The sequence below is a fragment of the Lysobacter korlensis genome (assembly GCF_042434515.1).
Map to the genome: position 1 here is coordinate 17,945 of NZ_JBHLTG010000011.1, position 111,390 is coordinate 129,334.

The 111,390-nt window shown below is 69.4% G+C and carries 111 protein-coding genes and 3 rRNA genes (1 of these 114 running past the window's edge); 31 read left to right on the forward strand and 83 right to left on the reverse strand.

Annotated features, from left to right (window positions below):
* Nucleotides 1–584: 584 nt before the first annotated feature.
* The 4 genes from rrf to tyrS all read right to left on the reverse strand — a co-directional run bounded on the left by rrf (nucleotide 585) and on the right by tyrS (nucleotide 7,970).
* Nucleotides 585–701: ribosomal RNA gene (rrf, locus tag ACFFGH_RS30000) — 5S ribosomal RNA — on the reverse strand.
* A 144-nt stretch (nucleotides 702–845) separates the two neighbouring features.
* Nucleotides 846–3,964, reverse strand: a 23S ribosomal RNA gene (locus tag ACFFGH_RS30005).
* Between the two features lie 503 nt (nucleotides 3,965–4,467).
* Nucleotides 4,468–5,988: ribosomal RNA gene (locus tag ACFFGH_RS30010) — 16S ribosomal RNA — on the reverse strand.
* The 16S, 23S and 5S rRNA genes sit together here, the layout of an rRNA operon.
* A 686-nt stretch (nucleotides 5,989–6,674) precedes the next feature.
* Nucleotides 6,675–7,970, reverse strand: coding sequence for a tyrosine--tRNA ligase (gene tyrS, locus ACFFGH_RS30015; protein ID WP_386675780.1), 1,296 nt, complete (start codon nucleotides 7,968–7,970; stop codon nucleotides 6,675–6,677).
* A 126-nt stretch (nucleotides 7,971–8,096) separates the two neighbouring features.
* Between tyrS and ACFFGH_RS30020 the strand changes: the two genes are divergently transcribed.
* The 3 genes from ACFFGH_RS30020 (at nucleotide 8,097) to ACFFGH_RS30030 (ending at nucleotide 10,962) form a co-directional block, all read left to right on the forward strand.
* Nucleotides 8,097–8,729, forward strand: a complete 633-nt coding sequence (locus ACFFGH_RS30020; protein WP_386675782.1) for a hypothetical protein — start codon at nucleotides 8,097–8,099, stop codon at nucleotides 8,727–8,729.
* On the forward strand, nucleotides 8,726–9,304 hold the full coding sequence (locus ACFFGH_RS30025) for a hypothetical protein (protein ID WP_386675784.1): 579 nt from the start codon (nucleotides 8,726–8,728) through the stop codon (nucleotides 9,302–9,304). Before ACFFGH_RS30020 ends, ACFFGH_RS30025 begins: the two co-directional genes overlap by 4 nt.
* Nucleotides 9,305–9,387: 83 nt before the next feature.
* Nucleotides 9,388–10,962, forward strand: a complete 1,575-nt coding sequence (locus tag ACFFGH_RS30030; protein WP_386675786.1) for an ATP-dependent DNA ligase — start codon at nucleotides 9,388–9,390, stop codon at nucleotides 10,960–10,962.
* A 25-nt stretch (nucleotides 10,963–10,987) separates the two neighbouring features.
* On the opposite strand, the gene ACFFGH_RS30035 is transcribed toward ACFFGH_RS30030, so the two are convergent.
* The 8 genes from ACFFGH_RS30035 to argC all read right to left on the reverse strand — a co-directional run bounded on the left by ACFFGH_RS30035 (nucleotide 10,988) and on the right by argC (nucleotide 18,711).
* Nucleotides 10,988–11,338 (reverse strand): VOC family protein, encoded by a 351-nt coding sequence (locus tag ACFFGH_RS30035; RefSeq protein WP_386675788.1) that lies wholly within the window; start codon nucleotides 11,336–11,338, stop codon nucleotides 10,988–10,990.
* A gap of 31 nt (nucleotides 11,339–11,369) precedes the next feature.
* Nucleotides 11,370–11,990 carry a DNA-3-methyladenine glycosylase gene (locus tag ACFFGH_RS30040; protein WP_386675790.1) on the reverse strand — a complete coding sequence of 207 codons (621 nt, stop codon included), beginning with the start codon at nucleotides 11,988–11,990 and terminating at the stop codon, nucleotides 11,370–11,372.
* A gap of 2 nt (nucleotides 11,991–11,992) precedes the next feature.
* Nucleotides 11,993–13,411 (reverse strand): argininosuccinate lyase, encoded by a 1,419-nt coding sequence (argH, locus tag ACFFGH_RS30045; protein ID WP_386675792.1) that lies wholly within the window; start codon nucleotides 13,409–13,411, stop codon nucleotides 11,993–11,995.
* A gap of 93 nt (nucleotides 13,412–13,504) precedes the next feature.
* Nucleotides 13,505–14,449, reverse strand: a complete 945-nt coding sequence (gene argF, locus ACFFGH_RS30050) for an ornithine carbamoyltransferase (protein ID WP_386675794.1) — start codon at nucleotides 14,447–14,449, stop codon at nucleotides 13,505–13,507.
* The gene (locus ACFFGH_RS30055; RefSeq protein ID WP_386675796.1) at nucleotides 14,446–15,624 is read right to left on the reverse strand and encodes an acetylornithine transaminase; all 1,179 of its coding nucleotides are present in this window, start codon (nucleotides 15,622–15,624) and stop codon (nucleotides 14,446–14,448) included. Before ACFFGH_RS30055 ends, argF begins: the two co-directional genes overlap by 4 nt.
* Nucleotides 15,621–16,520 (reverse strand): acetylglutamate kinase, encoded by a 900-nt coding sequence (argB, locus tag ACFFGH_RS30060; protein WP_386675798.1) that lies wholly within the window; start codon nucleotides 16,518–16,520, stop codon nucleotides 15,621–15,623. Before argB ends, ACFFGH_RS30055 begins: the two co-directional genes overlap by 4 nt.
* Nucleotides 16,517–17,668: a bifunctional glutamate N-acetyltransferase/amino-acid acetyltransferase ArgJ gene (gene argJ, locus ACFFGH_RS30065; protein WP_386675800.1), complete on the reverse strand. Its 1,152-nt coding sequence runs from the start codon at nucleotides 17,666–17,668 to the stop codon at nucleotides 16,517–16,519. Before argJ ends, argB begins: the two co-directional genes overlap by 4 nt.
* Complete coding sequence (gene argC / locus ACFFGH_RS30070; RefSeq protein WP_386675802.1) at nucleotides 17,665–18,711, reverse strand: N-acetyl-gamma-glutamyl-phosphate reductase; 1,047 nt, start codon at nucleotides 18,709–18,711, stop codon at nucleotides 17,665–17,667. The genes argJ and argC overlap by 4 nt, the downstream gene beginning before the upstream one ends.
* A 228-nt stretch (nucleotides 18,712–18,939) precedes the next feature.
* On the opposite strand from argC, the gene ACFFGH_RS30075 reads away from it, so the two are divergent.
* Entirely contained in the window at nucleotides 18,940–19,467 is a 528-nt protein-coding gene (locus ACFFGH_RS30075) for a DUF937 domain-containing protein (RefSeq protein WP_386675804.1), read from the forward strand.
* A 52-nt stretch (nucleotides 19,468–19,519) separates the two neighbouring features.
* Here the strand turns inward: ACFFGH_RS30075 and pheT are convergent, their stop codons facing one another.
* The 10 genes from pheT to infC form a co-directional block, all read right to left on the reverse strand.
* On the reverse strand, nucleotides 19,520–22,078 hold the full coding sequence (gene pheT, locus ACFFGH_RS30080; RefSeq protein WP_386675806.1) for a phenylalanine--tRNA ligase subunit beta: 2,559 nt from the start codon (nucleotides 22,076–22,078) through the stop codon (nucleotides 19,520–19,522).
* Nucleotide 22,079: 1 nt separating this feature from the next.
* Nucleotides 22,080–23,120, reverse strand: a complete 1,041-nt coding sequence (gene pheS, locus ACFFGH_RS30085) for a phenylalanine--tRNA ligase subunit alpha (protein WP_386675807.1) — start codon at nucleotides 23,118–23,120, stop codon at nucleotides 22,080–22,082.
* 23 nt (nucleotides 23,121–23,143) lie between these two features.
* The gene (locus ACFFGH_RS30090; protein ID WP_386675809.1) at nucleotides 23,144–24,055 is read right to left on the reverse strand and encodes an amino acid ABC transporter permease; all 912 of its coding nucleotides are present in this window, start codon (nucleotides 24,053–24,055) and stop codon (nucleotides 23,144–23,146) included.
* Nucleotides 24,052–24,699, reverse strand: coding sequence for an amino acid ABC transporter permease (locus tag ACFFGH_RS30095; RefSeq protein ID WP_386675811.1), 648 nt, complete (start codon nucleotides 24,697–24,699; stop codon nucleotides 24,052–24,054). The genes ACFFGH_RS30090 and ACFFGH_RS30095 overlap by 4 nt, the downstream gene beginning before the upstream one ends.
* Nucleotides 24,700–24,771: 72 nt before the next feature.
* A complete protein-coding gene (locus ACFFGH_RS30100) occupies nucleotides 24,772–25,650 on the reverse strand; it encodes a glutamate ABC transporter substrate-binding protein (protein WP_386675813.1) in 879 nt (292 codons plus the stop codon).
* Between the two features lie 74 nt (nucleotides 25,651–25,724).
* The gene (locus ACFFGH_RS30105) at nucleotides 25,725–26,462 is read right to left on the reverse strand and encodes an amino acid ABC transporter ATP-binding protein (RefSeq protein ID WP_386675815.1); all 738 of its coding nucleotides are present in this window, start codon (nucleotides 26,460–26,462) and stop codon (nucleotides 25,725–25,727) included.
* Nucleotides 26,463–26,556: 94 nt separating this feature from the next.
* Nucleotides 26,557–27,330: a TrmH family RNA methyltransferase gene (locus tag ACFFGH_RS30110; RefSeq protein WP_386676045.1), complete on the reverse strand. Its 774-nt coding sequence runs from the start codon at nucleotides 27,328–27,330 to the stop codon at nucleotides 26,557–26,559.
* Between the two features lie 28 nt (nucleotides 27,331–27,358).
* Nucleotides 27,359–27,748, reverse strand: a complete 390-nt coding sequence (gene rplT, locus ACFFGH_RS30115; RefSeq protein WP_386675817.1) for a 50S ribosomal protein L20 — start codon at nucleotides 27,746–27,748, stop codon at nucleotides 27,359–27,361.
* Nucleotides 27,749–27,776: 28 nt separating this feature from the next.
* Nucleotides 27,777–27,971 (reverse strand): 50S ribosomal protein L35, encoded by a 195-nt coding sequence (rpmI, locus tag ACFFGH_RS30120; protein WP_386675819.1) that lies wholly within the window; start codon nucleotides 27,969–27,971, stop codon nucleotides 27,777–27,779.
* The gene (infC, locus tag ACFFGH_RS30125; protein WP_386675821.1) at nucleotides 27,971–28,636 is read right to left on the reverse strand and encodes a translation initiation factor IF-3; all 666 of its coding nucleotides are present in this window, start codon (nucleotides 28,634–28,636) and stop codon (nucleotides 27,971–27,973) included. The genes rpmI and infC overlap by 1 nt, the downstream gene beginning before the upstream one ends.
* A 192-nt stretch (nucleotides 28,637–28,828) precedes the next feature.
* On the opposite strand from infC, the gene ACFFGH_RS30130 reads away from it, so the two are divergent.
* The gene (locus ACFFGH_RS30130) at nucleotides 28,829–29,179 is read left to right on the forward strand and encodes a DUF1844 domain-containing protein (RefSeq protein ID WP_386675823.1); all 351 of its coding nucleotides are present in this window, start codon (nucleotides 28,829–28,831) and stop codon (nucleotides 29,177–29,179) included.
* A gap of 4 nt (nucleotides 29,180–29,183) precedes the next feature.
* Here ACFFGH_RS30130 and ACFFGH_RS30135 read toward each other — a convergent pair whose 3' ends face one another.
* Nucleotides 29,184–30,914, reverse strand: a complete 1,731-nt coding sequence (locus tag ACFFGH_RS30135) for an L-aspartate oxidase (protein WP_386675825.1) — start codon at nucleotides 30,912–30,914, stop codon at nucleotides 29,184–29,186.
* Nucleotides 30,915–31,069: 155 nt separating this feature from the next.
* Between ACFFGH_RS30135 and ACFFGH_RS30140 the strand changes: the two genes are divergently transcribed.
* Both ACFFGH_RS30140 and ACFFGH_RS30145 read left to right on the forward strand, forming a co-directional pair.
* On the forward strand, nucleotides 31,070–31,990 hold the full coding sequence (locus tag ACFFGH_RS30140; RefSeq protein WP_386675827.1) for an NAD-dependent epimerase/dehydratase family protein: 921 nt from the start codon (nucleotides 31,070–31,072) through the stop codon (nucleotides 31,988–31,990).
* Entirely contained in the window at nucleotides 31,987–32,919 is a 933-nt protein-coding gene (locus ACFFGH_RS30145; protein WP_386675829.1) for an RNA polymerase sigma-70 factor, read from the forward strand. Before ACFFGH_RS30140 ends, ACFFGH_RS30145 begins: the two co-directional genes overlap by 4 nt.
* Before the next feature lie 11 nt (nucleotides 32,920–32,930).
* Here ACFFGH_RS30145 and ACFFGH_RS30150 read toward each other — a convergent pair whose 3' ends face one another.
* From ACFFGH_RS30150 to ACFFGH_RS30180, 7 genes are all read right to left on the reverse strand, one after another.
* Nucleotides 32,931–33,851 (reverse strand): CE1 family esterase, encoded by a 921-nt coding sequence (locus ACFFGH_RS30150; RefSeq protein WP_386675831.1) that lies wholly within the window; start codon nucleotides 33,849–33,851, stop codon nucleotides 32,931–32,933.
* The gene (locus ACFFGH_RS30155; protein WP_386675833.1) at nucleotides 33,851–34,582 is read right to left on the reverse strand and encodes an SseB family protein; all 732 of its coding nucleotides are present in this window, start codon (nucleotides 34,580–34,582) and stop codon (nucleotides 33,851–33,853) included. Before ACFFGH_RS30155 ends, ACFFGH_RS30150 begins: the two co-directional genes overlap by 1 nt.
* A gap of 20 nt (nucleotides 34,583–34,602) precedes the next feature.
* The gene (gene priA / locus ACFFGH_RS30160) at nucleotides 34,603–35,349 is read right to left on the reverse strand and encodes a bifunctional 1-(5-phosphoribosyl)-5-((5-phosphoribosylamino)methylideneamino)imidazole-4-carboxamide isomerase/phosphoribosylanthranilate isomerase PriA (protein ID WP_386675835.1); all 747 of its coding nucleotides are present in this window, start codon (nucleotides 35,347–35,349) and stop codon (nucleotides 34,603–34,605) included.
* 84 nt (nucleotides 35,350–35,433) lie between these two features.
* Nucleotides 35,434–36,066 carry an imidazole glycerol phosphate synthase subunit HisH gene (hisH, locus tag ACFFGH_RS30165; protein WP_386675837.1) on the reverse strand — a complete coding sequence of 211 codons (633 nt, stop codon included), beginning with the start codon at nucleotides 36,064–36,066 and terminating at the stop codon, nucleotides 35,434–35,436.
* Nucleotides 36,066–36,671 (reverse strand): imidazoleglycerol-phosphate dehydratase HisB, encoded by a 606-nt coding sequence (hisB, locus tag ACFFGH_RS30170; RefSeq protein ID WP_386675839.1) that lies wholly within the window; start codon nucleotides 36,669–36,671, stop codon nucleotides 36,066–36,068. The genes hisH and hisB overlap by 1 nt, the downstream gene beginning before the upstream one ends.
* Nucleotides 36,668–37,744: a histidinol-phosphate transaminase gene (locus ACFFGH_RS30175; RefSeq protein WP_386675841.1), complete on the reverse strand. Its 1,077-nt coding sequence runs from the start codon at nucleotides 37,742–37,744 to the stop codon at nucleotides 36,668–36,670. The genes hisB and ACFFGH_RS30175 overlap by 4 nt, the downstream gene beginning before the upstream one ends.
* A gap of 78 nt (nucleotides 37,745–37,822) precedes the next feature.
* Nucleotides 37,823–38,239 (reverse strand): hypothetical protein, encoded by a 417-nt coding sequence (locus ACFFGH_RS30180; RefSeq protein WP_386675842.1) that lies wholly within the window; start codon nucleotides 38,237–38,239, stop codon nucleotides 37,823–37,825.
* Between the two features lie 226 nt (nucleotides 38,240–38,465).
* Between ACFFGH_RS30180 and lexA the strand changes: the two genes are divergently transcribed.
* The 3 genes from lexA (at nucleotide 38,466) to ACFFGH_RS30195 (ending at nucleotide 41,126) form a co-directional block, all read left to right on the forward strand.
* Complete coding sequence (lexA, locus tag ACFFGH_RS30185) at nucleotides 38,466–39,185, forward strand: transcriptional repressor LexA (protein ID WP_386675844.1); 720 nt, start codon at nucleotides 38,466–38,468, stop codon at nucleotides 39,183–39,185.
* A 154-nt stretch (nucleotides 39,186–39,339) separates the two neighbouring features.
* Complete coding sequence (locus tag ACFFGH_RS30190) at nucleotides 39,340–40,272, forward strand: ABC transporter ATP-binding protein (protein ID WP_386675846.1); 933 nt, start codon at nucleotides 39,340–39,342, stop codon at nucleotides 40,270–40,272.
* Nucleotides 40,269–41,126, forward strand: coding sequence for an ABC transporter permease subunit (locus ACFFGH_RS30195; protein ID WP_386675848.1), 858 nt, complete (start codon nucleotides 40,269–40,271; stop codon nucleotides 41,124–41,126). Before ACFFGH_RS30190 ends, ACFFGH_RS30195 begins: the two co-directional genes overlap by 4 nt.
* Nucleotides 41,127–41,150: 24 nt before the next feature.
* On the opposite strand, the gene hflX is transcribed toward ACFFGH_RS30195, so the two are convergent.
* On the reverse strand, nucleotides 41,151–42,692 hold the full coding sequence (gene hflX, locus ACFFGH_RS30200; protein ID WP_386675850.1) for a GTPase HflX: 1,542 nt from the start codon (nucleotides 42,690–42,692) through the stop codon (nucleotides 41,151–41,153).
* Between the two features lie 100 nt (nucleotides 42,693–42,792).
* On the opposite strand from hflX, the gene ACFFGH_RS30205 reads away from it, so the two are divergent.
* Nucleotides 42,793–43,407: a class I SAM-dependent methyltransferase gene (locus ACFFGH_RS30205; protein WP_386675851.1), complete on the forward strand. Its 615-nt coding sequence runs from the start codon at nucleotides 42,793–42,795 to the stop codon at nucleotides 43,405–43,407.
* A gap of 15 nt (nucleotides 43,408–43,422) precedes the next feature.
* Here the strand turns inward: ACFFGH_RS30205 and dapF are convergent, their stop codons facing one another.
* From dapF to recA, 5 genes are all read right to left on the reverse strand, one after another.
* Nucleotides 43,423–44,298, reverse strand: coding sequence for a diaminopimelate epimerase (gene dapF / locus ACFFGH_RS30210; RefSeq protein WP_386675853.1), 876 nt, complete (start codon nucleotides 44,296–44,298; stop codon nucleotides 43,423–43,425).
* Entirely contained in the window at nucleotides 44,295–45,248 is a 954-nt protein-coding gene (gene miaA, locus ACFFGH_RS30215) for a tRNA (adenosine(37)-N6)-dimethylallyltransferase MiaA (protein ID WP_386675855.1), read from the reverse strand. The genes dapF and miaA overlap by 4 nt, the downstream gene beginning before the upstream one ends.
* A 5-nt stretch (nucleotides 45,249–45,253) precedes the next feature.
* The gene (miaB, locus tag ACFFGH_RS30220; RefSeq protein WP_386675857.1) at nucleotides 45,254–46,816 is read right to left on the reverse strand and encodes a tRNA (N6-isopentenyl adenosine(37)-C2)-methylthiotransferase MiaB; all 1,563 of its coding nucleotides are present in this window, start codon (nucleotides 46,814–46,816) and stop codon (nucleotides 45,254–45,256) included.
* A gap of 86 nt (nucleotides 46,817–46,902) precedes the next feature.
* On the reverse strand, nucleotides 46,903–47,586 hold the full coding sequence (locus ACFFGH_RS30225) for a regulatory protein RecX (protein ID WP_386675859.1): 684 nt from the start codon (nucleotides 47,584–47,586) through the stop codon (nucleotides 46,903–46,905).
* A gap of 2 nt (nucleotides 47,587–47,588) precedes the next feature.
* Entirely contained in the window at nucleotides 47,589–48,680 is a 1,092-nt protein-coding gene (gene recA, locus ACFFGH_RS30230; protein ID WP_386675860.1) for a recombinase RecA, read from the reverse strand.
* 275 nt (nucleotides 48,681–48,955) lie between these two features.
* Here recA and ACFFGH_RS30235 point away from each other — a divergent pair, with 275 nt between their 5' ends.
* Entirely contained in the window at nucleotides 48,956–49,561 is a 606-nt protein-coding gene (locus ACFFGH_RS30235) for an LURP-one-related family protein (RefSeq protein WP_386675862.1), read from the forward strand.
* Nucleotides 49,562–49,576: 15 nt separating this feature from the next.
* Here ACFFGH_RS30235 and ACFFGH_RS30240 read toward each other — a convergent pair whose 3' ends face one another.
* The 10 genes from ACFFGH_RS30240 to dapA all read right to left on the reverse strand — a co-directional run bounded on the left by ACFFGH_RS30240 (nucleotide 49,577) and on the right by dapA (nucleotide 59,561).
* Entirely contained in the window at nucleotides 49,577–50,785 is a 1,209-nt protein-coding gene (locus tag ACFFGH_RS30240; RefSeq protein ID WP_386675864.1) for an RNA polymerase sigma factor, read from the reverse strand.
* The gene (locus ACFFGH_RS30245; RefSeq protein WP_386675866.1) at nucleotides 50,782–51,141 is read right to left on the reverse strand and encodes a YciI family protein; all 360 of its coding nucleotides are present in this window, start codon (nucleotides 51,139–51,141) and stop codon (nucleotides 50,782–50,784) included. The genes ACFFGH_RS30240 and ACFFGH_RS30245 overlap by 4 nt, the downstream gene beginning before the upstream one ends.
* Before the next feature lie 100 nt (nucleotides 51,142–51,241).
* Nucleotides 51,242–51,466 carry a DUF3046 domain-containing protein gene (locus ACFFGH_RS30250; protein ID WP_386675867.1) on the reverse strand — a complete coding sequence of 75 codons (225 nt, stop codon included), beginning with the start codon at nucleotides 51,464–51,466 and terminating at the stop codon, nucleotides 51,242–51,244.
* 95 nt (nucleotides 51,467–51,561) lie between these two features.
* Entirely contained in the window at nucleotides 51,562–51,873 is a 312-nt protein-coding gene (locus ACFFGH_RS30255; protein WP_386675869.1) for a helix-turn-helix domain-containing protein, read from the reverse strand.
* 145 nt (nucleotides 51,874–52,018) lie between these two features.
* Nucleotides 52,019–52,579 carry a CinA family protein gene (locus ACFFGH_RS30260; RefSeq protein ID WP_386675871.1) on the reverse strand — a complete coding sequence of 187 codons (561 nt, stop codon included), beginning with the start codon at nucleotides 52,577–52,579 and terminating at the stop codon, nucleotides 52,019–52,021.
* The gene (gene pgsA, locus ACFFGH_RS30265) at nucleotides 52,576–53,196 is read right to left on the reverse strand and encodes a CDP-diacylglycerol--glycerol-3-phosphate 3-phosphatidyltransferase (RefSeq protein WP_386675873.1); all 621 of its coding nucleotides are present in this window, start codon (nucleotides 53,194–53,196) and stop codon (nucleotides 52,576–52,578) included. Before pgsA ends, ACFFGH_RS30260 begins: the two co-directional genes overlap by 4 nt.
* Before the next feature lie 5 nt (nucleotides 53,197–53,201).
* Nucleotides 53,202–55,916 carry an FtsK/SpoIIIE family DNA translocase gene (locus ACFFGH_RS30270; protein ID WP_386675875.1) on the reverse strand — a complete coding sequence of 905 codons (2,715 nt, stop codon included), beginning with the start codon at nucleotides 55,914–55,916 and terminating at the stop codon, nucleotides 53,202–53,204.
* 70 nt (nucleotides 55,917–55,986) lie between these two features.
* On the reverse strand, nucleotides 55,987–56,709 hold the full coding sequence (locus ACFFGH_RS30275) for an LptM family lipoprotein (protein ID WP_386675877.1): 723 nt from the start codon (nucleotides 56,707–56,709) through the stop codon (nucleotides 55,987–55,989).
* Between the two features lie 150 nt (nucleotides 56,710–56,859).
* Entirely contained in the window at nucleotides 56,860–58,536 is a 1,677-nt protein-coding gene (locus ACFFGH_RS30280; RefSeq protein ID WP_386675879.1) for a ribonuclease J, read from the reverse strand.
* A 47-nt stretch (nucleotides 58,537–58,583) separates the two neighbouring features.
* Nucleotides 58,584–59,561: a 4-hydroxy-tetrahydrodipicolinate synthase gene (dapA, locus tag ACFFGH_RS30285; RefSeq protein ID WP_386675881.1), complete on the reverse strand. Its 978-nt coding sequence runs from the start codon at nucleotides 59,559–59,561 to the stop codon at nucleotides 58,584–58,586.
* Between the two features lie 189 nt (nucleotides 59,562–59,750).
* Here dapA and ACFFGH_RS30290 point away from each other — a divergent pair, with 189 nt between their 5' ends.
* Nucleotides 59,751–61,115: a sensor histidine kinase gene (locus ACFFGH_RS30290; protein WP_386675883.1), complete on the forward strand. Its 1,365-nt coding sequence runs from the start codon at nucleotides 59,751–59,753 to the stop codon at nucleotides 61,113–61,115.
* A gap of 21 nt (nucleotides 61,116–61,136) precedes the next feature.
* Nucleotides 61,137–61,790: a response regulator transcription factor gene (locus ACFFGH_RS30295; RefSeq protein WP_386675884.1), complete on the forward strand. Its 654-nt coding sequence runs from the start codon at nucleotides 61,137–61,139 to the stop codon at nucleotides 61,788–61,790.
* A 102-nt stretch (nucleotides 61,791–61,892) separates the two neighbouring features.
* On the opposite strand, the gene ACFFGH_RS30300 is transcribed toward ACFFGH_RS30295, so the two are convergent.
* Together ACFFGH_RS30300 and thyX are read right to left on the reverse strand one after the other, a co-directional pair.
* Nucleotides 61,893–62,783 carry a DUF559 domain-containing protein gene (locus ACFFGH_RS30300; RefSeq protein ID WP_386675886.1) on the reverse strand — a complete coding sequence of 297 codons (891 nt, stop codon included), beginning with the start codon at nucleotides 62,781–62,783 and terminating at the stop codon, nucleotides 61,893–61,895.
* Between the two features lie 218 nt (nucleotides 62,784–63,001).
* Nucleotides 63,002–63,736, reverse strand: a complete 735-nt coding sequence (gene thyX / locus ACFFGH_RS30305) for an FAD-dependent thymidylate synthase (protein WP_386675887.1) — start codon at nucleotides 63,734–63,736, stop codon at nucleotides 63,002–63,004.
* 152 nt (nucleotides 63,737–63,888) lie between these two features.
* Here thyX and ACFFGH_RS30310 point away from each other — a divergent pair, with 152 nt between their 5' ends.
* Both ACFFGH_RS30310 and ACFFGH_RS30315 read left to right on the forward strand, forming a co-directional pair.
* Entirely contained in the window at nucleotides 63,889–64,314 is a 426-nt protein-coding gene (locus ACFFGH_RS30310) for an OsmC family protein (RefSeq protein ID WP_386675888.1), read from the forward strand.
* Entirely contained in the window at nucleotides 64,314–65,273 is a 960-nt protein-coding gene (locus tag ACFFGH_RS30315) for a TIGR01777 family oxidoreductase (protein ID WP_386675890.1), read from the forward strand. The genes ACFFGH_RS30310 and ACFFGH_RS30315 overlap by 1 nt, the downstream gene beginning before the upstream one ends.
* Nucleotide 65,274: 1 nt before the next feature.
* Here the strand turns inward: ACFFGH_RS30315 and ACFFGH_RS30320 are convergent, their stop codons facing one another.
* Both ACFFGH_RS30320 and dapB read right to left on the reverse strand, forming a co-directional pair.
* The gene (locus ACFFGH_RS30320) at nucleotides 65,275–65,703 is read right to left on the reverse strand and encodes a hypothetical protein (RefSeq protein ID WP_386675891.1); all 429 of its coding nucleotides are present in this window, start codon (nucleotides 65,701–65,703) and stop codon (nucleotides 65,275–65,277) included.
* Between the two features lie 8 nt (nucleotides 65,704–65,711).
* Nucleotides 65,712–66,455 (reverse strand): 4-hydroxy-tetrahydrodipicolinate reductase, encoded by a 744-nt coding sequence (dapB, locus tag ACFFGH_RS30325; RefSeq protein WP_386675893.1) that lies wholly within the window; start codon nucleotides 66,453–66,455, stop codon nucleotides 65,712–65,714.
* A gap of 86 nt (nucleotides 66,456–66,541) precedes the next feature.
* On the opposite strand from dapB, the gene ACFFGH_RS30330 reads away from it, so the two are divergent.
* Nucleotides 66,542–67,027 carry a GNAT family N-acetyltransferase gene (locus tag ACFFGH_RS30330; RefSeq protein ID WP_386675895.1) on the forward strand — a complete coding sequence of 162 codons (486 nt, stop codon included), beginning with the start codon at nucleotides 66,542–66,544 and terminating at the stop codon, nucleotides 67,025–67,027.
* A 69-nt stretch (nucleotides 67,028–67,096) separates the two neighbouring features.
* Here the strand turns inward: ACFFGH_RS30330 and ACFFGH_RS30335 are convergent, their stop codons facing one another.
* Nucleotides 67,097–67,699, reverse strand: coding sequence for a histidine phosphatase family protein (locus tag ACFFGH_RS30335; RefSeq protein WP_386675897.1), 603 nt, complete (start codon nucleotides 67,697–67,699; stop codon nucleotides 67,097–67,099).
* 13 nt (nucleotides 67,700–67,712) lie between these two features.
* Nucleotides 67,713–69,068: a M16 family metallopeptidase gene (locus ACFFGH_RS30340; RefSeq protein WP_386675899.1), complete on the reverse strand. Its 1,356-nt coding sequence runs from the start codon at nucleotides 69,066–69,068 to the stop codon at nucleotides 67,713–67,715.
* Nucleotides 69,069–69,405: 337 nt separating this feature from the next.
* Here ACFFGH_RS30340 and ACFFGH_RS30345 point away from each other — a divergent pair, with 337 nt between their 5' ends.
* Complete coding sequence (locus ACFFGH_RS30345) at nucleotides 69,406–69,729, forward strand: hypothetical protein (protein WP_386675901.1); 324 nt, start codon at nucleotides 69,406–69,408, stop codon at nucleotides 69,727–69,729.
* Between the two features lie 9 nt (nucleotides 69,730–69,738).
* Here ACFFGH_RS30345 and ACFFGH_RS30350 read toward each other — a convergent pair whose 3' ends face one another.
* The 3 genes from ACFFGH_RS30350 to ACFFGH_RS30360 all read right to left on the reverse strand — a co-directional run bounded on the left by ACFFGH_RS30350 (nucleotide 69,739) and on the right by ACFFGH_RS30360 (nucleotide 74,057).
* Nucleotides 69,739–70,707, reverse strand: coding sequence for an aldo/keto reductase (locus ACFFGH_RS30350; protein ID WP_386675903.1), 969 nt, complete (start codon nucleotides 70,705–70,707; stop codon nucleotides 69,739–69,741).
* A 75-nt stretch (nucleotides 70,708–70,782) separates the two neighbouring features.
* Entirely contained in the window at nucleotides 70,783–71,688 is a 906-nt protein-coding gene (locus ACFFGH_RS30355) for an SMP-30/gluconolactonase/LRE family protein (protein WP_386675905.1), read from the reverse strand.
* A 104-nt stretch (nucleotides 71,689–71,792) separates the two neighbouring features.
* Entirely contained in the window at nucleotides 71,793–74,057 is a 2,265-nt protein-coding gene (locus tag ACFFGH_RS30360) for a polyribonucleotide nucleotidyltransferase (protein ID WP_386675906.1), read from the reverse strand.
* A 410-nt stretch (nucleotides 74,058–74,467) separates the two neighbouring features.
* On the opposite strand from ACFFGH_RS30360, the gene ACFFGH_RS30365 reads away from it, so the two are divergent.
* On the forward strand, nucleotides 74,468–74,671 hold the full coding sequence (locus ACFFGH_RS30365) for a dodecin family protein (protein ID WP_386675908.1): 204 nt from the start codon (nucleotides 74,468–74,470) through the stop codon (nucleotides 74,669–74,671).
* 7 nt (nucleotides 74,672–74,678) lie between these two features.
* Here ACFFGH_RS30365 and ACFFGH_RS30370 read toward each other — a convergent pair whose 3' ends face one another.
* From ACFFGH_RS30370 to ACFFGH_RS30435, 14 genes are all read right to left on the reverse strand, one after another.
* Nucleotides 74,679–75,317, reverse strand: a complete 639-nt coding sequence (locus ACFFGH_RS30370) for a hypothetical protein (protein ID WP_386675910.1) — start codon at nucleotides 75,315–75,317, stop codon at nucleotides 74,679–74,681.
* A 99-nt stretch (nucleotides 75,318–75,416) separates the two neighbouring features.
* Entirely contained in the window at nucleotides 75,417–76,055 is a 639-nt protein-coding gene (locus ACFFGH_RS30375) for a hypothetical protein (protein WP_386675912.1), read from the reverse strand.
* Nucleotides 76,056–76,126: 71 nt separating this feature from the next.
* Nucleotides 76,127–76,333, reverse strand: coding sequence for a hypothetical protein (locus ACFFGH_RS30380; RefSeq protein ID WP_386675914.1), 207 nt, complete (start codon nucleotides 76,331–76,333; stop codon nucleotides 76,127–76,129).
* Nucleotides 76,334–76,410: 77 nt separating this feature from the next.
* Nucleotides 76,411–77,187 (reverse strand): tyrosine-protein phosphatase, encoded by a 777-nt coding sequence (locus ACFFGH_RS30385; RefSeq protein WP_386675916.1) that lies wholly within the window; start codon nucleotides 77,185–77,187, stop codon nucleotides 76,411–76,413.
* Between the two features lie 49 nt (nucleotides 77,188–77,236).
* Nucleotides 77,237–77,866 (reverse strand): FMN reductase, encoded by a 630-nt coding sequence (locus tag ACFFGH_RS30390; RefSeq protein ID WP_386675918.1) that lies wholly within the window; start codon nucleotides 77,864–77,866, stop codon nucleotides 77,237–77,239.
* A 16-nt stretch (nucleotides 77,867–77,882) separates the two neighbouring features.
* A complete protein-coding gene (locus ACFFGH_RS30395; RefSeq protein ID WP_386675920.1) occupies nucleotides 77,883–79,079 on the reverse strand; it encodes an LLM class flavin-dependent oxidoreductase in 1,197 nt (398 codons plus the stop codon).
* Between the two features lie 144 nt (nucleotides 79,080–79,223).
* Nucleotides 79,224–80,684 carry a SulP family inorganic anion transporter gene (locus tag ACFFGH_RS30400; RefSeq protein ID WP_386676047.1) on the reverse strand — a complete coding sequence of 487 codons (1,461 nt, stop codon included), beginning with the start codon at nucleotides 80,682–80,684 and terminating at the stop codon, nucleotides 79,224–79,226.
* Between the two features lie 235 nt (nucleotides 80,685–80,919).
* The gene (locus ACFFGH_RS30405; protein ID WP_386675922.1) at nucleotides 80,920–81,549 is read right to left on the reverse strand and encodes a Pr6Pr family membrane protein; all 630 of its coding nucleotides are present in this window, start codon (nucleotides 81,547–81,549) and stop codon (nucleotides 80,920–80,922) included.
* The gene (locus ACFFGH_RS30410) at nucleotides 81,546–82,316 is read right to left on the reverse strand and encodes a fructosamine kinase family protein (protein WP_386675924.1); all 771 of its coding nucleotides are present in this window, start codon (nucleotides 82,314–82,316) and stop codon (nucleotides 81,546–81,548) included. Before ACFFGH_RS30410 ends, ACFFGH_RS30405 begins: the two co-directional genes overlap by 4 nt.
* Nucleotides 82,317–83,105 carry an anti-sigma factor gene (locus ACFFGH_RS30415; RefSeq protein ID WP_386675926.1) on the reverse strand — a complete coding sequence of 263 codons (789 nt, stop codon included), beginning with the start codon at nucleotides 83,103–83,105 and terminating at the stop codon, nucleotides 82,317–82,319.
* Nucleotides 83,092–83,649, reverse strand: a complete 558-nt coding sequence (locus ACFFGH_RS30420) for an RNA polymerase sigma factor (RefSeq protein ID WP_386675928.1) — start codon at nucleotides 83,647–83,649, stop codon at nucleotides 83,092–83,094. The genes ACFFGH_RS30415 and ACFFGH_RS30420 overlap by 14 nt, the downstream gene beginning before the upstream one ends.
* Before the next feature lie 111 nt (nucleotides 83,650–83,760).
* Nucleotides 83,761–84,351, reverse strand: a complete 591-nt coding sequence (locus ACFFGH_RS30425) for a class F sortase (protein WP_386675930.1) — start codon at nucleotides 84,349–84,351, stop codon at nucleotides 83,761–83,763.
* Between the two features lie 86 nt (nucleotides 84,352–84,437).
* Complete coding sequence (locus ACFFGH_RS30430) at nucleotides 84,438–85,280, reverse strand: DUF4397 domain-containing protein (protein WP_386675932.1); 843 nt, start codon at nucleotides 85,278–85,280, stop codon at nucleotides 84,438–84,440.
* Between the two features lie 149 nt (nucleotides 85,281–85,429).
* Nucleotides 85,430–86,191, reverse strand: coding sequence for a hypothetical protein (locus tag ACFFGH_RS30435; RefSeq protein ID WP_386675934.1), 762 nt, complete (start codon nucleotides 86,189–86,191; stop codon nucleotides 85,430–85,432).
* A 195-nt stretch (nucleotides 86,192–86,386) separates the two neighbouring features.
* On the opposite strand from ACFFGH_RS30435, the gene ACFFGH_RS30440 reads away from it, so the two are divergent.
* The 4 genes from ACFFGH_RS30440 to ACFFGH_RS30455 are packed head-to-tail and all read left to right on the forward strand — an operon-like array spanning nucleotide 86,387 to nucleotide 91,355.
* Nucleotides 86,387–87,301, forward strand: a complete 915-nt coding sequence (locus tag ACFFGH_RS30440) for an ABC transporter ATP-binding protein (RefSeq protein WP_386675936.1) — start codon at nucleotides 86,387–86,389, stop codon at nucleotides 87,299–87,301.
* 5 nt (nucleotides 87,302–87,306) lie between these two features.
* The gene (locus ACFFGH_RS30445; protein ID WP_386675938.1) at nucleotides 87,307–88,914 is read left to right on the forward strand and encodes an ABC transporter permease; all 1,608 of its coding nucleotides are present in this window, start codon (nucleotides 87,307–87,309) and stop codon (nucleotides 88,912–88,914) included.
* Between the two features lie 55 nt (nucleotides 88,915–88,969).
* Nucleotides 88,970–90,229 (forward strand): low temperature requirement protein A, encoded by a 1,260-nt coding sequence (locus ACFFGH_RS30450; protein WP_386675940.1) that lies wholly within the window; start codon nucleotides 88,970–88,972, stop codon nucleotides 90,227–90,229.
* A 55-nt stretch (nucleotides 90,230–90,284) separates the two neighbouring features.
* A complete protein-coding gene (locus ACFFGH_RS30455) occupies nucleotides 90,285–91,355 on the forward strand; it encodes an LLM class flavin-dependent oxidoreductase (protein ID WP_386675942.1) in 1,071 nt (356 codons plus the stop codon).
* 17 nt (nucleotides 91,356–91,372) lie between these two features.
* On the opposite strand, the gene ACFFGH_RS30460 is transcribed toward ACFFGH_RS30455, so the two are convergent.
* Nucleotides 91,373–92,278: an NADP-dependent oxidoreductase gene (locus tag ACFFGH_RS30460; protein WP_386675944.1), complete on the reverse strand. Its 906-nt coding sequence runs from the start codon at nucleotides 92,276–92,278 to the stop codon at nucleotides 91,373–91,375.
* Between the two features lie 133 nt (nucleotides 92,279–92,411).
* Nucleotides 92,412–92,681, reverse strand: a complete 270-nt coding sequence (gene rpsO / locus ACFFGH_RS30465) for a 30S ribosomal protein S15 (protein WP_386675946.1) — start codon at nucleotides 92,679–92,681, stop codon at nucleotides 92,412–92,414.
* Between the two features lie 287 nt (nucleotides 92,682–92,968).
* Between rpsO and ACFFGH_RS30470 the strand changes: the two genes are divergently transcribed.
* From ACFFGH_RS30470 to ACFFGH_RS30495, 6 genes are all read left to right on the forward strand, one after another.
* A complete protein-coding gene (locus tag ACFFGH_RS30470; protein ID WP_386675948.1) occupies nucleotides 92,969–93,598 on the forward strand; it encodes a lysophospholipid acyltransferase family protein in 630 nt (209 codons plus the stop codon).
* Nucleotides 93,599–93,806: 208 nt separating this feature from the next.
* Entirely contained in the window at nucleotides 93,807–94,895 is a 1,089-nt protein-coding gene (locus ACFFGH_RS30475) for a fatty acid desaturase family protein (RefSeq protein WP_386675951.1), read from the forward strand.
* Nucleotides 94,896–94,942: 47 nt separating this feature from the next.
* On the forward strand, nucleotides 94,943–95,722 hold the full coding sequence (locus tag ACFFGH_RS30480) for a lysophospholipid acyltransferase family protein (RefSeq protein ID WP_386675953.1): 780 nt from the start codon (nucleotides 94,943–94,945) through the stop codon (nucleotides 95,720–95,722).
* A 72-nt stretch (nucleotides 95,723–95,794) separates the two neighbouring features.
* The gene (locus ACFFGH_RS30485) at nucleotides 95,795–96,427 is read left to right on the forward strand and encodes a MerR family transcriptional regulator (protein WP_386675955.1); all 633 of its coding nucleotides are present in this window, start codon (nucleotides 95,795–95,797) and stop codon (nucleotides 96,425–96,427) included.
* Nucleotides 96,428–96,445: 18 nt separating this feature from the next.
* Nucleotides 96,446–97,456, forward strand: coding sequence for a hypothetical protein (locus tag ACFFGH_RS30490; RefSeq protein ID WP_386675957.1), 1,011 nt, complete (start codon nucleotides 96,446–96,448; stop codon nucleotides 97,454–97,456).
* 41 nt (nucleotides 97,457–97,497) lie between these two features.
* Complete coding sequence (locus ACFFGH_RS30495) at nucleotides 97,498–98,412, forward strand: NAD-dependent epimerase/dehydratase family protein (protein WP_386675959.1); 915 nt, start codon at nucleotides 97,498–97,500, stop codon at nucleotides 98,410–98,412.
* A gap of 40 nt (nucleotides 98,413–98,452) precedes the next feature.
* On the opposite strand, the gene ACFFGH_RS30500 is transcribed toward ACFFGH_RS30495, so the two are convergent.
* Together ACFFGH_RS30500 and ACFFGH_RS30505 are read right to left on the reverse strand one after the other, a co-directional pair.
* Entirely contained in the window at nucleotides 98,453–98,824 is a 372-nt protein-coding gene (locus tag ACFFGH_RS30500; protein WP_386675961.1) for a nuclear transport factor 2 family protein, read from the reverse strand.
* Nucleotides 98,825–98,990: 166 nt separating this feature from the next.
* Nucleotides 98,991–100,436 carry a choice-of-anchor Q domain-containing protein gene (locus tag ACFFGH_RS30505; RefSeq protein WP_386675963.1) on the reverse strand — a complete coding sequence of 482 codons (1,446 nt, stop codon included), beginning with the start codon at nucleotides 100,434–100,436 and terminating at the stop codon, nucleotides 98,991–98,993.
* On the opposite strand from ACFFGH_RS30505, the gene ACFFGH_RS30510 reads away from it, so the two are divergent.
* The gene (locus ACFFGH_RS30510; RefSeq protein ID WP_386675965.1) at nucleotides 100,435–100,680 is read left to right on the forward strand and encodes a hypothetical protein; all 246 of its coding nucleotides are present in this window, start codon (nucleotides 100,435–100,437) and stop codon (nucleotides 100,678–100,680) included. The genes ACFFGH_RS30505 and ACFFGH_RS30510 overlap by 2 nt on opposite strands.
* A gap of 233 nt (nucleotides 100,681–100,913) precedes the next feature.
* Here ACFFGH_RS30510 and ACFFGH_RS30515 read toward each other — a convergent pair whose 3' ends face one another.
* The 8 genes from ACFFGH_RS30515 to ACFFGH_RS30550 form a co-directional block, all read right to left on the reverse strand.
* Nucleotides 100,914–101,771 carry a ribokinase gene (locus ACFFGH_RS30515; RefSeq protein WP_386675967.1) on the reverse strand — a complete coding sequence of 286 codons (858 nt, stop codon included), beginning with the start codon at nucleotides 101,769–101,771 and terminating at the stop codon, nucleotides 100,914–100,916.
* Nucleotides 101,772–101,776: 5 nt separating this feature from the next.
* On the reverse strand, nucleotides 101,777–102,622 hold the full coding sequence (locus ACFFGH_RS30520) for a carbohydrate ABC transporter permease (RefSeq protein ID WP_386675969.1): 846 nt from the start codon (nucleotides 102,620–102,622) through the stop codon (nucleotides 101,777–101,779).
* Nucleotides 102,619–103,626: a carbohydrate ABC transporter permease gene (locus tag ACFFGH_RS30525; RefSeq protein WP_386675971.1), complete on the reverse strand. Its 1,008-nt coding sequence runs from the start codon at nucleotides 103,624–103,626 to the stop codon at nucleotides 102,619–102,621. Before ACFFGH_RS30525 ends, ACFFGH_RS30520 begins: the two co-directional genes overlap by 4 nt.
* Nucleotides 103,608–104,945 (reverse strand): ABC transporter substrate-binding protein, encoded by a 1,338-nt coding sequence (locus ACFFGH_RS30530; RefSeq protein ID WP_386675974.1) that lies wholly within the window; start codon nucleotides 104,943–104,945, stop codon nucleotides 103,608–103,610. Before ACFFGH_RS30530 ends, ACFFGH_RS30525 begins: the two co-directional genes overlap by 19 nt.
* A gap of 4 nt (nucleotides 104,946–104,949) precedes the next feature.
* Nucleotides 104,950–105,966, reverse strand: a complete 1,017-nt coding sequence (locus ACFFGH_RS30535; RefSeq protein WP_386675976.1) for a nucleoside hydrolase — start codon at nucleotides 105,964–105,966, stop codon at nucleotides 104,950–104,952.
* Complete coding sequence (locus ACFFGH_RS30540) at nucleotides 105,963–107,261, reverse strand: ADP-ribosylglycohydrolase family protein (protein ID WP_386675978.1); 1,299 nt, start codon at nucleotides 107,259–107,261, stop codon at nucleotides 105,963–105,965. The genes ACFFGH_RS30535 and ACFFGH_RS30540 overlap by 4 nt, the downstream gene beginning before the upstream one ends.
* 11 nt (nucleotides 107,262–107,272) lie before the next feature.
* On the reverse strand, nucleotides 107,273–108,316 hold the full coding sequence (locus ACFFGH_RS30545; RefSeq protein WP_386675980.1) for a LacI family DNA-binding transcriptional regulator: 1,044 nt from the start codon (nucleotides 108,314–108,316) through the stop codon (nucleotides 107,273–107,275).
* A gap of 135 nt (nucleotides 108,317–108,451) precedes the next feature.
* Complete coding sequence (locus ACFFGH_RS30550; RefSeq protein ID WP_386675982.1) at nucleotides 108,452–109,363, reverse strand: nuclease-related domain-containing protein; 912 nt, start codon at nucleotides 109,361–109,363, stop codon at nucleotides 108,452–108,454.
* 175 nt (nucleotides 109,364–109,538) lie between these two features.
* Here ACFFGH_RS30550 and ACFFGH_RS30555 point away from each other — a divergent pair, with 175 nt between their 5' ends.
* Nucleotides 109,539–110,723: a MarP family serine protease gene (locus ACFFGH_RS30555; protein ID WP_386675984.1), complete on the forward strand. Its 1,185-nt coding sequence runs from the start codon at nucleotides 109,539–109,541 to the stop codon at nucleotides 110,721–110,723.
* Nucleotides 110,724–110,729: 6 nt separating this feature from the next.
* Here the strand turns inward: ACFFGH_RS30555 and ACFFGH_RS30560 are convergent, their stop codons facing one another.
* Both ACFFGH_RS30560 and ACFFGH_RS30565 read right to left on the reverse strand, forming a co-directional pair.
* A complete protein-coding gene (locus ACFFGH_RS30560) occupies nucleotides 110,730–111,245 on the reverse strand; it encodes a VanZ family protein (protein ID WP_386675986.1) in 516 nt (171 codons plus the stop codon).
* 70 nt (nucleotides 111,246–111,315) lie between these two features.
* Nucleotides 111,316–111,390, reverse strand: partial view of an aldo/keto reductase gene (locus tag ACFFGH_RS30565; RefSeq protein WP_386675988.1) — the end only. It continues 756 nt past the right edge of the window; the window shows 75 of its 831 coding nt (coding positions 757–831); its start codon lies beyond the right edge, outside the window; it ends in the stop codon at nucleotides 111,316–111,318.

Consider the following 111,390-nt stretch of genomic DNA (forward strand, 5'->3'; position numbering starts at 1 on the left):
CACCGTCCGCACGAGGAGGCCGGCGGTCACCGTCCGCACGAGGAGGCCGGCGGTCACCGTCCGCACGAGGAGGCCGGCGGTCACCGTCCGCACGAGGAGGCCGGCGGTCACCGTCCGCACGAGGCGGACGCCGGTCGCCGTCGTCGCGCTTCTGCCAGGGCCGCGCCGGCTGTCCGTGCTCCCGCGCACCCCCGTCGCTCTTCTTGCGCCATGGCCGGTCATCCGCGCCGTCCTCCGGCTTCTTGCGCCATGGCCGGTCTGCGCCGGGCTGCGCCTTGCCGGAGCGCGCGTCGCCGCCGCGGAACGGCGGCTTCCCACCCGTCGGCGGCTTGCCCTTCGCTGGTCCCGCGCTCGAGGAGTCCCGCGACTGGGGCTTGCGCCCGCCGGGCGTGCGACCGGGACGAGCTCCCGGCTCTGGGTTGTCGGCCAATGCGACTCCTTGGGCTCTCTGTTGTCTCGATGCTTCGATACGCGCTCCGCGCCACTCGGCACAAGTACGCGCTTCGCGCTCCCCGACCAGCGTCGTGGAAAGACGGTTAAATGCGAAAAGGCCACCCAACAATGGGTGGCCAATTCACAAAGAAGTCCGGCGGTGTCCTACTCTCCCACGAGGTCCCCCTCGCAGTACCATCGGCGCAGAAGGTCTTAGCTTCCGGGTTCGGAATGTGACCGGGCGTTTCCCCTTCGCTATGGCCGCCGAAACACTATTGATTTATCAATCGTCTGCGGTCAAGGTTCGGACCCTTCGACAAGCTCAGGGATCGAACGATGAGACGCGGTTCCCGACCGTAGATCAAGAACCACAAAGTGGACGCGAGCAACTGCAGCAATTCAAACGAATGTGTGTTGTCAAGTTATCGGCTTATTAGTACCGGTCAGCTCCATGGGTCTTTAGTCCCCACTTCCACATCCGGCCTATCAACGCAGTCGTCTGGCTGCGAGCCTCTCCCCCGAAGGGATGGAAATCTCATCTTGAAGCCGGCTTCCCGCTTAGATGCTTTCAGCGGTTATCCGTTCCGAACGTAGCTAATCAGCGGTGCTCCTGGCGGAACAACTGACACACCAGAGGTTCGTCCATCCCGGTCCTCTCGTACTAGGGATAGATCTTCTCAAATTTCCTACGCGCGCAGCGGATAGGGACCGAACTGTCTCACGACGTTCTAAACCCAGCTCGCGTACCGCTTTAATGGGCGAACAGCCCAACCCTTGGGACCTACTCCAGCCCCAGGATGCGACGAGCCGACATCGAGGTGCCAAACCATGCCGTCGATATGGACTCTTGGGCAAGATCAGCCTGTTATCCCCGAGGTACCTTTTATCCGTTGAGCGACAGCGCTTCCACAAGCCACTGCCGGATCACTAGTCCCGACTTTCGTCCCTGCTCGACTTGTCAGTCTCACAGTCAAGCTCCCTTGTGCACTTACACTCGACACCTGATTGCCAACCAGGTTGAGGGAACCTTTGGGCGCCTCCGTTACTTTTTGGGAGGCAACCGCCCCAGTTAAACTACCCACCAGGCACTGTCCCTGAACCGGATTACGGTTCGAAGTTAGATATCCAGAGTGACCAGAGTGGTATTTCAACAATGACTCCACCGACACTGGCGTGCCGGCTTCACAGTCTCCCACCTATCCTACACAAGCCACACCGAACACCAATACCAAGCTGTAGTAAAGGTCACGGGGTCTTTCCGTCCTGCTGCGCGTAACGAGCATCTTTACTCGTAGTGCAATTTCGCCGAGTTCGCGGTTGAGACAGCTGGGAAGTCGTTACGCCATTCGTGCAGGTCGGAACTTACCCGACAAGGAATTTCGCTACCTTAGGATGGTTATAGTTACCACCGCCGTTTACTGGGGCTTAAATTCTGAGCTTCGCCGTGAGGCTAACCCTTCCTCTTAACCTTCCAGCACCGGGCAGGCGTCAGTCCGTATACATCGTCTTGCGACTTGGCACGGACCTGTGTTTTTAGTAAACAGTCGCTTCCCACTGGTCTCTGCGGCCGTACAGCGCTTCCGGAGCAAGTCCGTTCACGCCTCAGGCCCCCCTTCTCCCGAAGTTACGGGGGCATTTTGCCGAGTTCCTTAACCACGATTCTCTCGATCTCCTTGGTATTCTCTACCTGACCACCTGAGTCGGTTTGGGGTACGGGCAGCTAGAACCTCGCGTCGATGCTTTTCTCGGCAGCATAGGATCACTGATTTCCCCCGTGAGGGGTACGCATCGGATCTCAGGCTATGTGAGAGACGGATTTGCCTATCTCTCGCCCTACGTCCTTACACCGGGACAACCATCGCCCGGCTCAGCTACCTTCCTGCGTCACACCTGTTAATACGCTAGCCGCACCAAATTGGGTCGAACGCTACGCCGGCACCCCGCACCCCGAAGGGATTGGTAGCGCCGGTTTCAGATTCTTAGCATTACTGGATTGGCTTGGGCGGTTCTTCGCCGGTACGGGAATATCAACCCGTTGTCCATCGACTACGCCTGTCGGCCTCGCCTTAGGTCCCGACTTACCCAGGGCGGATTAGCCTGGCCCTGGAACCCTTGGTCTTTCGGAGGACGGGTTTCTCACCCGTCTTTCGCTACTCATGCCTGCATTCTCACTCGTGTGGCGTCCACGGCTGGATCACTCCGCCGCTTCACTCGCCACACGACGCTCTCCTACCACTCCATGTGCCTGGACACCAAAGGTGCCGAGCTAATACATGAAATCTACGACTTCGGCGGTGTGCTTGAGCCCCGCTACATTGTCGGCGCGGAATCACTTGACCAGTGAGCTATTACGCACTCTTTCAAGGGTGGCTGCTTCTAAGCCAACCTCCTGGTTGTCTGTGCAACTCCACATCCTTTCCCACTTAGCACACGCTTAGGGGCCTTAGTCGGTAGTCTGGGTTGTTTCCCTCTCGACGATGAAGCTTATCCCCCACCGTCTCACTGCTGCGCTCTCACTTACCGGCATTCGGAGTTTGGCTGACGTCAGTAACCTTTTGGGGCCCATCGGCCATCCAGTAGCTCTACCTCCGGCAAGAAACACGCAACGCTGCACCTAAATGCATTTCGGAGAGAACCAGCTATCACGAAGTTTGATTGGCCTTTCACCCCTATCCACAGCTCATCCCCTCGGTTTTCAACCCAAGTGGGTTCGGCCCTCCACGACGTCTTACCGTCGCTTCAGCCTGGCCATGGATAGATCACTTCGCTTCGGGTCTAGGACATGCGACTGAATCGCCCTATTCAGACTCGCTTTCGCTACGGCTACCCCTCTCGGGTTAACCTCGCCACATATCGCTAACTCGCAGGCTCATTCTTCAAAAGGCACGCTGTCACCCCTACTAAGGAGGCTCCAACGGTTTGTAAGCAGACGGTTTCAGGTACTATTTCACTCCCCTCCCGGGGTACTTTTCACCTTTCCCTCACGGTACTTGTCCGCTATCGGTCATCTGGGAGTATTTAGGCTTACCAGGTGGTCCTGGCGGATTCACACGGGATTTCTCGGGCCCCGTGCTACTTGGGATCCTCTTCGCCGCTGCGCGACATTTCGACTACGGGATTGGCACCCTCTGTGATTGGCCTTTCAATGCCATTCGTCTATATCGCGCATGTCAACGTGTACTTCGGCAGAAGTACGTAAGAGTCCCACAACCCCGTCCATGCAACGCCTGCCGGCTATCACACATGAACGGTTTGGCCTGTTCCGGTTTCGCTCGCCACTACTAACGGAATCGCGGTTGCTTTCTCTTCCTGTGGGTACTGAGATGTTTCACTTCCCCACGTTCCCTCTACCCGCCCTATATATTCAGGCGGGAGTCACTGGGTCGCACGAAGCGCCCAGCGGGGTTTCCCCATTCGGAAATCCTCGGATCAAAGCTCGTTTATCAGCTCCCCGAGGCTTATCGCAGATTACTACGTCCTTCTTCGGCTCCAGATGCCAAGGCATCCACCGTCTGCTCTTAGAAACTTGACTACATGAGTTTGAATCGATCGCTAGACCGGGTCCGAGCGCTGCCGAAGCAGCTCCCATGACGCCGGCCAGAAATTGACCAATGATCTATGCACCTCCGAAGAGGTGCTGTAAATCTTGTAAATCATCGATGCCGTCACCCCGAGGGGTTCTTGCATCTCAGATCTAAGATGCTCGCGTCCACTGTGTAGTTCTCAAAATACGGGCGGTACCCCGACAGCTGACACTGAGGTCAACTGAACGAGGTCCAGAGGATCCGTTCGGCTCGGCAGCGTTTCCGCTCACCGTCGCCGGCCCGGTCCCTCAGGACCCAACAGCGTGCATGTCTCGAGCTCGTCGACCGGATCCGTTCCAGCTCCCGCGAGGAGAGCGTACTGAGACCCGAGCGCTTCGCTCGAGACCAATGTCAATGTTCCACCCATGAGCGCCACCAAGAACGTTCGTCCTTGTAGTGGCTGGCAGCTTGATCGCCCTGTATACAGAGGCGAGCTGCGCGTGCTCCTTAGAAAGGAGGTGATCCAGCCGCACCTTCCGGTACGGCTACCTTGTTACGACTTAGTCCTAATCACCGATCCCACCTTCGACGGCTCCCTCCAAAAGGTTGGGCCACCGGCTTCGGGTGTTACCGACTTTCATGACTTGACGGGCGGTGTGTACAAGGCCCGGGAACGTATTCACCGCAGCGTTGCTGATCTGCGATTACTAGCGACTCCGACTTCATGAGGTCGAGTTGCAGACCTCAATCCGAACTGAGACCGGCTTTTTGGGATTCGCTCCACCTTGCGGTATTGCAGCCCTTTGTACCGGCCATTGTAGCATGCGTGAAGCCCAAGACATAAGGGGCATGATGATTTGACGTCATCCCCACCTTCCTCCGAGTTGACCCCGGCAGTCTCCTATGAGTTCCCACCATTACGTGCTGGCAACATAGAACGAGGGTTGCGCTCGTTGCGGGACTTAACCCAACATCTCACGACACGAGCTGACGACAACCATGCACCACCTGTATACCGACCTTGCGGGGCGACTGTTTCCAGCCGTTTCCGGTATATGTCAAGCCTTGGTAAGGTTCTTCGCGTTGCATCGAATTAATCCGCATGCTCCGCCGCTTGTGCGGGCCCCCGTCAATTCCTTTGAGTTTTAGCCTTGCGGCCGTACTCCCCAGGCGGGGAACTTAATGCGTTAGCTGCGACACGGAGACCGTGGAATGGTCCCCACATCTAGTTCCCAACGTTTACGGCGTGGACTACCAGGGTATCTAATCCTGTTCGCTCCCCACGCTTTCGCTCCTCAGCGTCAGTTACGGCCCAGAGATCTGCCTTCGCCATCGGTGTTCCTCCTGATATCTGCGCATTCCACCGCTACACCAGGAATTCCAATCTCCCCTACCGCACTCTAGTTTGCCCGTACCCACTGCAGGCGCGAGGTTGAGCCTCGCGTTTTCACAGCAGACGCGACAAACCGCCTACGAGCTCTTTACGCCCAATAATTCCGGACAACGCTTGCACCCTACGTATTACCGCGGCTGCTGGCACGTAGTTAGCCGGTGCTTTTTCTGCAGGTACCGTCACTTTCGCTTCTTCCCTGCTAAAAGAGGTTTACAACCCGAAGGCCGTCATCCCTCACGCGGCGTTGCTGCATCAGGCTTGCGCCCATTGTGCAATATTCCCCACTGCTGCCTCCCGTAGGAGTCTGGGCCGTGTCTCAGTCCCAGTGTGGCCGGTCACCCTCTCAGGCCGGCTACCCGTCGTCGTCTTGGTGAGCCGTTACCTCACCAACTAACTGATAGGCCGCGAGCTCATCCCTGACCGAAATTCTTTCCAAGCGCTGAAGATGCCTTCGCGCTTCGTATCCGGTATTAGCTTCGGTTTCCCGAGGTTATCCCAGAGTCAGGGGCAGATTGCTCACGTGTTACTCACCCGTTCGCCACTGATCCGGAGGAGCAAGCTCCTCCTTCACCGTTCGACTTGCATGTGTTAAGCACGCCGCCAGCGTTCGTCCTGAGCCAGGATCAAACTCTCCGTAAATGTTTGATTGCACGGTGACCCGAGGGCCGCCGGCACATCTAGTTGCAGCGACTGGACCGAGGTCTGGGCCGCTGCGAGTTTGTCTGACTAAAGGATCGTCTTACTGACAATCCGTCTAATCCAAAGGAATCTCAATGACTGACCGAGGTCAGCCAACGAGGTTTTTGGCATTTGACATTGTGCACGCTGTTGAGTTCTCAAGGATCGGGCGCGCCTGTAGCTTTTCCATTTCTGGGGGGCTTCAGGGCAACTGTCCTAACCTACCATCTTCAGGGCCGATGTTCAAACCGGTTCCGACCGCCTGAGCGAGGCTCAGAGGCGTTCGGAGATCCCTGGATGGGGTCTCCATCCTAAGCTTGGGGCACGCCATCTACAAGAGATTTTGTTCCGCTTGGCTTGGAAGGATTTGGTCCCGCTTGAGGCCGGGAAGCTCTTCCGCTTTCCCGCACCTTTGGGGTGACAAGTAAGTAATTTACGTGGCTCCCGGCACTCCCGCAAATCTCGCCCGCAACCCGGGCGTGTCGCCCGGATTTCCGCGGTTCGCGCGTCCGCCGTCGGCGGCGGAGCACGCCGCGAAGCCGTGCTGCGGGATGATCGCGCTTCTGTCGGATGAGCGGAATAGCGCGCGATCATTCGAACGAACACGATCATCGGACGTGCCCGCGGGCGAGGGTCGGCGTGCAGGGTTAGCCGGCGACGCGGACGGCGGCGAGCGTGCGCTTGCCGCGGCGCAGCACCGCGTGCCTGCCGTGCAGCAGCTGCTCGAGCACGGCGGCGTCGGTGTCGACCTTCGCGTTGTTCACGTACACACCGCCCTGCGCGATGGCACGGCGCGACTCGCTCAGGCTCGAGGTGAGCCCTGTGTCGACGAGGAGCTGCACGATCGGGGCGCCGGCGGATGCGGTGGCCGAGGGCAGCTCGGACAGCGCCGCGGCGAGGGTCGCCTCGTCGAGTGCCGACAGGTCGCCCTGACCGAAGAGCGCGACGGATGCCGACTCCACGGCCCGCGCCGCCTCCGGTCCGTGGACGAGCGAGGTGACCTCGTCGGCCAGCCGCCGCTGCGCCCGCCGCTTGAACGGCTCCGTGCGCACCGACTCCGCGAGTTCCTCGATCTCGGCGCGACTGAGGAATGTGAAGACCTTGAGCCGCTCCACGACGTCCGCATCCGCCGTGTTCAGCCAGAACTGGTAGAAGGCGTAGGGCGTTGTCATCGCAGGATCGAGCCACACCGCGTTGCCCTCGCTCTTCCCGAACTTCGTCCCGTCGGAGTTGGTGATGAGCGGAGTGCCGACCGCATGAACAGTGGCGCCCTCAACACGGTGAATCAGGTCGATGCCGCTCGTGAGATTGCCCCACTGGTCGCTCCCGCCGGTTTGAAGCAGGCAGTCGTAGTTGCGGTAGAGCTCAAGGAAGTCCATGCCCTGCAGGAGCTGGTAGCTGAACTCCGTGTAGCTGATTCCGGCATCAGAGTTGAGCCGCGCGCTTACCGCGTCCTTCTTCAGCATCGTGCCGACCCGGTAGTGCTTGCCGATGTCGCGGAGGAAGTCGATCGCGCTGAGCGGTGCCGTCCAGTCCAGATTGTTCACCATGCGGAGGCCGTTGATCCCGTCCGCAGAGAGGTACCGGGATACCTGCTCGCGGAGTCGGCCCACCCATTCGGCGACGACCTCTTTGGTGTGCAGAGCGCGCTCGCTGGTCGGCCGTGGGTCACCGATCAATCCCGTGGATCCGCCAACGAGCCCGAGCGGTCGATGTCCGGCGAGCTGGAGTCGCCGCATGAGCAGCAACTGCACCAAGTGCCCCAGGTGCAGGCTCGGAGCGGTGGGGTCGAAGCCGCAGTAGTAGGTGACCGGCTCCCCCGCCAGCAGCCGCTTCAGCTCGTCCGTGTCGGTTGAGACATGAACGAGTCCGCGCCACACGATCTCGTCCCAGACGGACTCGAAGGTGTCGTCGTTGCGTTGGGAGGCGAGGACGGTCGTCACGCAACTACGGTAGCAGTGCGGCACCCGTGGCCTGGGCTCTCGTCCTCCCCTCAGGGTTGATCTTCACCACATCAGCCCTGTAGGGTTTATCACCGGAGAGTCAACTTCCGAGGCTAGCGAGGCGACGTGATCGTAGTGACGGCGGACCAGGTCGGCAGCCGGGACAACGCCGACCTCGTCGGCGCCATGGTGCAGCGACTCAACAACGACCTGGCCGACTTCCTCGTCCTTCCCGCCGACCGAACGGCGGGCGACGAGCTGCAGCTGCTGGTGTCATCCGGCACGGGGGCGCTGACCGCCGTGCTGCTCATGAGCCGTGAGGGTGTGTGGAGCATCGGCTGCGGCATCGGGCGGGCGAAGCAGCCGCTCGGCGCGAGCATTCGCGAATCGTCGGGCGACGCCTTCGTCGCCGCCCGGACCGCGGTGGACCGCGCGAAGAAGCGGCCGACCAGATTCGCGCTCGAGACCGAGCCGGCCTCCGAGCCGGCGCGCGACGCGGAGGCGCTGGTCGATCTGCTCCTGGTGCTGCGTGGCCGGCGCAGCACCGAGGGCTGGGAGCTGCACGACCTCCTGGCGACCGGTGCCACACAGGCGCAGGCCGCAGCGGAACTCGGCATCACTCCACAGGCGGCGAGCAAGCGGGCGCGGGCCGCTGAGCTCCGCGCGGAGCAGGCGGCGACGGGGGCGCTTGGTAGGCTTCTCGACACGCTGGACTCCCAGCACCATCTGGGCACCGAGCGGCAAGAGGGGACGCCGTGAACGTCGATGCACTTCTGGAATACGCGATCTGGAGCTTCGCGGTGCTCGCCATCGGCGGCGGCGCCGCGGCGGCCGTCGCATCGACGTGGCCCCGCAGGCAGTGGCTCATCGTGCCCGCCGCCGGGGTGGTCGCGCTCGTCCTTCTCCTCGGTCTGTTCGGGCTGGTGCCCGAGCCGCCCTTCCACGCGCTCGGGGTTCTCGCGGGTCTCGGCCTCGGCGTGATCGGCGTGGCCGGCGGCAGCCCGGTCGTGATCCTGATCCTGCGGGCCGCCAGCGCCAACGCGGTCCCGGGCACCCACGGCGGGATCCTGGTCGACGGGAAGGGAGACACTCCCCCACCCCGTCGGGAGATCCTGCGCGGCGGCGCGACGATCGGCTACCTCGAGCGGGCGGCGGTGATCGGGTGCATCCTGGCCGGACAGCCCGGCGGCGTGGCGGTGCTGGTGGCCATCAAGGGTCTCGGCCGCTTCTCCGAGTTGGAGAATGCGCTCGCCCGCGAGCGGTTCCTGATCGGCTCACTCGCCAGCCTGCTCTGGGCCGGCGCCTGCGTCGCGGCCGTCATGATCTGGTGGTGACCGGCTCGGACGGCTGAGCCGCGGCGCTGGGCGGTCCACCGGCGGAGCGTGCGCCATCGGGCGCCGACCAGCAGAATTGCAGTGTGCTGCTCGCCGACGTCGCCGCCACCTCGATGGCGGTCGCCGCCACACGCTCCCGCCTCGCGAAGCGCTCGCTCCTCGTCGACCTCCTCCGGCGGACGGGTCCGGACGAGATTCCGGTGGTTGCCCGGTACCTCGGCGGCGAGCTCCGCCAGCGTCGGACCGGCCTCGGCTGGCGCTCCCTGAGCTCGCTGCCCGGTCCTGCGGCCGAGCCGTCACTGGAGGTTCTTGCCGTCGACGCCGCCTTCGAGCGGATGGCGAGCCTCGCAGGCTCCGGTTCGAGCACTGCCCGATCAGCGCTCGCTCGTGACCTGTTCGCGGCAGCGACCGCGGACGAGCAACGCCTGCTGCGCGGCCTCGTGACCGGGGACCTTCGACAGGGCGCCCTCGACGCCCTGCTCCTCGAGGCGGTGGCCGAGGCGGCGGGCGTGCCGGCGGATGCGGTCCGGCGAGCGGCGATGCTCGCCGGCGGAACGGAGCCGGTCGCCGAGACCGCACTCCTCGCCGGTTCGCCTGAGGCGGCGCTCGAGGCGCTCGCGAGCATCGGCCTCACGGTCGGGCGGCCCGTGCGGCCGATGCTCGCGTCGTCCGCTCCGGACGTCGCGGCGGCGTTCAGCGGGATCGGCGGCAGGGAGGTGGTCGTCGACGCGAAGCTCGACGGCATCCGCGTCCAGGTGCACCGCGATGGCGAGGACGTGCGCGTCTACACCCGCAGCCTCGACGACATCACCGATCGTGTTCCCGAGCTCGTCGCCGTGGTGCGGGGTCTCCCGGTCGACGTCGTGGTGCTCGACGGCGAGGCCGTAGCCCTGGATCCGGATGGGCGGCCCCGCCTCTTTCAGGAGACCGCGGCGCGCAGTGCGACGAGTGACGCGGAACTGGCAGCGGCGACGGCGCTGACCCCGTTCTTCTTCGACGTGCTCCATGTCGACGGCCGTGACCTCTTCTCCGTCCCCCTCATCGAGCGCCTCGCGGTGCTGGATCGGGTCGCTTCGGGGCACGTGGTGGAACGGGTGGTCACTGCGGACGCCGCGGCGGCCGAGAAGGCATTCGCGGCGTGGGTCGCCGCCGGCCAGGAGGGGGTGATCGTCAAGGACACCGCGTCGGCCTATGACGCGGGACGCCGTGGATCGGCGTGGGTGAAGGTGAAGCCGCGGCATACGCTCGACCTGGTCGTCCTCGCCGTCGAGCGAGGCTCCGGCCGTCGCACCGGCCTACTGTCGAACATCCACCTCGGCGCACGCGATCCGGCCGGCGGCTTCGTGATGCTCGGCAAGACCTTCAAGGGAATGACCGACGAGATGCTGGCGTGGCAGACCGCGCGCTTCACCGAGCTCGCGCTGGAGGACGACGGGTGGACGGTGCGGGTGCGCCCGGAGCAGGTCGTCGAGATCGCGTTCGACGGGCTGCAGCGCTCGACCCGGTACCCTGGCGGCCTCGCGCTGCGGTTCGCCCGGGTGCTCCGCTACCGGTCCGACAAGAGCGCCGCGGAAGCCGACACGATTGACACGGTGCGGGCTCTCGCGGCGTCCGGAAGCGACGGAACTGCGCGCACCGATTCGAGCAGCGACACCTGACCCACCGGCCCGGACGCGGCCTGACTCAGCCGGCGGGCTGCTCGTCGTAGATGCCGATCAGATTGCCCTCGCTGTCGCGGATGTACGCCCACCGGGCGTTCTCGCCCATCGGCTCGATGGAGCCGATCAGCTCGCCGCCGCGCGCCCGGGCCGCCTCGATGGTGTCCTCCAGCCGGTCGACCGTGAACACGACCGTCGGATGCGGGGTGGCCCCGCGCTGGTGCAGGTCGCCGTTGATCCCCGCACCGCCGGGTGCCCGCAGCATCCCCATCTCCTCGGTCCACGGCTCGTAGGTGAAGCCGAGCACCTCCGAATAGAACGCCTGAGCGCGTGCGATGTCGTCTGCGGGGATCTCGAAGTGCTCTACCTTGGCCATGGTTCGAGCATTCCGGGAGCGGCTTCCGGGGTCAAGCGCCCGGAGTTGCGGCCACGGCCGATACCCGGCGTTTCGGCGTGTGGGCCTTGTAGGGCGACACCGTCGGGTCGCCGGGGATCCAGTACCGCCACGGGTACTCGGAACCGCCGCCAGGCCCCGCGACGCCGGTGCGCGGCCCCGTCTCGAACACGGACGGCGTGTCGGCGAGTTCCAGCCGCACCGGCCCGGCCGCGAGATCCGAGCCGCCGTGCTCGAGTGTGATGCCAAGCGCCACCGCCAGCCGGGCAGGACCCTGCGCCAGGTCGGTGTCCTTGCGGCTGGTGGTGCGCCGCAGCCTCGCCAGCTCGACGCCCTCGACCACCTCGCCGGCGCGCAGCAGCACCGCCGTCGCCGTCCCCACCTGACCGCAGACGATGTTGGCGCAGACATGCATGCCATAGGTGAAGTAGGTGTAGAGGTGCCCGGCGCGGCCGAACATCACCGCGTTCCGAGGCGTCTGCCCACGGAACGCGTGCGACCCGGGATCGAGATGCCCGAGGTACGCCTCCAACTCGGTGAGTCGCACCGCGACCTCACCGTGACGGACCACCGAGCCGAGCAGCCGCGGTGCGACCTCGGTGGCGGACTGCTCCAGCAGCGAGCGGTCGAACACGCTCAGCGGGGGCTCTGCAGGTGCCGCACCCGCTCCGTGAGCTGGGCGAGCTGCTCGCGCACCCGCTCCGGCGCGGTTCCGCCGACGCCCGATCGGCTCGCGATCGAGCCCTCGACGGTCAGGACCGAACGGACGTGCCCGGTCAGGTGCGGGGAGATGGCGGCGTACTGCTCGTCGGTCGGCTCGTGGAGCTCCAGCCCGTGCTCCTCGCAGAACCGGACCAGCGCGCCGCTGATCTCGTGCGCCTCGCGGAACGGCACCCGCTGCCGCACCAGCCAGTCGGCGACGTCGGTGGCGAGGGAGAAGCCCTGCGGGGCCAGCTCCGCCATCCGCTCCGTGTCGAACGTGAGGGTGGCGACCATGCCGGTGAAGGCGGGCAGCAGCACCTCCAGGGTGGTGATGGAGTCGAAGACCGGCTCCTTGTCCTCCTGCAGGTCCCGGTTGTAGGCGAGCGGCAGGCCCTTCAGAGTCGCGAGCAGCCCGGTGACGTTGCCGATCAACCGCCCCGCCTTGCCGCGGGCGAGCTCCGCGATGTCGGGGTTCTTCTTCTGCGGCATGATCGACGAGCCGGTGGAGTATCCGTCGTGCAGCCGCACGAATCCGAACTCCCGGGTCGCCCAGAGGATGATGTCCTCCGCGAACCGCGACAGATCCACGCCGATCTGCGCGGCGATGTAGGCGAACTCGGCGACGACGTCGCGGCTGGCAGTGGCGTCGATCGAATTCTCCGTCGGCGCCCCGAGACCGAGCTCGCGGGCGACCAGCTCTGGGTCCAGTCCGAGTGTCCCGCCGGCGAGTGCGCCCGCTCCATACGGCGAGGCCGAAGCGCGGCGGCGCCAGTCGTGCAGCCGTTCGAGGTCGCGCACCAGCGGCCACGCGTGCGCGAGCAGGTGATGCCCGAGCAGCACCGGCTGGGCGTGCTGCAGGTGCGTCCGTCCCGGCATCGCCGCGGTGCCGTGCGCGTCGACCTGCGAGGCGATCGCGTCGAGCAGCTGCACCACGTGGTGCTCTATCGCGGCGGCCCGGTCGAGGAGGTAGAGCCGGATGAGCGTGGCGATCTGGTCGTTCCGGCTGCGGCCGGCGCGCAGACGTCCGCCGAGCTCGGGACCGACGACCGCGATCAGCTCCCGCTCGAGTGCGAAGTGCACGTCCTCGTCGCTCTCCAGCGGCCGGATGGTGCCCGCCTCCACGCCGTCGAGCAGCACGTCGAGGCCGGCCAGCATCCGTTCCAGCTCATCGCCGGAGAGGTACCCGGCCGCGGCGAGCGCCTTGGCGTGCGCCTTCGAGCCGGCGATGTCGTATGGCGCGAGCGCCCAGTCGAAGTGGGTCGACCGGCTGAGCGCCGCGAGCTCCGGCGATGGGCCGTCGGTGAACCGGCCGCCCCAGAGCGCGCCCGACGATCCGGTTCCGGGATCTGCCATCTGCTTGGGTCTCCTTGTGATGTTCCTGCGGTGATTGTTCCCGTTTCGGCTCGATGGTGGCGCCGCGGCGGGCACATCGAGCCGGAACGGGAACTATTGCGGAGGGGTGGGGGTGCCGGCTCGCTCCAGGAGCCAGACCAGCAGCGCCTTCTGCGCGTGCAGACGGTTCTCCGCCTCGTCCCAGATCACGCTCTGCGGGCCGTCGATGACCGCGGCGTCGACCTCGTAGCCGCGGTCGGCGGGGAGGCAGTGCAGGAACACGGCGTCCGCCGCGGCGGCCGCCATGGTGTCGGCCGTCACCCGGTAATCCCCGAAGACGGCGACGCGGGTCGCCTTCTCCTCCTCCTTGCCCATCGACACCCAGGTGTCGGTGACCACGACATCAGCGCCCGCGACGGCAGCGGACGGCTCGCGGAACACCGCGACGGAGCCGCCGGTCCGGGCGGCGATCGCCTCGGCGTCGCCGATCACGGCCGGTGCCGGCGCGAAGTCCTCCGGGCTGCCGACGCGCACGTTCATCCCCGCGGTCGCACCGGCAAGCAGGTAGGACTGCGCCATGTTGCTCGCCCCGTCGCCGAGGAACGCGACGGTGAGCCCGGCGAGGGCGCCCTTGTGCTCCCGGATGGTGAGCAGGTCGGCGAGCAGCTGACAGGGGTGGAAGTCGTCGCTCAGCGCGTTCACCACCGGCACCGTGGTGCCGGCCGCCATCTCCTCCAGTCCCGCCTGGCCGTAGGTCCGCCAGACGATGGCGGACACCATGCGCTCCAGCACGCGGGCGGTGTCTGATGGGGTCTCCTTGCCGCCGAGCTGGCTGTTGGCGGTGGAGATGATCAGCGGGTTGCCTCCGAGGTCCGCGATGCCGACGGCGAAGCTGACTCGGGTGCGGGTCGAGGACTTGTCGAAGATCACCGCGACCGTCTGCGGCCCGGCCAGCGGTTTGCGGGAGAACCGGTCGGCCTTCAGTTCCTCGGCGAGGTCGAGGATCTCGCGCTGCTCGTCGGGGCTGAGGTCGTCATCGCGCAGGAAGTGTCGGGTCATGCGGCTGCCTCCAGCGCTCGGGGGAAGAGATCCAGGAACAGTGCGACCTCGGCGTCGCCGATGATGAGCGGCGGCGCGAGACGGATGGTGCTGTCGTTCGCGGCGTTCACGATCAGCCCGAGCTCGAGCGCTGCAGCGGACACCTTCGCGGCGACCGGCTCGGTCAGCGCCACGCCGAGCAGCAGCCCTCGGCCGCGGACGGCGCCGATGAGTGGCGAGCCGAGGCCCAGGATGCCGTCGCGCAGCTGCTCCCCCCTGGCCTTGGCGTTCTGCACCAGCCCGGCGCGCTCGATCTCGGCGAGCACCGCGTCGACCGCCGCGGTGGCGAGCGGGTTGCCGCCGAAGGTGCTGCCGTGCTGGCCCGGCCCGAGCAGGTCGCTCGTGGCGCCGAAGGTGACCAGCGCTCCGACCGGCACGCCCGCACCGATGCCCTTCGCCAGCGTCACCGCGTCCGGGACGATGCCCTCATGCTGATACGCGAACCAGTCGCCCGTGCGGCCTGCGCCGGTCTGGATCTCGTCGAGCACCAGCAGCGCCCCGTGCTGGTGGGTCAGCTCCCGCGCCCGGCGGAGATAGCCGTCCGGGAGCTCGACGACGCCCGCCTCGCCCTTGATCGGCTCCAGCAGCAGCGCCGCGACATCCGGTCCCATCGCCGCCTCGAGGGCGGCGATCGAGGAGTCGATGTGCTCCACCCCGGGGATGAGCGGCTCGAACGCCTCCCGAAGCGCGGGCTTGCCGGTCAGCGAGAGGGAGCCCATCGTGCGGCCGTGGAAGCTGGACTGCAGGGTGAGCACGCGCTTGCGTCCGGTGAGCCGAGTCAGCTTGAACGCCGCCTCGATCGCCTCAGCGCCGGAGTTGCAGAAGAACACCCGGCCGTCCTCACCGGCGCCGGTGAGTCGGAGCAGGCGTTCGGCAGCGCCGATCTGCGCGCGGCTGGCGAAGTAGTTCGAGATATGCACCACCTGCGCCGCCTGCGTGGCGAGGGTCTCGACCACCACCGGATGTGCGTGGCCGAGCGAGTTCACCGCGATGCCGGCGAGGAAGTCGAGGTACCGCTTGCCCTCCGCGTCCCATACCGAGGCGCCCTCGCCGCGGTCGAGGATCGCGAGAGGGGTGGGGACGGAGCGCATCAGGGCGGCGGAGTGCCGCTGGACCAGGTCGTCGGTGTCGGTCACGGTGTCGTCACCTCCGTGCCGATACCGCTCTGCGTGAAGATCTCGAGCAGGATCGAGTGCGGCTCCCGGCCGTCGATGATCGCGGCCTTCGGCACGCCGCCCTCCACCGCCTCCAGGCACGCAGACATCTTCGGGATCATGCCGGACTCGAGCGACGGCAGCAGTTCCCGCAGCTCATCGGTGTCGATCGCCGAGACCAGGGAATCGCGGTCAGGCCAGTTCCGGTAGAGGCCGGCCACGTCGGTGAGGATGACGAGCTTCGCGGCGCCCAGCGCGACGGCGAGCGCCGCCGCCGCAGAATCGGCGTTGACGTTGAGGGACTGCCCGGGTTCGTCGAGGTCCGGAGCGATCGAGGAGACGACCGGGATGCGCCCCGCGTCGACGAGCGCGAGCACCGCCGCGGGGTCGACATCGACGACGTCGCCGACCTGTCCGATGTCGATCGTCTCCCCATCCACCATGGCGCCGCGGCGCCGGCCGCGGAACAGCCCGGCGTCCTCTCCCGAGACTGCGGAGGCGAGCGGACCGTGCTCGTTGATCAGGCTGACCAGCTCCCTGCTCACCTGCCCGGTGAGCACCATGCGCACGACGTCCATCGCCTCCGGGGTCGTGACGCGGTAGCCGCCGACGAAGCGGCTCGGGATGCCGAGCCGCTCGAGCATCGCGGAGATCTGCGGACCTCCCCCGTGCACCACGACCGGCCGGATGCCCGCATACCGCAGATAGACCATGTCCTCGGCGAACGCGCGCTTCAGCCCGTCATCGACCATGGCGTTGCCGCCGAACTTCACCACGATCGTCTGCCCGGAGTACCGCTTCAGCCACGGGAGGCTCTCGATGAGCGTCGACGCCTTCGCTGCGGCGGTGGGGTCGAATCCGGTTGTGTCGTCGGTCATGAGCTGTAGGCGCTGTTCTCGTGAACGTAGTCGTGGGTGAGGTCGTTGGTGCGGATGCTGGCCGACGCGGTGCCGGACTTCAGGTCGATGAGCACATCCATCCGGCGGGGTGTCAGGTCGACGAGGTCGCGTGGCTGGTCGGGTTGCCCCTCGGAGCACACCCGGACGCCGTTCATCCAGACGTCGACCCGGTATGGGTCGAACACGGCGTGCGTTGTGCCGATCGCGGCGAGCACACGGCCCCAGTTGGGGTCGTTGCCGAACACCGCGGCCTTGAACAGATTGTTCCTGGCCACCGACCGGCCCACCTCGACGGCGTCGTGCTCGGTGTGGGCGGCCCGCACCTCGATGACGATGTCGTGGCTCGCCCCCTCGGCATCCGCCTGCAGCTGCGCCGCGAGGTCGTCACAGGCGCGGGTCAGCGCCTCGGTGAACTCGTCGAAGGCGGGGCGGATGCCGGACGCGCCGGATGCCAGCACGGTCACCTGGTCGTTGGTCGACATGCAGCCGTCCGAGTCGAGCCGGTCGAACGTCACCCGAGCTGCACGGCGAAGCGCCCGGTCGAGGTCTTGCGTCTCGACGTCCGCGTCGGTGGTGAGGACCACGAGCATGGTCGCGAGGCCGGGCGCCAGCATGCCGGCTCCCTTCGCCATCCCGCCGATGCTCCAGCCGTCACCCTCGACGACGGTCGTCTTCGGCACGCTGTCGGTGGTCATGATCGCCCGCGCAGCGTCGGCTCCCCCACCGTCGGCGAGCGCTCCGGCGGCGGCGGTCACCCCGGCGAGGACCTTGTCGCGGTCGAGCTGCTCGCCGATGAGTCCGGTCGAGCAGACCAGGACGTCACCGGCGGAGACCTGGAGGGCCTCAGCGACCGCCTCGGCGGTGGCGTGGGTGGTCTGGAACCCCTGGGGGCCGGTGAAGCAGTTCGCGCCTCCGGAGTTCAGCACGATCGCTGCAGCGGTGCCGTCCGCGACCACCTGCTGCGACCAGAGGATGGGGTTGGCCTTGGCCCGGTTGCTGGTGAACACGGCGGCGGCGCTCTGCTGCGGACCCCGGTTGACGACCAGGGCGAGGTCGAGGCCGCCGCTCTGCTTCAGCCCGCACTCGACCCCGGCCGCCTCGAACCCGGCCGGAACGGTGACGCTCACGGGGCGATCCCCTCGAGGGGCAGGCCCAGCGTCTCCGGGAGGCCGAGCGCGAGGTTGGCCGATTGGATCGCGGCGCCTGCTGTGCCCTTCACGAGGTTGTCGATCGCCGTGACGGTCACCAGGCGCCGGGCGTCGTCGTCGACCGCGATGCCGACGAGCGCCGTGTTGGCGCCCACCGTCTCCGCGGTGCGGGGGAACTCCCCCTCCGGCAGCAGGTGCACGAACGGCTCTGCGCCGTACGCCTCCTCGAACGCCTTCCTGGCATCCGCGAGGGTCTTGCCCTCGGCGAGCGTGGCTGTGGAGGTCGCGAGGATGCCGCGGGACATCGGCACGAGCACCGGGGTGAACGAGATCCGCACGTCCGCTCCCCCGGCGGCGGTGAGGTTCTGTTTGATCTCCGGCGTGTGCCGGTGGACGCCGCCGACGGCGTATGGGGCAGCGCTGCCGGAGATCTCGCTTGCGAGCAGGTGGGGTTTCAGGCTCTTGCCTGCGCCGGAGGTGCCGACGGAGAGGACGGCGACCAGGTCGTCGGTCTCGATGACGCCGGCCCGGACGGCCGGGGCGAGTCCGAGGGTGATGGCGGTGACGTTGCAGCCGGGCACGGCGATCCGCTTGGAGCCGGCGATCGCCTCGCGCTGCGGCCCCGTCCCCTCGCGGACCAGCTCGGGCAGGCCGTACGTCCACGCGCCGAAGTACTCGCCGCCGTAGAAGCGCTCCCAGTCCGCCTCGCTGACCAGCCGGTGGTCTGCCCCGCAGTCGACGACGAGCGTGGCGTCGCCGAGGTGTGCGGTGATCTCACCTGACTTGCCGTGCGGCAGGGCGAGGAAGACGACGTCATGCCCGCGCAGGTGCTCAGGGCTGGTCTCGACGAGGGTCAGGTGCGCGAGCGAACGCAGGTGCGGCTGCACCGAGATGAGGTCGGAGCCGGCGTTCGAGAACGCGGTGACTGTGCGCACCTCGAATTCGGGATGTGCGGCGAGCAGCCGGAGGAGCTCACCGCCCGCGTAACCGCTCGCACCGGCGACGGCAACGGAGAAAGGCATTTCTCTACCTTATTGATCGAATGGACAGGGGCCTGAAGGCGGCGGCGTCGCACTCGTGCTGGGGTCAGCGGTGCGACGTCGCCCGGATTCGGCGCACGCGTCGCACGGAGGAGGCCGAGAGAAGGCCCGCGATCCGCACGCTGTCCATGCCGAAAACCCTACTCCCTCCCAGGACGCCTCGATACCGTGTGCGGCCGGACCACACGACGACCCGCGGAAAGGATCCAAATGCCTGCTCTCGACGACCTGTTCGATCAGATCCCGGTCGGCGACATCGCCAAGCGCCTCGGCGTGGAGGAGGACGTCGCCCGCGCCGCGGTGCACAAGGCGGTGCCCGGGCTGGTGTCCGGCATCAAGGCGAATGCGGACGACCCGAACGGGGCCCAGTCGCTGGAGAAGGCGCTCGGAAAGCACCGCGACCGGCCCGTCTCCCGGCGAAGCGTCGACGAGATCGACACGGACGACGGCGACCGGATCGTCAGCAACGTGTTCGGTGAGCGCCGCAGCCAGGTCACGCAGACCCTCGCGGACGCCGAGCCGAAAGCCGACTCGGGGCTGATCGCCAAGGTGCTGCCGATGATCGCGCCGATCGTCATGGCGTGGCTCGCGAAGCAGGCGGGCGGCGGAGGCGGACTGGGCGGGATGCTGGGCGGACTGCTCGGCGGCGGTGGCGCGAAGTCCGGCGGCGCCGGGAGCGGACTGCCGGGTGGGCTGGGCGACGCCCTCGGCGGACTCCTCGGCGGCGGCAAGCGATAGCGTCCGGTGGTTGAGGAGCGCCCCTGGCGGGCCTCCTCAACCACTCGGAACGCTACTCGCGGAGGGCGGCGCCGAAGCGGTCGGCGGCCGCGGCGAGGCCCGAGAGCTTCGCCTCCGTGGCCTCGGCCGCGGTGAGCGTGCGATCGGGCGCGCGGAAGCGCAGCGCGAAGGTGAGCGACTTCGTGCCCGGCTCGATGCCGGCGCCACGGTAGTCGTCGACCAGCGTGATCCGCTCGAGCAGCGGCCCGGCGCCGGCGGCGATCGCGCGGAGCACATCCCCGGCCGGCGCCTCGGCGGGCACGACGAGCGAGAGGTCCTGCGTCGCGGCCGGGTAGCCCGAGATCGGCGTCGGCGTGACCTCGGCCGGCGCCGCGGTGATCACCGCGTCGAGATCGAGCTCGAACACGGCGACGGTGCGCGGAAGGTTCAGCTCCGCCGCGAGAGCGGGCAGCACCTCGCCGGCGACACCGACGACGGTGTTCCCGATCAGCACGGAGGCGGTGCGGCCGGGGTGCAGTGCCGGGTTGCCCCCGGCCTCGAAGCGCACGTCCGCGCCGACGGCCGCGCCTACCTGGCGTGCCGCATCGAGGGCGTCCGACAGTCCCGCCGGGACGCCGGGCTGACCCGGTTGCTTCGGCACCGCGTCGCCGAGGAAGAGGCCGCCGACATGCCAGCTCTGCGGTGGGATCGAATCGTGCAGGGCGGCCAGCGTGTCCGCATCCGGAAGCGCTGCCCCGGCCGGCAGCCGCCCCTCGAATCCGTACTCGCCGCGCTCGGGGAGGAAGGCGGCGCCGACCTCGAACACCCGCACATCCACGAGTCCGCGGGACAGGTTGCGTCGGGCGATCTCGAGCAGTCCGGGCAGCAGCGAGCGGCGCATGAGGGGCGCCTCGGCGTCCAGCGGATTCGCGAGCCGCACGGAGGGCGCGTCGCCGCTCACCGCCTGCTGCTGCTTCTCGGTCAGGAACGGGTAGGCCAGCACCTCGGTCGCGCCGTTGGCAGCGAGCACCTGGGCGACCTGCCTGCGGAGTCGCTGCGCCCGGCTGAGCCCACGGCCGGGCGGCGCGGTCGGCAGCTCCGACGGGATGCGGTCGTACCCCGCGATCCGCGCCACCTCCTCGATGAGCGAGGCGCTGTCGATGAGGTCGGGCCGCCAGCTCGGCGGGGTGACGGTGAAGCCGTCGTCGGTCTCGGCCACGTCCGCGCCGATCCTGGTGAGGATCTCCGCGGTCTCCTGCGGCGTATACCGGACGCCGGTGAGCCGGGAGGCCGCGTCCGCGCGGAGCTGGATCGGCGCACGCGCCGGCAGGTCCTTTCGCACGGAGCCGAGCGGGTCGGCGGTGCCACCCGCGAGGTCCACGAGCAGCTGCGCCACCCGGGCGGCGGCGGCCTCCGCGACCTCAGGGTCGACGCCGCGCTCGAAGCGCTTCGACGCCTCGCTCGGCAGCTTGTGCCGCCGGGCGGTGCGGGCGATCGACATCGGATCGAAGTTCGCGGCCTCGATCAGGACATCGGAGGTCGACGGGGAGATCTCGGCGGTGGCACCGCCCATCACGCCCGCGAGACCGATCGCGCCGGACCCGTCGGTGATCAGCAGGTCCTCCGGTGACAGCGTGCGGGTCACGCCGTCGAGCGTCTCGAGGGTCTCCCCCGTCTCAGCGCGTCGCACGGTGATGCCACCGGTGAGCTTGGCGAGGTCGTACCCGTGAATCGGCTGCCCGAGCTCCCACATCACGTAGTTCGTGATGTCGACCGGCAGCGAGATGGAGCGGATGCCGGCGAGCTTCAGCCGCGACCGCATCCACGGCGGTGTCGGCCGATTGGGGTCGATTCCCCGCACCACGCGGGTGACGAAGACGCTGCACCCGACGCGGCCCCGGATGGGTGCCTGGTCGTCGACCGTGACCGGGTACTCGGTCGCTGAGCCGGCCACGGCCCGCCACTCGGACAGGTTCTCCTCAACCGGCTGCGCGACCGCGGGATCCCGGAACGCGGCGCCGGTGGAATGCGAATACTCCCGCGCGATGCCACGCACCGAGAACGCGTATCCGCGGTCCGGGGTGACGTTCACCTCGACGGCGAAGTCCTCGAGGCCCAGCACCTCCAGGGCGTCGACGCCCGGCTCGGGGTCCAGCCCCATCGTCGACAACACGAGGATGCCGTCGTGCTCCTCACCGAGGCCGAGCTCCTTGACGGAGGCGATCATGCCGTCCGAGATATGCCCGTAGGTCTTGCGTGCCGAGATGGGGAACGGTCCCGGCAGCACCGCGCCCGGCAGGCTCACGACCACCTTGTCGCCGACGGCGAAGTTCGAGGCGCCGCAGACGATGCCTCGGATGTCTCTCGCGTGTCTTCCGCCTGTCGCTGGTCCGGAGCCTGTCGAAGCGGAAGGGCCGACGTCGACCTGGCACCAGCGGATGGTCTTGCCGTTCGACTGCGGCTCGTCGGCGAAGTCGAGCACCTGGCCGACGACGACCGGGCCGAGAACACCGAAGCTGTGCTCGGCCTCCTCCTCGAATCCGACGCGCACAAGAGCGGCGTGCAGGTGCTCGGCGGTCACCGCGTCCGGCAGGTCGACGTACTCGCCGAGCCAGCTGACTGGGATTCTCAACTCAGACCACCATTCCGAACTGCTGGGAGAACCGCAGGTCGCCCTCGACCATGTCGCGCATGTCGTTCATGTCGTTGCGGAACTGCAGGGTGCGCTCGATGCCCATGCCGAACGCGAAGCCCTGATACTCCTCCGGGTCGATGCCGGCGGAGCGCAGCACGTTCGGGTTGACCATGCCGCACCCTCCCCATTCGACCCAGCGGGCACCGCCCTTCGCGTTCGGCTGCCAGACGTCCATCTCGGCGCTCGGCTCGGTGAACGGGAAGTAGTTGGGGCGCAGGCGGATCTGCGCCTGGGCGCCGAACATCGCGCGCGCGAGGTGCTCCAGCGTGCCGCGCAGGTGCGCCATGGTGAGGCCCTTGTCGATGGCGATGCCCTCGAGCTGGTGGAAGACCGGGGTGTGCGTCGCGTCGAGCTCGTCCGTCCGGTAGGTGCGGCCCGGGGCGACGACGTAGACCGGGAGGTCACGCTCGAGCAGTGAGCGGATCTGCACCGGGGAGGTGTGGGTGCGCAGCACCAGGTGGTTCTCCACGGGGGCGACGAAGAAGGTGTCCTGCATCGCCCGTGCCGGGTGGTCCTCATCGAAGTTCAGGGCGTCGAAATTGAACCACTCGTTCTCGAGCTCCGGCCCCTCCGCGACCTCCCATCCCATGCCGACGAAGATGTCGCTCATCTGCTCCATCAGCAGGCTGAGCGGATGGCGGGCGCCGGGGGTCCAGCGGGACGGCACCGCGGTCACGTCGACCGTCTCGGCCTCCAGCAGGGCGCGCTCCTCGGCCTCGACGAGCGCCGCCTCCCGGGCTGCGACGGCGGCGTTGACGCGGCCTCGCGCGGAGCCGACGAGCTTTCCGAGCGCGGCCTTCTGGTCGGGGGGCACATTCCGCAGCTGGGCGTTGAGCTTCGCGAGTTCGGAAGCCTCACCGGAGTGGGCGATGCGGGCGGCCTTCAGCTCTGCGGACGATGAGGCCGCGTCGATCGCGGCGAGGGCCGCCTCGACGGCGCTCGCGACCGCGGACTCGCGAATCGGCGTGGGTTCGGACACAAGGACCGAGTTTAGTGCGGCCCTCAGAGGCTGCCCGTGCCGACTCCCGCCGTCCCGCCGCCCATGCCCGCCATGCCGAAGATGCCGCGCCCCGGGATCCGCACGGCGTTCAGCGACTTCGGACCCGTCCTGCGCGCGACGAGCCGCGCGATCCACGACAGCAGCAGGTTGAGCACGAGGTAGATGATCAGAACCACGAAGAAGAGCGAGAAGAAGTAGCGGTTGCCGAAGAAGTTCGCGAGGTTGTTGACGCCGATCCGCAGCAGCTCGGGGTAGCCGACGATGTAGGCGAGCGCGGTGTCCTTCAGCAGCACCACGAGCTGGGCGATGATGATCGGCAGCATCTGCCGGAACGCCTGCGGGAACTGGATCCGCAGCCACGTCGCGACGGGGGTCAGCCCGATCGCGAGGCCCGCTTCCCGCTGACCACGGGGCAGCGACTGGATGCCGGCGCGCAGGATCTCGCCGATGAGCGCCCCGTTGTACACGCCGAGCGCCCAGACGCCGGCCCAGTACGACCCGGTCGACAGCACCAGCAGGATGAAGAGCATCATCAGCAGCACCGGCATGCCCCGGAAGAACTCCAGCACCACGACGGTCGGCACACGGATCCAGGCGCTCTCCCTGCCGCGGAGGAATGCGAAGGCGACTCCGATGACCATGGCGAGCACGGCGCCCGCTCCGGCCATCTGCAGCGTCGCGAGCGCGCCACGCCAGAGCGCCCGCCAGACCGCGAGGTCCAGGAAGATGTCCCACCGGGACGGATGGAACAGGCCGACGTTCGTGCCGCCCGCGGCCGTCTCGCGGGGCGCCGCGAGGGCGAAGATCAGCCAGCCGATCGCCGCGGCGAGCACGAGGAGCGAGATCACCGAGATGATCCGGGCGCGGCGACGCGCCCTGGGACCCGGGGCGTCGTAGAGGACGGAGGCGCTCATCGAAGCACCGCCACTCGCTTCTCGACCGCCGACGCGAGAATGCCGAGCGGCACCGTGACGATGAGGTACAGCATGGCAACGGCGATGAGGAGCGCGATGACCTCGTCGCCGCGCTGGTTGATCGCGAATCGGGCCGCGGCGAACAGCTCGCCGACGAAGAACGCGCCGGCGACGGACGTGTTCTTCGTGAGGGCGATGAAGACGTTGATGAGCGGCGGGACGACCATCCGCACCGCCTGCGGCAGCACGATCGACCCCAGCGTCTGTCCGAAACCGAGCCCGATGCTGCGCGCCGCCTCGGCCTGACCGACGGGGACGCCGTTGACGCCCGAGCGGATCGCCTCCGCCACGAACGGTGAGGTGTACAGCGACAGCCCGATCGCTGCCAGCGGATAGAACCCGGGGCTGAGACCGAGGTACGGCAGCACGAAGGCGCACCCGAACAGCACCAGGGTGAGCGGGGTGTTGCGGACGAGCTCGGTGTAGGCGGTGGCGAATGCGCGAAGCGGTGCGATCGGCGAGATCCGCATGGCGGCGACGACGACGCCGAGCACGAACGCGCTGACGCCGGCGATGCCGAGCAGGCTCAGGGTGGTCAGGAACCCGTCGAGAATCCTCGGCAGGAACTGGATGACCGCGTCCATCGCACCTTCCTCTCCGTCGCGGACATGGGTGCCGGCCCGCCCCTGTGCTGCAGGGCGGGCCGGCGTGGTGGGTTACTCCTCGTAGCGGTCGACCTGCGGCGGCTCGGGTGTCTCGAGCACGGTCCCGGCGGTCGCCTCCCAGGCGTCCACCCAGCGGCCGTCCTCGAAGGACTCCTCGAGCACGTCGTTGATCCACGAGCGGAATTCGGTGTCGTCCTTCGCGAGGCCGATGCCGTAGGGCTCCTCGGTGAACGGGTTGCCGACGACCTCGAACTCGCCTTCGTTGTCGGCGGCGAGGCCGGCGAGGATGACGTTGTCGGTGGTCAGCGCGACGGCGTCACCGTTGCGGATCGGCTCCAGGCAGTCGGAGTAGCCCGCGGCGGGGATGATGTTGTCCGTGTACTCGGCGATGTTCTGCTCCGATGTCGACCCGCTCACGGTGCAGACCACCGCGTCCGGGTTCTCCTCGAAGTACTCCGGCCCCTCGATGCCCTCGGGGTTGCCGGCCGGCACGAGAATGTCCTGCCCGGCGTTGTAGTACGGGCCGGCGAAGGAGATGACCTCCTTGCGCTCGTCGTTGATCGTGTAGGTGGCGACCACGAGGTCGACCTGCCCGTTCTGGATGAACGGCTCGCGGTTGGCGGACACCGTCTCGGTCCACTCGATGTCCTCGGGCGCGATGCCGAGCTCGGCGGCGATGATCTTGCCGATCTCGACGTCGAAGCCCTCGGGGACACCATCCGGGTTCACCTGGCCGAAGAGCGGCTGGTCGAACTTGGTGCCGATGGTGATGGTGCCGGCTTCGTTCAGCTCGGCCATCGTCGTGCCCTCCTCGAACTCCACCTCCTCCTCGACCTCGGGCTCCGGGGCGCTGCTGCCGGAATCGGTGCAGGCGCTGAGGGTCAGCACGCTGGCCGCCGCGATCGCGGAGATGGCCAGTCCCTTTCTCATTCGCATTGTTCCTCCTGGTTGTGCTGTGTTTCCTCCCTGCAGGTCAGCGGGGAAGCTCGTGAGGGCTTGTGGCCCTAGTGCGTGAGGATCTTCGACAGGAAGTCCTTCGCGCGGTCGCTCTTCGGTGCGGTGAAGAACTGCTCCGGAGTCGCTTCCTCGACGATCATCCCCTGGTCCATGAACAGCACACGGTTGGCCGCTTTGCGCGCGAAGCCCATCTCGTGGGTGACGACGACCATCGTCATGCCGTCCTTGGCGAGGCCGACCATGACGTCGAGCACCTCGTTGATCATCTCGGGATCCAGGGCCGAGGTGGGCTCGTCGAGCAGCATCACCTTCGGATCCATCGCGAGCGCCCGGGCGATCGCGACGCGCTGCTGCTGACCGCCGGAGAGCTGCGCAGGCATCTTCTGGGCCTGGTTGGCCACGCCCACGCGGTCGAGCAGCTCCATCGCGCGCTTCCGGGCCTCAGCCTTGCCGAGCTTGCGCACCTTCATCGGCCCGAGGGTGACGTTGTCAAGGACCGTCTTATGGGCGAAGAGGTTGAACGCCTGGAAGACCATGCCGACGTCGGCACGGAGCTTCGCGAGGCCAGAGCCCTCCTCGGGCAGCCGCTTGCCATCGATCGTGATCGTGCCGCTGTCGATCGTCTCCAGGCGGTTGATGGCACGGCAGAGCGTGGACTTGCCGGAGCCGCTCGGCCCGATGACGACGACCACCTCGCCCTTGGCGACGGTGGTGGAGATGTCCTTCAGCACGTGGAGTTCACCGAAGTGCTTGTTCACCGAATCCAGGACGACCAGGGGCTCCATATCCCTCACTCAACCACAGGGCCTGGGCGCCTTCTGTGATTTCGCAGACAGTTGTGACCCGACCGAAACACTCCGGAGGTGCGTGTGACAGGGCTCAGGAGCGCTGGGCGAAGGCGCTCTCGTACAGCAGGACGGACGCCGCCGTCGCGAGGTTCAAGGATTCGGCGCTGCCGAAGATCGGCAGCCGGACGACGCGATCGGCGAGCGCCAGATGCTCGTCGGCCAGCCCCCGCGCCTCGTTGCCGAACAGCCACGCGGTGGACTTCCGGAGGAGCCCGTCGGACCGCACCGCGAGGAAGTCATCGCCCTTCACGTCCGCGGCGAGCACCTGGATGCCGGCGGCGCGGATGCGCTCGATCACGGCCTCGAGCGCCACGCCGGTGGAGACCGGCACATGGAAGAGCGAGCCGGTCGTGGACCGGACGACCTTCGGGTTGTAGAGGTCGACGCTGCGCCCGGTGAAGATGACGCCGTCGGCGCCGGCGGCGTCGGCGGCGCGGATGATGGTGCCCGCGTTGCCCGGGTCGCGCACCTCCTGCAGCAGCGCGATCAGCGTCGGACCACCGCGGAGGAGTTCCTTCACCGAGGTGGGGAACTGCCGGGCGACGGCGACGAAGCCCTGCGGCGTCACGGTGTCGGCCATCGCGTCGAGCACCGCCTCGGTGACGAACTCCACCTCGACACCCGCCTCCGCGGCGGCGCGCCCCAGCTCGGGGTGGCGCTCCAGCGCGGTCGGCGTGGCGAACAGTTCGAGCACCGCCTCCGCGGAGAAGGCGAACGCCTCACGCACCGCCTGCGGGCCCTCCAACAGAAAGAGCCCGGTCTCGGACCGGGCATCTCTCTTGGCGAGCTTCGCCACCGCGCGCACTCGAGGCGAGCGCGGGTTATCGATCAACCTACGCAGCGTCCGTCTTGGGGGCGCTGGTGTCCGCAGGTAGGGCGGCGCGAGCGGTCTCGACGAGGGCGGCGAAGGTGGCCGGCTCGTTCACCGCCAGCTCCGCCAGGATGCGGCGGTCGACCTCGACTCCGGCCAGGTTCAGACCCTGGATCAGGCGGTTGTAGGTCAGCCCGTTCGCACGCGATGCGGCGTTGATCCGCTGGATCCAGAGACGACGGAAGTCGCCCTTCTTCTGGCGGCGGTCACGGTACGCGTAGACGAGGGAGTGGGTGACCTGCTCCTTCGCCTTGCGGTACAGACGTGAACGCTGGCCGCGGTATCCCTCGGCACGCTCCAGGATGACCCGGCGCTTCTTGTGGGCGTTGACGGCCCGCTTGACTCTTGCCATTTCGTTTCTTCCTTACCGTCGCGGCGGGTTACTTGCCGAGGAGCTTCTTGATGACCTTGGCGTCCTGGGGTGCGAGCACCTGCTCCTGGTTCAGCCGGCGGGTGACCTTCGAGGACTTCTTCTCCAGGTTGTGGCGCATCCCGGCCTGCTGCTTCATGATCTTGCCGGAGCCGGTCACCTTGAAGCGCTTCTTGGTGCCGGAGTGCGTCTTCTGCTTGGGCATTACTCTTCCTCTGTCAGTCTCTGCGCCCTGTTGTCAGCGCGCTTGGCGTTGGCTTCTGCCTTCGCATCCGCCTTGTTCTTCAGCGGTCCGATGACCATCACCATGTTCCGCCCGTCGATGGTCGGGGTCGATTCCACGGAACCGAACTCCGCCACATCCTCGGCGAACTTCTGCAGCAGACGCACGCCCTGCTCTGGACGGGACTGCTCACGACCGCGGAAGAGGATCATGGCTTTCACCTTGTCCCCCGCCTTGAGGAACCCTTCGGCGCGCTTGCGCTTGGTCTCGTAGTCGTGCTTGTCGATCTTGAGGCGGAACCGGACCTCCTTGAGGATGGTGTTCGCCTGGTTGCGTCGGGCCTCCTTGGCCTTCTGCGCTGCTTCGTACTTGAACTTGCCGTAGTCCATGATCTTGACCACGGGAGGTCGCGAGTTGGGCGCCACCTCGACGAGGTCGAGCTCCGCCTCCTGGGCGAGTCTCAGGGCCACCTCGATCTTGACGACCCCGACCTGCTCGCCGCCAGGTCCGACGAGTCGGACCTCCGGGACGCGGATACGGTCGTTAGTTCTGGGTTCGCTGATGCGTTCTCTCCTTGGCTTGCGCTTGCGGCTGGTCGTGCTGCGGACGCAGCACGACAACGAGAGAGAAAATTTCCTGACACGCACTGCGTGGCACAGACACCCTGGCTACCGGCTCGCGCCGGCGGAGTGTGACTACCCGGTAACCTGTTGAGGCGGTTCCCTGGGTGGGAGAATCTCCACTTTCGTTTCCGGGAACAGTCCCGGAGCCCGGACCATGCTACCGCATCCTGCCCATCCGTTCCATCCGGCCAGATTCGGCCATTGGGGAGTACCGCCATGAGTGACGACGCGTCCGACCAGATCGCGGCATCCGAGATCAGGGACATCGCCGATGTGCCCGCGGTCGAGGTGATCAACACGGTGGCGATCCACCTGCTGAGCGCGGCCGCGGTGAAGTGCGGTCTCGCGGAGGACCCCGAGGGCCACATCGACCTGGACGAGGCGCGGAAGCTCATCAACGCCCTCGCGGGCCTCGTGACCGCGAGTGCGCCCGAGCTCGGCGACCACCACGCCCTGGCCCTGCGCGACGGGCTTCGGACGGTGCAGCTGGCGTTCCGGGAGGCGTCCCCCATCCCGGACCCGCCCGGCAAGGGACCCGGCGAAAAGTGGACCGGGCCGGTCAACTGACCCGCTACTCCACCAGCTTGCCCTCCGTGGAGACGTCCTCCATGAGCGCCCGGATCTCCTCGGGCACCGGCGGGATCGCCTCGCGCGCGACGGTGTCGTCGATCGACCAGACGAGATTGACCTGCAGCTCCGGGTCGAGGTCGGGGTAGTCGCTGCGGTTGTGGGCGCCGCGCGTCTCACGACGCTCGAGAGCCGCCCGCAGGGTGGCCCTCGCCGAGAGGGCGGCCGCCATGAGGTCGAACGCGTGTGCCAGGTCCTGGAAGCCCGCGACATCCGGGTGCACGCCGAGCTCGTCGAAGCGCGCCTCGATCTCGTCGAGCTTGGCGAGACCCTCGGTGAGCCCGGCCTCGTCGCGCACCACCCCGGCGTGCTCGGTCATGGTGTCGCGGATGGCGCGCTGCAGCGCCCGCACGTTCTCCTCGCCGTCCGAGGCGAGCGTGTCGGTCACCTCACGGCGGGCTTCCTCGATGGCATCGACCGACCGGACGTGCGCCGCCAGTCCGGCGCTGTACGCCGCCGCCGCCTCGCCGACGATCCGGCCGAAGACGAGGAGCTCGATGAGGGAGTTGCCGCCGAGCCGGTTGGCGCCGTGCAGACCGCTGGACGCCTCGCCGATGGCGTAGAGCCCGGCGACGTCGGTGGAATGGTCCTCGGGCCGCACCCACACGCCACCCATGGAATAGTGGGCGGTCGGGGCGATCTCCATCGGGGTGGTGGTGACGTCGAGCATCTGCAGCTCGAGCATGGTCTGGTACACGCGAGGCAGCTTGGTCATGATGGTCTGTCGGGGAAGGTGGGAGATGTCGAGCAGCACGCCTCCCTTCTCGGTGCCGCGGCCCTCCTTGATCTCCGTGTAGGCCGCCAGGGCGACCCGGTCGCGTGTGGAGAGCTCCATGCGTTCGGGGTCGTACTTCGCCATGAACCGCTCACCGAGCGCGTTGCGCAGGATGCCGCCCTCGCCCCGGGCGGCTTCGCTGATGAGGGTGCCCGCGGCGTTCTCCGGCTCGAGGATGCCGCTCGGGTGGAATTGCACGAGCTCGGGATCCCGGATGCGCCCGCCCGCGAGGACGGCGAGCCGGAATGAGTCGCCGGTGTTCTCGTCGCGTCTCGACGAGGTGCGCCGCCAGATCCGGTTGTGGCCGCCCGCCGCGAGGATGACGGCATCGGCGTGGATCAGCAGCCGCGTGCCGTCGTTGAGGTCGAAACCGTAGGCGCCGAACACGACGTTGTCCTTCACGAGGATGCGCGTGATGTACACCGAGTCGAGGACGGGGATGCCGAGCTGGGTCGCGCGGTTGACGAGCGTGCGCTGGATCTCGAGTCCGGTGTAGTCGCCGGCGAATGCGGTGCGACGGTACTTGTGGGCGCCGAAGAAGCGCAGGCTGATCCGCCCGTCCTCTTCGCGCGCGAAGGGCATGCCGTAGCGCTCGAGATCCTCGATCCCGCGCTTGGCTCCCCGAGTGACGAGCTCGACCGTGTGCGGGTTGGCGAGGAGGTAGCTCTCCTTGATCGTGTCGGCGGCGTGCTGCTGCCAGCTGTCCTCGGCATCCATCGTGCCCAGCGCCGCGTTGATGCCGCCCGCGGCGAGCGAGGTGTGGGCGTCGTTACGTGGCCGCTTGCCGACCGCGAGAACGTCGACACCGCGTTCCGAAAGCTCGATGGCTGCCCGCAGCCCGGAACCGCCGGTTCCGATGACCAGCACGGACGTGGAGATCTGGCGTTCGGGAATGTTCATCTGCTGCTCCATCCGGCCGGTTTCCGGCCCTGTCCTCAGTGTGACGATCTGCGCTGAGGGTTTGTGACAACGCCGGGCGCACCACGATGTCACGAAGAGCCGGCCTGTCCCGTCTCAGGCAATAGGAGATCGATTCCAGATCGGAAGGGAACGTCATGCGGGTGTTCGTGGCGGGCGGGACCGGGATGATCGGGAGACGAGTCGTGTCCCGCCTGCTGGCTCGAGGACATTCGGTGATCGCCACCACGACCAGCTCAGCCAAGTTGGCGCAGCTGCAGCGGCTCGGCGCGGAGCCGGTCGTGATGGACGGGCTCGACGCGGCGTCGGTGGGTGAGGCGGTGGCCACCGCGCAGCCTGACGTTCTGGTGCACCAGATGACCTCGCTCGCCGGCAAGGCGGATATCAGGCACATGGACCGATGGTTCGCCACCACGAACCGGCTGCGGACTGAGGGAACGGACCACCTGCTCGCTGCCGCCCAGGCGGCCGGTGTGTCGCACTTCGTCGCGCAGAGCCATGCGAGCTGGAACGGGATCGCCGAGGGCGGGTGGGTGAAGACCGAAGACGACCCGCTTGCCTGGCACGACGGGACGGCGGCCGGGGACGCGATGGCGGCGATCCGCTACCTGGAGGACGCCGTCCTCACGGCCGGAGGCGCTGTGCTGCGGTACGGGGCGCTCTACGGGCCCGGTGCCATGGACGACCAGGTCGAACTTCTTCGCAGGCGCAGGTACCCGCTCGTCGGGAGCGGTGCGGGGCACACGTCATGGGTGCACGTCGACGACGCGGCCAGCGCTACGGTCTTGGCTGTGGAGCAGAAGGTGATGGGCGTGTTCAACGTCGTCGACGACGAGCCGGCCCCGGCGAAGGAGTGGCTGCCCTATCTGGCGACGAGCGCGGGCGCATCGCCGCCCATGCGCGTTCCCGCATGGCTGGCGCGGCTGCTGGCCGGTGACGTGGCGGTGTTGATGATGGAGCAGGGGCGTGGCTTCTCCAACGGAAAGGCGAAGCGGGAGCTCGGCTGGGAGCTGCGGTACCCCTCGTGGCGGCAGGGCTTCAGGAAGGAGCTGGCGTGAGCCGCGTGGAGGAGTTCCAGGAGCTTCGGCCACTGCTGTTCGCGATCGCGTACCGGATCCTCGGCAGCGTGGCGGAGGCGGAGGACGCGGTCCAGGAGACCTGGTTGCGCTACGACGCCTCACCGACCGTACCGGCGTCGACCAAGGCGTTCCTGTCCGCGGTCGTGACGCGGATCTCGATCGATGTGCTGCGCTCCGCCCGCTCCCGGCGGGAGCAGTACGTCGGGGAGTGGTTCCCGGAACCGCTGCTCGACGACCCATATGAGGATCCAGCACGAGCCGCCGAGCTGGCCGACTCGGTATCGATGGCGGCGCTGCTGCTGCTCGAGCGGCTCAGCCCGCTGGAGCGGGCGGTCTTCGTCTTGCGCGAGGTCTTCGGTTTCGGGTTCGGCGAGATCGCGTCGGCGGTGGGGAGATCCGAGGCGGCGTGCCGTCAGCTTGCGACGCGGGCGAGGCGTCATATGGATGCCGGACGTCCCCGGTTCGAGGCAGACCGCAAGGAGCGCGATGAGCTGGCGGCGCGGTTCTTCGACGCTCTCCGGAAGGGCGACCTCGATGGGCTGCAGAGTCTTCTCGCCGCCGATGTGCAGATGGTCGGCGACGGCGGCGGCAAGGCGCCGCAGTTCGCGAGGGCCATTCGCGGCGCCGATAAGGTGGCGCGGCTGCTGGCCTCGAGCCTCCCGTGGTTCTTCCGGATCGGGGGGAGGATCGAGCTGCACGAGGTGAACGGTCAGCCGGGTGCGATCTTCCGTGACCGGCACGACAACGTGGTCAACACCTGGGCGCTCGACGTGCTCGACGGGCGGATCCAGGGCATCCGCGCGGTGCTCAATCCCGACAAGCTCGGACACGTCGGTCCGGTCGCCGACGCCTGGGCGCTCTTCCGCGAGGCGAACGAGGCTCGCCGGCCGGGCGGGCGGACCGGCTGACGCCGCCCGGCTTACGCGGTCAGCCCGAAGAAGTCGAGCACGAGATCCGTCGCCGAGGGAGCGCCGTCCGGCTCCAGCCCGCTTCCGGCTGACATGGGTCCGCCGAACCAGGTGTGGCGGCCGCCCTGCACCACCCAGAGCTCCACGGAGCAGCCGTCCCACTCGATCACCCGCGCGGCACCGACGGTCGACTCCTCGGGCTCGGATGGGCATCCATTCCGCTCGGCCCAGAAGCCGACCGCCTCCTCGACGGGCAGGTTGTACCAGGGCTCCACCCGCGGATCCCCGTAGCTGCTCTCTCCGCCGGCGAACGGCACGACGGTGTCCCCGTCCCCGTGCACGGCGAGCACCGGAACCGGCGCCGCGGCCGGGCAGCCCTCGACGTTCATGGTTCCGGCGACGACCGCGATGCCCGCCACACGCTCCCCCAGCTCGCACGCCGCCCGATAGGCGAGCATCCCGCCGTTCGAGAAGCCGGCCAGGTAGACGCGGTCCGCGTCGACCGGGAAGTCGGCGGCGACCCGGTCCAGGATCGCTGCGAGGAATCCCACGTCATCCACGGTGCCCACTGACGAGCCGCAGCAGGTGCCGGCGTTCCAGGTGCGGGTGCCGGAATCCGGCCCAGTCCCGTTGGGCTCGACGAGCACGAACCGGGCGTCCGGAACCGCGAGGTCGAAGCCGGTCAGATAGCTCAGCGTCACCGCTGAACCTCCGGCCCCGTGCAGGGCGACGAGCATGGGCAGCTCCTTGTCGCCGGCGTCGGCGGGAACGGTGACGCGGAAGCTGCGCTCCAGGCCGTCGTGCTCGAGCTGGACTTCGGTCGTCAGTGCGGACTGCGGGCCGGCTGGAGCTTCCGGAGAAGGGGGCGCCGAGCAGCCGACGGTGACCACTCCGGCGACGGTGACGGCGAGGAGGAAGGCGAGGTGACGCATCAGGGGGACCTCGCGAGGCGGACCCCCATGCTGTCGACCCGGTCCGCGATGAGCTCGCTTGCGGCGAAACGCTCGGCGAGCCGTGCCAGCAGAGCATCGAGGCCGGCACGGTCGAGTCCGTCGACCAGGGTGAGCTCCACGAGGAGCTCGGGGCCGCTGAGTCGCGCCTCCGGGTCGCCCGGGTGCAGTCGGATGGCACGGATCGCCGGCTCGGCCGCGGTCAGCCGCGTGAACTCCGCCGCCACCTCGCGGTCGTCGGGGCTCGGCTGCCAGGGGTGCTGCCGGCCGATGGCCCAGAGCGCAGGCCGGCGCAGCACGAAGGTGGCCGGCGACCCGGGATCGAGCACGACGAGGTCGGTGCCCTCGGCGACCGCGGCCAGCGCGACGCGCGTTCCGGCGGCCGGCACCGGGCGGGCGTCGGGGTTCCAGGCTCGCATCGCGTCGACCGATGAGAACACCGGCATCGCGTTGCGGCCATCGGGGGCGGCGACCGTGACGATCGAGAGCTCCTGGCTCTTGTCGACCGTCTGCCCGGTCTGGCTCACGCCGGCCTCGCCCAGCTCCGCGAGCAGCGGGATCAGCAGCCGGGATCCGCGGACAGCGTCGACCACGTCGGCCTGGCTGCCCGATCCGGCGCGGAAGCGCTCCAGCGCCAGCCGCAGTGCCTCGGGTGCCGACCCGTCGTCATCCGCATGGGTGTTCTGCTCGAAATGGCGGCCCGACCAGGGCACGCCCGCGCTGTCGGTCCGGTTCAATAGCCCGCGACGTCGAGCGCCTCAGCGAGCGTGAACGCCCCGGAGTACAGCGCCTTGCCGACGATCGCACCCTCGAGACCGAGCGGCACGAGCTCGCGGAGCTCGGCGATGTCGTCGAGGCTCGAGACGCCGCCCGACGCGACGACGGGTCGCCGGGTCCGCTCCAGCACGTCGCGGAGCAGGTCGATGTTCGGCCCGCGCATGGTGCCGTCCTTGGTCACGTCGGTGACGACGTAACGGGCGCAGTTCGCTCGCTCCAGCCGGTCCAGCACGGTGAACAGGTCACCGCCCTCCTTGGTCCACCCGCGGGCGGCGAGCGTCGTGCCACGCACGTCGAGGCCCACGGCGATCGCCTCACCGTACTCGGCGATGACGTGGGCCGCCCATTCCGGGTTCTCCAGCGCCGCGGTGCCGAGGTTGATCCGCTTCGCGCCGGTGGCGAGCGCCGCCTCGAGCGACGCGTCGTCACGGATGCCGCCGGAGAGCTCGACGTTCACGCTCCGGGCGTTCTTCACGACCTTCTTGATGGTCGCCCGGTTGTTGCCGCGGCCGAACGCCGCGTCGAGGTCGACCAGGTGGATCCACTCCGCGCCCTGATCGATCCACTCGAGCGCCGCATCCACCGGGTCGCCGTAGTTGGTCTCGGTGCCGGCCTCACCCTGGGTGAGCCGGACGGCCTTGCCGCTCGCGACGTCGACCGCCGGGAGAAGGACCAGCCTGGGGCCTGTGCTGAACTCGCTCATTGCCGTTTGTGCCTCTCGCGCGACCCCAGCAGGGTGGCCGCAACAAGATTCAGATACTAGTCCTGTTTGCGGGCGACGGTCGCGTCAGAGGGACTGGACCCAATTGCGCAGCAGCCGGATGCCGGCCTCCCCCGACTTCTCCGGGTGGAACTGGGTCGCGGAGAGCGGGCCGTTCTCGACAGCGGCGAGGAACCGGGAGCCGTGCTCGGCCCAGGTGAGCTTCGCGGGCGGGATGCTGCCGCTCTGGGGCATCTCCCATTCCTGGGCGGCGAAGGAATGGACGAAGTAGAACCGCTCGTCCCGGAGTCCGGCGAAGAGCACCGAGTCGTCGGGCGCCGAGACGGTGTTCCAGCCCATGTGCGGCAGCACCGGAGCGTTCAGCTGGGTCACCTTCCCGGGCCACTCGCCGAGTCCGGCGGTGTCCTGCCCGCGCTCGAGCCCGCGTTCGAACATCACCTGCATCCCGACGCAGATGCCGAGCACCGGGCGTCCGCCGGCGAGCCGCCGGTCGATCAGCTCATCGCCCCGCACCGCGGTGAGCGCCTCCATCACCGCCGCGAACGCGCCGACCCCGGGCACGACGAGCCCGTCGGCGTCGAGGATGCGCTTCCGGTCCGCGGTGAGCTCCACCTCGGCGCCGGCAGCCTCGAGAGCCTTCGCCGCCGAGTGGATGTTCCCGGAGCCGTAGTCGAGCACCGCGACGGAGGGCTGGGCCACTAGAGGGCCCCCTTGGTCGACGGGATCCCGGCGACCCGGGGGTCCGGCTCGACCGCCTTCCGCAGCGCGCGGGCGAACGCCTTGAACTGCGCCTCCGCGATGTGGTGTGGGTCGCGGCCGGCGAGCACGGTCAGGTGCACGGTCAGCCCGGCGGCGAAGGTGATGGCCTCGAACACGTGCCGCACCATCGAGCCGGTGAAGTGGCCACCGATCAGGTGGTGCTCGAACCCTTCCGGCTCGCCGGTGTGCACCAGGTAGGGGCGGCCGGAAACATCGACGACGGCGCGCGCGAGCGCCTCGTCGAGCGGAACGACGGCGTCGCCGAAGCGCGAGATGCCGGACTTGTCGCCGAGTGCCTGAGCCAGTGCCTTGCCGAGCACGATTCCGGTGTCCTCCACCGTGTGGTGGACGTCGATCCCGGTGTCGCCGTTCGCCCGGACGCTGAGGTCGATGAGCGAGTGCTTTGACAGCGCGGTGAGCATGTGGTCGAAGAACGGCACCGTGGTCTGGATGTCGGAGGCACCCGTGCCGTCGAGGTCGATCCGCAGATCGATGCTCGACTCGCTCGTCTCACGCTGGAGGTGTGCCACTCGGCCGCCGGTCATGAGCCGATCCTACCGAGCGTCTCCAGGAAGGTGCTGGTCTCCTCCTCGGTCCCCGCGGTCACCCGAAGGGTGTTCGGAATGCCGACGTCCCGCACCAGGATGTCCTCCGCCAGAAGCTGTTCGAACATCCGCTGCGGGTTCTCGATCCCGCCGAACAGCACGAAGTTGCTCGCACTCGGCAGCGGCTCGTAGCCCAGTCGCGGGAGCTCGGTGAGCAGTCGATCCCGCTGCACCTTGATCTCGTCCACCATTGCCAGCATCCGGTCGGCGTGCGCGATCGCGGCGATCGCGGCGGCCTGCGTCAGCGCAGAGAGGTGGTAGGGCAGCCGCACGAGCCGCAGCGCGTCGGCGATGGCGGGGTCGGCGGCGAGATAGCCGACCCGGGCGCCGGCGAAGGCGAACGCCTTGCTCATGGTGCGAGTGACGATGAGCCGGGGACGCCCGGGCAGCAGCTCCAGCGCCGTTCGCGTGCCCGCGGCGGCGAACTCGGCGTACGCCTCATCCACCATGACGATGCCGCCGGTCGCGTCGTAGGCCGCCTCGACGGTCTCCATCGACAGCGGCGTGCCGGTCGGGTTGTTCGGGGCGCAGAAGAAGACGATGTCCGGCCGGTGAGCCGCTATCTCGGCGACCGCCGTCGCCGGTGAGATTGCGTAGGCGGCGTCCCGCCTGCCCGGAACCCAGCGGGTGCCGGTGCCCGCGGCGAGGATGGAGTGCATGGAGTAGGTCGGGGGGAACCCGAGCACGCTGCGGCCGGGACCGCCGAACGCCTGGAGGATCTGCTGGATGATCTCGTTCGACCCGTTCGCCGCCCACACCTGCTCAGGTGTGATGCCGCGGCCGAGGTAGCCGGCGAGGCTCTCCCGAAGGCTGTGGAACTCCCGGTCCGGGTACCGGTTCACCGTGCGAAGCGCCTGCGCGAGCGACGCGGTGATGGCGTCGGCGACGTCCTCCGGGACGGGATGCGTGTTCTCGTTGACGTTGAGCGCCACGCGCACCGTCTTCTGCGGTGCGCCGTAGGGGGTGAGGCCGCGGAGGTCGTCGCGGATCGGCAGCTCGTCGAGGGTCGTCACCGGGGAATTCTACTGAGCAGGCTCCGGCACGGACCTCAGAGGCTGGGCGCCGGGAGCCGGCTTCGGTCCATCAGCCGGTCAGGGCAGATATTCGAAGGGGATGGCGAGACGCTCGCCGGGCTGGACGTCCGCAGACGGAAGGGCGTTGAGCCGGACGATCGCGGAGATGACATCCCGCGGGTCCGCCTGCGGCGCGAGTGTCTCGGCAAGGGCCCAGAGCGACTGACCCTCCTCCACCTCGACGTAGCTGAATTCCGCTGTGGATGCCGTGCCCGTTGCCACCGCGCCGCCGCCGTTCAGAACCGCCGCCGCCGTTCCGAGCACCAGCGGGAGCGCGATCACGGTGGAGAGCACAGCGCGTCCCCGTCGCGTGATCCGCAGCCGGGCCCGTACGGGCGCTCCGGCGTGGACGACCGGCTCCGTCCCCACCGGCTGGATGCCGACATGACGGCTGGCGGGGAACGGGGCTGCTGCGGTGTGGGTTGCGGTGCTCATGAGTGCGACCTCTCTCTGTCTGCCCGACCTGCTGCGTACTGCCGATCCGGTGCGGGGAAGCTGTCGTATCCGGCACTCGGCCGGGAGTGCCGGATACGAAGCTATGTTCGAACAGTACCGCGATGCGAACATACGTTCAAGCACTCCGGGCGGGTTTCGAGCCCGGATTTCGCGACACTGCCGAACAAAGGTTCCGATTCGGCGCCCGAGTGGATACAGTTTCGAATTGTTGGAGCCAGTCGACCAGCAGCCACTGACATTGAGGATCACCGTGGACGGAACGAACGAGACGCACCTCCCCGAGGCGCCACACGGCACTCGCCCGAACCTCACCGAGAAGCAGACCGCCATCCTGGAGTTCATCTCACGCTCGGTCGCGCAGCGCGGTTATCCGCCGAGCATGCGGGAGATCGGCAACGCGGTGGGGCTCGCGTCGCTCTCCAGCGTCACCCACCAGCTGAAGCGGCTGGAGCTTGCCGGCTACCTGCGCCGTGACGCCAACCGCAACCGCGCACTGGAGGTGCTGCTCGACGTCCCCGGCACCCCTTCCGAGGGCGCCGCGCCGGTCGACGACGCCGCGATGGTGCCGCTGGTCGGACGGATCGCCGCCGGCATCCCGATCACCGCCGAGCAGCAGGTGGACGAGATTTTCCCGCTCCCCCGCCAGCTCGTGGGCAAGGGTGAGCTGTTCATGCTCAAGGTCGTCGGCGACTCGATGATCGACGCCGCCATCTGCGACGGCGACTGGGTCGTCGTCCGGCAGCAGAAGACGGCCGAGAACGGCGAGATCGTCGCAGCGATGCTCGACGAGGAGGCGACCGTCAAGGTCTTCCGTCAGCGCGACGGTCACACCTGGCTGCTTCCCCGCAACACCGCCTTCGAGCCCATCCTCGGCGACTACGCCGAGATCCTCGGCAAGGTCGTGGCGGTCCTCCGCGCGGTCTGAGGCGCGCCGGCGCGGCGCGGATGTCATCCGCTGGGATGAATATCACGCACAGAAGACCCGCCTCGCGGGGGACGCCCCGCTCCGACCGCGTGCCCTAGCGTCGAGGCGGGGCCTCCGATCACGGCGCCCCGGCGACGCGACGGAATGGAGCGCCATGATCGAGGCTCAGGGATTGACCAAGCGGTACGGACCGAAGACCGCGGTGGACTCCGTCGACTTCATGGTCCGGCCGGGGATGGTGACCGGCTTCCTCGGACCGAACGGCGCGGGCAAGTCGACGACCATGCGGATGATCGTCGGACTGGACCGGCCGAGCGCCGGCACGGTGACGGTGAACGGATCGCACTACGCCGAGCACGCCGCGCCTCTGCGCGAGGTCGGCGTGCTGCTGGACGCGAAGGCGGTGCACACGGGGCGGACAGCGGAGAACCACCTGCGCGCCATGGCGGCGACGCACGGGATCGGCCGCAGTCGGGTGCGGGAAGTGATCGGCATGACCGGCCTCGACCCGGTCGCCCGGAAGCGGGTCGGGGGGTTCTCGCTCGGGATGGGCCAGCGGCTCGGCATCGCCGCTGCGCTGCTGGGCGATCCCGCGACCCTCATCCTCGACGAGCCGGTGAACGGTCTGGATCCCGAAGGTGTGCGCTGGGTGCGGACGCTGGTGCGCGCTCTGGCGGCGGAGGGGCGCACGGTCCTGCTGTCTTCCCATTTGATGAGCGAGATGTCGCAGACCGCCGACCACATCATCGTGCTCGGTCGCGGAAAGGTCGTGGCGGACGCCCCGGTCGCCGACATCATCGCGATGGCCGGCGCGGCTACGGTCCGGGTCCGCAGCACGGATCCTGAGGCGCTGTCGGCTGCGCTGTCGTCGCCCGCCGTCACCGTGACGCGTGCGGAGGACGGCGCGCTGCTCGTCACCGGCAGCTCTGCTCCCGACATCGGCGAGACGGCGGCGCGACACTCGCTGGTGCTGCACGAGCTCACGCCGGTGAGCGGTTCGCTCGAGGACGCCTACCTCTCACTCACGCAGGACGAGGTCGAGTACCGCTCGGCCGGCCAGAACATCGCCGAAGGAGCGAACCGATGACCGCCACCGCCGTCCGACCGACCTCACTGGCCGCTCCGAAGCTCAGCTTCGGCGGGGTGCTCCGCTCCGAGTGGATCAAGCTCGTCACACTGCGCTCGACGCTGTGGTCGTTGGGCCTCATCGTGCTGCTCTCCCTCGCGATCGGGCTCCTCATGGCGGCGACGTTCACGCTCGGGTCCGATGCCGAGGGGAACGCGATCCGCCCGGATGAGGACTCGGCGCGCACGCTCGCTCTGCTGGTCTGCACCGTCGGGCTGAACTTCGGGCAGCTCATCGCCGCCGTGCTCGGCGTGCTGGTTGTGAGCGGTGAGTACTCCACCGGAATGATCAAGTCGAGCCTCGCCGCCGTCCCGCGCCGGCTGCCGGTGCTGTGGGCGAAGGCGATCGTGCTGTTCGTCAGCACCACCGTGGTGGGACTCGTCACCGTGCTCACCGTGTTCCTGGCCACCGCGCCGCTGCGCGAGCCGAAGGGGCTGGACGCGAGCCTGCTCGACCCGGAGTTCGCACTGGCGCTCGGCGGCGGAGCCCTGTACCTCGGCCTCGTCGCGGTGTTCGCGCTGGGTCTCGGCACGCTGATCCGCAGCAGCGCCGGCGGCATCGCCGCGGCACTCGGCGCCATTCTGGTGCTGCCCGTCGTGTTCGAGCTGTTCGCGATGATCGCCGAATGGGCGCGCGACCTGATGCCCTATCTGATCTCCAACGCCGGTTCGCTCATGTTCAGCATCCCGCAGGACGTGCCCGACGGCGCGGAGGTCACCTCCCTCTCCCCCGGTGTGGCCACGCTTGTGGTGCTCAGCTGGGCAGCCGTCGCGCTCGCGCTCGGCGCGGTGGCGCTGCGCCGGCGGGACGCCTGACCACGGCCGCGAGAAGAACGGCGCTCAGGCCGGGACGACGAACGGCCGCAACGGGTCGGAGACGGCCGGGTCGACCAGCACGCGGACGCGCGTGCCGTCCTCCTCGTAGTCGAGCGAGAGGACCCGCCCACGATCGTGCGCGAGCGCCACGACGTCGCCGCGGTCGAACGGCACCAGCAGCTCGTACTCGATCTCGGGCTTGGGCAGCAGGTCGGAGATCTTCCCGAGAAGCTCATCGATCCCGGCACCGGTCCGCGCCGACACGAACACCGCGTCGGGCTCGAGCCCGCGCAGCACCAGCAGCTCATCCTCGGTCACCAGGTCGCTCTTGTTGAACGCGACGATCTCGGGGATCGCCCGGCCGTCGACCTCACCGATCACGTCACGCACCGTGGCGATCTGGCTCCCGGGGTCGGGATGGGAGGCGTCGACGACGTGCACGATCACGTCGGCCTTCGCCACCTCCTCCAGAGTCGACCGGAACGCCTCCACCAGCTGGTGGGGGAGATTGCGCACGAACCCGACGGTGTCGGCGAGGGTGAACACGCGGCCGTCCGGCGTCTGGGAACGGCGGACCGTCGGGTCCAGGGTGGCGAACAGCGCGTTCTCGACCAGCACCCCCGCCCGGGTTATCCGGTTCAGCAGGCTCGACTTGCCGGCGTTGGTGTAGCCGGCGATCGCGACGCTGGGGATGGCGCGCCGGCCGCGGTTCGCACGCTTCGCCTCCCGGGCGGGCGCGAAACCCTTGATCTGCTTGCGGAGCCGCGCCATCCGGGTGTGGATGCGGCGGCGGTCCAGCTCGATCTTGGTCTCACCGGGGCCGCGGCTTCCCATTCCGGCGCCGGCGCTTCCCACCTGGCCACCGGCTTGGCGGGACATCGACTCACCCCAACCACGCAGGCGCGGAAGCAGGTACTGCAGCTGCGCGAGCTCCACCTGCGCCTTGCCCTCGCGGGTCTTCGCGTGCTGACCGAAGATGTCGAGGATGACTGCGGTGCGGTCGATGACCTTGACCTTCACCACGTCCTCGAGCGCGCGGCGCTGGCTGGGGGCGAGCTCGGTGTCGGCGATCACCGTGTCGGCGCCCAGCGCGGCGACGACGTCCGCCAGTTCCTGGGCCTTGCCACGCCCGAAGTAGGTGCTGGGATCCGGGTGCGGCCGGCGCTGGAGCAGACCGTCGAGCACGCGGGCACCCGCGGTCTCGGCGAGGGCGGCGAGCTCGCGGAGAGACGTCTCCGCCTCGGCGAGCGAGCCTCCGGAGTGCACGCCGATCAGCACGACGTTCTCCAGCCGCAGCTGCCGGTACTCGACCTCGGTGACGTCCTCGAGCTCGGTGGAGAGGCCCTGCACGCGGCGAAGCGCGGCGCGGTCCTCGCGGTCGAACTGCTCACCGTCGGAGTCGACGGAGAACGCGTTCCGGTCGGGGTCCTCACGCTGCAGGGCGTCGGCTCGGCCGGACGCCGGGAAGATGGCGTAGCCGGACGCGCGGCTGGCGTCGTTCGCCAGCACGCGGTTCACCACATCCTCGGCAGGCGTCGACGAGGTGCCAGGAGTCGTATCAGACATCGGTCCCACCATACTTCGTGTCGTTCCTCGGTTCTCGGGTTGTGTTTCTCAGCGGTCCGGCCGGCCCGCCGCCGGTTCCGCGGTTCTGTAGATTCGGTGCATGGCCGGTGACCACTACTTCTCCGCGTCACCGGAGAGCGACTTCACGGTGCGATCCGTCACCGTGCGGCTCGCAGGCGCGGAACGGACGATCACCACCGCGGGCGGGGTGTTCAGCCCCGAGCGGCTGGATGCGGGCACGCAGGTCCTCCTCGACACCGTTCCGGCTCCGCCCGACGGCGGAGACCTGCTCGACCTCGGCTGCGGCTGGGGTCCCGTGGCGCTCAGCCTCGGCCTGGAATCGCCGGAGGCGACGGTCTGGGCGGTCGACGTGAACCAGCGAGCCCTCGAGCTGGTACGGCGGAACGCATCCGCTCTCGGGCTCACCAATGTCAACGCAACGCTTCCCGACGGGATTCCCGAGCACCTCCGATTCGCGACGATCTGGTCGAATCCGCCCATCAGGGTCGGCAAGGCGGAGCTGCATGCGCTGCTGCTGCGCTGGCTGCCGCGCCTCGAGCCCGGCGCCTCGGCGTGGTTCGTGGTGCAGCGGAACCTCGGCTCCGACTCGCTCCACCGCTGGATGCAGGATGAGCTGCCGGAGGGATTCGCCGTCGAGCGGGCGGCGTCCGCCAAGGGCTACCGAGTGCTCGAGGTGCGAACGCCCGCGGAGTGACGGAGGGCGCCCGTTCTAGAGCTCCAGCGCGCCGTCGAAGACGAGCTCCGCGGGACCGCTCAGCGCGACGTGCTCGCCGTCCTCGGCGGGGAACATCCGCACCCCGACCACACCACCCGGCACGGCGACGCGCCAGGCGTTCGGTGCGCCGGGGCCGGCCCAATGACGGGTCGCGAGCGCCGCGGCGGCCGCACCGGTGCCGCAGCTGAGCGTCTCCCCGCTCCCCCGCTCGTGCACCCGCATCCTGATCTGCCCGACCCCGTCGCGCACCAGGGGCTCGGCCGGCACCACGAACTCGACGTTGATGCCGCCCTCCGGCTCGGGCTCGACCTTCGGAACGTAGCTGAGGTCCGCGGCGTCGAGTTCCTCGTCGCTCGCGAGCGCGACGACGACGTGGGGGTTGCCGACGTTGATGCCGAGCCCCGGCCGGGCGACGGGCAGGTTCTTCGCCCGCACGACGGTGTCGCCGGCGACGAGCGCCCAGCGCCCGAGGTCGACGGAGAAACCGTTGGTGCTGCGCTGAACGTCGCGGACGCCGGCGCGGGTGCCGATCGGCAGGGTGCCGCCGTCCGGCAGCTCCACCAGCCCGGACTCGAGCAGGTACCGCACGAACACGCGGATCCCGTTGCCGCACATCTCCGCGACGCTGCCGTCGGCGTTGTGGTAGTCCATGAACCACTCGGCCGCGCTCTCCTCCGCCAGCGCGGCGGCACCCTCAGACAGGTTGCGCGAACGGACCGCCCGCAGCACGCCGTCGGCGCCGATGCCGAAGTGCCGGTCGGCGATCGCAGCGAGCTGCGCGGGGGTCAGGTCGATCTCACCGTCCGGGTCGGCGAAGAGCACGAAGTCGTTGCCGGTGCCCTGGCCTTTGGTGAAGGAGATCGTCGTCACCGGTCCAGCCTACCGAGCGCCGTTTCGACTCGGCTGGGGTCGTCCCAGCTCAGCCACTGGATCTGCGGATACCGCGAGAACCACCCCACCTGCCGCCGGGCGTAGCGGCGGGTGAGCGCGGCGGTGCTCTCGATCGCTTCGCGCTCCTCCACCTCCCCGGCGAGCTGCGCCAGCGCCTGCGCGTAGCCGATCGCGCGGCTGGCGGTGGAACCCATCCCCCGCGGCATGAGCGTCCGCACCTCGTCGAGGATGCCGGAGCGCCACATCTCCTCGACGCGGGCGTCGAGTGCGCGCACGAGCTCTGCACGGGGAGCGCGGAGCCCCAGCAGGACCGCCGGCCGCCAGAACTCCGCGGCGCTGGGCAGCCCGGCGCCGAACGGCTCACCGGTGAGCTCGATGACCTCGAGCGCCCGCACCAGCCGTCTGCCGTTCCGTGGACCGATCGCCGACGCGGCCTCGGGGTCGACGGCGACGAGCCGTCGGTGCAGCATGCCCGGGCCGTGCGTCTCCAGCGCGTCCTCGAGGCGTGCGCGCACCTCAGGGTCGGTGCCGGGGAACCGGAAGTCGAAGAGCACGCTCGAGACGTACAGCCCAGATCCGCCGACCAGGATCGGCACGCCGCCGCGGCCCAGGATCTCACCGAGCACCCGCCGCGTCTGCGCCTGATACCAGGCGACCGCCGCCTCGTCGGCGGGGTCGAGCACGTCGAGCAGGTGATGCGGGATGCCGCGCCGCTCCTCCTCCGGGACCTTCGCGGTGCCGATGTCCATGCCGCGGTACAGCTGCATCGCATCCGCGTTGACGATCTCGGCCGGCCGCCCCGCCGACGTCAGTCGCTCGGCGAGGTCCAGCGCGAGGGCGGACTTGCCGGTGCCGGTGGCGCCGACGACCGCCACGATCGGCTGGCCGCTCCCCTCAGCGGGCGCCGGCGCTGGCGCGGTCCCCGACACCGCCGTCAGCGCTGGCCGTCGTCGGCGGGGTGGATCGTCGCGTCGCGCGGCGCGGACGACCGGACGGGAAGGCCGAGCGACACCTGCCGCGTTCCGCCTGCCGTGACGCCGGCCGGTGCGGGCACACCGCAGGAGGCGGCATCCGCGCGGTCCGACGCATCGCCGGCCCGAGTCCGCCGAATGCGCAGTGGGGCGCCGTCGGTGCTGTCGGCGAGCAGATGGAACGGGGCGGCGTGCGTGATCTCGACCGTCACCACATCGCCCGGCCGCGGCGACGGGGAGCCGGAAGGCACCTCGAAGTGCACGAGGCGGGAGTCCTCGGCGCGGCCGCTCATGCGGTGGGTTGCCGCGTCCTTCTTCCCCTCACCGGTGGAGACGAGCACGTCCACGGTGCGTCCGACCACCTTCCGGTTCTCCTCCCAGGAGATCCCCTCCTGGAGCGCGATGAGTCGCTCGTAGCGCTCCTGCACGACCTGCTTCGGCACCTGGTCCGGCAGCGTCGCAGCGGGCGTCCCTGGTCGGATCGAGTACTGGAAGGTGAACGCGGAGGCGAAGCGCGCGGCCTCGACGACGCGGAGCGTGTCGGCGAAGTCGGCCTCGGTCTCGCCGGGGAACCCGACGATGATGTCGGTGCTGATGGCAGCGTGCGGGATGCGAGCGCGCACCCGGTCGAGGATCCCGAGGAACTTCTCCGAGCGGTAGCTGCGGCGCATCGCCCGGAGGATCCGGTCGGAGCCCGACTGCAGCGGCATGTGCAGCTGCGGCATGACGGCGGGCGTCTCCGCCATGGCGTCGATGACGTCGTCGGTGAACGCGGCCGGGTGCGGGCTCGTGAACCGGATGCGCTCGAGGCCGGGGATCCGGCCTGCCGCGCGAAGCAGCTTGCCGAAGGCCAGCCGGTCGCCGAACTCGACGCCGTAGCTGTTCACGTTCTGCCCGAGGAGTGTGACCTCCACAGCGCCGTCGTCGACGAGGGCCTGGATCTCCGCGAGCACATCCCCCGGCCGGCGGTCCTTCTCCTTGCCCCGCAGCGACGGCACGATGCAGAAGGTGCAGGTGTTGTTGCAGCCGACGGAGATGGACACCCATCCGCTGTAGGCGGACTCACGCCGGGTGGGGAGGGTCGAGGGGAACACCTCGAGGGATTCGAGGATCTCCAGCTGCGCCTCACCGTTGTGCCGTGCTCGCTCCAGCAGCGCGGGCAGGGAGCCCATGTTGTGGGTGCCGAAGACGACATCGACCCAGGGCGCCTTCTCGAGGATGACGCTCTTGTCCTTCTGGGCGAGGCATCCGCCGACGGCGATCTGCATCCCGGCGTGGGTCTTCTTCACGGCCGCCAGATGGCCGAGGTTGCCGTAGAGCTTGTTGTCGGCGTTCTCCCGCACGGCGCAGGTGTTGAGAACGACGACGTCGGGTTCGCCGTCCCGTGCGCGGACGTAGCCGGCGGCCTCCAGCGAGCCGCTCAGCCGCTCGCTGTCGTGGACGTTCATCTGGCAGCCGTAGGTGCGCACCTCATAGGTGCGTGGCGCTTCCGGCGCCGGCGCCGGCGTGGCTTCGAGCAGGGTCATGACTCGGCCAGTGTAGACGCTGGCCCGCATCGCCGGTCGGAGCGCGGACCGTCGCGGGCATTGCACCCGCCAGAGAGCCCAGCGGACTAGCGGAAGGTCACTCCCGGCGAGGCGGTGCCGCGGAGTGCTTCGGTGACCGCGGTGCGGACGATGTCTCCGGAGTACCCGCGCCGCTGCAGGAAGCCGGAGAGGCGCCGCTCGGCGGTCGCACGATCGAGCGAGCGCAGCTGCTCCGCGCGTCGGATGGCGAGCTCACGCGCCGTCTCCAACTCGTCGTCGCTCTCGATCGAGTCGAGCGCTTCGGTGATGACGTCGCCGGGCAGCAGGCGGCGGGAGAGCTCGGCTGCGACCGCGGTGCGGCCGAGCCCCTTGCGGTCGCGCAGCCGCGACACGAGGTCGTGGGCAAGGGCTCGATCGTCGAGGAGGCCGACGCCCTGGAGCCGGTCCAGCTCGGCCGCCACGGTGGACTCATCGAGCTCACGGGCCAGGAGCACCCGCTCGAGCTCGCGCCGCGACATCCCGCGCCGGGTGAGCGCGTTCATGCTGACGTTCTCCGCCCGCCGCGCCGTCTTCTTGTCCGCCGGGCGCTCCGCGAGCGGTTCGCTCGCGTCGTCGGAGTCGCGGGTCCAGTTGTCGAATGCCTGGCTCACGGCGCCGAGCTTCTCTGCCCGCTCATCGGGTGCGTCCGCGGCCTCCGACGGGCCGCTCGCCGGCGGCAGCACCCCGGGGAGGTAGCTGACGGGGGCGAGGCGGCCGTCGGAAGGCGTCACCGTCAGGAGCCCGAGGCCTTGCGAGCGGCGAGCTTGCCCTGGATCGACTCCACGTTCGGCGTGTCCGACGCCGCTGCAGCGGCAGCCGCCTTGCCGGCCTCTCCGACGCCGAGCTTCGCGAGGATCCTGGTCTCGATGTCCTTGGCGATGTCGGGGTTCTCGGCGAGGAACTTGCGCGCGTTCTCCTTGCCCTGCCCGAGCTGGTCGCCTTCGTAGGTGTACCAGGCGCCGGACTTGCGCACGATGTTGTGCTCCACCCCGAAGTCGATGAGGCTCCCCTCGCGGGAGATGCCGACGCCGTAGAGGATGTCGAACTCGGCCTGCTTGAAGGGCGGCGCCATCTTGTTCTTCACGACCTTGACGCGGGTGCGGTTTCCGACCGCCTCCGTGCCGTCCTTCAGCGTCTCGATCCGGCGGATGTCGAGGCGTACCGAGGCGTAGAACTTCAGCGCCTTGCCGCCGGCCGTCGTCTCAGGACTGCCGAAGAACACGCCGATCTTCTCGCGCAGCTGGTTGATGAAGATCATCGTGGTGTTGGTCTGGTTCAGCCCACCGGTCAGCTTGCGCAGCGCCTGCGACATGAGACGCGCCTGCAAGCCGACGTGCGAGTCGCCCATCTCGCCCTCGATCTCGGCGCGGGGCACCAGGGCGGCGACCGAGTCGACGACGATCAGGTCGATGGAGCCCGAGCGCACCAGCATGTCCGCGATCTCGAGCGCTTGCTCACCGGTGTCGGGCTGCGACACCAGCAGGGAGTCGATGTCGACGCCGAGCTTCTTCGCGTACTCCGGGTCGAGCGCGTGCTCCGCGTCGATGAAGGCCGCGATGCCGCCGTTGCGCTGGGCGTTGGCGATGGCGTGGAGGGTGAGCGTGGTCTTGCCCGACGACTCCGGTCCGTAGATCTCGATGATGCGGCCGCGGGGCAGTCCGCCGATGCCGAGGGCGACGTCGAGGGCGATCGAGCCGGTGGGGATGATCGCGACGGGAGCGCGCTCATCACTGCCGAGACGCATGACGGTGCCCTTGCCGAACTGGCGGTCGATCTGGGCGAGGGCGGTCTCGAGGGCCTTCTCGCGGTCTGCAGGTGATGGCATTGCTGCTCCTTCTGGAGTCGTGGTGGCTGCCCATAGGCTGTCGATCCGCTGTCGGCCGGTGGTGCAAGGCCGTCAGCCTCCCGACAAAGGCTGAAGAACGCGTTCGACGTTCTGCTGTCACTGTAGGAACACCGTCCGACATCGCGTCGGAGGCTGCTGTTCCGGTGGACAACCCGTGTCGTTGCATCCCTATTGAGGACGATATCCCGATGCGAACGGATGTTCGAGAGGGCGGCGGCGTGTCGGCGTCGCAGCGGGCTCGTACACTCGGACGCGTGAGCAATCCGACCTCTGGCCAGCCGTCCGTCCCCGGGGGAGGCGTGGATCACCGGTCCCGCTTCTTCGTGAAGCAGCGCCTCACGATGATGGTGAACCGGTACGAGATCCGCGCCGCGAATCCGGACGGCAGCGTCGGCGAACTGCTGGCGGTCGCCCAGCAGAAGCGGATGGCGTTCCGGGAGCAGGTGACCTTCTTCACGGACGAGTCGCGAACGGTGCCCGTCTTCTCCTTCAAGGCGCGCCAGGCGATGGATCTCGCGGCCGTCTACGACGTCTTCGACGCCGCGGGAACCCCGATCGGCTACTTCCGGAAGGACTTCACGGCGAGCCTGCTGCGCTCCAGCTTCCACCTCGGCGGGCCCGGGATCGACGCGTACGGCCAGGAGCGCAACGTCGTCATCGCCGTTCTCCGGCGGTTCACCGAGTTCGCGTTCCCGGTCCACTTCGACTTCACCGACAAGCAGACCGGCGCCGTCGTGATGTCCAGCGCCCGGCAGATGACCATCGGCGATCGCTACACCATCGATGTTCCGGACCCCCGCGTCGACTTCCGCCTCGCGGCGGCGATGGCCGTGGGGCTGGACACGCTGCTGCAGCGCTGACCGCCGCCGGGCTGGTCAGCCGAGTTCGGCTGCGCGGAGCGCCAGATAGTGGCGCTCCGCCGGGCTGACCGTTCCGGCCATGGCGCGCCGGTAGCTGGCGCCGGCCGCTTCCAGGTCGCCCGCGAGCTCCAGCAGGTGACCGCGCACCGCGTCGAGTCGGTGGCTGCGGGTGAGCGCCGGGTCCTCCGCCACGGTTCCGAGCACCGCCAGCCCGGCGTGCGGTCCGTGCACTCTGGCGACCGCGACGGCGCGGTTCAGCGTCACCACCGGGGATGGCGATACCCGCTCCAGCACTTCGTACAGGGCGAGGATCTGCGGCCAGTCGGTCTGCTCCGCCGTCGCCGCCTCGCCGTGGAGCGCCGCGATCGCGGCCTGGAGCTGGTACGGGCCGACGATGCCCGAGCCGAGCACGCCGGTGATGAGCTCGGTCCCCTCGCGGAGGAGCTCGCCGTCCCAGAGGCCGCGGTCCTGCTCGGCGAGCGGCACCAGCAGGCCGTCGGCGGTCTGGCGCGCCGGGCGACGCGCTTCGGTGAGCAGCATGAGCGCCAGGAGCCCCGCGACCTCGGGCTCCGCCGGCAGCTCGGCGCGCAGCATCCTGGCCAGCCGGATGGCCTCCGCGGTGAGGTCCGCGGTGTCCGGCCCTCGAGATCCGGGCGTGTAGCCCTCGTTGAACATGAGGTAGAGCACCTGCAGCACCACGGTGAGGCGCCCCGTCCGCTCCGGCTCGGCCGGCAGCCGGAACGTCAGGCCGGCAGCCTTCAGCTGCTGCTTGGCGCGGCTGATCCGCTGGGCGAGCGTCGCCTCCGGCACCAGGAACGCGCGGGCGATCTCCGCTGTGGCGAGACCGCCCACCGCCCGGAGCGTGAGCGCCAGCTGCGAGCTCTCGGAGAGCGCCGGGTGGCAGCACAGGAAGAGCAGGGTGAGGGAGTCGTCGTCGGCGGGCACGTCGGCGTCGACCTCGAGCGCCGCAGCCCGGTGTTCGCGGGCGGTGCGGGCGCTGTCGCTGCGCCACCCGTCGATGAGCCGACGGTGTGCGACGGAGTAGAGCCAGGCGCGTGGGCTCTCCGGCGGTCCGTCCCGCTTCCACGCGGTCGCCGCGGCGATCATCGCCTCCTGCACCGCGTCGTCGGCGGCATCGAATGCGCCGTAGCGGCGGGTGAGCGCGGCGAGGACCTGCGGCGCGGCCTCGCGCAGCAGGTCCTCGACCGGCGTGGGCGCGGTCACACCTCGGGCGGTCCCGCGGGAACCGGCCGCAGCTCCACCACGCCCGACCACGCGGCGATCCGCCCGCAGAGCTCCACCGCCCTTGCCTCGCTCGCGACGTCGACGATCCAGAAGCCGATGATCGACTCCTTCGCCTCGGCGAACGGACCGTCGGTGGCCACGGGCTGACCGTTCTCGAGCCGCACGGTCTTCGCGGCGGCGGGGTCGGCGAGTCCCTCGTTGTAGACCATCTCGCCGGACTGGCGAAGCTCCTCGTCGAGGTTCACCATGAACCCGATCATCTCCCGGATCCACTCCGGCGACTGGGTCTGCGTCATGGATTCGGCGCTTCCGAACATTGCGATCATGTACTTCATTTCCAGCTCCTTGTTCGAGGCCCCCGGTGGGCGCCTTCACTCTCATGTCGGAGCCGATCCGTCGTTCTCGACATGATGTCCGAAAATTTCGGACGCCGGTTCAGCGCTTCGGATCGGGCTTGCCTGCGCCGTGCCACCGGTTCGGCGGCACGTCCTTCGCCCGGCAGAGTGCGAGCCACACGTCGCGGGGTGGCACACCCGACGCGAGCGCCTCGCGCCCGGTCTTGCCGCCGATCTCGGCGAGGATGAGGTCGTCGACCAGCACGCGGCCGTACGCCTCGCCGAACTCCTCGGCCACGGCGATCATGAACTCGGAGCGGCGCATGATTCCACGCTACTTGGCCCGGAACCCGGTGGGCGCGGAAGAACGAGAAAGCGCCCCGGCTCGCACGAAGCGGGCCGGGGCGCCGAAGCTCGGGACTAACGGACGGCGAGGTCCGCGTCGAATTCCGCCACGAGGTCGTCGGGGATGCTGTCCGGAACGGGGCTTGCGATGCCCTCGATCACGGCCAGCCGGTCGCCGACCTCTCGCATGATGACGGAGATCGGGGTGTCGAGTGCATCCGCAACCGATGCGAGGATCTCGGAGCTGGCCTCTTTCTGACCACGCTCCACCTCGCTGAGGTAACCGAGAGCAACGCTCGCCTTGCTCGCGACCTGACGAAGGGTGCGCCCCTTCTGCAGGCGGAAGTCCCGAAGAACGTCACCGATTTCTTGACGTACGAGAACCATGGGAGCCTCCTTCTCTGCTGTGACCGCTGCGACTCGATTCCCAAAGCGGGAGAAGTAACACTACATCCCGCTTGCAAGAACTGTAGCCAGCGCAGTCTGGAAAACGCCTGTCGGCGCACCAGGTGTAACGAAACCGAAACTTCGGCTATTCCCGCGCCTCGGCCTCTGCGGGAGTCGATGCCCGCGCGTCGCCGACCCGCTCCGCGAGAGCACGGATCGCCTCGCCGACGGTCCTCGCCCGGATCTGGTCGCGGGTGCCGTCGAGCCGCAGCTCGACCGCCGCCACCGTCTCGCCGACCGCCACGCCGACGAAGACGGTGCCGGGCTCCGTTCCCGACTGCGGCTCGGGACCGGCGACCCCGGTGGTCGCGAGCCCGAGGTCGGCCGGGCGCCCGTCGACGGCCAGTATCCGTCGCACCCGGTCCGCCATCTGCCGCGCCACCTCCGGGTGCACCGGACCGTGCTGCTCGAGCAGGTCGGCGTCCACGCCCAGCACGCTCTGCTTGATCTCGGTCGCGTATGCGACCACCCCGCCGACCACCACGGCGGAGGCGCCCGCGGGGCGGATGAGCTCGGAGGTCAGCATGCCACCGGTGAGCGACTCCGCCACGGCGAGCGTCAGACCGCGTGCGGCCAGCTCGCTGAGCAGACCACTCACATGTCCGTTGGCCGCGTCCGGGCGCGGGTGATCCTCGACGGCCGTCATGCCGCGCGATTCTCCCGCCAGGCGCGATACAGGTAATCCGCCCCGGTCGCCAGGGTGGCCACGACCGCCGCCGTCATCAGCGTGGTGTTGACGACGTGCATCCAGTCGCCGAGCACCTCCCACAGGGGCACGAGGGCGAAGGAGATGGCGACCGCCTGGATGATGGTCTTGATCTTGCCGCCACGGGACGCGGGGATGACGCGGGAGCGCAGCACCGCGAAGCGGAACGCGGTGATTCCGAGCTCCCGCACGAGAATCACGATGGTCACCCACCACGGCAGCTCGCCGAGCAGCGACAACGCAACGAGCGCACCCCCGGTGAGCACCTTGTCCGCGATCGGATCGAGGATCTTGCCGAAGTCGGTCACGAGATTCTGTCTGCGGGCGAGGATGCCGTCGACGCTGTCGGTGACGATCGCGAGCACGAAGAGCCCGGCGGCCACCCAGCGCAGCGGCCCATCCTCGCCGCCGTCGGCGAGGAGCAGCCAGATGAACGCCGGCGCCATGAGAATCCGGATGACGGTGACGATGTTCGCGACGTTGCCGGTGCTCGCGGGGGTCTCCCCTGCGCGAGCGACCCGGCCGCGCATCGGGTTCGACCGCGGTTCGGGAGCCAAGCGGATCACTCCCTGCCGGTCAGCTGCCAGGCGTCCTCGTCCGAGGGGCCGTCATCCTCAGGATAGTTGCCCTCGCTGAAGCTCGGCCCACCGCCGGGGCGGACGGGCGTCGAACCACCGGACGCCGGCGCCTCCTGTCCCTTGAGCTTGGCCAGCACCCCGGCCAGCTGCTCCGGCGTGACGAGCACGTCGCGCGCCTTCGAGCCCTCGCTCGGCCCGACGATCTCCCGGGACTCGAGCAGGTCCATGAGCCGGCCGGCCTTCGCGAAGCCCACGCGGAGCTTGCGCTGCAGCATCGACGTCGACCCGAACTGGGTGCTGACGACGAGCTCCGCGGCGGCGAGCAGCAGCTCCAGGTCGTCTCCGATGTCGGCGTCGATCTCCTTCTTCTCCGCCACCACCGCGACGTCGTGCCGGTAGACGGGCTGCGCCTGGTTCGTGACGTGCTTCACGACGGCGTTGATCTCGCTCTCGGATACCCAGGCTCCCTGCACCCGGATCGCCTTCGAGGCGCCCATCGGCAGGAAGAGCCCGTCACCCTGACCGATCAGCTTGTCGGCGCCGGGCTGGTCGAGGATCACGCGGGAGTCCGTCACGCTCGACACCGCGAACGCGAGCCGCGAGGGCACGTTGGCCTTGATGAGGCCGGTGACGACGTCGACGGATGGACGCTGCGTGGCGAGGACGAGGTGGATGCCGGAGGCCCGAGCCAGCTGCGTGATGCGGACGATCGAGTCCTCCACATCGCGCGGGGCGACCATCATCAGGTCCGCCAGCTCGTCCACGACCACCAGCAGGTACGGGTAGGGGTGCAGCTTGCGCTCGCTGCCCGGAGGCAGCACGATCTCGCCGGCGACGATGGCGCGGTTGAAGTCGTCGATGTGGCGGAAGCCGAAGCTCGCCAGATCGTCGTACCGCATGTCCATCTCCTTCACGACCCACTGCAGCGCCTCGGCGGCCTTCTTCGGGTTCGTGATGATGGGGGTGATCAGGTGCGGCACGCCCTGGTACGCCGAGAGCTCCACGCGCTTCGGGTCGACCAGCACCATCCGCACGTCGGAGGGCTTCGCGCGCATCAGCACGGAGGTGATCATCGAGTTGATGAAGCTCGACTTTCCGGAGCCGGTGGAGCCTGCCACGAGCAGGTGCGGCATCTTCGCCAGGTTTGCCACGACGAAGCCGCCCTCGACGTCCTTGCCGAGTCCGACCGTCATCGGGTGCGGGCTCTTCGCCGCCGAGCCGGAGCGGAGCACGTCGCCGAGGGAGACGATCTCGCGGTCCTTGTTCGGGATCTCGACGCCGATGGCGCTCTTGCCGGGGATCGGCGAGAGGATCTGCACCTCGTTGCTCGCGACCGCATAGGAGAGGTTCTTCGTGAGGGCGGTGACCCGCTCGACCTTGACCCCGGGCCCGAGGGTGATCTCGTAGCGGGTGACGCTCGGGCCGCGGGTGAATCCGGTGACCTTCGCGTCGACCGAGAACTGCTCGAGCACGTTGGTGATCGCGGCGACGACCTCGTCGTTGGCGGCGCTCCGCGCCTTCGGCGGGGTGCCGGGTGCGAGGAGGGACGCTGCCGGCAGCCGGTAGGTGGCTGAGCTCGGCGCCGCATCGTGCGACTGGAAGTCGTCGGTCGGCTCGGGCTCCGGCGCTGCTGCCGCCTGCTCGAGGCCGGGGAGGACCGCGTCGGGTGCAAGCGTCGCCGGACCGTCGTCGCGGATGTTGGTGGCGCCTGCGGTCGCTGGGGTGATCTCGCCGGTGAATTTCTTGACCGCCTCCTCGGCGGACAGCAGGTCCTCGAGCAGCTCGATGCCGAAGTCGCCGCTCGTGCCGAGGTTCTCGGTGCTCGAGGCGTCGCGACCGACCACCGGGGTGTCGAACGCCGGCTCGTCTTCGCGGGTGGACTTGTTGCGCCGCCACCACGGCACGTTGGCGGTCTCGTTCTCTTCCGCCTCCGCCCGCAGATCGGCGAACTCGAGCTTGTCGGTGGTGTTCGCCTTGCCCTTCTTCGGGCGCTCGTCCACCTCGTCGAGCTCGGCGCCGAAGAGATAGGCGTAGAGGTCGCGCAGCCGGTCGCCGATCCGGTTCGGCGGGGTCTTCGTGATGATGAAGATGCTGAGCACCAGCAGCAGTGAGATCACCGGCACCGCAAGGAAGGGCGAGCCGAGCAGCACGAGCGGGGCGGCGACGACCCAGCCGACCACTCCCCCGGCGCGCGCCAGCACCTCCATGCCTGCCGACGGCTCCGGCTGGCCGCCGAAGACATGGCAGAGCGCACTGACCGTCGTGAGCAGCAGCACCAGTCCAACGCCGATCCGGCCGTTGTCGTGCACGCTCGACGGGTGCCGGAACAGCCAGGCGGCAAAGAGCAGGAAGATCACCGGCAGCGCGAACGCGACCCGGCCGAAGAGCCCGCCGAACGTCCACGCGTCCAGCGCGATGGCGACGGGATCGTTGGGGTTGAACCACTCCACCACGGCGCCGGCCACGGCCAGCAGGACGAGGAAGAACGGGGCACCGTCGCGGCGCTCCTCCTTGGCGAGGGTCTCCTTGCCGAGCAGGCGGAACGCGGCGCCGAAGGTGTGCGCGAGACCCATGTAGGCGCTCGTGAGGAGCCCGGGCTCCTGCTCCGGAAGGCTCCGGGCGGTGGGGAGCTTCTTGGTCGGCTGCGTGCGCGACGACGAAGTCGTGCGGGCGCGCGAGGTCGACTTGGGTACAGCCATGCCGTCAACGGTACTCGCGGGTGGCCCGCGCGGCCTGTCACCGGGCCGCGTGTTCCCCGGGGGAGGGGAATCAGGCTGGGCAGCTGTTGACGACGTTGCCGGACCCTGCCGCGGCGAAGAGCTCCTCGTCGGCGGCGAGTGCGCGGGCGAGCACGACGGTGCCCAGCATGTCGGGCTCCCAGTAGCCGGGCAGGCTCTCATCCTCGGTGGCCACCTCGAAGACGAGCTTGCCGGCGGTGCCGTTCACCACGTGCAGCGTCACGAGTCCCTCTGGCACGAGCTCCACCGTCTCGTAGGCGGCGGCGATGTCGGCCGCGGTGCTGCCGAGCGTGATGCCGCCGTCGGTGGTGAGCGACTCGTCCTCGATTTCGATGCGCTGAACGGCGTCGTCCCAGATTCCGACGCCGAACGGCGCGCGCACATAGCCTCCGCCCTCTTCGGTGCGGTACTGCTCGGCCGGGATCCAGAGGCCGGCCGCGTTGCTGCCAAGCTCGATGCCTGCGGGGGTGCCGGTGCGCTCATCGGTGCAGAACTCCGGGTCGAACACGATCATCGAGGTGTCGTCGTCCGCTGCGGGCAGGGCGCCGCCGAGCTGGAGGGTGCCGAGGCCTTCGGTGGTCAGCTGGAGGTCCGCGACGGCGGGCGGGCCGGTGGGTTCGGGACTCGGGGACTCGTTCGGCTGATCCGGCGTCGCGGACTCCGTCGCCGGGGTGGGGACGGGGCCGGTGGGTGTGCAGCCGGCGAGTCCGAGGACGAGCAGAGATGCGGCGACGAGTGCGAGCGGGCGGGTCATGGCTTCAGTGCTACACCCCGACCGCATCCTGCGTCCGGGACTCGTGCGGCGATTCGCCGGGACGAGTCCGCGGACTTCCGCGTCGACACGCCCTCAGCCGTGGCCGTTCACCGGTGTGTCGCCGCGAATATCCGCGGACTCATCCTGTCGCTAGGCCTCGATGACCACCGGCACGATCATCGGCCGGCGGCGGTGCTGGGTGTTGACCCAGCGGCCGACGGTGCGGCGCACCACCTGGCTGTAGGCATGCTGGTCGCGCACGCCGTTCTCGGCCGCCTCCGCGAGCGCCTTGATCACCTGCGGCTTCACGGAGTCGAACACCCGCTCGTCCTCGGCGAACCCGCGGGACTGGATCTCCGGCCCCACGATGGCCCGGCCGGTCTGGGTGTCGACCGCGATGAAGATCGAGATGAAGCCCTCCTCGGCGAGGATGCGGCGGTCCTTGAGGTCGGCATCCGTGATCTCGCCGACGCTGGATCCGTCGACGTAGACGTGGCCGAGATCGAGCTGCCCGACGACGCGGACGGTGCCGGCCGTCATGTCGAGCACGGTGCCGTCCTCGCCGAGGAACACCTGCTCGGCCGGCACGCCGGTCTCGATCGCGAGGGCGGCGTTCGCGGCCAGGTGCCGATGCTCGCCGTGCACCGGGAGCACGTTCCGGGGCTTCAGGATGTTGAAGCAGTAGAGCAGCTCGCCGGCGGCGGCGTGCCCGGAGACGTGCACCTTCGCGTTCGCTTTGTGCACCACGGTGGCACCGAGCTTCATCAGCCCGTTGATGACCCGGTAGACCGCGTTCTCATTGCCGGGGATGAGGCTCGAAGCGAGGATCACGGTGTCGCCGGTGCCGACCTCGATCTGGTGCTCGAGGTTCGCCATCCGCGCGAGGACCGCCATCGGCTCGCCCTGGGAGCCGGTGCTCATGTAGACGATCTGGTCGTCAGGCAGGTCGGCGGCCTTCTTGGCGTCGATGAGCACACCTTCTGGCACCTGCAGGAATCCCAGGTCGGCGGCGATGCCCATGTTCCGCACCATGGACCGACCCATCAGGGCGACCTTGCGGCCGTTCGCGACCGCCGCATCGAGCACCTGCTGGACGCGGTGCACGTGACTGGAGAAGCTGGCGACGATCACACGGCGCGGCGCCTTGGCGATGACCGACTCGAGGACCGGTCCGATGTCGCGCTCGAGCGGGGTGAACCCGGGGATGTCGGCATTCGTCGAGTCGGGCAGGAACAGGTCCACGCCCTCCTGACCGAGCCTGGCGAACGCGCGGAGGTCGGTGATCCGGCCGTCGAGCGGCAGCTGGTCCATCTTGAAGTCGCCCGTGTGCAGCACGGTTCCTGCGGCGGTGCGGATGGCGACGGCCAGCGCATCCGGGATGGAGTGGTTCACCGCGACGAACTCGAGGTCGAACGGGCCGAGCTTCTCGCGGTCGCCCTCTCCGACGTTCAGCGTGTACGGCTTGATCCGGTGCTCCTTGAGCTTCGCCTCGACAAGCGCCAGCGTGAGGGTCGAGCCGATCAGCGGGATGTCGTTCTTCAGCTTCAGCATATACGGCACGGCGCCGATGTGGTCTTCGTGGCCGTGCGTCAGCACCACACCCACGATGTCGTCGAGCCGAGAGCGGATCGGCGCGAAGTCCGGCAGGATCAGGTCCACCCCTGGCTGGTGCTCCTCCGGGAAGAGCACTCCCGCATCGACGACGAGGATCTTGCCGTCGATCTCGAAGATCGTCATGTTCCGGCCGATTTCGCCGAGGCCGCCGAGCGGAATCACGCGGAGGGTGCCGGGCTGAAGCGCGGGCGGATCGAAAACCTGACTGGGCAAGAGAACCTCGAATATCTCTGGATGCGGACGGAGGCCCGCGGGGGATTTCAGCGAGTGGTGCCGGCGACCTTCGGCAGCGCGCCGCCGGCCGCCGCGTTCCGGTCGGGCCGGAAGTTGTGGAAGTCGACGCCGGCCACGTCGCGGACCAGGGCGAGCTCATCCTCGATGAGCGCCGCCTCGTGCTCCTCCGGGCCCACGAGGGGCAGCCGCACGCGCGGCGAGGAGATGCGGCCGAGGCCGTGCAGGATGTACTTCGTCGCCACCGTGCCGGGGACGTGCGTCATGGTGGCGCGGACGAGTGGCTCGAGCCGCTTGTGCGCGGCCGTGGCCGAGTGCAGGTCGCCGGCGTTCACCGCGTCGACGATGGTGCGGTACGGCCCGGGCGCCAGGTTCGCCGTGACGCCGATGAGCCCGGTGCCGCCGATCGCGAGGGTCGGCAGCGCGTTGGCGTCGTCACCGGCGAAGTACATGAGGTCGGTCTGGTTGAGCACCCTGCTGACCTCGCTCAGGTCACCCTTGGCGTCCTTCACGGCGAGGATGTTCGGGTGCTTCGCCGCGCGGAGGATCGTCTCGTACTTGATCTCCACCCCGGTGCGGCCAGGGATGTCGTAGAGGATGACGGGCAGGTCGGTCGCGTTCGCGACGAGCCGGAAGTGCGTGAGGATGCCCGCCTGGGTGGGCTTGTTGTAGTAGGGCGTGACGACCATGACGCCATCGGCGCCCGCTTGCTCGCTCTTGCGGTAGAGCTCGATGGCGTGAGCGGTCTCGTTGGAGCCGCCGCCGGTGATGACCTTCGCCCGGCCCGCGGAGACATCCTTCGCCACCTCGACGAGCCGCACCTTCTCCGGGTCCGTGAGAGTGCTGGTCTCCCCCGTGGTGCCGGTGACGACGATGCCGTCGGCGCCGTCGTTGAGACACGCGTCGATGTGTCGCTCCACATCGGCCCAGTCCACCTCGCCGTCCGCCGTCATCGGGGTGACCAGGGCGACGAGCACCTGACCGAAGGGATTGTCTGGGGTTGACACGCTCCCCAGGGTATCGGAGCGCGTGCACCCCCTCCTCCCCCGGTTCGAGGCCCGCCTGCTGGGGATGCGGGGGTTAACCCCACCTCGCGCCGGTGGCGGGCCGGATTCCGCGGATCCCGCCGGCGGACGAGTGTGGAATCCAGCCGCCGGATCGGGCGCGCCATCCACCAGAATCGAGAACCAAGGATCATGAACACGCAGAACGACACGACGTACGGAAGCCTGTGGCGGGAGGTGCCCCGGGACCTCGGCTTCCTGCTGCCGCTGCTGCCCATCGTCGTCGTCGGCCAGGTCGTGCTGGCCACGCTCCTCTCCGCCGGCGCGGGGCTCCTCGCGATCTTCGTCGGGCTCTTCTTCCTCGTCGGGATGATGTGGTTCGCCCGCTGGCTCGGCACGTTCGAACTCGCCCGGGTGAACTTCACGGCCGGACCGCGGATCGAGCCGCCCGCCTGGCAGACGGACGGCAGGACCGGATTCTGGGCCGCCCTCGTGCGGCCGTTCACCGACGTCCACTCCTGGCGGTACCTGCTGCACGGCCTGATCGTGAACTTCGTGGTCGGCATCGTCAGCTGGGTGATCGCGTTCACCTGGACGGTCACGGCGCTCGGCGGCGTGACGTACTGGATCTACTCCAGGTGGATCCCCGAGTCCGGCCGCGACTGGAACTTCCTCGAGATCCTGGTCAACTTCTTCGTGCCGGGTTCCGGGTTCGAGGTCGACACACGCACCGGCGACAACGTCGCCCTGTTCGTCGTCGGCGTCGTGATGCTGCTCACCCTGCCGTTCGTGGCCCGTGGCCTCACCCTGATGCATCGCGGGATCGCCCGGCTGCTGCTCGGCCGCCTCGAGAGCGACGCGCTTCGGGAGCAGGTCGCCGAGGTGTCCGCGTCGCGGCAGGCAGCGGTCGCTGCGGAAGGCACCGCGCTGCGCCGGCTCGAGCGCGACATCCACGACGGTCCGCAGCAGCGGCTCGTCCGGCTGCAGATGGACCTGGCGGCCGCGGAGCGGCAGCTGGATCAGGATCCCGACCGGGCGCGGACGCTGCTCAGCGAGGCGATCGGCCAGTCGAAGGACGCCCTCGACGAGCTTCGGGCGCTGTCTCGCGGGTTCGCCCCGCCCATCCTCGTGGACCGCGGGCTCGCGGCCGCGCTGCAGTCCCTCGCCGACCGCAGCCCCGTGCCCGTGCGGGTGACGAACGAGCTGCCGGCCGACGCGGTCCTTCCGGACGAGGTCGAGCGCGCGGCATATTTCGTGGCGGCGGAGGCGCTCACCAACGTGGCGAAGCACGCCGCGGCACGTGAGGCGCGGCTCTCGGTCCGAATCGCCCGCGTCCCCGACGGCCCCGCGAGCCTCGAGCTCGCGGTCAGCGACGACGGGACGGGCGGCGCCGCATCCGTTCCCGGGCACGGTCTCGCCGGGCTCGAGGAGCGCCTGCGCGGTGTCGGGGGCACCCTCTCGGTGTCGAGCCCCGTCGGTGGCCCCACCGTCGTGTCCGCCCGGCTGCCGATCCCGGCGCCGGTCGCCACCGGCACAGGGGCGACCGCCGCCGGCTGAGTCGGCAATACGCTGGGAGCCGTGCCAGCGCTCCGCGTCGCCGTCGCCGACGACTCCGTCCTGCTCCGCGAGGGCCTCATCCGGGTCCTCGCGGAGGCGGGGGCGGAGGTCGTCGGCGGCTACGGCGATGCGGACAGGCTGCTCGCCGAACTGCCGACGCTCCGGCCGGACCTCGCGGTGCTCGACGTGCGGATGCCGCCCACCTACCGGGATGAGGGCGTGCGGGCGGCGATCGAGATCCGGCGCTCACATCCGGGGATCGGGATCCTGCTGCTCTCCCAGTACGTCGAGGTGGCGTACGCGCAGGAGCTGCTGGCATCCGGCTCCGGTGGCGTCGGCTATCTGCTGAAGGACCGCGTCGCGTCGCTGGCGCAGCTGCAGGATGCGGTCGAGCGGATCGCGGCGGGCGGAACGGTGCTCGACCCGGAGGTGGTGTCCCAGCTGCTCGGCCGGCGGCACGACCCGCTCGAATCGCTCACCGCCCGCGAGCTGGAGGTGCTGGGACTGATGGCGGAGGGCCGCACCAACAGCGCCATCGCGGAGCAGCTGTTCATCTCCACCGGCGCCGTCGAGAAGAATGTGACCTCGATCTTCGGCAAGCTCGGCCTCGAGGACTCCGGCTCCGACCACCGCCGTGTCCTCGCTGTCCTCACCTGGCTGCAGCGCCCCGCCTGACCCCGCCCACCCGCCTGACCGACCCGGCCCAGCGTGGTACGAGTCCGCGGAGATTCAGTCCGACACGCCGACACCCATCCCGTCAGCCCGGCATGTCGGGGGTCAACGTCCGCGAAGTCGTCCCGAAGTCCCGCGGAACCTGCGACCAGCGGCCGACTCATGGAAGCCCTGCGTCACCTCGGAGAGCACCGCAGCCTCCACCGTGGTCCAGTCATGCATGACCTGGCGGTAGCTGTAGCGGAGGGTCTGGAACCCCAGGGCGGATGCAGCCACATCCCGGCGGCGATCCCGATCGAACGCGTTCTCGCCGGCATGGTGCTTCTCGCCGTCGAGCTCGAGGATGAGGCGATCACCGATCACGAGATCGACACGTCCTACGCCGGGGACGACCACTTGTGTCCTGCATTCGATGCCCAACCGGTGGAGCCGCCAGCGAGCCAGCGTCTCGATGCCGCTTCCGGCGTCGGGCCGTGCGAAGTCGAGCGCGGGGCGCGCCCCGGGAGCGATCCGGGGGCGAAGCTCCTGAACCTGGGAAGGCAGGAGCATCCGAGGCGAGCACGAGAGCGCAGACTCGAGCGCGACGAGGAACTCCTCTGCGGTGCCGCACCGACTCAGCTGCGCGAGCGACTCGGGCACGCCGAGCACCCACGGTCCGCCAGTCCGGCCGCCCCAATGGGCGACCGGCTTCTGTTCGCACTCCGCATGCCCGTACGAGTGCCCCTCCGAGCCGAAATGGACGTGCAGGCGGTCGTCGTCGATCGTCCACAGGCCACGCTCTCTGAGCGCTGACACGCAGGCGAGCCGTCCGCCATGCAGGACGGCGTGCCGAAGCTGCGGCGAGGTGCTCGGATGGGCGTAGAGGCCTTCCCGGATTCGCATCACGCGTCCAGAGCGCACCGCTTCGGCCAGGCCCTTCTGAGTCGTGCCGCGCTGCAACAGCTCGGCCGTGCGGGCGATGCCGCCGACCTGCCAGCAGACGTGAGCCGGATCCACGCGCCAAGGCTCCGCCGGCTCACGTCCCGGGAGCGTCTGGAGTCACCCGCCGGCGGACATTTACGTCCCTCAGTGTCCCTGTGGACGACGGGCGCGGCGAGGTGTGGCGGTACGAGTCCGCGGACATCCGGCACGGCACGCCGTTCGAAGCAGCCGCCGGCCGGGGTGTCGGCACGAAACTCCGCGAACTCGTCCCGGCGCCCGGTCAGCGGGGTGGGTTAGGGGGCGACGCGCCCGTTCTTGTTGAAGGCGTCGTAGGTGAGGGGCATCAGCTCGGCGAACCTCTCTTCCATCTTCTCGGCGCACATCTCGATCTCGCGCTGCGGGAAGGACGGGAAGTGGGTGCCCTCGCGCTTGGTGCGCAAGGACAGGAAGTTCATCAGCGACCGGGCGTTCACCGTCACGTACATGGACGAGTAGATCGTGAGCGGCAGCACGATCCGCGCCACCTCGCGGGCGACGCCGGCGTCGAGCATCCGCTGGTACGCCTCGAACGCGTGCGTCGCGACGGCGCGGACCTCGTCGTTCACCAGGGCGGTCTGCTCCGGCGACCCGGGGAGGAACTCATAGGCGCCCGGCTTGCCCACCTGCACCAGGTTCCGGTCGGCACCGGGCACGTAGAACACCGGGCGGAGCTCACGGTAGCGGCCGCTCTCCTCGTTGTACGAGGCGATCCGGTGCCGCATGAACTCACGGAAGACGAAGATCGGCGCCTGCACGTAGAAGGTCATCGAGTTGTGCTCGAACGGTGAGCCGTGCCGGTCGCGCATCAGATAGTTGATGAGGCCCCGGTCGCGCTCGGATGCCTCGGCGCCGGACTGCGCCTTGTCGAGGGTCTGCTCCCCCTGGGTCGACACCCGCGCGGCGAACAGCACGTCGGAGTCGTGGGCGCTCGAGCGCACCAACTCGACGGTGACATCGGAACGGAACTGGAGCTCGTCGTCGGCTGGCACGGCTCACACGATAGCCCAGGCGTCCGCCGGATCCGGACACCCTGGCGGGTGCGGCGGGTGTCACGCACCGGTATGCCCCGGAAATCCGCCGTGAACGCTCACCGCCTCCGCGACCGCCCCCATAGGCTGAAATCCGCGAGAAGGGAAACCCCATGGCTTTGACCAGCGAAGCAACAACCCTGTGGTTCGGAGATCTGAAATCCGGCAAGGGCACCACGTCCCTCGACTCATCGGATCTTGCGGAGTTCCCCGTCACCTGGGCGGCGCGAACCGAGGGCGAGGCCGGGAAGACCAACCCGGAGGAGCTGCTCGGCGCGGCGCATTCCGCCTGCTTCTCGATGGCCTTCTCGCTCGTCCTCGCGGAGAACGGCACCCCGCCGGAGAGCCTGCAGGTCACCGCGGCAGTGACGTTCCAGCCGGGTGAGGGCATCACCGGCAGCCACCTGCTGGTCAGCGCGAAGATCCCCGGCATCAGCGAGGAGGACTTCCAGCGGCTCGCTGAGGACGCCAAGGTGAACTGCCCGGTGTCGCAGGCACTCGCCGGCACGTCGATCACGCTCGAAGCCAGCCTCGCGTAGTGGCGGAGGGCCGACCCGCCGCCTCCCCGAGTGCCGCGGAGCCGCTCGAGCACGGCCGCTCGCTCACCGTCCTGATCTCCGGTGCGTCCGGGCTGATCGGCACGGAGCTGAAACGACAGCTCGCCGAGAACGGGCACACCGTGCTCTCGCTCGTCCGCAGACGGCCGCGGACCGGGAACGAGGTGAACTGGGCTCCGTCGGCCCACACCATCGACTTCTCGGTCATGGAGCGCGTGGACGCCGTGGTGAACCTGTCCGGATCCCCGCTCGGCCGCCTGCCGTGGACGAAGGGCTACCGCAGGCAGATTCTCGAGTCCCGCGTGCAGGCGACCAAGACCCTCGCGGAGGCGATGAGCGCGGTCGCCCGGCCGCCGCGGGTGTTCCTCAGCGCGTCGGGGATCGGCTACTACGGCGATCGGCCCGGCGTCCGGCTCACCGAGGACTCGCCCAAGGGCGATGGCTTCCTCGCCGACGTGGTTGAGGCCTGGGAGCGGGCAGCGCACCTGGCCCCGGAGGCGACGCGCGTCGTGACGCTCCGCAGCGGCATCGTCATCGGCAAGGGCGGCGTGCTCAGCCCGCTGGTGCCGCTCACGAAGCTGGGGCTCGGCGCTCGGTTCGGCACGGGCGGGCAGCACTGGCCATGGATCAGCCTTGCCGACGAGGCGCGGGCCATCCGGCACCTGCTCACGTCGTCGATCAGCGGACCGGTGAACCTGGTCGGGCCGACACCCGCGACCAGCGACCGGATCACCCGCCTCGTCGCGGCGCGGCTGCACCGCTGGTACAACTTCGTGATCCCGGAGCGGGTGCTCACGATCGCGCTGCAGGACGCGGCGCGGGATCTGCTGCTGACCAGCCAGCTCGCCGTGCCGGCCAAGCTGCTCTCGGACGGCTTCGAGTTCGTGCACGAGCGCGTCGACCAGGCGATCGACGCCCAGCTTCGCAGAAGCGGCGGGTGACCTACCGCTTGCGACTGATGGCGATCGCCCGGCGGGTCGCCCAGCGGGCGCGGCGGCGGTCGCCGCTCGCGTCGTAGGCGAGTCCCAGCCGGAACCAGGATGCCCAGTCGTCCGGGGACGCCTCCACGGCCGCCTGGAACTGCGGGAACCGCTTGTCCGCCTCCGCGGGGTCCGGCCTGCCGCTCGGCAGCCTCGGCAGGTCGTCGACCGGCAGCGCGCCGTCCCGAGCGAGGCGCTCCGCGAGGCGCTCGGCCCGGACCGCGAAGATCAGCTCCACAGCGAGCACCCACAGCCCGATCAGCGGGAGCACGAGCAGGGCGACGCCGATCGCCTTGGCGAACGGCTGCGGGTCGAGGATCAGCCGCACGGCGTACTGGATGGTGAACACCAGGTAGAGCAGCAGCAGCGCCGCCATGAGCAGCGCGGGCACGCGGCGCATCAGGAGTGCTGCGGCTCGGGATCGAGCAGCTTGTCGAGCCCGACGACGACGCCGCGGAGTGCCGGCATCGCCTTCAGCGCCAGCAGGATGCCGGCCGCATAGGCCTCATGACTCGTCACCTCATGCGAAACCGTGAGGAGCTCGTCTGCACCGCCGAACAGCACGTCCTGCTTCGCCAGCACCCCACGCATCCGGAGGCTGTGGATCGGCACGCTCGCGACCTGCTGGCCGCGCGCCCGCTGGTCCACATGCGGCGCGAGCACCGGCCCGAGGTCGCTGCGCGCAGCTCCGATCAGCTCGGCGGTGCGGATCGCGGTGCCGGACGGTGAGTCGACCTTCGCCTCGTGGTGCGCCTCGAGGATCTCGATGGACTCGAAGAACTTGGCTGCCAGTGCGGAGAACTGCGTGGCCAGCACCGATCCGATGGAGAAGTTCGGCACGAACACCGCCGCGAGCTCCGGGTTCGCGGCAACCGTGGTCGCGACCGGGGCGATCCGCTCCTGGGTCCAGCCGCTCGTGCCCACAAGCACGCTCACGCCGTTCGACACGGCCTCCTGCACGATCGCGGGCGACACCTGCGGCAGGGTGAAGTCGACCACCAGGTCGGCGTCCCGGATCGGCGCCAGGTCATCGCCGGAGCCGAGCCTCGCCACCAGCTCGAATCCGTCGGTCTCCTCGATGATGCGGCTGGCCAGCGTGCCCATCCTGCCGTTCGCGCCGACGACGGCAACCCTCGTGGTCATCCCAGCAATCTACCGGAGGCGGGTGCACGCTTCCGGCGAGCGCCCCGCGCGGCAGTCGGAGTGGCGCCGCCACGTAGCCTTGGACCATGGCGACCTGGCGCGAGGCGAACGTGACCGACGACGCGGCCCTGGCGCTGCTCACCGAGTACTTCTCCAGTCGTGCGGAGAGCTTCCCGTCGGCGGGCCGGTACCGCACGGTGTTCCCGGCGCCGGAGCAGTTCGTGCCGCCTGCCGGCGTGTTCCTCATCGTGGAGGGCGAGGACCTCGCCGGTGAGGCCGCCGATGTCGGCTGCGGCGGCATCCGGAGACTGGAGGACCCCGCTCCCGGCGCGGTGCGGTTCGAGGTGAAGCACCTCTGGATCCAGCCGCACCTGCGGGGCGCGGGACTCGGCAAGGCGCTGCTCGCGGAGCTGGAGCGCCGGGCGAGGGAGTTCGGCGCCACCGAGCTCGTGCTCGACACCAACGCCGCGCTCCTCGCCGCGGGCGGGCTGTACCGGTCGAGCGGCTACTCCGAGGTGCCGCCGTACAACGACAACCCGAACGCGACGCACTGGTTCCGGAAGGAGCTGTAGGGACGCTCGGTCGCGGTTCGGTCGCTTCGACAGGCTCAGCGACCGGGCCCTCCTCAGCGGCCGGGCGGCTCAGTAGGGCTGCGGCACGGGGAGGCCGGTGCGCAGCTCCACGGGCAGATGGCCGAGATCGTTGTGGGTGATGAGCACCGGTGGCTTCACCGACCGGATGCGGATGATCGTGAGGCCGCAGTTGGCCTGGTTGATGCCCATCCAGCGCCACGGGTCGGCGCCGAATGCCTCCCGCACGAACCACGCGATCACGAAGTTGTGGGTGATCAGCAGGTCGTGCCGCTCCGTCAGCGACGGGGTGAACCACTCCGCCACCGCGTCTGCCATCTGGGCCGTTCCGGCATCGATCTGCTCCGGCCGGATGGAGCGGAAGAACGGCTGGAACGCGGGCGGCATGTCGGGCCCTGGGCCGCTCGGGATGCAATCCATCAGCAGGGCCGAAGGCTGCGGGTCGAGCGCCGGCAGCCGCTCCGTGATCACCGCCGCCGTCTCCTCGGCCGGCTGCAGCGGCGACGTCCAGGCACCGGTGAAGGGCACGCCGCCGAGCCGGTCCGCGATCGCGGTCGCCTGGCGCTTGCCGCGCTCGCCGAGGGGGCCGTCCTGCACGCCGTGGGCGGCATCCTGCTGCTCGCCGTGGCGCACCAGATAGAGATAGCGGGGCATCTGTGTCGTTTCCTCAGGCCGCCGTGGGCTCGGCGTCGAGCCCGGCGAACATGGATTCGTCGACCGCGCCGACGGCGGCGATCGAGAGCGGTCGCGTCACGAAGTCGCGCGCGAGTTCCTGCACCGCACCGGGAGTCACGAGCTCGATCCGGCGCAGGGCCTCGTCGAGGTCGAGGAACTCACCGAGCGTGAGCTCACTGCGGCCGAGCCGGGTCATCCGGGTGTCGGAATCCTCTAAGGCGAGCGCGGATGCTCCGGCGAGCGACCCGCGGGCGCGCCCGAGCTCCGCTTCGGTCACCCCGTGGTCCGCGACCCGGCGCAGCTCCCCCAGCAGCAGCTCCGCCACGCCGGCCGCTTTGGACGGCGAGCATCCTGCGTACATGCCGAAGGCACCGGCATCGGAGTATGAGGGGGCGAACGAGTACACCGAGTAGGCCAGACCCCGCTTCTCACGGACCTCTTGGAACAGCCGGCTGGACATCCCCACACCCAGGATGGAGTTGAGCAGGGTCTGCACGGTGCGCCGCTCGTCTGTGGCGACGAGCCCGGGCACGCCGACCAGCACGTGCGCCTGCTCGATCGGCCGCTGCACCACGATGACGGGGCTGCCGCGCTCGATCTGGTCGGGCTCGCCGCTGCGGCGTCCCACCGGCGAGCCTTCCGCCTCGAGATCCCAGCCTGCTTGGCGGAGCGCCTGCTCCACCCCTGCGACGAGCTCATCGTGATCCACCGCGCCCGCGACCGTGACGACGAGGTCCTGCGGGTTGTAGTTCGCCCGGTAGTGCGCCAGCACCGCATCGCGGGTGACGGCCCGGATCGACTCGGGGCTGCCGCCGATGGGCCGCCCGAGTGGGTGGTCGCCGAAGACGCCGAGGAAGAACCGTTCGTTGGTGACATCGGCGGGATCGTCGTCGGCCATCGCCAGCTCTTCGAGGATCACGCCGCGCTCGGTCTCGAACTCCCGCGGGTGCAGCAGGCTCGAGGTGAACATGTCGGCGAGGACCTCGACCGCCATGGGCACGTCCTGGTCGCGCACCTTGGCGTAGTAGCAGGTGTACTCCTTGGCCGTCATCGCGTTGTGCTCGCCCCCGACCGAGTCGAAGCTGATCGCGATGTCGAGCGCGGAGCGGCTGCCGGTCCCCTTGAACAGCAGGTGCTCGAGGAAGTGGGTCGCGCCATAGGTGCCTGGTTGCTCGTCGCGGGACCCGACGGCGACCCAGTAGCCGACCGTGGCGCTGCGAGCGCCGGGTACCTGCTCCGTGAGGATGCGCACACCGCTTCGGAGGATGCTCCGCCGCACCAGGGACCCGCCCGCTGCCTCGAAGGAGAGTTCGGCAACGCCGAGGGGGAACTCGATTGCGCCGCTCATTCCTTCGAGCCTAGGACAAGTGCCGGTGCGGGGCCGCGGACATTCGGCGCGAGGCCCCGGCGTGGCGGCGTCCGACCCTCGGATTGGGGCGTGATCCGGGGCATTCCGGCTGGTGCCGGCTGGTCTGCCCGCTGCTAATGTCGGATCGTCCCGCGGCCGACCCCCCAGGCTGCGAAGGCATCGCCCGGAATCCCCCGAGCCGGGCAGCTCTCCGGCTCGTGGTCCCAAGCACACGTGTCAGGGGAGCCGGGCTGTGCCGCCGGGCGTTTCCCGGCGGCACAGCGCCGTTCTCCGGGTCGGTCGGGCGGCAGGCCCGCCGGAGGCGTAGCGTTCAGGGATGGATGATTCCGGTCGAGTCAGCGATCAGGCGGCGCTCACCACGTCGTCGGGGCGGAGCTGGCTGATCGTCGGCGGAATCCTCGCGGCGCTCAGCATCGGGTTCCTGTTCGGGATGCGAGACCTGAACCCGCCGGGTGTCGCAACGGCCGGCCTTGTCGCCGTGATCGCGCTCTACCTCGGCATGGTGGCGGTCCGGTTCGGTGTCGGGCGGCTGCGGCTGCGCCTCGGGCTGCTGGCCGCCCTGACGATCGCCATCTGCCTCGCGTTCGTTCTCTGCGCGCTGGTGATCGCGTCCACCGAGTGGTCCGCGGTGGTCGCTTAGCCGCGCCGGTCAGGCGGACGCCGCGTCGAGTGCCGCCATCTGCTGGCGGGTGAGCTGCACCTCGGTGGCAGCGAGCAGCTCATGAAGCTGGTCGGCGCCCCGCGCTCGCACGGCCGCCGCGGTGACGCCCGGCTTGGCGAGCACCCACGCCAGCGCGATGGTGGCGAGCGATCGGCTCTGCTCCTGTGCCACCTGCTCGAGGGCGGCGAGCACCTTGTTCCCCTTGCGGCCGATGTGACGGAAGGCTCCGGCGAACATCACCGAATCGGGAAGCATGTCCCGGGTGCGGTAGTTGCCGGTGAGGTAGCCGTCGGCGAGCGGCAATCGGGCGATGAGGCTCATGCCGAGCTCGCGGACGACGGGAGCGAGCTCCTGCTCCACGAAGACCCGCTCCAGCAGGTTGTACGGGCTCAGGGCCACCTGGAAGGTGGGGTAGGCGGCGGTGGAGGCGATCCGGTGGATCTCGCGCAGCCGGGCCGTGCTGTAGCCGGTCTCGCCCAAGAACCGGATCTTCCCCGCGCGCAGCAGCGCGTCCGCGGCCTCCAGCGTCTCGTCCACCGGGGTCTCGGGGTGGTCTCCATCGAACGAAAGCACATCGATGCGGTCGGTGCCGAACCGCTCCAGCGAGGCCTCCACCGCGTTGGTGACGCTCCGCGGCGAGAGCCCGGGATTGTCCGGGTGCCTGCCGATCTTGGTGGCCAGGAGCACCTTGTCCCGCACCCCTCGCCGGGCGAGCCACGTGCCGATCATGACCTCGCTGCGGCCCCCGGCGTAGTGGTCCGCCGTGCTGATCAGCTGGCCGCCGCCCCCCACGAAGGCGTCGAGCACCTCGAGGGTGTGCTCGATTCCGGCCGCCCAGCCGAAGACGCTCCCGTCGACGGCGACCGGGAAGACGGTGATGCCGGTGGTCGCCAGGGCGCGCGGTGTCAGCACAGGCTGAAGAACCTGCGCGGCATCCTTCGGCTCGGTCGCCTCCACAGCGTGATTACATCATGCGCGCCTGAAACCTCAAGCGGGTTCGCGCTTGCCGTCCAGCGCGTGTCCAGGCATCGCTCAGGCGCTTGGCCCGAGCTGCACGCCCGCGCCGAAGATGTTCGGGTGCCGTCCCGGCACGTCGACCTCCACCGCGAACACGGCGCCCGCGTCCGGATCCGAACCCGGCTCCAGCCCCTGGGCAGCGGTGGTGATGAAGAGCGTCTGCAGCCCCGGCCCACCGAAGGCGACGGAGGTGGTGTTCGGGGTCGGCACGTCGACCCGTTCCGTGACCTCGCCGTCCGGGCTGATCCGCAGCACCAGGCCCTCTCCATAGACGGCGCCCCAGATGTGCCCCTCCGAGTCGATCGTCAGGCCGTCGTGCCGCCGCCCGGTGCTGAACGGCCGCTCGTTCTCGATCGAGCCGTCGTCGGTGTAGTCGGCGACGTAGATCGTGCGCTGGCGCGTGTCCGTGAAGTAGATGGTCGTGCCGTCGAGCGACCAGTCGAGGCCGTTCGCGTTGCCGAAGCCGCCGCGCAGGGTCCGCACCTCCCCGCTCAGGTCGATCGAGTACAGCGAGGCCACCGGCTCGGACTCGCGCTCGAGCACGATGGAGCCGGCGAGCAGCCGCCCATGGGGGTCGGCGAGGCCGTCGTTGAGCCGCATCCCGGGCGCGGGGTGCTCGATCGGCGCAACGATCCGCAAGCCCTCGCCGTCGGCGTCGCTGAGGTACACGCCGTCAGCAAGGCCGAGCGCGAGCGCGCCGTCCACGGCAGGCACGACGAAGCCCACCGACGACGGGGTCTGGAACTCGCGGTCGTCGGATCCGCCCGGCTCCCCATCGAGCGGGCTCCGGATCACGCGGCGGGCGTTGATGTCCACCCAGACCAGCTCGCCGGCGGCGTCCCAGAATGGGCCCTCCCCGAGGTCCGCTCCCCCGCTGCGGAAGATCCGGACCTCCGACCGCACCACGCTCTTTTCACTCATGGCTCCAGGCAACCACACAACCGCGCGGTGGACGGCACCATGGAGCGAGTACGCAGAACGCCCGCCCCGGAGGGGGCGGGCGTCCGCGTGCGTGCGGTGGAGGGTCAGGCGTCGACGGACACGGCGGAGTCTTCGGACTCCGCGGTGCCCTCTGCGCCCTCCTCGACCACCGGGGCGAGCGAGAGCTTGCCGCGGTCGTCGATCTTGGTGATCTCCACCTGGATCTTCTGGCCGACTCCGAGCACGTCTTCGACGTTCTCGACCCGCTTGCCACCGGCGAGCTTGCGCACCTCGCTGATGTGCAGGAGTCCATCGCGGCCTGGCAGCAGCGACACGAACGCGCCGAACGTTGCGATCTTCACGACCGTGCCGAGGTAGCGCTCACCGATCTCCGGGTTGTGCGGGTTGGCGATCGCGTTCACGGCGGCACGGGCGGCCTCGGCCGCCGGGCCGTCGGTCGCGCCGATGTAGACGGTGCCGTCCTCCTCGATGGAGATGTCGGCGCCGGTGTCGTCCTGGATCTGGTTGATCGTCTTGCCCTTCGGGCCGATCAGCTCGCCGATCTTGTCGACCGGGATCTGCACGCTGATGACGCGCGGCGCGGTGGGCGCCATCTCGTCGGGGCCGCTGATGGCCTCGTTCATCACCGCGAGGATCGCCGTGCGGGCCTCCTTCGCCTGCTTCAGCGCGCCGTCGAGCACGCTCGAGGGCAGACCGTCGAGCTTCGTGTCCAGCTGGATGGCGGTCACGAAATCGCTGGTGCCGGCGACCTTGAAGTCCATGTCGCCGAGGGCGTCCTCGGCCCCCAGGATGTCGGTCAGGGCGGCGTAGCGGGTCTCACCATCGACCTCGTCGGAGACGAGTCCCATCGCGATTCCGGCGACCGGGGCGCGCAGCGGCACACCGGCGTTCAGCAGCGACAGCGTCGAAGCGCAGACGGAGCCCATCGAGGTCGATCCGTTGGAGCTGAGCGCCTCGGACACCTGACGGATCGCATACGGGAACTCCTCACGCGCCGGCAGCACCGGCACCAGCGCGCGCTCCGCGAGGAAGCCGTGGCCGATCTCGCGACGCTTCGGGCTGCCCACGCGTCCGGTCTCACCGGTCGAGTAGGGCGGGAAGTTGTAGTGGTGCAGGTACCGCTTGCTCGTCACCGGGGTGAGGGCGTCGATCTGCTGCTCCATCTTCAGCATGTTGAGCGTCGTGACCCCGAGGATCTGGGTCTCGCCGCGCTGGAAGATCGCGGAGCCGTGCACGCGCGGGATGACCTGCACCTCGGCGTCGAGCGCCCGGATGTCTGCGAGGCCACGGCCGTCGATGCGCACACCCTCGGTGAGGATGCGGCCGCGCACGATCTTCTTGGTCACCGACTTGTAGGCGGCGGAGACCTGCGCGGGAACGTCGGCGCCGAGCTCCCCGGCCTCGACCTTCTGCGCGATGGCGGCCTTGACGCGCTCCTTGAGCGCGTCGTCGGCGTTCTGCCGCTCCTGCTTGTCGGCGATCGAGTAGATGCCGGTCAGCTCGTCGTGCGCCAGCTCGGAGACCGCGGCGAACGCCTCCTCGGTGTATGGCAGGAAGACCGGGTAGTCCTGGATCTCCTTGGCGCTCTGCGCCGCGAGCTCCGACTGCGCCTGCACGAGCTGCTTGAGGAACGGCTTCGCCGCCTCGAGACCCTGCGCGACGATCTCCTCGTTCGGCTTCGTGGCGCCGCCCTGGATCAGGTTCCAGCTGTGCTCGGTGGCCTCAGCCTCGACCATCATGATCGCGACGTCCTCGTTGCCCTGTGCGTCCTTCACGACACGGCCGGCGACGATGAGGTCGAAGACCGCCTCCTCGAGCTGCTTGTGCGTCGGGAACGCCACCCACGAGTCGCCGATGAGGGCGAGGCGGATGCCGGCGATCGGGCCGCTGAAGGGCAGGCCGGAGATCTGAGTGGACGCGGATGCCGCGTTGATCGCGAGGGCGTCGTAGAACTCACCCGGCGCGATGCTGAGCACCGTGATGACGATCTGCACCTCGTTGCGCAGTCCCTCGACGAACGAGGGACGCAGCGGCCGGTCGATCAGACGGCAGACGAGGATCGCCTCGGTGGAGGGACGACCCTCGCGGCGGAAGAAGGATCCGGGGATCTTTCCGGCGGCGTAGGCGCGCTCCTCGACATCGACGGTCAGCGGGAAGAAGTCGAACCCTTCGCGAGGGTGCTTGCCGGCGCTGGTCGCGGAGAGCAGCATCGTCTCCTCGTCGAGGTAGGCCGCGACGGACCCCTGCGCCTGCTGGGCGAGTCGCCCCGTCTCGAACCGGACCGTGCGGGTGCCGAACTTGCCGTTGTCGAGAACGGCTTCGGCGAACTTGATTTCTGGACCTTCCAAGAGGTCTTTCTCCTTTTCGTCATGGGGCGCGGGTGCGCGCCCCAACGCAGGAGCAGGAGCGGGCAGGAAGGACGCGTGCCCTTCGCGGAAGGGCTGACGCGGTGCGCCGGGCGTCTGCTCTGTGTACGCAGAAGATCCGAGTGTGCAGAGACTCTGGCCAACAGTAGAAACACTCGGACCCGAAAGAACGGTTCCGCCTATCACCACCGGTGACCAGCTTCGTGCCGGCCTGCTCCGTTGTGTTGCGGGGTTCGATTGTGAACCGGTCGCCATCCTATCAGCGCGCGAGGGGGCGGCCTAGCGGACCGATCCAGCGCGCCGGATCCTTCGTGCGAGATTGCTCCGAGATCGGTGCGAACACGATCGTCAGGTCTTCAATGGGAGCGGGGAACGACGCAAAGGAGCGAGCAATGTCATCAGTCGCACGGGTCACCACGATCACGGTCCGCTCGGATACCAGCTTCGAGGACGCCATCCGCAGCGGAATCGAGCGCGCCAGCCAGACGCTGCGGCACATCTCGGGCGCGTGGGTGAAGGACCAGACCGTCACGATCGAAGAAGGCAAGATCACCGGCTGGCAGGTCGTGATCGAGGTGACGTTCGTCCTCGAGTGACGAAAGCTCAAGCGCGCAGCCAGTCGGGGAATCGCGGGCAGAGGGCGTCGTAATACTGAAGGTCGCGCATGTTCGCGATCTCCGGGATGGCGAGATACGGGTGCCACGCGTCCTGTGACCCCCGGGTGGCGAGGTACTCGCCGAAGCTCGGTGACCTGCCGATGCTGATGCCGATGGTGCGCAGGCACGGCTGCAGGTCGAACACGTAGTAGCTCCACAGCTTCCGCAACTCGAACGGGCCGAGCACGTAGCGCAGCTGGCTCTGCTTCGGGTAGCGGCGCTGACAGGTCTGGTTGACCACGTCGCCGGGCAGGGTGCGGGTGTCGAGGCTGGGGGCGACCACGGAGTCGCCTCGCGCCCGGGCCTCGACGCCGAAGTCGCGCAGGCACTGCGACATCCGCTCGGGCCACAGCTCGTCGGGCACGATCTGCACCGGCGTCATGTCCGGTATCTGCAGGAAGGGGTAGCGTTCGGCGAACCGGTCCCGCTCGGCGAGCGCCTGCTCCGTGAGCAGCTCCAGCTTCTGCTCGTGCGTGGTGGGTGCCAGCGACGGCTCCGCAGAGGCGGCCACGGCGTACGCCGTCGTGGACAGCATGACCGCGCACAGCGCCGCGGCGATGCCCGTGCTCCGCTGCCGGAACCTCATGCCGCCAGTATCGACCCGATCGGCTGGGTTTGGCACGCGAGTTTGACGCTCGGTCGGCGGGGAACGGCTCATCGCATAGGCCGCGGATGCCCCGCGAGGTCAGCCACGCATCCAGTCGGGGAACCGCGGGCAGAGATGGTCGTAATACTGGAGCTGGCGCATGCTCGCGTTCCGCGGGATGGCGCGATACGGATGCCACGCGTCCTCCACCCCCTGCGCGGTGAGATACTCACCCAGGCCCGGCGACCGGCTCGTGCTGATACCGAGGCTCCGCAGGCACGGCTGCAACTCGAAGACGTGGTAGCTCCAGAGCCTCCGCAACTCGAACGGACCCAGCACGAGGTGCAGCTCGCTCCGCTTCGGGTACCGCAGCTGGCAGGTCTGACGGACCACCTCGCGGGGCAGCGTCGACGTGTTGAGGTCGGGCGCGGCCGAGTGGCGCGGCAACACCCGCCCGACTCCGTAGTAGCTCAGACATTCCGCCATCCGTTGCGGCCACGCATCATCGGCGACGACCCGCACCGGCGTCATGTCGGGGATCTGCGCGGATGCGTACCGCCTCGCAAGCCGCTCGCGCTCCTCCTCGGCCTCCCGCGTGAGGATCTCGAGCTTCTCTGCTCTACTGGTCGGCGTCAGGGGCGATGGATCGGCGGACGCAGCGACCGCGAACGCCGTGCTGGACAGCAGCACCGCGCACAGCGTCGCCGCGACGCCCCCGCTCCGGTGCCGGGCCCTCATGCGGCAAGTATCGACCCGATCGGCTGGACGTTGAACGCCAGTTCCCGGCTTCGGGCGGTCGAGCGCTTCGCCTAGGAGTAGTCGCGCTCTGGGTACCCGCCGCGGCGGTAGGTGTAGTCCGGAGCATCCATGTCGAGCTCCCAGACCTCGTCGACTTCCGCGCCGTCGACGTTCGCGGTGCGGATGATGCTCTTCTGCGGCTCACCCGCGATCAGCTCCAGCTCCACGGTCTCCTGGGTGTCGCCGGCGTCGAGGGTGGCGGTGTAGGTGTCGGCCATGCTCCGACGATACGCACGCGCCCCGCGCCGGCGTCGGCCGTTTCAGGGGGTTCACACCAACCCCGGGGCAGCTCGGCTCAGGGCGCGTGGACCAGGCGATCGCGGAGCCTGCCCGTCAGCTCGTCGGTCAGCCCCCCGCGGTTCAGCACGCCGAGGAAGCCGCCGTGCTGCTCGTCGAGCACCCTGAGCATGGTGGCCATGCTCTCGGCGGGCGCCGCGAGGATCGCACCGGACGACTCCACATCCCACGGATCGTGATGCTCGCCGAGCAATGACGCGAAGAACGGCTCGAGCCTGGCGAGGATCGCCGGCATCACGGCGTCGGTCAGCGCGTAGTCCGCGACGATCGCCTCCTGCTCCGCACCCAGCGCCGTGAGCAGGCCGGCCGCGAACACCCCGGTGCGGTCCTTGCCCGCGGCGCAGTGGAACAGGACCGGTCCGGGGGATGACGCCACCGCCTCGAACCCGGTGACGATCGTGCGGGCGTCGCCGATGGCGAGCGCCGCGTACCACTCGCCCACGGCGGCCGGGGTGGTCAGCGCCCGGAGGCCCTCCCCGGCGCCGACGGGCGCCGCGACGGTCGTCGTGAGCGGCAGATGGTGGTAATCGATGTCATCGCCGTCGAGCACCCCGCGGCCGGTGTGGGCGGCTTCCTCTGCCGAACGGAGGTCGATCACGGTGCGAAGGCCGCGGGCGCGAAGGCGTTCGCCCTCATCCGCGTGGGCGGTCGACACGTCGTCGCTGCGGAAGACCACGCCGGCGCGCACGGTGCCTCCCGCGACCGGGATGCCGCCCAGGTCGCGGAAGTTGGCGAGCGCGCTCAGCGCCAGCGGGGATCTCGGCGGCCGGCTCACCCCCTTATTGTGCGTCGGATGAGCCGGCTGCCGGCATCGATTCGCGCGCCTACTCGGCGCTGAATGCCCCGATCGGGCTGAACGAGGGGTCGAGCACGAACGGGTCGAGCGGACGCGCGGAGCGGTCGGACGCCGCGACCAGCGCGGCGAGCTCCCGCGCCGCCCGGCTGATCCGGTCGGGCAGCGCACTCTGGCCGGAGCTTGCCCCGCTCCCCCAGTCGCTCGACGCGGCGTAGACACCGGTCGGCACGACGACGGCGTGCAGGTACGTGAAGAGCGGCCTCATGCCGTGGTCGAGCACGAGCGAGTGCCGCTCGCTGCCTCCGGTCGCCGCGACGAGCACCGGCAGATCGCGCAGCATCTTCGGGTCGAACAGGTCGGCGAACGACTTGAACAGCCCGCTGTATCCGGCGTTGAAGACCGGCGTCACCGCGATGAGGCCGTCCGCCGTCGACACGGCGGCGATCGCGGCGTCGAGCTTCTGGCTCGGGAAGCCGGTGAGCAGGGAATTGGTGATGTCGTGCGCGAGGTCCCGCAGGTCGATCACGTCCACCTCCACATCGGTGCCATGTGCGTTCAGCTGGGCGACGGTCGCGGACGCCAGCCGGTCTGCGAGCAGGCGGGTGGAGGAGGGCTGGCCGAGCCCGGCCGACACCACGGTGAGCTTCTTGGCGGTCATGAGGGTTCCTCTCGGTTCAGCGGCCGGACGGGGTCGCGACGGGTTCGGCTGACGACTGCGCCGCAGCGTCGGCGTCGTCCTTGCGGCTTGCGGCGGCGACGAGCGCGGAGTGCGTCGGGCCGTCCGGCACGTGCGCGGGGCGGTCCTTCGCGAACTCCTTGCGAAGCACCGGCACCACGTCTTCGCCGAGGAGATCGAGCTGCTCGAGCACGGTCTTCAGCGGGAGCCCGGCGTGGTCCATCAGGAACAGCTGGCGCTGGTAGTCGCCGAAGTGCTCGCGCATGCCGGCGTAGCGGTCGACGACCTGCTGGGGGCTGCCCACGGTGAGCGGGGTCATCTCCGTGAAGTCCTCGAGGGACGGGCCATGCCCATAGACAGGCGCCTCGTCGAAGTACGGGCGGAACTCCCGCACCGCATCCTGTGACCTGGTGCGCATGAACGCCTGGCCGCCGAGGCCCACGATCGCCTGGTCGGCGCTGCCGTGGCCGTAGTGCTCGAACCGCTGGCGGTACAGGCCGATGAGCTGCATGTAGTGCTCCTTCGGCCAGAAGATGTTGTTCGCGAAGAAGCCGTCGCCGTAGTAGGCGGCCTGCTCGGCGATCTCGGGAGACCGGATGCTGCCATGCCAGACGAACGGCGGCACGCCGTCGAGCGGGCGGGGTGTCGACTGGAAGCCCTGCAGCGGCGTGCGGAAGCGGCCCTCCCAGTCGACGAAGTCCTCGCGCCACAGGCGGTGCAGCAGCGCGTAGTTCTCGATGGCGAGGTTGAGGCCCTGCCGGATGTCCTTGCCGAACCAGGGGTACACGGGGCCGGTGTTGCCGCGGCCGAGGATGAGGTCGTTGCGGCCGTCCGCGACGTGCTGGAGCATCGCGTAGTCCTCGGCGATCTTCACCGGGTCGTTCGTCGTGATCAGCGTCGTGGCCGTCGAGAGGATGAGCGACGAGGTCCGTGCCGCGAGGTAACCGAGCATCGTGGTCGGCGAGGAGGGGATGAACGGCGGGTTGTGGTGCTCGCCGAGCGCGAAGACGTCGAGGCCGACCTCCTCCGCCTTCTGCGCGATCGTGAGGATCGCGTGGATCCGCTCGTACTCGGTCGGCGTCGTGCCGTTGGTCGGGTCGGGCGTGACGTCACCGACGGTGAAGATGCCGAACTGCACGGGCCCGCCTGGGGCGGGAGCGCCGGGCCGGGCGGTCTGAGCGGGAGTGCTGGTCATGAAACCCTCGAATCTCTATGCGTTTGCATCGACTAGTCTGCACAACCGCCGCGTCGGCAACGGTATTCCCGCCCAGAGTTCCCGTTCCGGCTCGATGTTGCCGCCGCGGCAGGAACATCGAGCCGAAACGGGAACAATCAGTAGTCAGTCGCCGGCGCCGAGGTTGCCGGCCAGCCGCGTGTGCATCTCGGCGCTCGCCGCATTCATTCCGGTGATCCGCACCCGCTTGCCATGGCGGGCGTACTTCGTCTCGATGGCGTCCAGGGCCGCAACCGTCGAAGCGTCCCAGATGTGCGAGTGCGACACGTCGATGACGATGTCGGCGGGGTCGTCGGTGTACTCGAACTGCGTGGTCAGATCGTTGCTCGATGCGAAGAACAGCTCGCCGACGACCGTGTAGTACGCGACGGCGCCACCCTCGACGATCTCCCGCTGAACCGTTGCGAAGTGCGCCACCCGCCGTGCGAACAGCACGCTGGCGACCACCACGCCGATGCCGACACCGATCGCGAGATTGTGGGTGAGCACCACCGCGGCGACCGTGGCGACCATCACGAGGGTCTCGCTCTTCGGCATCCTGCGCAGCGTCGCGGGCTGGATGCTGTGCCAGTCGAACGTGAGCACCGCGACCATGATCATCACGGCGACGAGCGCGGCCATCGGGATGATGGCGACCAGGTCGCCGAGCGCGACGACCAGGATGAGCAGGAACACACCGGCGACGAAGGTGGAGATGCGGGTCCGCGCACCGGACGCCTTGACGTTGATCATCGTCTGCCCGATCATCGCGCAGCCGCCCATGCCGCCGAAGATGCCGGACAGCATGTTCGCGACGCCCTGGCCCCACGCCTCGCGGGTCTTGCTCGACCCGGTCTCCGTGACGTCGTCGACCAGCTTGGCGGTCATCAGCGACTCGAGCAGCCCGACGAGCGCCATGGCGAACGCGTACGGCGCGATGATCTGCAGGGTCTCCAGCGTGAGCGGCACGTTCGGGATGAGCAGCTCGGGAAGGCTCTCGGGGAGCTCGCCCTCGTCACCCACGGTCGGCACCGCGAGTGCTGTGGCGACGGTGATCGCGGTGAGCACGGCGATGGCGATCAGGGGTGCGGGGATCGCCTTGGTGAGTCTCGGGAGGAACACCATGATGGCGATCCCGACGGCCACCAGCGGGTAGACGAGCCAGGTCACCCCGACCAGGTGCGGCAGCTGCGCGGTGAAGATGAGGATCGCCAGCGCATTGACGAACCCGACCATGACGCTGCGCGGGATGAAGCGCATCAGCTTCGCGACGCCGAGGACGGCGAGCAGCACCTGGATGATCCCGCCGAGGATCACCGTGGCGAGGAGGTAGTCGACGCCGTGGTCGCGGGCGACCGGCGCGATCACCAGTGCGATGGCGGCGGTTGCAGCGGTGATCATGGCGGGACGTCCGCCGACGAACGCGATCGCCACCGCCATGATGAACGAGGAGAACAGGCCGAGCCGCGGATCCACCCCCGCGATGATCGAGAACGAGATCGCCTCAGGGATGAGCGCGAGCGCCACCACGAGCCCGGCGAGGACCTCGCGGGTGAGGATGCGCGGTGTGCGCAGTGCGCGAAGCACGGACGTCTCGTCATGCGGACGCGCGGGGGCGGATTCGGGTGCGATGGCCACGAAGGCTCCTCGGGGGCAGCGGCCGTCGGGCCGGTTGAGCGGATCAGCGGCGCGCCATCGCGCAGCCTCCCTTGCGCGGCGCGGCCGTCACGAGGACGCAGCAGGGAGGAGGAATCGGCGTGCCCGCCGGAAGTGAGGCGGATCGCAGGTCCAGGCTACCAGCCGGACGGGAGGCCCCTCCGGGTCAGGCCACGACCTCGGTCCGGGTGCGGACGCTCCGCGCGACCGCCTGGCGCAGCATCCCGACGAGCATCACCACCGCCGAGACGACGAGGAATGCGACCACCACGGTCCCGAGGCCGGCGAACAGCTCCCCGTAACCGCCCACGGTGGGGTCGACGAAGTCGTACGGATACCAGCCGACCAGCGCGCCACGGATCAGCGTGTAGACGAAGAACAGGGAAGGGAAGAGCAGTCCGGCGAACGTGGCCCACCAGCGGGGGCTCCGCTGCGACGGCACGAGCGCCCACTCCAGCACGGCGAGCGCCGGAACGACGATGTGGAGCAGCACGTTGACGACCTGCCCGGATGCGGCCGGCAGCCCGCCCAGCAGCAGTGCGTGGAGGAGTCCTGCCGCCACCACCGCGACGACGGCGGAGCCGCGGAGCTCCGGCTCGTAGCTCGGCGGCCGCGCGCGGCGGGCGACGTTCATCAGCATCACTCCCGCGACGAACACGTTGCTGAGCACCGTGAACTGGCCGAAGTGATTGCCGAGGTCCATGCCGCCTTCGGCGAAGCCGGTCAGGAGGATGTCGGCGATCACCGTGCCGATCGCGAGCGCCGCGATCGCAATCCGCGCTGCGGCGACGATCATGAAGCCAGTATGAGAACTGCCCGCGCCGCGCGGAAGAGGGCATCGCCATACGATGCGCCGTGTCCGGCGGCATGGACCGCGAGCGGATGCAGCTGATGGAGCGGGATGCGCTCGCGCCAGCCGTCGCGCAGCGGCGCCGTGCGGTCATAGGCGTCGAACACCAGCTGGAGGTGCGGGCAGCCGAAGAGGGCGAGCATCGCCAGATCCGTCTCGCGGTGCGCGCCGTGTGCGGCCGGGTCGATCAGCGCCACGCCGTCCGGCGACCACAGCACGTTGCCGTTCCAGAGGTCGCCGTGGATGCGCGCCGGGGGCTCGTCGTCGTCGAACCCGCCGGCGGCGATGAGGTCGCAGGCTTGCCGCACCTCGGCCTCCTGGGCTGCGGTCAGGAAGCCCGCCCGACGGGCGATGGGCAAGAAGGGCAGCACGCGGTCCCTGGCGTAGAAGGCGCCCCACGACCGCTCGGAGGCGGTCGGCATCGGCCGCCGGCCGATGAAGAGCTGGCCGGTGAACCCGTCCGGCGGTGCGCCGAACGCGGCCGCGCCGGCGGCGTGGGTGCGCGCCAGGTCCCGGCCGAACCGTCGGGCGGCCTCCGGCGCCGGCCGCGCCGGCTCGATCCGCTCCAGCACGATGCTCCCGGGCGCGACGTCGATCACCCGGGCGACCCGGGCCCCTCCGGCGTCGGCGAGCCATCGCAGGCCGGCCGCCTCGGCCTCGAAGAATCCCGGGGGCGCGTCGGCGCGGGCCTTGCGGACCGTCGGCACCGGCATCTAGGTGAGCGGCCCGCGGACGATCGAGTCCCCGGAGTGCGCAGGGTCGCCGTCCCGCGGCTCCTCGGAGACGTCGACGAGGCTGAACTCCTCGACATCCACGCCGGCCGGGACGGTGAAGGTGCCCTCGGAGCCCTCGAGCACGCCGAGGCTCACCAGGTCGGACGCGTCGTCGCGGATCAGCCACACCTCCCGGAAGCCGTCGTCGCCGACGGCGGCGTCCAGCGACACCTCGACTCGACGGGTGCCGTCGGGCAGCTCCTCGAGCACCGCGGCACCGCGGGCGTCGGGCCAGGCGGGGAACGCCTCGAGCGTCGCCTCGGCCAATACCGTCGGCTCCGGCTGCCGCAGCACGGACAGCACGGCCGGGATGCCGATGACGATGGCGACCAATGCCGCGGCGGCAGCCAGCCACGCGGCGGCCGGCAGTCGTCGCCGGCCCCGTCGCTCGGCGATCGGGACCGGCGCGGGCGGAGACGCCTCGTCTGCAGGGGTCGCCGGTGCGGGTGGGTCGCCTGCCGGGCTGCTGCCGAACCGCAGGTCTGCCGTCTCCGGCCTCACGTCGTCGGCGAGGCCGAGCTGCGCCGCGATCCCGTCCCACACGCGGGCAGGCGGAGTCAGCAGCGGTTCGGCGCTCCGTGCGGCACGTCCCACGGCGGCCGTCGCCCGCAGCGTATCGAGCGCTCCCGTGCAGTCCGAGCACTCGGCGACGTGCCGTTCCTCCGCCTCGGAGGCGACCGGCTCGCCCAGCGCGAGGAGCGCGAGCACATCCGGATCAACGTGCGGCATAGGTCACCTCCAGCCGGTCTCTCATCCGCAGCAGACTTCGGCGGATGTGGCTCTTGACGGTACCGAGCGGCACCCCGAGACGCTCGGCGATCTGCGCGTGCGTCAGATCGTCGTAGAACGCGAGTCGCATGATCCGCTGCGCTTCCGGCTCCAGCCGGGCGAGCTCGTCGGCGAGCAGGATCCGGTCAGTGAGATCGGTCTCCGCGTGCTCGTCCGGCGCGATCGAGGCGGCGAGCTGCTCGAGGTTCCTGGCCCGGGCCCTCGCCGCGTGCGTGTCGGCGATCTTGTGCTTCGCGATGCCGATGATCCAGCCGGCGAGCCGGGCACGACCGGGGTCGAAGCCGGCACGGCCGGTCCAGGCGGCCACGAACGTCTTCTGCGTCACATCCTCCGCATCGGTGCTGTCCCCGAGCGACCGCACCGCGAGCGTGTAGACGAGCGACGACCACCGGTCGTACGCGGCGGCGAGCGCCCGCTCATCCCCACCCGAGAACGCGGCGGCCAGGGCGGCGTCCGCCGTGTCGTCGTCTGTGCTGTCGGCCAAGCGGATGAGACTCCCGGGTCGAGGGGGCGCGGGCGCGAGCGTCACGGTGCGGGACGCTTCGGCGTGGTGCCCATCGTACGACTCACCTTCCCCTCTCTCGGTCTTCTCGAGTCATTCGGCCGGGATCGCCGTGACGATCACGTTGTCGCTGTAGGTGCGGCTCTCGGGGTGGAAGCTGCCGCCGCAGGTGATGAGGTGGAGCCGTGGCGTGCCCGATCGATCGAAGACGCCCGCGTCGACGAGGTCCGCCTTGCCGGTCCGGGTGACTTCCTCTACCCGGTAGGTGATCGTCCGCCCGGCGGTGTCGGAGACGAGCACCTCGGCGCCAGGCTGCAGCGTCTTCAGCTGGGCGAAGGGTCCGAGGCCGTAGCGGAGTGAATCGACGTGCGCCGCGAGGACCGTCGCTCCCTTCGCGCTTCCGGGGGCGGGGCCGAAGCGGTACCAGCCGACCACCGATGGGTTCTCGGGGACTTCCATCGATCCGTCGTCGTGCACCCCGACCGGCCGCACCGGCAGATCGAGGTCGAGCGTCGGGATGGCGACGCGGTCGGGTGGTGCGGAGCTCTCGCTGGCGTGATCCTCCACCGCGGCGGAACGGATCGGCACCGCAGGCAGAACCCGCTCAGCGTCCGGCCGCGGTGCCTGCGGAACCTCGACGGCCCGAGCGGGCTGCTCCGCGACCGCGCCGGGAGAAGCGGTCATTGCGGAGCAGCCCGTGAGGAGGACGAGGAGGGCGGCAGTTGAGCCCCGAAGGACCACCCTCCCCGTCCAGCCGGCGTGTGCGGAAGTCACCGCTCGCGCCGGCCCTCCTGCCGCACCGTCGCCGGCTGCGTGCGGCGGCCGAAGCCGACCACGGCGGCGAGCAGAGCGAGCAGTGCGGCTCCGGCCCACACCAGAGGAGCAGGGTCGGAGTCTGCGGCGAGACCGGCCGATCCGGTGTTCACGCCGTCGGGGCTGGAGTGCAGGCCCTCGATGGTCTGCACGGCGAGGTCGAGGTTGCCGTCCTCGGCACTGCCCCACGCGTAGACGATCGTCAGCACGCCATCCATAACGTCCACATCGGCCGGGCCGATGACCGGCTCGGTCTCACCGGCGAGCGCCACGGCTGCCGACACGGTGCCGGCGTCGAGGTTGAGCGTGGCTTCGTCACCCGTGACGAGTCCTTCGGCCACCGGCTCGCCACCCGCCAGGATGTCGACCGCCGGTGCTGCCGCGGTGTGCCGGACGGTGAGCCGCCCCTGACCGGGCTCGGTCTGCGAGATGTCGTTCGTGAACAGCGCCGCACTCGGAGTGCCGTCCTCGGCGAGGTGCGCCACCGCGGTGTAGCTCATGTTGGCCTCGAGCTCGAGATCGATCGGGCCGATCACCGGCTCGCTCGCATCCTCCGCGTCCGCGGCGGTGATGGCCACCTCGTAGGTGCCCGCCTCGAGGTCGAGGGGACCGGCGAGGTCGCCGGGCGCGAAGTCGTCGAGGGCGACCTCGCCGTTCACGTAGACGTCGACCGGGGTGTCTGGCACCCCATGCAGCACGTAGAGGTCCGCGGTGGTGTCCGAGATTGCGGACGCCGGCACGGCGAGACCCAGGGTTGCCAGGACGCCGACTGCGCTGCCGGCGATCAATTGCTTGCGCACGATTTCTCCTTCGTCATGGGCGACCTCTTCGCCGCCTCTCATCCACTCCTTCCTGCGGGGGCAGGGATTTGGATGCAAATGCATCCTGTTTTTTCGCTGTGAGCGAGCGAATGCCCGCACGGCGGCATCGCGCGGTGCGGAACAGCGCGTCAGAACAGCCAGGGGTCGATTCCCGCGCCGTGCGAGCGGGGCGGATCGGCGAGAATCGGCGGCGGATCGGCCCGACGGCGCATGCGGTGGATCGCGACGCCGCGCGCGCGGCCCGCCATGCCGACCGCTCCTCCGCGCAGCCGTATCAGGTCGACCGCTCGCGGCCCGGTCGGGATGTCGTGCGGCAGCGCGCCTGCGGCCACCAGCCAGCGCGGCAGCCCGAGCAGCCCGAGCACCTGAGCGAGCCGCTCGGACTCGAAGATGCTCTCGATGTCGAGCTCCTCCTCGAGCACGGCGGCGAGATCCTCCGCTGCATCCGGCCGGTCAAGGAGCTCCGCGAAGCCTTCGGCGCGCTCGGCGCCGTACGGCTCGGACAGGATGTCGCCGTCGGCGCCGGGCTCGCGCGACGGGTCGCTGCAGTACCGGCCGATTTCCTCCGCGCCGCGCCACGCGACGATGGCCAGCTGCCGGTCTCGCCTGACCCGCACGGCCACGCCGGGCGATCCCGAGCTCTCGGCAAGGAGCGCGGCGACCTCGACGATGCCTCGCTTCCCCGCCGCGACGACGCCGTCGCCCGGGTCGCCGAGCACCACGATCCACCCTTCTGCGGGCGGAGCGATCCAGCCCGAGAAGCGAATGGTCCGAAGCGAGTCGATCACAGCCGGAAGAGCCGCATGGTCGCCTCGCACCAGCGCCGCGCCATAGCTCTCGCCTGCTTCCCCCGGCGCGTCGTCATGCGACACGCTCTGTGGAGGCGGCATGAACACGACTCGATCATCCCCCAGCAGGAGCGTGCCGGGTAGTAGCCGGCACGCTCTCGGCATGGCGTGCTGTACCGCGTGACTCCCCGGGTGTACATTGCTCCCGGAGAGCCGGGAAGCCTGGTCGGCACACAGCGATGTGGAGCACCCGGGCGACCGCCGCGGGCGATGCAGCGATCCCGGAAGGGCCGGCTCATGAACACACGAACGCCCATGATCGAGACCGTCGGGCTCGAAAAGCGGTTCGGCCAGACGCACGCACTCGCGGGACTCGATCTCCGGGTCGACGAGGGCGAGGTGCACGGCTTCCTCGGCCCCAACGGCGCCGGCAAGTCGACCACCATCCGCATCCTCCTCGGGCTGATGCGCGCCAGCGCCGGCACCGCCACCGTGCTCGGGCGGAACCCGTGGCGCGAGTCGGTCCAGGTGCATCGTGACCTCGCCTACGTGCCCGGCGACGTCAGCCTGTGGCCCAACCTGACGGGCGGTGAGGTGATCGATCTGCTGACCGGGCTTCGCGGCGGGGCCGACGAGCAGCTGCGGCGTCGGCTCATCGATGACTTCGAGTTCGACCCGCGGAAGAAGTCGCGCAGCTATTCGAAGGGGAATCGGCAGAAGGTCGCGCTCATCGCCGCGCTCGCCCGTCCCGCGCGGCTCTACATCTTCGATGAGCCGACCTCGGGGCTCGACCCGGTGATGGAGTCGGTGTTCCGGAGTCACGTCGACCGCCTGCGTGCGGACGGGGCGACGGTGCTTCTGAGCAGTCACATCCTGACCGAAGTGGAGCATCTCTGTGAGCGGGTCACGATCATCCGCGCGGGGATCGCGGTCGAGAGCGGTGCGATCTCGGCGCTGCGGCACCTCACCCGGACCAGCTTCCAGGTGACGGGCCTGCCGCCCGGCACCGATCTGTCGCGCCTGCCCGGCCTGCATGACCTCCGGACGAACCGCGACCTCACCCAGTTCGACGTCGACTCCGAGCACCTCGCCGCGGTGCTGGAGGGCGTCGCGTCCAGGCGGCCGACCGGACTGACCGTGTCGCCTCCGTCGCTCGAGACGCTGTTCCTGCGCCACTACGCCGTCCAGCAGCCGGAACACGTCGCTCGATGAGCGCCGTGGGCAGGCTTCTGGGGGCGCAGCTGCGACGCGACCGATGGCAGCTCGCGATCTGGGTCGGCGGGGCCGGACTCCTCGCCTTCGCCGCGGCGTCAGCGGTCGGAGCGGAGTTCGCTGCAGAAGCAGACCGTCGTGGGATCGTCGCGCTGGCGGCGACGAACCCGGCGTTCATGTTCTTGCGCGGTGTGCCTGACGGCATCGAGGTCGGCGCCGTGGTGTTCTTCACGACGTTCGCCTTCCTGGGGGTGATGGCGGGGCTGCTCAGCACCTTCCTGGTGGTGCGGCACACCCGCGCGGACGAGGGGCTCGGCCGCATCGAGCTCCTCGGCGGCGGGGCAGCCACACGCACCGCGCCACTTGTTGCGACGCTGCTCCTCGCGCTGCTCGCGAACGCGCTCCTGGGTGGCGCGGTGGGTGTGGGGATGCTGGGGGCCGGACTCGACGCGGCGCGGGCGATGCTGACCGGGCTGACCGTCGCAGCGATCGGACTCGTGTTCGCGGGAGCGGCAGCCATCGCAGCACAGCTGCTCCCGTCGTCCCGCGGAGCCAACGGGGTGTCTGCCGCGGTGGTCGGCGGCGCCTACCTGATCCGGGGAGCCGGTGACGCGCTCGCCACTCCGAGCGCCGACCTCACCAGCGCGGAGAGCTCGTGGCTCTCCTGGCTCTCGCCCATCGGCTGGGGTCAGCGGGTCCGCCCGTTCGGCGACATCGACCTCTGGCCGCTGCTGCTGTGCCTCGGGGCAGCGGCCTTGCTGGCCGGCGTGGCGCTGCGGCTCCGCGCCTCCCGCGATCTCGGTGCGAGCCTTCTGCAGGAGCGCCCCGGCCGCGCACGCGCCGGCCGGAGCCTGCGATCGGCCGGTGGACTGGCGTGGCGCCTGCAGCGTCCGACGCTGCTCGGCTGGGCGGCTGGAGCGGCGGTGCTCGGCACCATGGCGGGCGCGCTCGCTCCCGCGGTGGCGGACGCGCTCGACAGCAACGCGGCGCTGAGCGAGCTGATCCGGAGGCTCTCGCCCTCGACCCGCGGGGATGCCCTGGACATCTTCACCACCGCGATTCTCGGACTCGCCGGGGTGCTCGCCGCCGCCGCCGGAGTCCAGGCCATGGTGCGACTGCGGAGCGAAGAAAGCGAGGACCGCGCAGAGCTGCTGCTGGCGGCGCCGCTGCGACGGTGGAGGTGGATGCTGGCGCACGTGGCCGTCGCCTGCCTGTCCGTCGGTGTCGTCGCCCTCTGTGCCGGGCTGGCCGCCGGCATCGCGTTCAGCATGACCGGATACCCGGAGCGCCTGGGCTCGTCGGTTGGCGCAGCGGCAGCCCACATCCCGACCGCGCTGGTGTTCGTCGGCCTCGTCGGGGTGATATTCGGGGTGCTGCCACGCCTTACCGCACCGCTCGGCTGGGGCCTGCTGACCCTTGGCATCGTCGTGGGCCAGTTCGGCGACCTCCTGCAGCTTCCGCAGGCGGTGCAGGACGTGAGCCCGTTCGCACACTCACCGGGGTTGCCTGCCGATCGGCTGGAGCCGGCCGCGCTCGTCGTCCTCGCGACCCTGGCCGCGTTGGCCGTCGCCCTCGGTGTCGCCGCCTTCCGGCGTCGCGACGTCCGGTCGTGAGGCTGCCCGCCGGCTGCTGAGCGGTTTCCGAGTCTGCGCCGCCTACGCTCTGCCCATGCAGATCGGACTCCGCACCGACGTATCGCGCGCGGCGACGAAGGGCGGCGAGAGCGCCTCCTTCGTCGAGCTGTTCTTCGATCTCGTCTTCGTGCTCGCCGTCACCCAGGTGGCGCACGCCCTCGTCGTCTCCATCGAGGATGGCGAGCCGGTCCTCGGGCTGCTCCATGCGGCGGTGCTCCTGCTCGCCCTCTGGTGGGTGTGGGTCTACACCGCGTGGATCACCAACTGGCTCAACCCCGAGACGGGTCCGATCCGCGGGATGCTGTTGGTGCTGATGCTCGTCGGCCTGCTGATGAGCACCTCCATCCCCGAAGCCTTCGACGGGCGCGGTCTGCTCTTCGCGCTCGCGTACGTGGCGATGCAGATGGGACGCACGCTCTTCGCGGCGTTCGCCATGGCGCGGCACAACCCGGGGGGCGCCTCGAACCTGCGCCGCCTCACCGTGTGGTTCGGGATCTCCGGGGTGTTCTGGATCGTCGGAGGAGTTCTCGAGGATCCCACCGTCCGTCTGGGACTCTGGGCACTCGCCGTGGGCATCGAATACGCCGCCGCGAGCCTCCGCTACAAGCTCCCGTGGTTCGAGGACAGCGATGCCGACGTCTGGGATCTGGCCTCCGGACACCTCGCGGAGCGGACGGCGCTCTTCATGATCATCGCGATCGGTGAGTCGCTGCTGGTCACCGGCCGGTTCTTCGCCGAGCACGAGATCACGCCCGAGGCGGTGGGCGGATTCCTGGCCGCGTTCACCGGCGCGATCCTGCTCTGGCTGGTGTACTTCAACCGCGCCGAGCGGCGGGGCAGGAAGTTCATGGAGGACTCCGACGAGCCGGTGCAGGTGGCGCGGTACAGCTACACGTACGTGCACGTCGTCCTGGTCTTCGGCGTGGTGCTGGTCGCTGTGGCGGACGAGCTGGTGCTCGCGCACCCGCTCGAGGCGACCGACGGTCTCACACCGCTGCTCGTCTACGCCGCCCCGGCGATCTACCTGCTCGGGAACCTCTGGTTCAAGAAGTCGACCGGCACGTTCCCGCTGGCGTCGCACCTTGTGGGCATCCTCCCGCTGACGGCGCTCGCGGTGCTGGTGCCGCTGGCCTGGCCGACGTCGAGCCCGCTGCTGCACACCTGGGTGGCCAACGCGCTGCTGCTCGGGGTGCTGCTCTTCGAGGAGGTGGGGGTCCGTCAGGCGCGCCGCCGCACCCATGGCACGGACGAGAAGGAAGACGAGCTGGAGCTCGAGGAGCCGCCCGGGGAATGAGCGGACGGCCGAACGCGTTGGCGGGGGAAGTGACCCAAACGGCCGGGAGGACAGGATGGCAGAGGACGCAGTGGCACAGCAGGTCGAGTTCGGAGTCGACACGTTCGGCGACGTGACGCACGCCCCGGATGGCACGCCGGTGCCGCACCCGCAGGTGCTGCGGGATGTGGTGGAGGAAGGGGTGCTCGCGGACCGGGTCGGCCTCGACTTCTTCGGTGTGGGTGAGCATCACCGGGCGGACTTCGCGGTGTCTGCGCCGGATGTGGTGCTCTCCGCGATCGCCGGCCGGACCGAGCGCATCCATCTGGGCTCCGCGGTCACCGTGCTGAGCTCGGATGACCCCATCCGGGTGTACCAGCGATTCGCAACGCTGGATGCGGTCTCCAACGGCCGCGCCGAGGTCATCCTCGGCCGTGGGTCGTTCACCGAGTCGTTCCCGCTGTTCGGGTTCGACCTCGGCCAGTACGAGGAGCTCTTCAACGAGAAGCTGGACCTGTTCGCGGCGCTCCTCGCGGAGGAGCCGGTGACCTGGGAGGGCGGTTTCCGCACGCCCCTGGTGGATCAGCGGGTGTACCCGACCACCGAGAGCGGCCGGCTCAAGGTCTGGATCGGCGTGGGCGGCAGTCCGGAGTCGGTGGTGCGCGCGGCGCGGTATCGGATGCCGCTCACCCTGGCCATCATCGGCGGCGACCCCGCCAGGTTCCTGCCTTACGCCGACCTGTACCGGCGTGCGCTGGCGCAGTTCGAGACGGAGCCGCTCCCGATCGCCGTGCACTCCCCTGGCTACCTCGCCGACACCGACGAGCAGGCGCGCGCGGAGCTGTTCTCGCCGTACAAGGCGATGCGCGACCGGATCGGCAAGGAGCGCGGCTGGCCCCCGATGGGCCGCGACGAGTTCGAGCACGAGATCACCCACGGGTCCCTCTACGTCGGCTCGCCGGAGACCGTCGCGCAGAAGATGGCCAACACCATCCGCACGCTCGGCGTCGATCGATTCGACCTGAAGTACAGCGCCGGCCCCCTCGCGCACGCCAACATGATGCACAGCATCGAGCTTTACGGCACCGAGGTCGTGCCGCGGGTGCGGGAGCTGCTGGCCGAGGAGCACGCGCCGATCGAGCTCTGACGTCGGCCCGTCGGACCTCAGGGAACCAGCACGATCTTGCCGCGAAGGTGGCCCTGCTCCAGCCGCTCGAACGCCGAACGCACTCGGTCGAGCGGATAGACGGCGGCGATCGGCACGGTGAGCCTGCCCTCCGCGACCAGTTCGGCGAGCCGGTCCAGCGTGGGGACGCTGGTGGGTCCGCGGCCGACGCCGCGGATCCCGTAGGCGGTCGGGTCGGTGGCGTTGGTATTGATGTGCTCGGGCGGCACGCCGAGCTCGAGGGCCGCCTCGATGGTCTCCGGTCCGTGCAGGTCGAAGACCGCGGCGATCGGGTGCCCCTCTGCCGCATCCCGGATGCGCGAGGCGAGTCCGTCGCCGTAGCGCACCGGAATTCCCCCGACCGAGCGCAGCCATTCGGCGTTGGCGTCGCTCGCCGTGCCGATCACCCGGATTCCGCGAAGCACGGCGAGCTGAACGAGGATCGATCCGACGCCGCCCGCCGCGGCGCTGACCACGACGGTCTGTCCGGCTCGCAGGGGCTGTGAGCCGAGCGCGTCCCAGGCCGTCTGCCCGGCGAGGGCGAGCCCGCCCGCCACTTCCCTCGGCACGGCGTCCGGCTTCCGGGCGAAGTACGTCTCCTCGAGCGTGACCGCGTCGGCGAACGCGCCGGTCGGGATGGTGCCGAACACCTCGTCGCCGACGTCCAGCCGCTCGACACCGGCGCCGACCGCATCGACCACGCCCGCCAGCTCGCGTCCCGCGGGCGCCGGCGGCGTGACGCGGTAGCGCGAGGTCCCGCGACGGATCTTGTAGTCGACGGGATTGAGGCCTGCCGCACGCATCCGGACCCGCACCTGCCCCGCGCCCGGCTCCACCAGCGGCACCTCGGCGAGATACAGCACGGACGCATTCCCGAAGCGGTCGAAACGGACAGCGCGAACCATGCCGCCCAGCGTACGGGCCGGCCGGCACCCCGACCCGATGCCGAGTCGCCGGAAGCACAGAACGGGCCGCTCCCCGAAGGGAACGGCCCGTCTGCAAGAAGTTCGCGGTATCAGCGCGAGCAGCTGACGGAGGTCAGCGGCGCAGCCCCAGGCGCTCGATCAGCGACCGGTAGCGGTTGATGTCGATGTCCTGCAGGTACCCCAGCAGGCGTCGACGCTGACCGACGAGGAGCAGCAGACCACGACGCGAGTGGTGGTCGTGCTTGTGCTCCTTGAGGTGCTCGGTGAGGTCCTTGATCCGACGGGTCAGCATTGCGACCTGAACCTCGGGGGATCCGGTGTCACCGGGGTGGGTTGCGTACTCTTCGATGATCGCCTTCTTGACATCTGCATCAAGTGCCATAGATGGGATCCCCTTTCTCTCGCTGCGCGGTGCCGGCCTCCCGATGAGGCGGCGCTCTTTGTCCGCGGCCGTTCGACGGCAACTGACCGAGCCTATCAGAGAGGGCCCGCCACCAGGCCACGCAGCGGTCGGCCGGGAACCGGCGCACCCGTGAACTGTCTGTGAGCCCACATCGGCCCGGCGTGGGGTACCGAATACCCGGCACAGCGAGCGGAGCGTGGGACCCAGAACTGGAGCCGTGCAGTTCGCTGCCGGGTTTCCGGTCCGACGAACGCAGCGAGGCCAGCATGACCACGATCGACCGCACACCGCAACGACTGGGCGCCGGCGTCTGGCACACGCGCAGCCACGGGCGCGATCTCGAGACGACCGGCCTGACGCACGTTCCGCGGACCGGCGGAGCGGTTCTGGCCATGACCCACTTCGCTCACCGGGAGCTGGCGTTCGTCGAGCTGGCCGTCTGGCGGCACAGCCGGCGGCGCATCCAGTGCCTGGTGCTGAACGGCCGGATCGAGGAGCCGGACGCGGGCGGCCTGTTCCGCCCGCTCCGCCGCATCTTCGTGAACCTCACGGCAGGCGCGGAGGCCTACGCGGAGGCGCTGGTGGCGCTGCGGCACGGAGAGCTGGTGGCGCTGTTCCCGGAGGCCGGCGGCGACGACCCGCTCGCTGTGCGGGAGCTCCGGGTGAGCGCCGCCCGGCTCGCGGTGGAGGCCGATGTTCCCCTCGTTCCCGTGGTCGTCTGGTGCGAGCCGATCGCCCGGGACGATCCACGGGACAGCCAAGGCTCACGGTCGCCGGTTTCCGTGGCGTTCGGCGAACCGATCGCCATGCAGCGGGCGGAGGACGTGCGGGCCGTGACGGACGAGCTGCGCGCGACGCTCCAGCGGATGCTCCTCGGTCTGCTGCGGGGCCGTTAGCCGGGCCCGCGACGGGAGACCTGGCGTTTCCTCGGCCGACCGCTTCCCTGACCCTGCCCGCGTACTCGCCGTGAACGCCCTGCGAGCATCCTCCGGCGCGGCCACCCGCTCCGAATACCTGCATATCGTGACATCGGAACGCCCCAGACCCCGGTGGCCCGACCCGAACGCTCGCGAAGCGCGAGCCGAGCAGGACACCGAGGCAGAGATGACGACCATCGAGAATCCCGCAGCCGGCGCCGTCCGCGCGACCAAGCCGCGGGGGAACAGCGAGTTCACCGAACTCGCGAAGCACATCCAGGACTCCGGTCTCATGCGCCGGCGCTACGGCTACTACTGGACGAAGCTCGTGGCCGTGCCGCTCGTCCTCGCCGCCAGCATCACCGCCTTCGTGCTGATCGGCGACACCTGGTGGCAGCTCATCACGGCGGCGCTCTTCGCAGTGCTGTTCACGCAAGTCGCGTTCCTCGCCCACGACGCGGCGCACCGGCAGATCTTCCGGTCGGGCAAGTGGAACGACTGGATCAGCATGGTGCTCGGGAACCTGTTCGTCGGTCTCAGCTACGGCTGGTGGCAGCACAAGCACACCCGCCACCACGCCAATCCCAACAAGGAGGGCGCCGACCCCGACATCGAGCTGCCGGTCATCTCCTTCACGCCTGCGCAGGTGGAGAAGCGACGCAACCGCCTGACCTCGTGGCTCATCGCCCACCAGGGCGTGTTCTTCTTCCCGATCCTGCTGCTCGAGGGACTGTCGCTGCACGCGGCGAGCGTCAAGCGGCTGCTGCAGAAGGAGCCGGTGAACCGCCGGTGGGTGGAGCTCGCATTTCTCCTCATCCGGGTCGGCGGCTTCGTGACCCTCGTGTTCTTCGTGCTCTCCCCCGGCATCGCGTTCGCGTTCCTGGGCGTCCAGCTCGGGCTGTTCGGGTTCTACATGGGCGCGTCGTTCGCGCCGAACCACAAAGGGATGCCGTTGGTGCCGAAGGATCTCAAACTCGACTTCCTGCGCCGCCAGGTGCTGATGAGCCGCAACATCCGCGGCGGCCGCTTCGTCGACGTGGCCATGGGCGGGCTGAACTACCAGGTCGAGCATCACCTGTTCCCGTCGATGCCGAGGCCGCATCTCCGCAAGGCGTCCGTGATCGTGGCCGACTACTGCGAGAAGCACGGCGTCGCATACAAGCAGACCGGGCTCTTCGAGTCGTACGGCATCGTGCTGCGCTACATCAACCGGGTCGGCCTCGGGGAGCGAGACCCGTTCTTCTGCCCGCTGATCGCGCAGCGGCAGGCGCTGTGAGCGCTGCCTCGGGCGAGCGCTCAGGAAGCGATCTCTACGCTGACCGGATGCGGCGACCTTTCGACCCCGTCTACTCCACCGCGATCGCCGCCGGGCTCGGACTCTTCCGCTTCTGGCGATTGAAGCCGCATGCATCGGGCGCCGAGCATCTGCCGGATGCCGGTGGCGCGGTGCTCGCGATGACGCACTTCGGCTATCTGGAGTTCGCGCTTGCCGAGTGGATGGTCTGGCGCCACAACCGCCGCCACGTCCGCTTCCTCGCGAAGAGGGGCGTCTTCGAGAAGCCTGGCGTCGGCTGGCTGCTGCGCGGCATGCGGCACATCCCGGTCGACATGGCCGCCGGAGCGGAGGCGTACCGTGCGGCCCTGAAGGCGCTGCAGACCGGCGAGCTGGTGGGCGTCTTCCCGGAGGCTGGGGTCAGTGCATCCTTCACGGTGCGGGACCTCAAGACCGGCGCCGCCCGGCTGGCCGCCGAGGCGGGCGTTCCGCTCATCCCGGTCGCCGGATGGGGTGGTCATCGGCTGCTGACGAAGAACCGCAAGATCGCGGGCCGTGACCGCTTCGGGGTGCCGGTGCACTTCTGCTTCGGTGCGCCGATCGAGGTGGCCGGTGGCGCGGACGTACGGGCCGTGACGGATGAGCTCCATTCGACGATGCAGCGGATGGTGGATCGGCTGCAGGCGGAGTATCCGGTGGACGGCACCGGCCAGTGGTGGCAGCCCCGCCACCTCGGAGGCACGGCGCCGACCCCGGTGGAGGCCGCCGAGGCGGACCGCATCCGCAACGCCCGCCGGGAGGCCGAGCGGATCGCCCGGACGGAGCGGTAGCCGCCCCGTGCCGAGCATGTCCGCTCGCGCAGCTATGGACAGTGTTGCTATCCGATAGCTAAGCTATCCGCCATGAAGATGGCGGCTCTGAGTGCGGCGAGTGGCGTTCCCGTCCCGACGATCAAGTTCTACCTGCGAGAGGGCCTGCTGCCGCGCGGCGATGTCACCGTGCCGAACCAGGCCGAGTACAGCGATTCCCATGTGCGGCGACTGCGCCTGATCCGCGCGCTCATCGAGGTCGGCGGCATCACGGTCGCGGCCGCCGGGCAGGTGCTGGACGCCATCGACTCCGAGCTCCCGGTGGAGCACACCTTCGGTGTCGCACAGCAGTCGGTCTCGGAGCGGATCGACCCGCAGGACGTTCCGCAGCACGCACTCGACGCCGTCGACGCGGCCACGCCCGGCTGGCGGGTGCATCCCGAGAACCCTGGACGCCTCACCGCTGCGCGCGCCCTCCTGGCCTTCGAGCGCGCGGGGCAGACGGATCTGCGCGGCTGGGTGGAACGCTACGCCGCCGCCGCACTGCAGGTCGCCGAGGCCGACCTCGACGAGGTGGATGCACGGGACGGCCGCGAGGCCAAGGCGGAGATCATCGTCGTCGGCACCGCCCTCGGCGATGCGCTGTTCTCCGGCCTCCGGCGCGCGGCCCAGGAGCACATCTCAGCCGTCCGCTATCTTCCCACCCCCGACACCGAACACCCGTGAAGCACTCAGGAGAGTGACATGTTCCAGCATCCTGCGACACCGGTCCGACCGTCCACATCGGCCTTGAGCGGCGGCTCGCGTCCTCTCCACTGGCTCGCCGCGGCAATGGCGATACTCGCCGTCGTCTGCACCATCGCGCTCTTCGTCGACCAGCGCACGCTCGATGGTGCGCCGCTCTGGGCGAAGCCGTTGAAGTTCGCCCTCTCGGTGCTCATCTACTCGGTCACGCTCTCCTGGCTGATCGGCCTGGTGCGGCGGGGGCGCCGCGTGGTCGGCGCGGCCGCGACGGTCGCCGCTGTGTTCCTGACGGTGGAGCTCGTCATCATCGTCGGGGTCGCGGCGACCGGGGGCCGCAGCCACTTCAACGTCGCCACTCCGCTGGCGACCACGCTGTGGAGCGTCATGGCGACCTCGATCGTGCTGGTGTGGCTGGCCACGCTGGTCATCGCCGGGGTGCTGTTCCGCGCTGCGCTGGGTGATCGGGCACGCACGTTGGCCGTTCGAGCCGGGCTCGGCATCGCGATCGTCGGCATGGCGCTCGGCTTCCTGATGACGTCGCCGACGGCGCAGCAGCTCGATGATTTCCAGGGCATCGCGGGCGCGCACACCGTGGGCGCTGCGGATGGTGGTGCCGGTCTGTTCCTGCTGGGCTGGAGCACCGAGGCCGGAGACCTGCGCATCCCCCACTTCGTCGGGATGCACGCCCTGCAGCTCATCCCGCTGGCCGCGATCGTGCTGGAGCTTGCGGCACGCCGGATCCGGGTGCTGCGCGAGCCTCAGGTGCGGGCCCGGCTGATGTGGGTCGCGATCGGCCTCTACGCCGGCGTGCTGGCACTCCTCACCGCCCAGGCGCTGCTCGGGCAGCCCATCGTGCGCCCCGAGGGACCCGTCCTCGTCGCCGGCCTCATCCTGTTCGCGGCCGCTCTCGCCGCCGCGGCACTCGTCGTCGGCGCGGCCGTGCGCTCCTGGCATGCCGAACCGCTCCCGACGACGCCCGACCGCCCACTCGCCGGTGCTCCGCTCTCCTGACCTGATCGACCCATCAGAACGACGCTCGGAAGGACGCCTCCATGTCGACACGATTGGTGATCGGAGCGGGCGCCGTCGGCGGCCTCCTCGCCCAGCGGCTCGTGGAGCGGGGCGACGACGTCCGGCTTGCGACCCGGAGCGGGACCGCGCTCCGTGGCACCACCCCGGTCCGCTTGGACGTCAAGGACGCGGACGCCGTCACTCGCGCCGCCGGCGGTGCGCACACGGTCTTCCTGTGCACGAATCCGCCATACCCGGCGTGGGCCGCGGAGTGGCCGCCGGCGTTCGAGTCGGTGATCGCCGCCGGCGAACGGACGGGCGCAGACGTCGTCGTGATGGGCAATGTCTACGCGTACGGGGCGGTCGATGACCCGATGCGGGAGGGCGACCCGCTGGCGGCGACCGAGCCGAAGGGTCGAATCCGCGCCGACGGCTGGAGGCGACTGAAGGCGGCCCACGACGGCGGTCGTCTTCGCGTCGCCGAGGTGCGGGCGAGCGACTACTTCGGGCCCGACGCCGGCAAGAGCGCGCACCTCGGGTCGCGGTTCTTCGAGCCGCTCCTCGCCGGCAGGACTGCGCGCGTAGTCGGCGATCCCACGCTCGAGCACAGCTGGGCGTATCTGCCCGATATCGTTCGCACGCTGGTCGCGGCGGCGGATCATGCCGGGGAGTGGGGCCGGGCCTGGCACCCGCCGCACTCCTCCTCGCTCCCCCGCACGACGATCGCAGCCCAGGTGAAGGAGCGGTTCGGCGGCAACGACAGCGTGCGGCCGTACCCGAGGCCGCTGATGGCGACCCTCGCCCGGTTCGCGCCGGACATCCGTGAGGTGATGCGGATGGAGTACCAGTTCACCCGGCCGTTCCTGGTCGACTCGACGGAGACGGAACGACTGCTCGGCGTGCGGGCGACGCCGTGGGATGAGGCGCTCGCGGCGACGGGCGCCTCGTATCGCTGAGGCGGCGATCCTGCTGCCGGCTGGCGTTCCGGCGGAGCGCTCAGGACGGGTCGGCCTGATCCATCCAGTACTCGGTGAACTCGCGCGCCCGGCCATCCGGGTCGAGGCGGATCAGCCAGAGATTCGAATAGGTCCTGCCGTCCTTGTACCGGGTCTCGCCCTGCACGACGGCGACCTCGTCGGTCACGGCGACCGGAGACCAGGAGAACTCCCACGTGCCGGCCTCATCGTCGCGCGCGATCCACTGCTCGACGATGGCGTCCTGCCCGTTCCACGGGTCGGTCCAGGGGTCGGTGAAATAGCGCGCGTCCGCGGTGAAGAGGGCGCGGATGTCGTCCGGCGCGTTCGAGGTCCAGGCGCGGAGGTAGCTCTCCATCCAGCGGATGAGGTCGTCCGATCGTTCGTCTGCCATGCTCCCGGTCTACTCCCCCGGCGCGGAACCGACCATCCCGCATCCCGCCAACCTGTCGGCTCGGCCTGCCAGAGTCAGGGCACCGCCGGCTTCGAACGAGGGACCGTCGGGGCCGGGCAGCGGAGGGGCGGGCAGCAACGCGTCCGCCTGCCCCTCCGCCGATCGCCTAGAACGCCTGGAGAGCGACGTCGTCGATCTGCTCCCAAGCGGTGGAATTGACTCCCCAGAATCCGACGTGCAGCACGACGCTCGAGTTCGAGCCGCTGTTGAACGTCACGGTGAAGCGGTTGTACTGCGGCGCCTTCCCGTGTCTCACTTCGTTCAGTACCGCGCCACCGATCGTCTTCGCCCCGATCCACGCCTGGTCGAAGTTGCCAGAGTTCCGAACCCACGCGGTCATCCGGTAGTTGGTGTTCGGCGTGACCGCGACAGTCTGGCGAAGCGCACCCCACGACGACGAACCTGAGGTTGCGATCCATCCGTTGTCCTGGCCGGACCTCGCCTTCCCGGCGTTCACGTCCACCCCATACGACAGGGAGCCCTGTGAATTCCACGGAGACGAGGATGCGGTCACCGTGAGCTGAGACTCGAACCCACCGTCAGCCACCGCGTTCGCGCCGAACGTCGGCGCCGCCTGCCTCTCGAACGCCCCGATATCGGAGCCGGCACCGATCCCGGTGGCATTGCCATCGAGATCTGTGCTCGACCCGGCCGCGGCGCCGTTGTCCACCGCCGGGCTCGCGACCGATAGCCGGAGATCGCCCGATGCGAAGTTGACGAAGCGCGGGTCGCTGATCAGGTCTCCACTGCCGAGCGGGAAGCCGACCGGATTGGTGCCCCCGTAGAACAAGTTGTGGTCGTGCGGGAAGTCGAACACTCCGAGCGTCGAGCGGTTCGGTGTGTAGAAGATGTTGTTCCTGATCGTGATCCAGTCCGCGGACGGAGCCGGCCCCGGTTCGCGGTAGTAGTAGATGTCGAACAGTCGGGAGAGCCCGGAAGAGTGCCGCCGGACCACCGTGTTGTTGACCGCCAGATAGCCGGTCGGATGGGTGGTGGTGTCCCAGGCGACGAACTGCTGGTAGTCGTCGCTGACGTTGTTCCGGATGACGACACCGGACGATGTCGTCTCGGTCACCTCGACGAACCCCTGCGACCCCCGCGAATAGTTGTGATGGATCGTGATGTTGTCCTTGTCGTGGGCGAAGCCCTCGATCTCGATCGCGCCGCCGTCTGCGCCGTAGGGACTGTTGGTGCTGCGGCAATTGATGAAATCGTTGTACGCGATCTCAATGTTGCTGTTGTTGGCGGAAACGCCGAGCGCTCCGTACGACGTCTCGCTCCCGCTGTCCATTCCCCTGAATGCGATCCTCAGGTCACGGAACGTGTTGTGCAGCACCTTGGAGCCGAAGCCGTACGTCTTGACGCCCACGCCCACGTCGGTGAACACGTTGTCCGAGATGTGCGCGTTCGTGCCGTTGCTCGTCACCGCGATCGCGCCGCTCAGCTCGTACTTCGGTCCACGGATGCCTTGACCGTCGCTGTTGTCGAACACGACGCCATCGTCGAATGTCAGGTGCGTCACGGTGATGTTCGCCCCGGCGAGGACGAGCATGTTCCACGAACCGGGATTCGTGAGGACCGGACTGCTTCCCGAGCCGTATGCGGTCACGGAGATCGGGTTGGATGTCGTGCCGCTCTCCGCAATCGTGGCCGAACCGGTGAAGGACTGTCCTCGCCTGAACGCGATCACGTCTCCCGGTCCGAAGGTGGCCGTGGTGACCCGGGCCAGGGTTCTCCACGCCGCGGACGAACTGAGCCCGCTGTTGCCGTCGCTGCCGGACGACGCGTCCACATAGAAGATGTCCCCTCCCGTACCGGCGCTGGGATTCCCCGACGTCGTTCCGCGGGCACCCGTATTGGGCGAGAGAGGATCAGCCGAGGCCGGTCCCCCCACGGCGAGCAGCGCACCCGAACCGAGTGCTGTAGCGAGCGCAACGGCGGCGCACCGCAGAGCTGCCGATCTTGAAAGCATCATTGCTCCTCTTCTCTTGCTGCGCGTGTCGGGCGACACGCGAGTGTTGCTGCCGCCTCAGCGAAGCTCCCTCTGGATCGCGATGAGGGCGGATGCGGCGCGGCTCGCCGCGACGGCGGCCTCCCCTAGCGATGCACCCGAGGCGAGCGCCGCGGCGAGGGTGCCTGCGAACTCGTCCCCGGCGCCCGTCGTGTCGACCGCGCGGGTGGGCTCGACCGGCACCTCGGCGAAGCCCTCGGGCTCGCTCACGAGAGCCCCGCGGGCGCCATCCGTTCCGACCAGCGACCGGGCCCTGCCGCGCAGCGCCTCAAGCGCGTCGCGGAGCGGCTGGTCCTCTGAGCCGCCGGCGAGCGCCACGGCCTCGCCGCGGTTCACGAGCAGCGGGTCGGCGAGCGCAATCACGTGCTCAGGCACCTCGGCGACCGGAGACGGGTTCAGCAGGAACCGCTTGCCGGCGCGCTCGCACCATTCGGCGGCCGCGGTCACCGACTCGATCGGGATCTCGAGCTGGCACAGCACCACCTCGGGCTGGAGCCGGTCGAGCGATTCCCGCACCTGGTCGGGAGTGACGGCGTGGTTCGCGAGCGGCAGCACGACGATGCTGTTCTCCCCGTCGTCGGCGACGGTGATCACGGCCCGGCCGGTCTCGCCCTGCACCGTGCGGAGCTCGTCGGTCGCCACACCGCGGTCGGCCAGGTGCGTGCGAGTGCGCTGCCCCGGCTCATCCGTGCCGACGCATCCCACGAACGCCGTCGGGGCGGCCCGCGCAGCACCCACCGCCTGGTTCGCACCCTTCCCGCCGTGGTGCTCCGAGTAGGCGGAGCCGAGCACCGTCTCCCCTGGTTCGGGGATGCGCGCGGTGCGGGCAACGAGGTCAAGGTTGGCGGAGCCGACGACGGCGACCAGAACACTCACGAATCTCACTCCTTGCTCCCGGTGCTCGCCACCGAGGTGATGAAGAACCGCTGCAATGCAAGCAGAACGATCGCGGGGATGACCGCGAGCACCGCGGTCTCTGCGAACACACGACCATAGTCTGTCGTGAACGCTCCGAACGACTTCGCGATCGCTACGGGGGCGAGATCGAGCTCCTGCCGGGAGATCACCAGGATCGGCCAGAGGTACGCCTGCCACTGGAAGAGGAACAGGATGAGTCCCGCGCCGATCAGAGCGGGACGGCAAAGGGGCAGGTAGACATCCCGGAAGATCCGCCACCAGCCGGCGCCGTCGAGATGAGCGGCCTCCGCAAGAGAGTGCGGCACACCGAGGAAGAACTGCCGAAGTGTGAAGACCGCAAGCCCGTTCCCGAGGCCCGGGAGGATCAGCGCAAGCAGGGTGTTGGTGAGGTTCCAGTCGGAGAACGTCCGGGCGAGCGGAATGGCGATCGCCTCGAACGGCACCAGGAAGCTCAGCACCACGATCGCGAAGGTGGTCGCCCTGCCGCGGAACGGGATCACCGCGAGGGCGAAGGCCGCCATGGCGCTCACCATCAGGCCGACCACCACCGTGACACCCGCGACCAGCAAGGAGTTCCCGAGGTTCGTGAGGAAGCCGGCATCGGCCGCCGACTCCAGGTTGACGAACGTCCATTCCTTCGGCCACAGCACGTTCCAGGTGAGCGGCGCACTGCTGGCGAAGGTCTCCCTGCTCGTCCGGAACGCACTCGCGATCAGCCAGACGACGGGGAGCAGGAACAGCAGCGAGATGAGTGCGGCGAGACCGGTGAGCACCCCGCGACCGACTCTGCCGCGTCTTGTCGTTCTCATTCCTCGCCCTCCGTCGACCCGAGCAGACGGAACTGCACGACCACGATCGCGATCATGAGCAGCAGCAGGATCACGAGCTGCGCCGATGCCGTGTATGGGTCGCTCAGCTCGAAGCTGCGGTGGAAGATGTCGTACATCAGGAAGTTCGACTGACGCTCCGGTCCACCGCTGGTCAGGATCTGCACCGGAGCGAAGAGCACGAAGTTCGCGACCGTGTCTGCGACGAGCACGAACAGGATCGGTCGCCGGAGCATGGGCAAGGTGACCGAGAAGAAGGTGCGGACCGGACCTGCGCCATCCATCCGCGCCGCTTCGAAGTACACCTGGGGCACGTCGTTGAGCCCGGCGATGAGGAACATCATCCAGTAGCCGATGCCGATCCAGCTGGCGAGGATGATGAGCGCCAGGATCACCTGGTCTGGACTTGTAAACCACGGCTGTCGTGGGACGCCGAAGAGAGCGAGCACGCCGTTGACGGGCCCGTCTGGGCGCAGCGCGATGCCCCAGACGATCGTCGAGCCCGCGAGCGGCACGGCCGCCGGCAGGAAGATCAGTGTCCGCCACAGTCCCGTTCCGGGCAGGCCTCTGGTGAGGAGCACCGCGAGCGCCAGCGCGAGGATGATCTGCAGCGGGTTGACGATCACATTGAAGATGAGCGTCTGCTGCACCGACTGCCAGAATCTCGCGGACTGGAAGAGCTCGGTGAAGACCTCCAAGCCGACGAAGTCGGGCTCGGCGAGGCTGCCAGGGAGCCCCTGCCGCATCGAGTCCCTCACCGCCCCGCCGGTGGGAACGATCCGCAGGAGGACGATGAGCCCGAGCGTCGGCGCCAGGAAGGCAGCGGCAGCGAGGGTGTTGCGTCGGGTTCCCGAATAGCGGCGTCGGGTTCCCGGATTGCGCCGCGGACGCGCACGATCGACCGAAGGGGTCATGTCCATCTCCGGGGTGTGGCGGGACTCGCGCCCCGCCACACCCTTCTGGTCGATCAGCGGAAGGATTCCCATGCCTCGTCGAGTTCCGACTCGGCCGTGGCAAGCGCTTCGCCTGCGTCAGCGCCATTGATGATGTCACTGAACGTGCGCGTCATGACGTCCTCGAACTCCACGTAGCCGACGGTCTGCAGCCGGAGCGTCGAGGTGTTCTCCAGTTCGAACTTCATTAGGTCCACCACCCCGGCCATCCGGGGGTCGGCGAACGCCTCAGACTCGTAGAACTTCACGCCGCCCTCCAGGTTCGACGGCGGCACCGCCAGTGCGGAGAGGTACTGCGCGTAGCCGCCGTCGTCGAGCCCCATGAACTTCATGAAGACGGCGGCAGCGTTCGCCCGCTCCTCGTCGGCCTTGGGGTTGAGCCCAAGCGACCATCCACCGGTCGGCGTGGACGGCTCGCCGCCCTCGAAGGCGGGGAAGGGTGCGACGCCGAAGTCGAGCTCCGGATCGGCGACGAACATCCCAGCCCACCAAGGGCCGCCGACGTAAAAGGCAGTCTGTCCGCCGGCGAAGATCTCCGGCGTTTCGGCCACCGCAACCCCACGGGGCGACAGGCCCTTCTCGAAGAGGCCGCCATACCAGTCGAAGGCCTTCACCCAGCCGTCGTTCGCCACGTCTGGGTCGAGATTCATCTCGCCCGTGGCGCCCGGGCCGCCGCCGGCACTGATGGCGAGCGGCTCGAGCTGGTAGTAGCGGTCGATCTGGTCGAAGACGATGCCATAGGTGGCACCGGCTTCTTGCGCCGCGGTGGCCTGCTCCTCCACCACCTCCCAGGTCAGCCGATCCGCCGGGTCGGCCGACGGGAAGTCGACTCCGGCGGCCTCGAGGAGGTCCTTGTTGTAGTACATGATGTTCGTCGACGTCTGGTAGGGCATGGTGACGAGCTTTCCGTCCACCGTGGCCGCCTCGAGGCTTCCCGGATCGACCGAGTCGGCCAGGTCGGGGAAGGTCGCGGTCAGGTCGGCCAGCCAGCCGCGGGCGACATACGCGTCCGTTCGGGGCATATCGACATCGAAGACGTCGATGGCGTCGCTCGCGTTCGTCAGCCGGGCGGCGAGGACGCTGTTGAAGTCGTCGAAAGGAACCGACTCGTACTCGACCTTGATATTCGGATGCTCCGACTCGAAGGCATCCAGCACGGGCTGGATCTGATCGGCAGCGTAGGCAGCCCCGGCGTACGTGATCGTGATCGGCTCTGCAGGATCCGTCACTTCGGACGGACCGGCACCCGGGCCCTCACCACCGCCTCCGGCGCATGCGGCCAAGGCCAGCACCCCTGCCATCGCGACGGCACCCGCTCGCAGCGAACGCCTCACTCCTTTGTGAACAGCCATGTGATTACTCCTTGTTGTGCTTGGAAGGGACAGGGAACTCGGAAGCGCTCATGCGCTCCAGGAACACGCGACGGAAGTTCTCCACAGCCGTATCGACGGCGACCGTCGCGTTCTGGGGTCCCGCGGGCTCAAGGGCGAGCCCGCGGTCGGCGACAACGAGCCCGCGCGCGAGCTCGCTCTCGGTCTCCACCTGCACGCTGGCCGGCTGCCAGGTGAGGAAGTCTGGGTGTGTGACCGCGGCGATCACCAGCGGATCGTGAAGGAAGCAGCCGTCCCGGTGCTCGGGGCGGTTCGGGAACGCGCGACCGAGGTAGTCGATCCACGCGTCGGCGCAGTCAGCCGCCCATTCGCCGAACTCGTCGCGGGAATCCCGCATCAGCGTCGCGTCGTCGCGGGTGAGGATCACCCTCGAGGTCTGATCGAGCCCGACCATCCGGATCGCCGCGCCGCTTCCGAGGACGATGTCGAGCGCCTCCGGATCGACGTAAGCGTTGAAGTCGCCCACGACGGTGATGTTCTGCGCATAGGTCGTGGCGCTCCCGGCCATGAGGACGAGCTCACGCACGTTGCTCGCGAACGCGGGGTCACGCTGGATCGCCAGCGCCAGGTTCGTCATCGGACCGATGGCGACGACGGTCAGCTCGCCCCGGAGCTCGGCGGCGGTGCGCACCAGGAAGTCGGCGGCGTGCTCATCACTTGTCGGGCCGAACGCCGGTGGCCGCGACTCGACGCCGCCGCCGAGCACGGCGTCGAAAAGGGCACGCACGGGTGCCATGTCGCGCCGCAGGGGTGCCTGCGCACCGAGCAGCACCGGAAGTTCCGGGACCTCGAGCCGACGGGTCAGCCTGCGCGCGACGTCCGTGCCCGTGATCGCGTCCACGTTCCCGTTGACCACCGTGAGCCCGATCACCCGGAGCTCCGGCGACCGCAGCGCGAGGGCGATGGCGAGCCCGTCGTCGATGTCGCTGCCCGGCTCGCCCAGCCCCGGGTCGGTATCGATGATGACGGGAATCGGGGTCACTTGTCGCCTCCGATCAGATCCATCGTGCGGTTCGCCAGTTCGCGGATCTCGACGCGGTCGAAACCGCGGACGGCGCTTCGCACGCGGACATGCGTGGTGCCGACGAGCTCGTCGGGGATGGCGCCGACGCCGTGCAGTGCCCCGTACACGCTGCCCGCGGTGGCGCCGGCCGAATCGGTGTCCCGGCCTCCGGAGATCGTCAGCGCCACCGTGCTGACGAAGTCCTCGCCCCACAGCAGGCCGAGCGTGATCAGCGCGGCGTTGTTGACGGTGTGCACCCAGTTGTAGTGGCCGAGCGTGCTGTCGATCCAGTCGAGGGCCTCGTCGGCGGTGGCGCCTGAGGACCGGAGGTCGAGAAGCTGCCGCTGGGACTCAGCCAGCCGCGAGCGCGGGGGGATCACGGACAGCGCGGCGCGCAGGGCCGGCTCAGCGTCGCGGAGGCCGAGCGCCGCCGCCACCAGCGCGGCAGCCCATAGCTCGCCGAAGATGCCGTTCTGCGTGTGGCTGAGCCGGGCGTCGACCCGCGCCGCGATTGCCGCGTCAGCGGGCCGGCCTGGGTTGACGTACCCGAAGATGTCTCCCCGGATGAGTGCGCCGATCCACTCCCGGTAGGGGTTCTCGACGCGGGCCACCATCGAGATGGGGACGCCGCCGACGAGATTCCGATACGCGGCACGTTCGGCGGTGAAGGTCTGCGTGAACGGCAGCCGGTCGAGCCACGCCCTGGCGATCGCCTCGGTGGAGAGGTGCTTGCCGTGCTCCTCGAGCATGGCGAGGCCCAGGATTGTCCAGTCGATGTCGTCGTCTCTCGGCACATCCTCGAATCGACCATCCGATGCATCCGGAGCGGACTCGTGGAGGTGGCTGACCCCGGCGGGCAGGGGCTCGATGAGCCGGACGTACCCGCGCAGCGGCCACTGCCCGGCCGCGCGGAGGTAGGTCTTCACCTCGTCGCGCGTCAGGCCCTCGACGGGCTTGCCCATCGTGTTGCCGACGCACCGCCCGAGCCAGGCGCCGTGGATGCGCCCGGCGAGCTCAGCGGGATCGACCGTGATCTCCGGCGCCGCCGCGGCGAGCAGGTCGAGCGTCTCGTCATCGTCCGACTCGAGGTACGGCCACCCGGGTGAAGGACGGAGCGCGGCCAGCCGGCGGGCGATGTCGTGCAGCGCGTCGAGATCACCGGTTCCCGCCGCCGTCGTCGCGTCGGCCAGAAGTCCCTGAGCGGGATACCCGCTGTGAGCAAGCTGCTCCGCTTCATCGGGAATCAGGTCCCTCGGGTTCAGGACGTCGTGCATGTGCAGGCCTCCTAGGCCGAATCGCGTTGGATGAGGGAGTGGCGTACGAGGACATGCCGGACTGCAGGACCGGCGCGCCCCGCGATCCGATCGAGGAGGAGCTCGCCTGCGGCCCGGCCGATTGCCTGAGCAGGGATCCGCACCGTCGTCAGGGCGGGACTCACGAGGCTCGACGCGTCGATGTCGTCGACGCCGACGACCGCGACGTCCCGCGGGACATCGAGCCCTGCCGAACGCGCTGCATCCACCGCCCCGATCGCCATGAGGTCGTTGGCGCAGAAGACGGCGCTCGGCCGGTCCGGCAACTCGAGCAGCTGCCTCATCGCTCGCGCACCGCCGTCTCGGGTCCAGTCGCCGGCCACGATCAGCCGCGGATCGGGTGTACGGCCTGCGTTCGCAAGCGCACGCTCGAAGCCCTCGAGCCGGCCCGCGCCCGGCTCGGCCGCGGGCGGGCCGGTGATGGTCGCCAGCCTGGAGTGTCCCCGGGAGGTGAGGTATCGGACCGCATCGACCGCGATCTGCCGGTCGTCCGCCGAAACCCAGTCCGTCAGCACGTCGCTGAGGCCTGACCCGACCGCGACGACGGGGATGCCGGCATCGGTCAGCTGGCGGAGGTCGCCGTCGACCAGAGCGACCGCCAGCACGACGCCGTCGACCCGTCGCTGCACCGCTTCCTCGAGGAATGCGTGGGTCAGCCGCTCCCCTGCGCCGGCGTCGAAGAGCATCACGACATGCTGCTCTGTGGCGGCCGCACCCTGAAGCCCACGTGCGAGCGCCGGATAGAAGGGATTCGTGATGTCCTGCGCGATGAGCGCGATCGTCTTGCTTCGGTTCTTGGTGAGCGCCTGGGCAAAGAAGTTGGGCCGGAACCCCAGTTCGTCCATGACCCGCTCGACGCGGCGGCGCGTCGTCGTGGAGACCGGACGGTTGCCCGAGATCACATGCGACACGGTCGTCTTGCTCACACCGGCGGCGCGGGCGACCGCTTGGATCGTCGCAGGCACCGATCGCGTTTCCTGCCGCGGCGCGATCTCGCCGACCTCGTGCTCGCTCAAACCGGTTTGCCTCTTTGCTGGGATCCAGGTCCCACTCGACCTGCGTTGCGGCCATACTGACCGCGCAAACCGGTTTGCGCAAGTGCCACTCGGAAGAAGTCCGAACGGCGGCGACCCCGGTTCAGGCGGGAGGTCTCAGCGTGGCGCTCGCGCCCCAGCCGGGCGAAGTGCACGCAGGTGGGACGACGCGGCGGTCCGTCCTCCCGCGAGGGCAGCCAGAAGCCCTGCCCCGGAGGCGACCCGGAGTGCACGGCGGCGGACTGCCGCCGCCTCCACATCATGCCGAAGGTGGTCGAAGCGCTGCAGATCGCGCAGCGTGTCCTCGACGAGGGCGGGTTCGAGGTTCCAGGTGTCTGGCTCCGCGGCGACCATGGCGTAGTACGCCACCGCCTCGGGCGAATGCACCCGGCGCTGACGCCGCAGCCACGTCGCGAGCCCCTTCGCCGCGACGACGGCGACGCCGGGGTCCCGGAGGGTGAGGCTCGCCGGGCGGCTCACCACCAGGAGCGGGGTGATCTGCACCGGGCCGCCTGCTGCGTTCGAGAGGCTGCGAGCCGCGCTGGCACCCTCGGACTGCGCGCGGCGCACGAAGTCGACCGGCTGGTCGCCGACAACCGCGCTGCGGCCGCCGACCCACACGGTTGCGTCCGCGGCGTGCTTGACGCTGATGCTGAAGATACCGCCGGGCCCGAGCACGATGTGATCGACGTCGTCGTCGTGGGCTCCGATGGGAACGCCCGACAGCACGGTCCACTCGGAGCCGAGCTTCTGGAGCTCCTCGCGAACGGCGAGCTCGTCGAGTGCGGCTTCGTACGCGTTCCGGGCCTCGGGATGCAGCGGACTCATTCCGAGAAACCGCGAGAACCGGGTCCGCGGCCGAGCGAAGGCCTGCACGCGCAGGCACTCGCGCACCATGCCGTACGTCGTGCCGCGGCCCGCGTGCAGCGCTGTCGCGTCTGCTCGTGTCGCGGTTCCCCGGGCGGGCGTCGCAACCGGTTCCGTCGACTGCTGCTCCGGCGTGGTGTGCTCGCGCACGGTGGTGCTCATTCGTGTTTCCCCCGCACTCACCGTAGGCACCGGGGTGGAGCGATGCGATCCCCAGAAGGAGTGTCCGGCGTTCGGGGGACGCGAACGCCCCGGCGCGCCGGACGGCTGCTCCCAGCGCGGCGAAATCAAATCGCCGTAGGCTCGAACGGCCACCCGAACGCGCCCCGGAGGAACCGTGCCAGTCACGCTCGTGATCGACGTGATCCTCGTGTTCGTGCTGATCGGGTACCTGACCTACGGGTTCCGCACCGGGCTCATGCGCAGCATCGGCGGGATCGTCGGGGTGGTCGGCGGGGGGATGGCGGCCTACTTCGCGATCCCGTTCATCGGCCGACTGGTGCCGGCACCGGAGTGGCGCGCATTCTCCGTGCTGCTGCTGGTGCTCGTGATGCTCGCCATCGGCCACTCGGTGGGAGCGGCGCTCGGGCACGCCATCCGCAAGCACCTGCGTGCCCAACCGCTGCGTGCCCTCGACCGGACGCTCGGCGCGATCGTCAACGTCGTCGTCGCCGCCCTGGTGGTGTCGGTGCTGGCGGCAGGGGTCACGTCGCTCGGTGTCCCGATGCTGTCGCCCGCGGTCGCGTCGTCGGGTGTCGTCCGTGCGATCGACGGCACGACGCCGGACCCGGTGAAGTCGTTCCTCGCCCAGGCGCGCTCGTTCGCGATCGAGGAGGGCCTGCCGCTCATCGCCGACGCCTTCGGACCGGCCGCTCCCCCGCCGATCCCCGACATCGACACCAGCACCGGACCCTTGAGCGTCGCGGCGCAGTCCGTGGTGCGGATCAGCGGCACCGCATACTCGTGCGGGCAGAGCCAGAGCGGCACCGGATTCGTGATCGCGCCGGAGCGGGTGGTCACCAACGCGCACGTGCTGGCGGGCGTCGACGAGCCGGTGGTCGAGGCGCCGGGCGACGGTGGACGCACCGGCCGGATCGTCTACTTCGACCCCGTGGACGACCTCGCCGTGATCGCCGTCCCCGGCCTCCCCACCCCGGCGCTCGCGATCAACCCGGGCCTCGGACCCGGCGCCCGCGGGGTCGTCGACGGCTATCCGTTCGGCGGACCGTTCACGTCCCGCCCGGCCGAGGTGGTGTCGATCGACCAGATCGTCGTTCCGGACATCTACGGCGAATCCCCGTCGGCGCGGCAGGTGTTCGTGCTGGCGGCGGACGTGGATCCGGGCAACTCCGGCGGTCCGTTCCTCGACCAGGAGGGGGCTGTCGCCGGCGTCATCTTCGGACGTGGCGAGAACACGGAGAACGTCGGCTACGCACTCACGCTGCAGGAGGTCGGCGACGTGCTCGACCGGGCGCCGGCGCTTTCGGAGCGGGTGCCGTCCGGGGAGTGCGTGCGCGGCTGACGGCCGTCAGCGAGTGCGGCCGGCGAGCGCCTCAGCGGAGCGCTCACGCGCCGCGCGTGCCGCAGCTGCCGCCAGTGCCGCGCGACGCTCAGCCGCCTCCCGCTTCAGCCTGCGGGCCTTCGGCGTCGTGACGATGAGGGCGGCGACCACGCCGACGAGGGCGCCGATCGAGTTGGAGGCCAGATCCCGGGGGTCGGAGACACGCTCGGGCAGGAAGAGCTGTGCCGTCTCGATGGCGAAGGTGAGTCCCACCCCGGCGAGCACCGCGACGAACCACGAGGAGCGTCCGAGCAGCAACAGGAAGAACAGGCCTACCGGCACGAACATCGCGATGTTCGCGGTGAACTCCAGTCCGTTGTAGCTCACCCACGCCGTGGAGGGGTTCCGGTCCAGATACTCCAGCACCCGGAACAGCAGGCCGTTGGCCTCGTCATCGAGCGGCTGCGGGCCGAGGGTCAGCCAGCCGACGATGCCGAGATACACGAACGTCACCACGCTGAGCAGCGGATGACGACGGAACATCCCCCAATTGTGCATCAGGAGGTTCGGATCGCATATCTGGCGTGTCGGCCGGCGTGGGTTCCGGCTGGGGTCAGAACTCCTCGTGGGTCTCCGGGTCGGCGCCCCAGAGTCGGTCGTCCTCGAGCGCCGAGATGGCGGCGACCTC

Bases quoted from the DNA above. Each gene is read 5' to 3' on its own strand.
- ACFFGH_RS30035 (WP_386675788.1), bottom strand. From the start codon at position 11,338: ATGGCCAAGGTAGAGCACTTCGAGATCCCCGCAGACGACATCGCACGC.
- argH (WP_386675792.1), bottom strand. From the start codon at position 13,411: ATGGCAGATCCCGGAACCGGATCGTCGGGCGCGCTCTGGGGCGGCCGG.
- argF (WP_386675794.1), bottom strand. From the start codon at position 14,449: ATGACCCGACACTTCCTGCGCGATGACGACCTCAGCCCCGACGAGCAG.
- argB (WP_386675798.1), bottom strand. From the start codon at position 16,520: ATGACCGACGACACAACCGGATTCGACCCCACCGCCGCAGCGAAGGCG.
- argC (WP_386675802.1), bottom strand. From the start codon at position 18,711: ATGCCTTTCTCCGTTGCCGTCGCCGGTGCGAGCGGTTACGCGGGCGGT.
- ACFFGH_RS30075 (WP_386675804.1), top strand. From the start codon at position 18,940: ATGCCTGCTCTCGACGACCTGTTCGATCAGATCCCGGTCGGCGACATC.
- ACFFGH_RS30090 (WP_386675809.1), bottom strand. From the start codon at position 24,055: ATGAGCGCCTCCGTCCTCTACGACGCCCCGGGTCCCAGGGCGCGTCGC.
- ACFFGH_RS30095 (WP_386675811.1), bottom strand. From the start codon at position 24,699: ATGGACGCGGTCATCCAGTTCCTGCCGAGGATTCTCGACGGGTTCCTG.
- ACFFGH_RS30100 (WP_386675813.1), bottom strand. From the start codon at position 25,650: ATGAGAAAGGGACTGGCCATCTCCGCGATCGCGGCGGCCAGCGTGCTG.
- ACFFGH_RS30105 (WP_386675815.1), bottom strand. From the start codon at position 26,462: ATGGAGCCCCTGGTCGTCCTGGATTCGGTGAACAAGCACTTCGGTGAA.
- rplT (WP_386675817.1), bottom strand. From the start codon at position 27,748: ATGGCAAGAGTCAAGCGGGCCGTCAACGCCCACAAGAAGCGCCGGGTC.
- rpmI (WP_386675819.1), bottom strand. From the start codon at position 27,971: ATGCCCAAGCAGAAGACGCACTCCGGCACCAAGAAGCGCTTCAAGGTG.
- ACFFGH_RS30130 (WP_386675823.1), top strand. From the start codon at position 28,829: ATGAGTGACGACGCGTCCGACCAGATCGCGGCATCCGAGATCAGGGAC.
- ACFFGH_RS30135 (WP_386675825.1), bottom strand. From the start codon at position 30,914: ATGAACATTCCCGAACGCCAGATCTCCACGTCCGTGCTGGTCATCGGA.
- ACFFGH_RS30140 (WP_386675827.1), top strand. From the start codon at position 31,070: ATGCGGGTGTTCGTGGCGGGCGGGACCGGGATGATCGGGAGACGAGTC.
- ACFFGH_RS30150 (WP_386675831.1), bottom strand. From the start codon at position 33,851: ATGCGTCACCTCGCCTTCCTCCTCGCCGTCACCGTCGCCGGAGTGGTC.
- priA (WP_386675835.1), bottom strand. From the start codon at position 35,349: ATGAGCGAGTTCAGCACAGGCCCCAGGCTGGTCCTTCTCCCGGCGGTC.
- hisB (WP_386675839.1), bottom strand. From the start codon at position 36,671: ATGACCGGCGGCCGAGTGGCACACCTCCAGCGTGAGACGAGCGAGTCG.
- ACFFGH_RS30180 (WP_386675842.1), bottom strand. From the start codon at position 38,239: ATGAGCACCGCAACCCACACCGCAGCAGCCCCGTTCCCCGCCAGCCGT.
- ACFFGH_RS30190 (WP_386675846.1), top strand. From the start codon at position 39,340: ATGATCGAGGCTCAGGGATTGACCAAGCGGTACGGACCGAAGACCGCG.
- ACFFGH_RS30195 (WP_386675848.1), top strand. From the start codon at position 40,269: ATGACCGCCACCGCCGTCCGACCGACCTCACTGGCCGCTCCGAAGCTC.
- hflX (WP_386675850.1), bottom strand. From the start codon at position 42,692: ATGTCTGATACGACTCCTGGCACCTCGTCGACGCCTGCCGAGGATGTG.
- ACFFGH_RS30205 (WP_386675851.1), top strand. From the start codon at position 42,793: ATGGCCGGTGACCACTACTTCTCCGCGTCACCGGAGAGCGACTTCACG.
- miaB (WP_386675857.1), bottom strand. From the start codon at position 46,816: ATGACCCTGCTCGAAGCCACGCCGGCGCCGGCGCCGGAAGCGCCACGC.
- recA (WP_386675860.1), bottom strand. From the start codon at position 48,680: ATGCCATCACCTGCAGACCGCGAGAAGGCCCTCGAGACCGCCCTCGCC.
- ACFFGH_RS30245 (WP_386675866.1), bottom strand. From the start codon at position 51,141: ATGAAGTACATGATCGCAATGTTCGGAAGCGCCGAATCCATGACGCAG.
- ACFFGH_RS30250 (WP_386675867.1), bottom strand. From the start codon at position 51,466: ATGCGCCGCTCCGAGTTCATGATCGCCGTGGCCGAGGAGTTCGGCGAG.
- ACFFGH_RS30255 (WP_386675869.1), bottom strand. From the start codon at position 51,873: ATGGTTCTCGTACGTCAAGAAATCGGTGACGTTCTTCGGGACTTCCGC.
- ACFFGH_RS30260 (WP_386675871.1), bottom strand. From the start codon at position 52,579: ATGACGGCCGTCGAGGATCACCCGCGCCCGGACGCGGCCAACGGACAT.
- ACFFGH_RS30270 (WP_386675875.1), bottom strand. From the start codon at position 55,916: ATGGCTGTACCCAAGTCGACCTCGCGCGCCCGCACGACTTCGTCGTCG.
- ACFFGH_RS30275 (WP_386675877.1), bottom strand. From the start codon at position 56,709: ATGACCCGCCCGCTCGCACTCGTCGCCGCATCTCTGCTCGTCCTCGGA.
- ACFFGH_RS30290 (WP_386675883.1), top strand. From the start codon at position 59,751: ATGAACACGCAGAACGACACGACGTACGGAAGCCTGTGGCGGGAGGTG.
- ACFFGH_RS30310 (WP_386675888.1), top strand. From the start codon at position 63,889: ATGGCTTTGACCAGCGAAGCAACAACCCTGTGGTTCGGAGATCTGAAA.
- dapB (WP_386675893.1), bottom strand. From the start codon at position 66,455: ATGACCACGAGGGTTGCCGTCGTCGGCGCGAACGGCAGGATGGGCACG.
- ACFFGH_RS30330 (WP_386675895.1), top strand. From the start codon at position 66,542: ATGGCGACCTGGCGCGAGGCGAACGTGACCGACGACGCGGCCCTGGCG.
- ACFFGH_RS30335 (WP_386675897.1), bottom strand. From the start codon at position 67,699: ATGCCCCGCTATCTCTATCTGGTGCGCCACGGCGAGCAGCAGGATGCC.
- ACFFGH_RS30340 (WP_386675899.1), bottom strand. From the start codon at position 69,068: ATGAGCGGCGCAATCGAGTTCCCCCTCGGCGTTGCCGAACTCTCCTTC.
- ACFFGH_RS30345 (WP_386675901.1), top strand. From the start codon at position 69,406: ATGGATGATTCCGGTCGAGTCAGCGATCAGGCGGCGCTCACCACGTCG.
- ACFFGH_RS30355 (WP_386675905.1), bottom strand. From the start codon at position 71,688: ATGAGTGAAAAGAGCGTGGTGCGGTCGGAGGTCCGGATCTTCCGCAGC.
- ACFFGH_RS30365 (WP_386675908.1), top strand. From the start codon at position 74,468: ATGTCATCAGTCGCACGGGTCACCACGATCACGGTCCGCTCGGATACC.
- ACFFGH_RS30370 (WP_386675910.1), bottom strand. From the start codon at position 75,317: ATGAGGTTCCGGCAGCGGAGCACGGGCATCGCCGCGGCGCTGTGCGCG.
- ACFFGH_RS30375 (WP_386675912.1), bottom strand. From the start codon at position 76,055: ATGAGGGCCCGGCACCGGAGCGGGGGCGTCGCGGCGACGCTGTGCGCG.
- ACFFGH_RS30380 (WP_386675914.1), bottom strand. From the start codon at position 76,333: ATGGCCGACACCTACACCGCCACCCTCGACGCCGGCGACACCCAGGAG.
- ACFFGH_RS30390 (WP_386675918.1), bottom strand. From the start codon at position 77,866: ATGACCGCCAAGAAGCTCACCGTGGTGTCGGCCGGGCTCGGCCAGCCC.
- ACFFGH_RS30395 (WP_386675920.1), bottom strand. From the start codon at position 79,079: ATGACCAGCACTCCCGCTCAGACCGCCCGGCCCGGCGCTCCCGCCCCA.
- ACFFGH_RS30405 (WP_386675922.1), bottom strand. From the start codon at position 81,549: ATGATCGTCGCCGCAGCGCGGATTGCGATCGCGGCGCTCGCGATCGGC.
- ACFFGH_RS30410 (WP_386675924.1), bottom strand. From the start codon at position 82,316: ATGCCGGTGCCGACGGTCCGCAAGGCCCGCGCCGACGCGCCCCCGGGA.
- ACFFGH_RS30415 (WP_386675926.1), bottom strand. From the start codon at position 83,105: ATGCCGCACGTTGATCCGGATGTGCTCGCGCTCCTCGCGCTGGGCGAG.
- ACFFGH_RS30425 (WP_386675930.1), bottom strand. From the start codon at position 84,351: ATGACCGCTTCTCCCGGCGCGGTCGCGGAGCAGCCCGCTCGGGCCGTC.
- ACFFGH_RS30435 (WP_386675934.1), bottom strand. From the start codon at position 86,191: ATGCCGCCTCCACAGAGCGTGTCGCATGACGACGCGCCGGGGGAAGCA.
- ACFFGH_RS30440 (WP_386675936.1), top strand. From the start codon at position 86,387: ATGAACACACGAACGCCCATGATCGAGACCGTCGGGCTCGAAAAGCGG.
- ACFFGH_RS30450 (WP_386675940.1), top strand. From the start codon at position 88,970: ATGCAGATCGGACTCCGCACCGACGTATCGCGCGCGGCGACGAAGGGC.
- ACFFGH_RS30455 (WP_386675942.1), top strand. From the start codon at position 90,285: ATGGCAGAGGACGCAGTGGCACAGCAGGTCGAGTTCGGAGTCGACACG.
- ACFFGH_RS30460 (WP_386675944.1), bottom strand. From the start codon at position 92,278: ATGGTTCGCGCTGTCCGTTTCGACCGCTTCGGGAATGCGTCCGTGCTG.
- rpsO (WP_386675946.1), bottom strand. From the start codon at position 92,681: ATGGCACTTGATGCAGATGTCAAGAAGGCGATCATCGAAGAGTACGCA.
- ACFFGH_RS30470 (WP_386675948.1), top strand. From the start codon at position 92,969: ATGACCACGATCGACCGCACACCGCAACGACTGGGCGCCGGCGTCTGG.
- ACFFGH_RS30475 (WP_386675951.1), top strand. From the start codon at position 93,807: ATGACGACCATCGAGAATCCCGCAGCCGGCGCCGTCCGCGCGACCAAG.
- ACFFGH_RS30480 (WP_386675953.1), top strand. From the start codon at position 94,943: ATGCGGCGACCTTTCGACCCCGTCTACTCCACCGCGATCGCCGCCGGG.
- ACFFGH_RS30485 (WP_386675955.1), top strand. From the start codon at position 95,795: ATGAAGATGGCGGCTCTGAGTGCGGCGAGTGGCGTTCCCGTCCCGACG.
- ACFFGH_RS30490 (WP_386675957.1), top strand. From the start codon at position 96,446: ATGTTCCAGCATCCTGCGACACCGGTCCGACCGTCCACATCGGCCTTG.
- ACFFGH_RS30495 (WP_386675959.1), top strand. From the start codon at position 97,498: ATGTCGACACGATTGGTGATCGGAGCGGGCGCCGTCGGCGGCCTCCTC.
- ACFFGH_RS30500 (WP_386675961.1), bottom strand. From the start codon at position 98,824: ATGGCAGACGAACGATCGGACGACCTCATCCGCTGGATGGAGAGCTAC.
- ACFFGH_RS30510 (WP_386675965.1), top strand. From the start codon at position 100,435: ATGTTCCACGAACCGGGATTCGTGAGGACCGGACTGCTTCCCGAGCCG.
- ACFFGH_RS30505 (WP_386675963.1), bottom strand. From the start codon at position 100,436: ATGCTCGTCCTCGCCGGGGCGAACATCACCGTGACGCACCTGACATTC.
- ACFFGH_RS30520 (WP_386675969.1), bottom strand. From the start codon at position 102,622: ATGAGAACGACAAGACGCGGCAGAGTCGGTCGCGGGGTGCTCACCGGT.
- ACFFGH_RS30525 (WP_386675971.1), bottom strand. From the start codon at position 103,626: ATGGGAATCCTTCCGCTGATCGACCAGAAGGGTGTGGCGGGGCGCGAG.
- ACFFGH_RS30530 (WP_386675974.1), bottom strand. From the start codon at position 104,945: ATGGCTGTTCACAAAGGAGTGAGGCGTTCGCTGCGAGCGGGTGCCGTC.
- ACFFGH_RS30540 (WP_386675978.1), bottom strand. From the start codon at position 107,261: ATGCACGACGTCCTGAACCCGAGGGACCTGATTCCCGATGAAGCGGAG.
- ACFFGH_RS30550 (WP_386675982.1), bottom strand. From the start codon at position 109,363: ATGAGCACCACCGTGCGCGAGCACACCACGCCGGAGCAGCAGTCGACG.
- ACFFGH_RS30560 (WP_386675986.1), bottom strand. From the start codon at position 111,245: ATGTTCCGTCGTCATCCGCTGCTCAGCGTGGTGACGTTCGTGTATCTC.